Consider the following 114,304-nt stretch of genomic DNA (forward strand, 5'->3'; position numbering starts at 1 on the left):
GGATCGGTTCCGGCTCCGACCAGTCGAATCCGACCTTGGCAGCCCTTTCCTGCAGCTTCAGCGCCTCGATCAGTGCCGGAAACGAGCGCTGGACCGAGCCGAGATGGCTGGCGGCGGCGTCCGGAGCAAGGCCGCGCCTGGTGCGCTTTTCCTGTCGCTCGGCCTTTTCGGCCTGCTTGATCTCGTCCCACTGCAGCTTGACCGCCTCAGGTGTGTCGGCGTCGGAACGCGCAAAGACGTGCGGATGCCGGCGGACCATCTTGCGGGTCACCGCTTCGACGACGTCGCCGAAGGCGAAGTCGCCGGCTTCTTCCGCCATGCGGGCATGGAACACCACCTGCAGAAGCAGGTCTCCGAGTTCGTCGCAGAGGTCGTGCATGTCGCCGCGCTCGATGGCGTCGGCAACCTCGTAGGCCTCCTCGATCGTATAGGGCTTGATCGTCTCGAACGTCTGGACGATGTCCCAGGGACAGCCGGTCTCGGGTTGGCGAAGTGCCGCCATGATGTCGAGCAGGCGCTGGATGTCGCGTGAAGGTTCCATGGATCTCAGTTCAGTGGAATGGCGTTGTCATCCTTGCCCGACTGATAGTTGTCGGAAAGGCTCTGGTAGCGTGCGCGGATGCGGGCGTCCTGGGCGGAAAGCCGTGCGCGGGTCTCGGGATCGGCATCCTTCGAAAGCGCGGCGATCGAGGCCGAATGCCAGAAGGCGTTGTCCTTGGCATAGCCGCCCGGCTCCAGCCGGAAGACTTCTTTCAGGATCTTCAGGTCGTGCGGGATCGCGAAGCTGTCGCGGGAATCTTCGTGGCTGAAGAAGTAATAGAAATTGTCGAAGCCGGCCCAGGTGATCGCCGAAAGGCACATGGAGCAGGGCTCGTGTGTCGACAGGAAAACGAGGTCGCGCGTGTCGGGCTTTTCCGCCATCTCGTAGAAACGCTTTAGCGTGTGGACTTCGCCGTGCCAGAGCGGATTTTCCGTCTCGTTGTTGGTCTCCGCCAGCACCAGTGACAGATCGGACTTGCGCAGGATCGCGGCGCCGAACACCTTGTTTCCGGCGGCGACACCCTTTTCCGTGAGAGGCAGGATATCCTGCTCGATGACCGTCAAGAGCCGTTCGGCGAGTTCGGTTTGCGTCATGTCGTTGGTCTCCGGCAGGTCGGTGACCGCATTTAACGGAGGTTGCCCCCGCTGCGCAATGGCTGCGGAAGGGCAAGCGTTTTCGTGACCTCGGAGATATTTGCTCAAAATGGTGCACCGCCGAGCAAAACAATACGTGCCCGGAAAGGCATTGAAATTTCTGTTCCTTCAAAAGTAGTGCCCTATGCTGGATATTCGGCGCAGCCTGTAGAAGGAACCGTTTGCTAGACCATGACGCAGCAGCTCGCCGTTTTCCCCGCATTCTTTCGCGTCGCGCAGAAGCGCGTGACGGTTTTCGGCAATGGCGACGAGGCCTTTGCCAAGGTGCGGCTTCTGCGGAATACCGAAGCATCGATCGTCGTCTACGCCGATGACCCGGAAACGGAATTTGCGCGGTATCTTGGTGAGTGCGGCATCGAACATGTCGCTGCAGCCTTCGCTCCCGAGCAGCTTGAGGGCGCCATTCTCGTATTTGCCGCGACCGGTGATGCTGCCAGCGACCAGCGAATCGTTACTGCAGCGCGTGAACGCAAGATCCCGGCAAATGCTGTCGATCAGCCCGACTTCTGCGATTTCTTCACGCCGGCGCTTGTCAATCGCGCGCCCGTTGCGGTCGCTATCGGTACCGAAGGCGCGGGGCCGGTGTTGGCCCAGATGATCCGCGCCCAGATCGATCAACTTCTTTCGCCCTCCCTCGGAGTTGTCGCCTCGCTTGCTGCAAGCTATCGCGAGGCCGTTGATCGGTTGGTACCGCGTGGCGTCGCCCGTCGCGTTTTCTGGCGCCGGTTCTTCCAGGGACCGGTTGCTGACAAGGTTGCCGGCGGCGATCTGGCTGCGGCTCGTCGGGAGGCTTCACGCCTGCTCGATGCGCCCGAGAAGGCCACTGGCCACGTCTGGCTGGTTGGTGCCGGTCCGGGCGCGGAAGATCTGCTGACCCTTCGCGCCCAGCGCGTGATGATGGAAGCCGATGCGATCGTCTATGATGCGCTCGTGCCGCAGGCGATCGTCGACATGGGTCGCCGCGATGCCGAGCGCCTTTCCGTCGGCAAGCGCAAGGGCTGCCACACGAAGTCTCAAGGTGAGATCAACCATTTGCTCGTGAAGCTTGCTGCCGAAGGCAAGCGCGTGGTGCGGCTGAAGTCCGGTGATCCCCTGGTCTACGGCCGCGCTGGTGAAGAGATGGCAGCACTTCGCGAAGCTGGTATCAGCTATGAGATTGTCCCCGGCATCACGTCCGCCTTTGCTGCCGCCGCCGATTTCGAGTTGCCGCTGACGCTGCGCGGCGTTGCATCCTCGCTGGTCTTCACGACGGGCCACGACCTGACCGGAGAGGTGCTGCCCGATTGGGCGCGGCTTGCCGTCTCCGGCGCCACGATCGCGGTCTACATGGGCCGCACCGTTGCCGCGTCGGTCGCGGGTCGTCTGATGCAGGCGGGGCTTCCGGCGGAAACGACAGTCGCCGTCATTGAGAATGCCAGCCGTGCGGACCGTCGCCTGCTGCACGGCATCTTGAAGGATCTGCCGGACCTGGAAGATCGGACTGAGCTCTCCGGCCCGGTCATGGTGATCATTGGCGATGCCGTTGCCGGTGCCAACTTCGAGCGCTCCGAGCCGCTCGTGATCGGCAAGAAGCGTCGCGCCGACAAAGCGAATGACGTCGCGGCAGCACGCAACGAACAGATTTTGAACTGAGGAAGAGGTCATGGTGAGCAAGGTTTTGACGGCAAATCGACTTTCGGACGGCATTTCCGTCTGGCTGGATGCCGCCGGCAATTGGGTCGAATCGCTTCAGGATGCCTTTATCGCCCGCCATGCGGAGGCTGTGACGGCGCTCGAAGCGACCGGCAAACAGGCGTTCGAGGACAACAAGGTCGTCGACGCCAATGTCGTTGATGTCGAAGAGATCAACGGTACGCTTCGCCCGCTGCGCATGCGCGAGCGCATCCGCGCCGAGGGCCCGTCGATCCCCTATGCTGCCGGCTACAATGGCCTGTCCGGCCCGAAACACGCTGCCTGAGGAACCGATACCCGATGTACCGTTACGATGAATTCGACCACGCCTTCGTTTCCTCCCGCGTTGAACAGTTCCGCGACCAGGTCGAGCGCCGCCTAAGCGGCGAGCTTGCCGAAGACGCCTTCAAGCCGCTTCGCCTGATGAACGGCGTCTACCTGCAGCTTCACGCCTACATGCTGCGCGTCGCCATTCCCTATGGCACGCTGTCGAGCCGCCAGATGCGCATGCTCGCCCATATCGCGCGCAAGTATGACCGGGGCTACGGCCACTTCACCACGCGCCAGAACATCCAGTACAACTGGCCGCGGTTGTCTGACACGCCGGATATCCTGCAGGAGCTGGCAAGCGTCGAGATGCATGCGCTCCAGACCTCAGGCAATTGCATTCGCAACGTGACCGCCGATCACTTCGCCGGTGCTGCCGCCGATGAGGTCGCTGATCCAAGGCCTTACGCTGAAATCCTGAGACAGTGGTCGAGCGTGCATCCGGAATTCTCGTTCCTGCCGCGCAAGTTCAAGATTGCCGTCACCGGCGCTGAGCGCGACCGCGCTGCGATCCAGGTTCACGATATCGGCTTGCACTTGAAGAAGGACGAGAGCGGCCGCATCGGTTTTGCCGTCTATGTTGGCGGTGGTCAGGGGCGTACCCCGATGATCGCCAAGAAGATCCGTGACTTCCTGCCGGAAGAGGATTTGCTGTCCTACACCACGGCGATCATGCGCGTGTACAACCTGCATGGCCGCCGCGACAACAAGTACAAGGCGCGCATCAAGATCCTGGTGCACGAAACCGGCGCAGAAGAGCTTTCGCGCCAGGTCGAGGTGGAATTCGCGGCGCTGAAGGACACGGAGCTGAAGCTGCCGGAAACCGACATCCAGGCGATCTCAACCTACTTCGCGCCGCCGGCGCTCGAAAACCGCGCCGAAGGCTGGGAGAGCCTCGCACGCTGGAAAAAGACCGATCCCGAATTTGCCCGCTGGGTGCAGCAGAACGTGCAACCGCACAAGCATCCGGACTACGGCATGGTGACGATCTCGCTGAAGCCGATCGGCGGCATCCCGGGCGATGCCAGCGACGCGCAAATGGATGCCGTTGCCGATATCGCCGAGGAATACGCCTTCGACGAAATCCGCGTCAGCCATGAGCAGAACCTCATTCTGCCGCATGTGGCCCTGGCTGATCTGGAGCCGGTCTATCGCGCGCTGGTCGCCTCGGGCCTTGCGACCGCCAATGCCGGCCTGATCACCGACATCATCGCCTGTCCCGGGCTCGACTACTGCGCGCTTGCCAATGCGCGCTCCATTCCGGTCGCGCAGGAAATTTCGACCCGTTTCGGCTCGCCCGAGCGCCAGGCCGAGATCGGCGAGTTGAAGATCAAGATCTCTGGCTGCATCAATGCCTGCGGTCACCACCATGTCGGCCATATCGGCCTCCTCGGTGTGGAGAAGAAGGGTGCTGAACTCTATCAGATCACACTCGGCGGCTCCGGCGACGAGAACACCTCGATCGGCGAGATCATCGGCCGCGGCTTCGAGCCGGAGAAGGTGACCGACGCTGTCGAGACCATCGTCGACACCTATCTGGGACTGCGCCGCGACAGGCAAGAGACCTTTCTCGAAGCCTATCGTCGCGTCGGCCCGCAACCCTTCAAGGATGCGCTCTATGGCAGCGCGCAGGAAGCTGCCTGAGGCGCAAGGAACGGACATGACGAAAATCTGGAAGGAAACCGGCTTCGTGGGCGATGATCCCTGGGTCATCGAGACCGAGGAAACGAAGGCCGGCTCGAACGAAAAGGCGATTGTTGGCCTCGACGCGTTCCTCGCCAAGGTCGCAGAGAGCGACGAGACCGGCTTGGGCGTCGTCATCGCCCCGGCGGATGACGTGACGAAGCTCGCGCCGCATCTCGATCGCCTCGCTCTGGTGGCGGTGGCATTCCCGGCGTTTAACGACGGTCGTGCCTTCAGTCATGCGTCGCTGCTTCGCTCGCGTCTTGGCTTCGGCGGCGAGGTGAGGGCGGTCGGCGACGTGCTGATCGACCAAATCCCGCTGATGCTGCGCTGTGGCGTCGACAGCTTCGCTGTCAGCAATGCGACAGCCCTGAAGCGCTTGTCAGAAGCGCGCCTGCCGGGTATTGCCGTGCACTACCAGCCGACGGCAAAGCCCGCGACCGACGCTAAATCCTATAGCTGGCGGCGGGTGTCGTAGGGCAGCGGCGGCCGCGACAGTGTGAAGCACGCCGAAATCCCCGAAAGCGACTATATTTGGAAGGGATTTCCTTCCCATTGCGTGCGGCTTGGAATATCCGATCATTGTTGATAAACAGGGTCATCATTACAGGACTTTAGCCAGATGAATGCTCCGGCAAAAACGGAAGATTTCGCGATCCAGGCACCGGCAGGCGTATACGTCGAGACGGTGACGAGCGTCGAGCACTATACGGATCGGCTCTTCCGCTTCCGCATGACCCGCCCTGCTGAATTCCGCTTCCGCTCGGGCGAATTCGCGATGATCGGCCTGATGGTTGGCGACAAGCCGGTCTATCGCGCCTATTCGATCGCCAGCCCCGCCTGGGACGAGGAACTCGAGTTCTTCTCGATCAAGGTGCCGGATGGCCCGCTGACCTCGCATCTCCAGGCGATCAAGCCGGGCGACAAGGTGCTGATGCGCAAGAAGCCGACGGGCACCCTGGTGCTCGATGCGCTCGTTCCGGGACGCCGTCTCTACATGTTCTCGACCGGCACCGGCATCGCACCCTTTGCCAGCCTGATCCGCGATCCCGAAACCTATGAGAAGTTCGAGGAAGTGATCCTCACCCACACCTGCCGCGACGTTGCCGAGCTGAAATACGGCTTCGATCTCGTCGAGGAGATCCGCAATCACGAATTCCTGAACGAGATCGTCGGTAACAAGCTGCGCCACTACGCGACGGTGACCCGTGAGGACTATCCGTTCAAGGGCCGCGTCACTGACCTGATGGTCAACGGCAAGTTCTTCTCCGATCTTGGCCTGCCGCCGCTCGATCCGGCAATCGACCGCGGCATGATCTGCGGTTCGACGGCGATGCTGAAGGACACCAAGGAAATCCTCGAGGCCGCCGGCCTGACCGAGGGCGCCAACAACAAGCCCGCCGAATTCGTCATCGAGCGCGCCTTCGTCGGCTGATCTTTTTTTAGGCAGTTTTGCTGTTCAAAGGGCGCGCCTTGGGTGCGCCCTTCGTCGTTTGCAGCGGGACGTGGCAGAGCCATGCGTTTCCGGTAGGCCCGCTTTGACCATTCTGCGTACCGCGCCGGGTTTACAGGGGCTATCGTGCCCCGGCAAATCTTCATAACGTGCGCGCGCAGCCATGCGAAAATAAGCGCACGACGAACCAGCCCGCGCCGTCCTGATGTGAGCCCCGCGGGCTCTGCAGGGAGTGCCCGATGAGCTGTAAAAACCAGACACTTGAAGCCCGGATACGTTGCAAACCGCTGCGCGGTCGCATCGTCACGCCTGAAGACGCGGCCGCGCTGATCAAGGACGGCATGACCATCGGCATGAGCGGCTTTACCAAGGCAGGTGATGCCAAGGCGGTGCCGCTCGCCATGGCCGAGCGTGCCGCGCGCGAGAAGTTTCGCATCACGCTGATGACCGGCGCTTCGCTCGGCCACGATATCGACAAGACGCTGACGGAAGCCGGCGTCCTTGCCCGCCGCCTGCCGTTCCAGTCGGATCCGGTTTTGAGGACCGCGATCAATCGCGGTGAGGTGATGTTCATCGACCAGCACCTCTCGGAAACGGTCGAGCAGTTGCGCTCCGGCCAGATCAGCCCGATCGACTATGCCGTGGTCGAAGCAGTGGCGATCACCGAGGACGGCGGCATCGTGCCGTCGACGTCGGTCGGCAATTCGGCGAGCTTCGCGATCCTGGCGAAGAAGGTGATCGTCGAGCTCAATCTCAGCCATAGCCCCGAGCTTGAAGGCCTGCACGACATCTATATTCCGGCGAAGCGCCCGAGCCGCACGCCGATCCCGGTCGTTGCCTGCGACAGCCGGGCGGGCTCACCCTATATCCCTGTCGATCCCGAGAAGATTGTCGCGATCGTCGTCACCGAGAAAGAGGATAGCGCCGCGCGCATCTCTCCGCCGGACGCGGAGACGACGTCGATTGCCGGCCATCTGATCGGTTTCCTGCAGGAGGAGGTGCGCAAGGGTCGCCTCGACATGACGCTCAATCCGCTGCAGGCCGGCATCGGCGTGATCGCCAATTCGGTGCTGAGCGGCCTCGTCGACAGTCCCTTCCATGATCTGCGCATGTACAGCGAAGTGCTCCAGGACAGCACCTTCGAACTCTTCGAGGCGGGCAAGCTGAGCTTTGCATCTGCATCCTCAATGACGCTCAGCAGCGCCTGGGCTGACCGGGTGTTCCGCAACATCGGCGCCTACAAGGACAAGCTGGTCTTAAGGCCACAGGAGGTGAGCAACCATCCGGAGATCATTCGCCGCCTGGGTGTCATCGGCATCAATACGGCGCTCGAATTCGATATTTACGGCAACGTCAACTCGACCCATGTTGGCGGCACCGACATGATGAACGGCATCGGCGGCTCAGGTGATTTCGCCCGCAATGCCTTCCTGTCGATCTTCGTCGCCAAGTCGGTCGCCAAGGGCGGAGCCATCTCGTCAGTCGTGCCGATGGTGTCCCATGTCGACCACACGGAACACGACGTCGATATCCTTGTGACCGAGCACGGACTCGCCGATCTGCGCGGGCTGGCGCCGCGGGAGCGTGCGCCTGTCATCATCCGCGATTGTTGCCACCCGGCCTACCGCGAATTGCTCTCCGATTACTTCGAACGCGCGGTCGCGACCCGCGGTGGCCAGACGCCTCATATCCTTGAAGAGGCATTTGATTGGCATGTGCGACGCCTGAAGACCGGAAGCATGATGCCAACTGCGTAAACTGAAGATCTGAGGCGAGGAAATCATTGCGAAAGCAGATGTTTGCGATGATTTCCTTGAGTTCCTTCCTGTATCCTCAGGCGTCTGACAGATAGTTCATCAAGTCCGTCATGGCTACGGATGCCGCATTAGCGTCGGCTCTCTCGATCGCATCGATCACGATGACATGGCGTCGGACGGATCCCACCATCTTGTCGGGGGAGGATGACGCAAACCAGATCCGGCGCGCATGCGTCTGCAAGGGAGCCAGTGCGGCGGTCAGGAAGCGGTTGGGACAGGCCTCCTCCATCAGTTCGTCGAAGACCTTGTCGGCCACGAGGAACCCCTCCATATCGCCGGCGTCCAGGCGCGCGGCCATTTCCGCGCCGCAGGCCTTCATCGCACGTCTGTCATCCGCGCTCGCGTGTGTCGCCACCAGAGCGGCCGCAAGCGGCTCCAACTTCTCGCGCGCCTGCATGACATGGACCTGGTCGTCAGGACGGATCGTGGTGATCTGCAGGCCGACCCGTGGTCGCACATCCATCAGGCCTTGCCAGGCAAGCTTCTGAATCGCCTCGCGAACCGGCGTCCGGCCAAGCCCAGCGAGCTCGATCAACTGCCTCTCGGTGACCAGCGCGCCGGGCGCGAGCTTCAGTGTAACGATGAGGCGTTCCAGCGCGAGGTAGGCGAGGTGAGCATGGGATTGCAGTGACATGCCGTTCCTTTGCTTCTGATATATCAGGAGCTTGCACAATTTTCGGGAAGGAGGCAAGCAAGGCGATCGTCGTATCTCCGTATCGCCTTTCAAGCTGATGCGAGCCTTGAGAAATACAAATAAGCGAGCGCTCAAAAATCACAAATTTCAAAGGCATGAATAAAGGAAGCTCATGAGCCGTTTGGCAGGGGATTGATGTTGACGAATGGTAAGGGGCTTGTCAGTCTTCCTCCTGACGACAACCGTCTGACGTCGGCGTTGAGGGGCGCAAGATGCAAGTGGGCGCGTTTCTGGTCTGGTCGCTGATGGTGCTCGCAGGGCTGCTGGCGGTGCCGGCGGTCAGCCACACCAATGCCTTGACGACATTTTCGCTGATGGCCTCGTCCGCTGCCTTCGTCGGCATGGGGATCGCCCAGTTTATGGCCGCGCGCCCGCCGTTCGTCGAAGCCTTGTTCGGTGGGCTCGATCGGGTCTATCACTTCCACCGGAAGATCGGCATCTCCGTGTTGATCCTTATTCTGGTCCATTATTTCCTGAAGCCGGACTTCAAGGGGCGGGCACTGACGAGCGGGCTCAACCAGTTGGCCGCTTCCGCCGGAAAATATGCTTTCTACAGTTTCGTCGTCTTGCTCGTTCTCAGCATCGTCAAGGTCATCCCGAGAACGAAGATCGAGATTCCCTACCATCTCTGGCGCTACACGCACCGCCTGATGGGCTTGCTCTTCGTTCTCGTCGCCTTCCATCAGATGTTCATCAAGCGTCCCTATGACGGCACGGCACTGCTGGCGGTCTATCTCAACATCTTCGCCGCGCTTGGCATTCTGAGTTACGCCTACACACAGCTTCTACCTTGGCTCAGAACACGCGGATACGAAGTTTTCGAAGTGGCGAAGCAGGAAGGCGCGACGGTCATAGCGGCGCGGCCATTGGGGCGTCGCCTCCGCGCGAAGCCAGGGCAGTTCGGCTTCCTGCGGGTGATGAAGCCGGGCCTTCGAGAACCGCATCCGTTTACGATCGCCGGCATCGAAGCGGACGGCATCGTGCACTTCGCGATCAAGCCGCTCGGCGACTACACGCAGGCGCTCCGCGACACGATCGCAGTTGGAGACCAGCTGAAGCTCGAAGGCGGCTATGGTCGCTTCAACCATCGTCGCGGCAGCAAGAAGCAGATCTGGCTCGCCGGCGGCATAGGCGTCACGCCGTTTCTGGCAATGGCCAGGCACCTGAATGGCGATGAAGGCCAAGAGATTCACATGGTTTACTGCGTGCGCGACAGGCGCGAAGCGATCGGCCTGGAGACCTTCGAGGCGCAAGCCGAGAAACTCGGAAACTTCAGCTTCGTCCTGCACGACTCTTCTACGGATGGACGCCTGGACGCGGCCAAGCTGGCGGCCGGAAGCGCGATCGACCCGGCGGACGCCGACCTGTGGTTCTGTGGTCCGCCGCCGCTAAGGGAGGCAATCATCAAGGGTTTGAAGGAACTCGGCAAGAGACCGAGGCGGGTCGAGTTCGAGCAGTTTCAGTTTCGATAGCAGCAGTTTTCAAAAGCGACTTTTGATTGAGGAGAGGGTTTCATGCGCGGTCTGCGAAAATGGCGAGAGGAGGTCTCGCGAACAGCCGGCCCTGGCACGCGATCATTCGCAGCTTCGGCGATGGCCATGCTTGCCGTCTCGCTCTGTCCCGCCCTTGCCGAAGCGCGCGATGCCTTTGCCGATGATGCGTTTGCGACCTACAAGGCGAATGTCGACAACGGCAAGTACATGTTCAACGCCGCAGGCTGCGGCGCCTGCCATGGTTCCGGAGACAATACCGAATTACTCTCCGGCGGTATGGAGATGAACACCGCGATCGGCACATTCTATGCGCCGAACATTTCTCCCCACGCCAATGGCATCGGCGGCTGGAGCAACGCCCAGTTTCTGAACGCTGTGCTCGTCGGTCTCGACCGGGAGGGAAACAACCTTTACCCGGTCATGCCCTACACATCCTATGGCGGAATGAAGCCGGAGGATGCGCTCGACATCAAGGCCTATATCGAGACGCTTCCGCAATCGGACGCTACCTCGAAGGAACACGAGATCGCCTTTCCCTTCAGTCGTCAGACGACGATCACGCTGTGGAAGCGCAGCCACTTCACGGTGCCGGGCTACCAGCCGCGGGAGGAGACGCAAGCCGAGCGTGGCCGCTACCTTGTCGAGAACGTCGGTGGCTGCGGTGATTGTCACACGCCGCGTACCACCACCTACGGGCTCGATCTGGAGCGCGCCTACCAGGGCGAAAAGGATCTGACGGGTGCGGTCGCTCCTGATATCAGCAAGGAAAAAATGGCGGGGCTTGCTTCGCCCGAGATCTTTACGAAGGACCTCATCGAGGAAGGCAAGAAGCCTTCAGGCGCTCCGATCAGCGATCCGGTCATGCGGCGGCTTGCCAAGGGGCTGAGTGTCCTGACGGACGAGGATCGCCGCGCGATCTATGCCTTCCTCTCCGATCGTGAGGTGAAGGCGCCTGCGCCGGTGGCGCAGTCGGTGACAGCCGTCTGCAAGGAGAGTACGTCAGCGGAGGTACTGGGCGGCGACAATGCGGCGCTGGCGCAGCAGGCGGATGCCTTCGTCGGCAAATACTGCCGCAATTGCCACGGGCCGGGCGAAAGTTCGCAAGGGAGCTACCCTGCCGGCGACCTCGCTTCGATCGGCGCGGATGCCAATTTCGTGACGCCGGGCGACGCGTCGAAGTCACGCCTCTATACGACTGTCGTCAGCGGCCGCATGCCGCTTGGCAAGCGGCCCTCGGCCGAAGAGATCAAGGTGCTGGAGGACTGGATCAATTCACTGAGCGAGAAGAGCCTGCCGCAAACCGCCGCGGCCAAGCCGGACCGCGCCCGCCCGATGTTGACCTATGGGCAGTTCGTCGAAGCGGCCCTGAAGGACATAGGGACGGTCAGCGAACGCGATCGTCCGTTCATGCGCTATTTCTCCTACCGCGACCAGTACAACGGGATGATGGGTTGCGAGGACGACCAGACCTTCATGAAGCGTATGGACGTGCTCGCGGGCGGCTTCAAGAAGCTGCTGAATTCACTCTCCTATGGGCCAAAATTGGTTCTGCCAACGGAGGTCAGCGGGACCAACGGGCTGCTTGTCCGTGTCGATCTGCGTGAACTGCAATGGGAGGCCGCCGACTACGACTTCCTCATCAAACGCTATTTCTATGGCATCGCTCCGGCGAGCGACGCGTCGCTCGCAGCGCTTTCCAAAGAGACCGCCACGCCACTGCCGGTCATGCGCATCGACTGGTTCATGAGCAATGGCGCCCGGCCGGAGATCTACAACAGGTTGATGAAGCTGCCGACCCACATTGGCGAGCTGGAAACACGCTTCAAGATCGACGTGGCCGACAACATTCGCCGGCGCAACGTCCTGCGCGCTGGTTTCGCCGACGGCTCATCCGGCGTGTCCGACCACAACCGTATGCTGGAACGGCATGACATGCCGTTCGGCGGCTATTACTGGAAGTCCTATGATTTCGGTGGGGACGTCGGCAAACAGGTGCTGAAGCGCTTCCCACACGGGCCGAAGGAACTCGCTCCGCTCGATGCAGGGCTGGTGCCCTTTGAGCACGACGGTGGTGAGATGATCTTTTCTCTGCCGAACGGATTGCAGGGTTATTACCTGTCCACCTCGGCGGGCAAACAGCTCGATGTCGGGCCCACGACGATCGTGTCCTTCCGAAAGCGTCCAATTGGCAAGGGCGTCGAGATCATCAATGCCCGTTCCTGCGTCGATTGTCATGCGGACGGCATTCTGTCGAAGCGCGATCAGCTGCGCGAGCAGATCGAGACATCGACGCTCTTCAGCAAGGATCAGCAAGACGTGTTGCTCGCCATGTATGTGAAGCAGGAGGAACTGGACGAATCCTATCGCAAGGACCGCGAGCGCTTCGTCAATGCGCTGAAGACGCTCGGCGTCACCGAGCCGACGCCCGATGGGGGGCTCCAGAGTAAACACGCGCCGGGGGAGGCGGAGATCATCACCTACTTCGCGGACAAATACGAAGACGAGCTCGATTTCGATGCGCTGGCGGCCGAGTTCGACATGACGCCGAAGCAATTTTCCGATGCGATCAAGCGGGTGTCGAATGCCGATGTGCTGCGCCTGGGATTGGACTGGATAACGACGCTGGAAGCCGGCGGAACCATCCCGCGCAACGAGGTCGAGCAGCAATATGCCTTGCTGCTCGAACCCTTGCTCCAGCGCCGCCCTTTGGATACGGCAGCGATCGTCGTTGCCGGCACCGAGCCGCCCTTGGATGCAAAGCCGCAGTCGATCGCCGCCGCTGCCCCCGACTATCGCAAGCAGGACGCAGATTCTGGCAACAAGCTCGAGCTGGCGTTGAACGTGAAGTCGACGGTGGCCAAAGTCGGCGACGAACTCTCCTTTGAACTCAGCGCCAACCAGGCCTGCGAACTGCAGATCCTCTATGTTGAGGAGAACGGCAACGTCGAGGTTATCCCGGATGTGATGATCGGCAACCCGACGCTGCAGCCGGGCGAGCGGCGCCTGATCCCGCAACCGGGCACGGGCACGCTCACCTTCGACACGCCGGCGCCGGCCGAAACGATGCTGGCCTTGTGTCGGGCCGGTGGACTTGGTGATCAGAAGCTTACCGTCGAGAAGGCGCGCGAGTATGTAGCGCAATCGCGGCTGCCTCCAACGCGCGGACTGGCAGTGAACCTCGCCAAGAAGGCGCAGGCGGACGCTGGCGCCAGCAGTGTTCAGATGGTGACCTTCGAGATCAGGTACTGATGGGCGAACAATGGTTCAGCTACGAGCATATCTTGTCGCTTCGGCGGTCATGATGGTCTTCACAGCGCCGGTCATGGCTTGCGACGGCCTCCGTCTGGCGTCCGAGGCGCTCAACCGTGCCGACGAAGCCGGTACTAAGGTGGCGGCGGATCCCGCCAACATGAAGAGCTGCTCGGCAGCCGAGATTGCTCTAACGCGTCGCGTAGCGGCGCTGGCAACATTCAATCGCGTCGCCGCGGCCGTGGGGCAGGGCGCTAGGCTGGAAAGCTTCGAAACCGACCTGACGGCCGCGAGCCGGGATGCCGGTGGTCCCTGGCAGATCCTCGATGCGCTCGGTGACATCGCTCGGGAGCGCCGGAATTATGAAGCGGCGGCGACCTATTATCAGCAGGCGTTGGAGGATACGGCCAACGAACAGCTGACGCCGGACTGGATGGCGCCGGACAAGGCGTACATCGAGCGGTTGGACCGGTTGGCCTCGGAGATGCGGCTTGCCGCTGCCAAGCCCGTCAAGCTCGCCGTGCGCGGTGCCTGCAAATTCTCCTATCGCGGCGTGTCGCTCAAGAAGAAGGCGACCCCGGTGCGCTATGTCTTCGGCACGGCGGAGTTCACGCCTGAAGGCCTCGAATCGGCGAAGGACCTTTTCGAGTGCCTGAAATCGGCAAAGCCGGCGGCAATTACCCTGATTGGTCACACTGATCCGGTTGGCACCGCCGAGGCGAACATGGCGCTTTCGGTCGCCCGCGCGAAAGCGCTTGCCCAATATCTAGTCGACGCCGGCTATCCCGGCACCTGGACGGCCGTCGGCAAGGGAGAGGACGAGCCGTTCAAGCCGGATGATCCGAGCGCCTATAGCGAGGAGATGTTGCACCAGCTCGACCGGCGGGTGGAAGTGGATGTGGGGAACTAGCGGTGTTGCACAGGATCCTGCTTTCGATGACCCTGTTCGTCCTACCCGTCGCGCCCGTCTATGCGGCCACGTCGGCGCTTGTCGTCGGGGTCGACATCTATCCGCATGAGGTGAGCCTCGACGGTGCAGTGAAAGACGCACGCGATGTCGCGCAGGCGCTAAAAGCGGCGCATGTCGGTACGATCCACCAGTTCATCAATGAGCAGGCGACCAAGGACGCCATACGCTTTGCCTGGACCGAGCTGGTTTCCAGCTCAGCCCGTGGCGATACGATCGTCTTCACCTATGCCGGACATGGCGCGCAGATGCCGGAGTTGGTTGCCGGCAGCGAAGAAGACGGCCTGGATGAGTTCCTGGAACTGCCTGGCTTCGACAGAAACCGTGCGGAGGAAACGGGCAAGGAGATCATTGTCGACAACGAGCTGAATGCCTGGTTCGCGGAAGCGGAAGCGAAAGGCATTCAGGTTCTGTTCGTGTCAGACAGTTGCTTTTCCGGCGGCATGAACCGCTCCATTTCCGGCAAGACGCGGTTGGCACCGATGGTGCGTGCAAAGGTGCCGCCGCCCTCCGAAGAGGCGCTCAGGGCCGCGAAGGTCAAAGACGTGGAACTGTCTCGGGTGACGATCCTCGCCGCCTCGCTCGAAAGCCAGCCAACGCCGGAAGTGGTGATCGGCGGCGAGCCGCGCGGAGCCCTGAGCTGGAGCTTTGCCCGTGCCCTCGAGGGCGCTGCCGATCGCGATGGCGATGGCCGCATCTCGCGCATCGAGCTCGAGGATTACGTCTTCTCCAACGTCAAGCTTCAGTCGGAAGCGCTGCAGGTGCCGAACTTCACGCCGCAAGTGCCGCGCTCTGACAGGGAGATTGTCCTGTCCTTGCCGCGCAGCGCGACGATCGGCGCGGGTGCGACGGGCGACGCCGGAACGAAATTGAAATCGCCGCGTGAAATGGGTTGGACCGGGAAACTGCCGCTCAGCGTCACCGGTACGGCGCCGCCTCTCAACAATCTCGGCGGCAGCGGCGTGCCCTATCGCTGGGATGCATCCACCGGCGTGTTCTACACGCCCAACGGCGACGTCGCCGGCGAACACATCGCGTCGGATATGCTCCAGGGCGCCATCGACAAGTTTATCCTGGTCGATTTCCTGAAGGCCTTGGCGACACAGAGCCCTGGCAACGTTTCGCTGACGCCGCTGAAGGATATCTACGCGGCAGGCGACAGGCTTAATTTCAAGGCCACGCAGGGCGACTACGCGAACATGCTGGTTTTCAATCTGGCGAACACGGGCGAAGCACAGCTTCTCGATGTGCAGATTGCCGGGAGCGGCAGCCACGCGTTTCAGCTTCAGGGCCTGGAGGTGGTGAAACCCTTTGGCGCGGATCACCTGGTCGTCATATCGACGAATGCGCCGATCGACGCCATTGCGGCGGCCTTCTCCAACTCAAAGCTCGATGCCGCAGCACTTTTGCGCCTTCTTGAAGCAAGGTTGGAGGGCAGCGAGAGCACCATAGCCATCCAGCCGCTTTACACGCGGGACCGGGGCCAATGAGCGCGCGCGGCAAGTCGTGGTGTATCGCGCTTTCTGTGGTGACATGTCTCGCTTTGCTTGCGGCTCCGGCCGTGGCCGGCGACCGGGCATTGCTCATCGGCGTCGGTAGCTATCCGAACCTGCCACCAAAGTTTGCGCTGCAAGGGCCGAAGAACGATCTGTTGGAAATGCAGGGACTGCTGACGGGAAAACTTGGTTTCGATCCGTCCTCAATCCGCATATTGAAGGATGAAGAGGCAACGCGAGCAGAAGTACTCTCGTCCATGAATACGTGGCTTGTCGAAGCAACCGCGCCGGGCGATCGCGTCTACATCTACTTTTCCGGCCACGGCCTTCAGGTGAAGGACGTAGATGGTGACGAGCAGGATGGACTGGACGAAGCACTGGCACCCGTCGATATCGTCTCCGGTGAAACAGATTGGCAAGGCGCCATCCTCGATGACGAGATAGACCGGATTCTGGAGCGGTTGCAGGGGCGGGCGGTGACGATGGTGATCGACGCGTGCCATTCCGGCACGATCTCGCGTTCGCTTTCCGATGACGTCTCGTCGGGCATCGAAGGCGCTCGTTTCCTGCCGCGCCCGCACGCCAAGCCAGTTGAACAGGCATTGACCCGCGGCCTCAGGATCGATCTTGCCGTCGTGGACAAGCCGAAGCTGGTGGAAGCGGGCGTGACCGCCTGGAGTGCAGCCGCCCCCTACCAGGTGGCCTGGGACGACGTGCGGCTTCCGGTCGACGAGCGCCACGGTGTCTTCACGGCGGCTTTTGTTGCCGGCCAGACCGGTAATGCGGCGGACGCCAATGGCAACGGCTTGACGAGCAACGCCGAACTGCTCGAGTTCCTAAAGTCGCAATCTACCGCCTACTGCTCCACGCAGGACAAATGCAGCAATCTCGACCCGCAATTGGAAAGCAAGGCGCAGGCGCTTGGCGAGAGCGCGGTCGTACCCGAAAAGCTGGATGCGGGTGGCAGCGGGCAGGGAAAGTACCACCAATCCAACGACCCAAGTGCGACGCCGACGACCTATCAGGACACGGATGCGGTCGATGCCGTCGGTGACATCATCGGCAAGACCGAAATCGGCGATGTGGAACTCGCCTTCGACCGCCCCACGACCATGAAGACCGGCGACGTTTTCAAGCTGACGGTCACCAGCCGAACCAGCGGCGACCTGCTGCTCTTCGACGTGAACAGTCAGGGCAAGGCCACCCAGATCTTCCCGAACGAGTTCGCGCAGAAGATCACGCCGCTTGCGCCGAACGTGCCGCTGACATTGCCTGACGACTACTATGGCTTCGATTTCGAAGCGTCGGGTGAGGGGGACAGTGTCTTCGTCGCGCTCGTGGTCAGCGATACCGTCGACTTGAGCGATGTGGCCCCGAAGAGCCGTGGCCTGAAGGTCGAGCTGAATGCGCGCGAGACTTTGAGCGACATCGTCGCGCGGCTACAGAAGACCTGGGCCGAGGATCTCGACAGGCGCGGTATCCGCTGGTCGGTCGGCACATTGCGCTATCGCGTGGAGTAGAACCGGGCCACGTAGCCGAATGGAAAAAGCCCGCCTTGATGAGGCGGGCTTTGTTGTGAAAGTGTCGGCCGATCCTAGTGCAGGATCTGGCTGAGGAAGAGCTTGGTACGCTCGTGCTGCGGATTGTCGAAGAACTCGGCCGGGGAGTTCTGCTCGACGATCTGGCCCTGGTCCATGAAGATCACGCGGTTGGCGACCTGGCGGGCGAAGCCCATTTCGTGGGTCACGCACAGCATGGTCATGCCTTCTTCGGCCAGCGACACCATGGTGTCGAGCACTTCCTTGACCATTTCCGGATCGAGCGCCGAGGTCGGCTCATCGAACAGCAGGATCTTCGGCTTCATGCACAGCGAGCGGGCGATCGCCACGCGCTGCTGCTGACCGCCGGAAAGCTGTCCCGGATACTTGTTCGCCTGCTCCGGAATCTTGACGCGCTTCAGGAAGTGCATCGCGATTTCTTCGGCCTGCTTCTTCGGCATCTTGCGAACCCAGATCGGCGCAAGCGTGCAGTTTTCCAGGATCGTCAGGTGCGGGAAGAGGTTGAAGTGCTGGAACACCATGCCGACTTCGCGACGCACTTCGTCGATCTTCTTGAGATCGTTGGTGAGCTCGATGCCGTCGACGACGATCTTGCCCTTCTGGTGCTCTTCGAGGCGATTGATGCAGCGGATCATCGTCGATTTGCCGGAGCCCGACGGGCCCGCAATGACGATGCGCTCGCCTTTCATAACCTTCAGGTTGATGTCACGAAGGACGTGGAAGTCCCCGTACCACTTGTTCATTCCAGTGATTTCAACCGCGACGTCCGTTGCGGAAACAGTCATTTTGGAAGCAGTGGCTGCGTTTGCCATGCGATCCTCCCCTCATTTTATCGTTTATGGGCCGTGTCGAGAACGCGTTCCATGAAGCCTGAATAGCGCGACATACCAAAGCAGAAAAGCCAGAATATGAAGCCGGCGAAAATTAGCCCCGAGATCGGCGTGACCGAGGAGGCCCAGTTGGCATCGGTGAAGTTGAAGCGAACGATACCGAGCAGGTCAAACATGCCGATGATCGATACCAGCGACGTATCCTTGAACAGGCCGATGAAGGTGTTGACGATGCCCGGGATCACGAGCTTCAGCGCCTGTGGCAGTACGATGAGGTTCATCTTCTGCCAGAAGCTGAGGCCGAGGGAATCGGCGCCTTCATACTGCCCCTTCGGAATGGCCTGGAGACCGCCGCGCACCACTTCGGCCATGTAGGCCGAGGCAAAGAGCGACACGCCGATCAAGGCGCGCAGAAACTTGTCGAAGGTGACGCCCTGCGGCAGGAACAAGGGCAGCATGACGCTTGCCATGAACAGGACAGTGATCAGCGGAATGCCGCGCACCAACTCGATGAAGGCGGTGCAGAGCATCTTGATGACCGGCATGTGCGATCGTCGGCCGAGCGCCAACAGAATGCCGAGTGGCAACGAAACGGCGATGCCGACGAACGACAGGATCAGCGTCACCATCAGGCCTCCCCAAAGCGGGGTCTCGACGAACGTCAGCCCGAACCACCCGCCCGGAAGCAGGATCAGCGAGATGAGCGGCAGCACGGCGAACAGCAGGATGGCGTTGAGGCTCTTGTAAGGGACCTTCGGTATCGCCATGGGCACGAGGAAAAGAATGAAGAGGATGCCGACCAGGGTCGGCCTCCAGCGTTCGTCGAGTGGGTAGCGTCCGTAAACGAACTGGTCGAGCTTCGCATTGACGAAGGCCCAGCAGGCGCCGCTCCAGCCTTCCGGCTGCGAGCCTCCCTGAGCAACCGTGGCGCAGACGCCACGGCCTCCACCGGTCCAGGCGGCGTCGATGAACAGCCACTGGATTGCCGGCGGCAGGAACCACGCGAGCGCAAGCGCACCGATTAGGGTGAGCACCGTATCTTTCGGAGTGGCGAATAGGTTCTCGCGCGCCCAGTGGACGATGCCGCCTTCTGCGACCGGCGGGGCGGAAGCCTCGATCATCGAGGCGCGTACGAAAGTTGCCTGGGGTGTGCTCATCGTCTTATCTCTCCACCAGGGCCATGCGGGCATTGAACCAGTTCATGAACAGCGACGTCGCGAGGCTGAGCGACAGGTAGACCACAATCCAGATCGTCACGATCTCGATCGACTGACCGGTCTGGTTCAGGATCGTGCCACCGACTGCCACAAGATCGGCATAGCCGATCGCAACGGCGAGCGAAGAGTTCTTGGTCAGGTTCAGATATTGGCTGGTAAGCGGCGGAATGATGATTCTGAGCGCCTGCGGAACAACCACGAGGCGCGTCGTCAGGCCCGGGCGGATGCCGAGCGCATGCGCGGCCTCCGTCTGCCCCTTTGACACGCCGCGAATGCCGGCACGCACGATTTCGGCGATGAAGGCGGCAGTGTAGAACGAGAGTGCCAGGAACAGCGACAGGAACTCCGGCCCGATGACCGAGCCGCCGGTGAGGTTGAACTTGCCGGCAACCGGAACGTCGAACGTGATCGGCGACCCCGTGGCAAGGAACGTCAGCAACGGCAGGCCGATAATCAGGCCGAGAGACGTCCAAAGAACCGGGAAACGCTGTCCGGTGGCTTCCTGTTTCTTGCGCGCATAATGCGCCACAAAGAAGCAGGCGACGATCGCGACGAGGAAGGCAAGAACCGTATACAGGGAGCCATCGCCGAAAATCGGTTTGGGAAAGGCAAGGCCGCGGTTGTTGAGGAACATGTTGAGCGGCAGTGCCGCCGATTCCCGCGGCTGTGGCAGGATCGCCAGAACACCGCTGTACCAGAAGAAGATGACGAGCAGCGGCGGGATGTTGCGGAAAATCTCGACATAGGCGAGCGACAGCTTGGCGATCAGCCAGTTGTGCGACAGGCGGCCGATGCCCACCGCAAAGCCGATGACGGTGGCGGTGACAATGCCGCAGACGGCGACCAGCAGCGTGTTGAGCAGGCCGACGACGAGCGCGCGCTGATAGGTGGAATCGCTGGTATAGGCGATCAGTGACTGCCCGACGTCGAAACCGGCGCGCCCGTTCAGGAAGCCGTAACCGGAAGCGATATTCGCCCGTTTGAGGTTCTCGATCGTATTGTCGGCGACCCAATAGACGAAGGCCGCGAGAACGACGAGGGTGATGACCTGATAAAAAATCCCGCGGACCTGCGGATCGTTGATGATCGACCCGGACGGTTTCGTTTTCTCAGGCGTAGTTGTGACGCCAATCGCCATGCAATGCCTCTTTCCCCTTTTCACCCTTTTGGGTGTTTTTATCGTTGGGATGGGGAAGCGGTGTCCCGCTTCCCCGGTCTTGAAATGATCGCTTAGCGGACCGGCGGAGCGTACTGGATGCCGCCCTTGTTCCACAAAGCGTTGAGGCCGCGCTCGATCTTGAGCGGGCTGCCGGCGCCGATGTTGCGGTCGAAGACTTCGCCGTAGTTGCCGACGGCCTTGATGACGTTCACGGCCCATTCGTTCGTCAGGCCGAGGTCGGTGCCGATCTTGCTGTCAGCCTCGACGCCGAGGAAGCGCTGGACGTCCGGGTTGGTGGACTTCTTCATTTCTTCGACGTTGGCCTGCGTCACGCCGAATTCCTCGGCCTGAATCAGGGCGTAGTGAACCCAGCTGACGATATCGAACCACTGGTCGTCACCCTGGCGAACGGCCGGGCCGAGCGGCTCCTTCGAGATGATTTCCGGCAGGATCATGTGATCGTCCGGCTTCGACAGTGTCAGACGCAGCGAATAGAGGCCCGACTGGTCGGTCGTGTAGACATCGCAACGGCCGGCATCATAGGCGGCGTTGACCTCTTCGAGCTTTTCGAAGACGACCGGATTGTACTGAAGGTTGTTCGCCTTGAAGTAGTCGGCAAGGTTGAGTTCGGTGGTGGTGCCGGTCTGCACGCAGACAGCTGCGCCGGAAAGCTCGAGGGCCGATTTGACGTTCAGGCTCTTGCGAACCATGAAGCCCTGGCCGTCATAGTAGTTGACCGGGCGGAAATTGAAGCCAAGCGCGGTGTCGCGGTTGATCGTCCATGTGGTGTTACGTGCAAGGACGTCGACTTCGCCCGACTGGAGTGCCGGGAAGCGTTCCTTGGCCGAAGTGGGCGTATACTTCACCTTGCTGCCATCCGCGAAAATCGCGGCGGCGATTGCCTTGCAGTAATCGACGTCGAATCCGCTCCAGTTGCCCGAAGCATCCGGTGCCGCGAAGCCGGCGAGACCAGTGTTGACGCCGCACTGGACGAAGCCCTTGGCCTTTACGTCATCAAGAGTAGAGCCCGAAGCCGCCTGTGTGCCAATCCCCATGACAGCAGCGCCAACGAGAGCTGTCAGAATTCTTTTTGCCATTTTTAGAACCTTTTTCTGTTGTCGTTAGTTCCCGTCTGCACCAGCGCGTCTCCTAGCGCGGGCAGCCTCCGCCACCCTCCTGGCGCGAGTGCTGGCTATCTCATGCTCAAATTCCATGAGGGTCAAGAGAGGCCGCCGATTTTCTGGTTTTGCATGTGAAAAACCCGAAACAAGCCAGAAAGTTAGGCAGTTTTTGGGGGGAATGGGCAGGCCCTGGGCGAAAAATCGCCAAGTGCCGCCTGACGACGACCAAAACGACACTCCATGATTTTTGCCACTTGACCGCGGTTGTGGCTCGATCGAAGAGTTTCGCTTTCAAAATCAGAAGCGGAATATGCAATGGCAGACAGTGGCAATGTGAATGGCAAGGTGGGGATCAACACCCGTCTCGCTCATAGCGGCAACAATCCCTCCGACTACTTCGGCTTCGTCAATCCGCCGGTGGTGCATGCATCCACCGTGCTGTTTCCGAATGCGAAGACGATGGAAACGCGCGCGCAGAAATACACCTACGGGACGCGCGGAACGCCGACCACGGATGCGCTTTGCGACGCGATCAACGAACTCGAGGGGTCCGCCGGAACGATTCTCGTACCCTCGGGCCTGGCTGCCGTAACGGTGCCGTTCCTTGCCTACCTTTCGGCCGGCGACCACGCATTGATCGTCGATTCGGTCTATTTCCCGACGCGCCATTTCTGCGACACGATGCTGAAGCGTCTTGGCGTCACCGTCGAATACTATGATCCGATGATCGGTGCCGGGATCGAAAACCTGATCCGCCCGAACACGCGCCTGGTGCATACCGAAGCGCCGGGTTCGAACACCTTCGAAATGCAGGACATTCGCGCCATCGCAGACGCCGCCCATCGCCATGGCTGCGTCGTCACCATGGACAACACCTGGGCGACGCCGGTCTATTTCAAACCGCTTGACCATGGTGTCGACGTATCGATCCACGCGGCCACCAAGTACCCCTCGGGACATTCGGACGTGCTTTTCGGCACCGTGTCGGCAAACGCCGCCCATTGGCCGGAGTTGACGGAAGCGATGGTCACGCTTGGCATCTGCGTCTCGCCCGATGACAGCTACCAGATTCTGCGCGGCCTCAGGACCATGGGCATTCGCCTCGAACGTCACCAGGAAAGCGCCTTGAGGTTGGCGCAGTGGCTCGAAACGCGGGACGAAGTCGCCCGTGTTCTGCATCCGGCGCTGCCGACCTTCCCGGGCCACGAACTCTGGAAGCGCGATTTTAGCGGCGCAAGCGGCATCTTCTCCTTCGTGCTGAAGGCGGAAAATCCGGATCGTTTCAAGGCCAAGGCGCACGCCTTCCTCGATGCGCTCAAACTCTTCGGGCTAGGCTATTCCTGGGGCGGCTTCGAGAGCCTGGCGCTCCATGTCGGGCTTGGAGACCGCAAGGTCGCGCTGGCGCCGTGCGAGGGGCCAGTCATCCGCCTGCAGATCGGGCTTGAGGACGTGCCGGATATCCGTCGCGACATCGAAGCGGGCCTGGCGGCTGCCAACGCCGTTTGACGGCTTGAGGCGCCGCATTCACTCGCGGCGCCTCATCCATCGATGATTGAAATCTGTGTCGCGCGCAGTCGCCTGTCCGCATTCAGCGCTGGGCGCCGTAGCCGTAGAGCCAGTCAAGGTCTGCGGCGAGCGCATCCGGCCCCTTGAGTTTCAGGACGATGTCGCGGCCCAGGCGCAAGGGCCCCCGTGCGTGGTAGGCAAAGTGATTGAACGCCGCGCGACGGCGGACCCGGGCAATGCGTGGTCGACGCTTCGCTTCGAATGCAGCCAGCGCCTGGGAGATATCGATGGCGGCCGCCAGGCAGTCGGAAAGTTCGAAGGCGTCCTCGATCGCCATGGCCGCGCCCTGCGCTGCAAAGGGCGTCATCGCATGGGCCGCGTCGCCGATCAGCACGGTCTTTCGCCCGTCTTGCCAGGCGCCGTCGTCGACTGTGCACAATGGCCAGTAGGTGGGGGCGGCAGCCTTGTCGAGCAGCGAGCGGATGTCCGCATTCCAACCTGAGAAGGCATTCAGGCAGTCCTGGCGCCGCTTGCCCGAATCCTTGCCGACCCAGACGGCGTCGGTCTCCTTGCCCTCGATGATGGCGACGAGATTGAAGCCGTCAACTTCCCGCAACGGGTAGGCCACGAGATGGGCGCGAGGGCCGAGGAACGCCGTGACCTGGTTCGGCTTGAGAATGCCGGCCGCCGTGTCGCGCGCAAGCGTCATGCGCCAGGCAACGTTGCCTGAAAACCGTACGTGACCGGCGCCGGGGACGCCGTTGCGCAATCGCGACCAGATCCCGTCGGCGCCGACGATGATGTCCGGACGCCGTCCCGTCAGTCTTATGATGGTCTGCTCATCAGGATTGTCGATATGGCATCCGAGTTGCAGGCGGCAGCGCGGCTCTGCCTCCACGGCGGCAAGCAGCACTTTCTGCAGGCTCGCGCGGTGCATGACGGCATAGGGCGCGTGCCAGCGCCGACGAGCGAAAGCGCCGGCCGATACGCTGGCAAGAGGGCTCAAGGATACGCCGTCCACCAGGCCGATACGCTCCGGCTCGCTCCAGTAGCCTTCGAGTTCCGCAAGCAGGCCGAGTTCGATGAGGATGCGTGAGGCGTTCGGCGACAACTGCAGACCGGCGCCGACTTCGTTCAGCGCCGTTGCCCGTTCTATGATGTCGACTTCGAAACCGCGCCGCGCAAGACAAAGCGCAGCGGTAAGCCCGCCGATGCCGGCGCCGATGATCGCGACGGGGCGCGACATCGTGGCCTATCAGGCGGCTTTGTGGGCGAAGAGGCAGCCGGGCGGGTTGGTTTCCGTCGCCTTCAGCTTCGGATTGTAGCGATAAAGCGTGGAGCAGTAGGAGCAGACTTTCTCGTTGTCGTCACCCATGTCGATGAAGATGTGCGGGTGATCGTACGGAACGGACGCGCCGGTGCACATGAATTCCTTGACGCCGATTTCGATTGCCTGATGTCCGCCGTCGTTCTGGAAGTGCGGGATGCTGTGGCCGGCCATGTCATGCTCCGATGAATGCAAGTCTCTAAAGTTGTCGGCACCATAGTGAGCTTTGCTGCAAAAGTGTAGCGGCAAACACGCCGCAGCTGTGGTTTTTGCCAGTGTGGGGTTTCACTCGCCAGAGCGACGAACTAGGTTGCGCCGGATCGATACCCCCTAGGATGATAAAAAGATGGATCTCAATCCGCCGCGGTTTTCCCGCTTTACCCATGAAGGTCTGGAGATCGCCTTCTTCGACGAAGGCGATCCGGCAGGCACACCCATTCTCCTCATTCACGGGTTTGCCTCGAGCGCCAACGTCAACTGGGTTTTCCCGGGCTGGCTGAAGACTCTGGGCGATGCCGGCTACCGCGTGATCGCGCTCGACAATCGCGGGCATGGCAAGAGCAGCAAGCCCTACGATCCGGCTTTGTACCACCCGCAGCAGATGGCCGGCGATGCGGCAGCACTTCTCAGGCATCTCGGCATCGCCGAAGCGCACGTGATGGGTTACTCCATGGGCGCGCGCATCGCGGCCTTCCTGGCGCTAGCACATCCCGACCGGGTACGCTCTCTTGTCTTCGGCGGTCTCGGCATCGGCATGGTGACGGGGGTGGGGGATTGGGACCCGATCGCCGATGCTCTGGTGGCGCCTTCCCTCGACGTCGTGACCCATGCGCGTGGTCGCATGTTCCGCGCCTTTGCCGACCAGACCAAGAGCGACAGGCAGGCACTTGCGGCCTGCATTTCGACCTCGCGCGATCTGCTGACACCTGAGGATATGGGGCGCATCGACGCGCCGACCCTGATCGGTGTCGGGACAGCGGATGATATCGCCGGCTCGCCGCAGGAGCTGGCGGCGTTGATGCCCAACGCGCGCGCGCTTGATATTCCGGGCAGGGATCATATGCTCGCCGTGGGTGACCGGGTATTCAAGAAGGCCGTGCTCGAGTTCCTCGAGGAAGTGGGGCACGCCTAGACGACGAAACAAGGAAGTTCCCGAACGAGACGGAACGCGGGAAGCACCGTACGCTTGCCCGCTTCCGAGGTGTTCGACCGAGGGTGGAACTGAGGCCGGGCCATTTAAGTCGTACCGGATTTCCCCTATAGTGACTGTAGGACGGACAGGAAGGAGAGCGACGATGGTCGCCAAGACCGAACTTCGCCAGACGGAAGCGTTGAAGGTGATGGACCCGATCTGGAACAGCCTGCGTGAGGAAGCCCGTGTGGCAGCCGAGCAGGATCCGATGCTTGCGGCCTTCCTCTATTCGACGGTGGTCAATCAGCACTCTCTCGAAGAAAGCGTGATCTATCGCATCTGCGAGAGGCTCGATCACCCCGACCTTCAGGCGAACCTCTTGCGGCAGACCTTCTCGGAGATGCTTGAGGATTGGCCGGAATGGGGAACCATTCTGCGCGTCGACATCCAGGCGGTCTATGACCGCGATCCTGCCTGCACCCGCTTCATCGAGCCCGTGCTCTATTTCAAGGGCTTCCATGCCATCCAGACGCACCGGCTGGCCCATTGGCTGCTAAAGCGCGGCCGCAAGGACTTTGCGTTCTATCTGCAGAGCCGCGCATCGAGCGTCTTCCAGACGGATATCAACCCGGCTGCCCGCATCGGTCGTGGCATCTTCCTTGATCACGCCACCGGTCTTGTCGTCGGCGAGACGGCCGTGATCGGTGACAATGTTTCCATTCTGCACGGCGTGACGCTTGGCGGCACAGGCAAGGAAGGCAGCGATCGCCATCCGAAGATCGCCGATGGCGTACTGATCGGCGCCGGTGCCAAGATCCTCGGCAACATCCATATCGGCCACTGCTCGCGTATCGCTGCCGGTTCGGTCGTTTTGAAACCGGTGCCGCCGAAGTCGACGGTCGCAGGCGTGCCGGCAAAGGTGGTAGGTGAGGCCGGTTGCTCCGAGCCCTCGCGTCAGATGGACCAGATCCTGAGCAGCTTCGATATCTGAACATACGGGAACCGGTGCGTAAGCCTCTTTCGAGGGGTTTACACCCGGCGATGCAGCGTGCGAGAAGCGCCGCACAGATAAACGGCTACGGAGACGTGTTTTGAAGCCCGAAGAAATCCGCAAGCTTGAAGCCTACTTCAAGCGCACCTTCAACCAGCAGATGGTCGTCAAGGCTCGCCCGAAGAAGGACGAGTCCGCTGAAGTCTATCTCGGTGACGAGTTCCTCGGTGTCGTTTTCCGCGATGAGGAAGATGGCGAGCTTTCCTACAACTTCTCCATGGCGATCCTCGACATCGACCTCTAAGTCCTGACGACGGACGACAAAGTAGCAAACCCCGAAAATCCCTGCGATTTTCGGGGTTTATTGTTTCTGGCGAAGATTTGATGGCGTTCGGGGCGATTGCTCGCCATTTTCATCTTCGGTCTTCGGCAAGGGCCGACGGAAATTTGCGTTTGCCAGCATTTCTTCATCAAGTTGTTGCATCCGTTGTATTTTATTGCGTCGCACACTCGTCTTGACTTTTTGTGCAGTGCACATAAACTGAAGCCTCCAGATCAGGCCGTCACTAAGGAGACACCGGATGTTCAACTTCGATGATGCAAACAAGAAGAGCAAAGAAGCCATTGACGTGGCTGTAAAGAGCTATTCCGCTTGGACCAAGGGTCTCCAGGCTATCGCGACTGAAGCTGCAGACTATTCCAAGAAGTCCTTTGAAGATGGCGTTGCGCACGTCGAGAAGCTGTCCGGCATCAAGAGTGTCGAAGCTGCTTTCGAACTGCAGACCAATTTCATCAAGGCGAGCTACGAAGGCTTCGTCGCCGAGGCTACGAAGATCGGCGAAATGTACGCTGATCTCGCCAAGGACGCTTACAAGCCCTACGAGGCGCCCGTTGCCAAGGCAACGGCAGCAGTCAAGGCCGCCGCTGCCGCCGCCTGATCGCTGAGCACAGAGCACGTTTCTCAAGGGCCGGTCGCAGCGATTGCGACCGGCCCTTTTATTTTCTCGCTTTAGCTGTGAGCAGCCCGAAGAAAGTTGATCAATCTTGCGCGCGGTCGTGCGATTATGATTGCAGTGCGTTGGTTCGGTCTTAAAATCTGGAAACGAACCATTAGATAAAGGGCAAGCACGCTGCGGCCAAGTTCAGTGGGGTCGCTGCTGTACAAGGAACTGACAAGAATGATCGCCATGCCGGTCCGGATGCAGCAAGGTAGCGATGACGAGGGAAACGGCAACAACCGCAGCACGTCCGTCATCACGCGTACCAAGCCGAAGACCAAAAAGCCGAGTTTGTATCGTGTTCTGCTTTTGAATGACGATTACACGCCGATGGAGTTTGTCATCCACATTCTGGAGCGCTTCTTTCAGAAGAACCCGGAAGAGGCGACCCGCATCATGCTTCACGTCCACAATCATGGCGTGGGAGAATGCGGCGTCTTCACCTATGAGGTCGCCGAAACCAAGGTGACGCAGGTGATGGATTTTGCCCGGCAGCATCAGCATCCGTTGCAATGCGTCATGGAAAAGAAATGAGGAACTAACGTGCCAACATTTTCGCCCAGTCTCGAAAAGGCGCTACACCAGGCACTGACTTTTGCCAACGAGCGCCACCATGAATACGCCACGCTCGAGCATCTGCTTCTGGCATTGATCGATGATGCCGACGCGGCGGCCGTGATGGGCGCCTGCAACGTCAATCTCGAGACGCTGCGCAAGACCGTGACGGATTATGTCGACAACGAGCTTTCCAATCTCGTGACCGGCTACGACGAAGATTCCAAGCCGACGGCTGGTTTCCAGCGTGTCATCCAGCGCGCGGTCATCCATGTCCAGTCGTCCGGGCGCGAGGAAGTGACCGGCGCCAATGTGCTGGTTGCCATCTTCGCCGAGCGCGAAAGCCATGCCGCTTATTTCCTGCAGGAACAGGAGATGACGCGCTACGACGCCGTCAACTTCATTTCGCACGGCATCGGCAAGCGCCCCGGCAGCTCCGAGTCCCGGCCGGTGCGTGGCACCGATGATCACGAATCCGAGCAGAAGCCTTCGCGCGACACCGAGGAAAGTGGCGCCAAGAAGCAGCAGGACGCGCTCACGGCCTATTGCGTCAACCTCAACGAAAAGGCGAAGTCCGGTAAGATCGACCCGCTGATCGGGCGCCACGCGGAGGTGAACCGGACCATCCAGGTGCTCTGCCGCCGCTCGAAGAACAACCCGCTCTATGTCGGCGACCCCGGCGTCGGCAAGACGGCGATCGCCGAAGGTCTTGCCAAGCGGATCATCGAAAAGAAGGTGCCGGAAGCACTGCAGGATGCGACGATCTTCTCGCTGGATATGGGCACGCTTCTCGCCGGCACGCGCTATCGCGGCGATTTCGAAGAGCGCCTGAAGCAGGTCGTCAAGGAGCTTGAGGACTATCCGGGCGCCGTGCTCTTCATCGACGAGATCCATACGGTGATTGGCGCTGGGGCCACCTCCGGTGGCGCCATGGATGCGTCCAACCTGCTGAAGCCGGCGCTCTCCTCCGGTGCGATCCGCTGCATCGGTTCGACCACCTACAAGGAATACCGCCAGTTCTTCGAGAAAGACCGGGCGCTGGTTCGACGCTTCCAGAAGATCGACGTGAACGAGCCGACGATTGCCGACGCGATCGAGATCATGAAGGGGTTGAAGCCTTACTTCGAGGAATATCACCACCTGAAATACTCGAACGAGGCGATCAAGGCAGCCGTCGAGCTTTCGGCCCGCTATATCAACGACCGGAAGCTGCCTGACAAGGCGATCGACGTGATCGACGAATCCGGTGCGGCTCAGATGCTGTTGCCGGCAAGCAAGCGCCGCAAGCTGATCACCGAAAAGGAGATCGAGGCGACGATCGCGACGATGGCGCGCATCCCGCCGAAGACCGTTTCGAAGGACGACGAGGCCGTTCTCGCCAATCTCGAAAAGGAACTCCGGTCGGTCGTCTATGGCCAGGACCTGGCGATCGAAGCGCTTGCGTCTTCGATCAAGCTGGCGCGTGCCGGCCTGCGGGAACCGAACAAGCCGATCGGCTGCTACGTCTTCTCCGGCCCGACCGGCGTCGGCAAGACGGAAGTCGCCAAGCAGCTTGCGACGTCGCTCGGTGTCGAGCTCCTGCGCTTCGACATGTCGGAATACATGGAGCGGCACACGGTTTCGCGTCTGCTCGGTGCACCTCCGGGCTATGTCGGCTTCGACCAGGGCGGCCTCCTGACCGATGGCGTCGACCAGCATCCACATTGCGTGCTGCTGCTGGACGAGATCGAGAAGGCGCATCCGGACCTGTTCAACATCCTGTTGCAGGTCATGGATCATGGCTCCTTGACGGATCACAACGGCAAGAAGATCGACTTCCGCAACGTCATCCTGATCATGACGACCAATGCCGGCGCATCGGAAATGGCCCGGGCCGCCATCGGCTTTGGTTCATCCAAGCGTACGGGCGAAGACGAAGAGGCGCTGAACCGCCTGTTCACACCGGAGTTCCGCAACCGTCTGGACGCGGTCATTCCCTTCGCTTCGCTGCCGACCCCGGTCATCCATCAGGTGGTGCAGAAGTTCGTCATGCAACTGGAGACCCAGCTCGCCGAGCGCAATGTCACCTTCGACCTCGCGCCCGAAGCAATCGCCTGGCTCGCCGAGAAGGGCTACGACGAGAAGATGGGCGCGCGGCCGCTCGCCCGCGTCATCCAGGAAAACATCAAGAAGCCGCTCGCCGATGAAATCCTCTTCGGCAAGCTGAAGAAGGGCGGTGTCGTCAGGGTGTCGATCGGCACCAAGGCCGATGGCACCAAGGGTCTGCTGCTTGACGCTGTTCCGGAAACGACGCCGATCAGACCGAAGGCGGAGGTTTCGCGCCCAGCAATGAAGGCGGCCAAACCGAAGAAGGCCGAGGACAAGGAAGAAGTGGGCGCCGAGCCTGCACCGAAGTCCAAGCCGAAGAAGGCAGCCGCCAAGGCATCCTCCGACGGCGAGGCCGGGGCAGGCGACGCGGCTCCGAGAAAGGGTCGCACGGTGCCGAAGGTGCCGCGCAAGAAGTAGCCCCTCGCAAGAGATGTTCGACGGTGCCGGATGCGAACCATCCGGCACCGTTTTTCTGAATCAAAGACAATCCGGAATTGCCAATGGATAGGGAAGAAGACGAGCAATCATCGCTCGCCTGGTTCGGGAGAGGTATGCGCGGCATCTTCAGCCTGCCGGCCTTCATCCTCATGCTGTCCTTCGTTGGCTTCTGTTCGCTGACTGCGCAAGCTGGGATTCCGGTGCAACAGGTCGTCTTCATGGTCGGCATGGTCTGGGCGCTTCCGGCGAAAGTCATTCTTGTCAGTTCGATGATGAGCGGCGCGAACCTGGCGGCCGCCTTCCTGGCCGTTTCGCTGTCTTCCGTCCGGCTGATGCCGATGGTTGCGGCGCTCGTCCCGGAACTGCGCACATCGCGAACGCCGACGTGGCTGCTCCTTTTCCTGTCGCATTTCGTCGCCATCACCGCCTGGGTGTTCGCGATGGAGAAGGTGCCGAAGGTCCCGCGTGAGCGGCGCGTCGCTTTCTTTGCCGGCTTCGGCATCACGCTGGTCGCGGCGAACATGCTGCTGGTCGCCGTCGTCTACCATTTCGTCGCGGACTTCCCGCCAATCGTCGCCGGCTGCCTTTTCTTCCTGACGCCCGTCTATTTTCTCGCATCGATCTGGCATTCGGCGCGCCACCCCGTCGTCTACGTGGCGCTGCTGTTCGGCCTTGTCGGCGGGCCGCTGTTCTATTGGCTGTTTCCGGAATTCGACATCCTGCTTGCCGGCCTGGTTGGCGGCACGCTCGCCTGGCTGCTCGAGCGCCTCTGGCGCCTGCGCAAGGAGGTCAGCGCATGAGTTGGCATGACGGTTGGTGGGCCTATGCCTTCATCGCGATCGCCGGCTGGCTGGCAACCGACATCTGGCGCTGGCTGGGCGTCATTGCCGGCAACAAGCTGCGGGATGATTCCGAGGCGCTGAACTGGGTGAGAGCAGTCGCGACCGCCCTTGTCGCCGCGGTCATCGCAAAGCTCATCCTCTATCCGACGGGTGTGCTCGAACAATCCCCGCTCTGGCTGCGTGTGGGGTCCGTTGCACTCGGGGCTGTCGCTTTCTTTCTACTGGGACGAAAGCCGGCGATCGGAATAGCGACCGCCATCGCAGGGCTCGCATTGGGGCTCTGGTGGCTGGGCTTTTAGACGAAGCCTGAGCCGAGAGCCGGCGAGGTGCCGGCTCAATCATCAGTTCGTGGAGTGTCGGTTATCGAGTGCGGGCGAGACTACAGCGCCTGCCGAACCTTTTCGGCATTGGCCGCGAGCACTGCGCCATCTTCCATCGTTCCGGAATGCGGCTTCAGCGGCACGCCTGCGCGCCGCGGAATGACGTGGAAGTGCAGGTGGAAGACAGACTGTCCGGCCGGTGCCTCGTTGAACTGCATGACCGTCACGCCATCGGCGTCGAAGGCCTCTTTCGCTGCGACCGCCAGTTTCTGTACGGTGGCGACCAACGCCGGCAGCGTCGCCGGATCGGCATCGAGCAAGTTGCGCGAGGGCGCCTTCGGAACGACGAGCAAGTGGCCTTCTGCCTGCGGCATGACATCCATGAACGCGATCGTCGCGTCATCCTCGTAAACGCGGTGCGAGGGAATTTCGCCGCGCAGGATCTTGGCGAAGATGTTGTTGTCGTCGTAGCTCATTGTCTTCCTCATAAATCGGCACGGGCCGAGCTCGGCTGAAAGGTCGTTCAGTCGTCTTGCCGCTCACCTTTGCGGAAAGGCCCGTGTTCTGCAAGAATCTCGCCGGTTTCCTCCACATCCCTGCGCTCGCGCTGCAGATAGTCGCCGACCGCGCGGGCGAGCCCCGGATGCGTGATGAAATGCGCGGAATGCGTGGTGACCGGCATGTAGCCGCGCGCAAGCTTGTGTTCGCCTTGCGCGCCGGCCTCGACCCGCTTCAGCCCTTTGGCGATCGCGAAGTCGATCGCCTGGTGATAGCAGACCTCGAAATGCAGGAATGGGTGGTCCTCGATGCAGCCCCAGTGGCGGCCGTAGAGCGCGTCACCGCCGATGAAGTTGATCGCACCGGCAATGTAGCGGCCGTCGCGGCGCGCCATCACAAGCAGGATATCGTCGGCCATGCGCTCGCCGATCAGCGAATAGAAGGCGCGTGTCAGATAGGGACGGCCCCACTTGCGCCCGCCGGTGTCCATGTAGAAGGCGAAGAACTGGTCCCAGATCGCCTCCGTCAGGTCGCTGCCGGTCAGCCAGTCGATCGAGATGCCGTTTTCGAGCGCCGCCCTGCGTTCCTTCTTGAGCGCCTTGCGCTTGCGTGAGGCCAGGGTTTCCAGGAAATCGGCGTGCGATCCGTAGCCTTCGTTGGTGAAATGGAACTGCTGGTCGGTGCGATGCAGGAAGCCGGCCCGCTCGAGCGCCGGCATTTCAGCCTCCGGCACGAAGGTCACGTGCGCCGAGGAGACATCGTGTCTGCGCGCAAGCTCCTTCAACCCCGCGGCGAGCGCATCCTGAACGGCGCCCTGGTTTTCACCCGGCGCCGCAAGCAGTCGCGGTCCGGTGGCCGGCGTGAAGGGAATGGAGCTTTGCAGCTTCGGATAATAGTGCCCGCCCGCCCTCTCGAAAGCGTCGGCCCAGCCATGATCGAAGACATATTCACCCTGGCTGTGGTTCTTCAGGTAGCAGACAAGGCCGCCGCGCAGATGCCCGTCCGCCCCCTCGAGAAGCAGATGTTGGCCGAGCCAGCCGGTCTTGGCGGTTGCCGATCCAGATTCCTCGAGAGCCGAGAGATAGGCATGCGAGAGGAAGGGATTGTAGACGCCGCCGGGATGCGCCTTCGACGCACCGGCAAGCACGTTCCAGCGTGCTGCCGGCACATCGGCGAAGGACTGGGCTATGCGGATGGTGACGGCGTCTGACATCAGCTCAGGAAACCAGGGCCTCCCGCGGGTCGAAACCCTCGAAGGTCATCTGGTCTGCGTGGGCGAAAGTGTAGGCCTCGGCCTGCCGGTCGCGCACGGTCCAGGTGATGATCGTCTTGCCGAGTGTCCGCTCCTTGGTGATGAACGAGTTCGGCAGGTGGCCGTAATGGTAGGAGATGAAGTCGAGCCCGAGTTGCATCGCCTCCTCGTGCACGAAGAAGGTTTCCGGGTTGGCGCCTTCCGCCGTGAGACCGAGCGGGTAGGGCGCGTCGAGCGCCTTCAGGTCCTTCAGCAGCCAATGATCGAAGCTCATCAGGGCGACGTGTCCCTTGTAGCCTTCGAGCGTCTCCAGAACGGCGGCGGCAAAGCCCTCGTCGTCGCCCTTGCGGCCCTTGAGTTCGATGACGAGCGGCACCTTGCCCGCGACCAGGCGCAGCATTTGCGTCAGCGTCGGCACCTTGTCCTTCGTCCCGCCGATCGCCATCAGGCCGAGCTCGCCGGCGGTACGCGAGCGCACGTCGCCCTTGATGCCGCAGAGACGCTGTGTGTCGTCATCATGGAAGACGACCGGGATGCTGTCGGCGGTATATTGCAGGTCGCACTCGATGGCGAAACCGGCGTCGACGGCACGGGAGAAAGCCGAAAGCGTGTTCTCCCACACGTCTCTGTTCATGTCGTGATAGCCGCGATGGGCAATCGGTTGGGCTTTCAGCCAGGAAATATCAGCCATGGTGGGCACCTAATCAGGCGATCTCGATGACGGCGTCGATCTCGACGGCGGCGTTGAAGGGCAGGGAGGCCATGCCGACGGCGGCGCGGGCGTGCTTGCCGGCTTCACCGAGCACGATGGCCAGCAGATTGGAGGCGCCGTTGATGACGAGGTGCTGCTCGACAAACTCAGGCGTCGAAGCGACGAAGCCGTTGATCTTTACCAGACGACGGATGCGCCCGAGGTCGCCGCCGAGCGCGGATTTTGCCTGTGCGAGGATGTTGATCGAGCAGAGTTCGGCCGCCCGTTGCGCGCGGGCGACGTCGACATCCTTGCCGACAATGCCTGTCACGGCGACTTTGCCGTCTTCCATCGGAAGCTGTCCGGAGATGTAGAGCATCGAGCCGCTGATCACGTACGGCACGTAGTTTGCGACCGGGGTCGCAGCCTGGGGAAGAGTGACGCCGAGGTCCTTGAGGCGCGTTTCGATCTCTGCAGACATGGAAGGCTCCATTGTTGTCTTTTGTGTTAAAATCCTGCATTCAGGCCGGATCGCGGCGGGCGCCGGCTTTTTCCTGCAAGCACCGCCTCGCTTCTGCCGAACGCTTGTTTATAGCATTGCCGGCGAGTCCAACAGGAGGAAACGGATGTTTCATAAAGGCTTCGGTCTCGTCACCCTGGGCAGCGTTTGTTTCGCCGTCATGACGGCGTCGGGTGCTACGGCGGCGAGTGCGAATGTCCTCGTGCCGCATCGCGCCGTCTATGATCTTGAACTCAAGGATGCGTCGGATCGTTCAGGCATTGCCGGAATGTACGGCCGCATGGTCTATGAATTCAATGGCTCTGCCTGCGAGGGCTACACGGTCAGCTTCCGCTTCGTCACCCAGGTCGACACCGGGGAGGAGGTTCGCCTCACGGATCAGCAGACGACCACCTATGAGGATCTGAAGACGGGCAACTTCCGCTTCCTGACACGCTCCTTCACAGACGAGAAGCTGGACAAGGAAGTGCGTGGAACGGCGCATGAGGACAAGAGCGGCGTCAAGGTGGAACTGACCGCGCCCGACAAGCGCGAAGTGGAACTCGCGGCCAGCCGTTTCCCGACCGCCCATATGATGGAAGTGATCTCGCGGGCGAAGAAGGGGGAAAGCCTGTTTGAGGCGCGGATCTTCGACGGTTCCGATTCGGGCGACAAGACACTGATCACCTCGACCTTTGTCGGCAAATCGCGCAAGCCCACTGCCGATGAGCCGGATGCCGGCAAGGCTGGCAAATTCGGCGGCGAAGCCTATTGGCCGGTGACGATTTCCTATTTCAACGACGACAAGAGCGGCGATGCGCTGCCGATCTACCGCATGTCGTTCAAGCTCTATGACAACGGAATCACCCGCGACCTGACGATGGACTACGGCGATTTTGTCCTCAGCGGAAAGCTCGCGGACCTCGAAGTCTTCAATTCCGAGGACTGCAAATAGCCAATCCCGTCGAAAAGCGGCTTTCGCGTCTTGATTTCTTGGGCGGTTGAGGTTAAGGGGCTGCCCATTCCACACGTGAAGCAAGGGATGTTCCGGGAGAAATCCGGATCGTTCCGCCGGTGGGCAAGTCGAAAGACCATGCTCGACGCTTCGCGGAGGTTCAACCGGAAAAGGAGAAAAAGGCATGGCATTGCCTGATTTTAGCATGCGTCAGCTTCTGGAAGCTGGCGTTCACTTCGGCCACCAGACGCACCGCTGGAACCCGAAGATGAAGCCGTACATTTTCGGCGATCGTAACAACGTTCACATCATCGACCTCGCTCAGACCGTACCGATGCTGTCGCGCGCGCTTCAGATCGTCAGCGACACCGTCGCCAACGGCGGCCGCGTTCTGTTCGTCGGCACCAAGCGCCAGGCTTCGGAAATCATCGCTGACGCTGCCAAGCGTTCGGCCCAGTACTACGTCAACGCTCGCTGGCTCGGCGGCATGATGACCAACTGGAAGACGATTTCGAACTCGATCCAGCGCCTGCGCAAGCTCGACGAAATCCTCGCTTCGGAAGCTTCGGGCTTCACCAAGAAGGAACGCCTGAACCTCGAGCGCGAGCGCGAGAAGCTGAACCGCGCACTCGGCGGTATCCGCGACATGGGCGGCACCCCGGACCTGATGTTCATCATCGACACCAACAAGGAATCGATCGCGATCGACGAAGCCAAGCGCCTCGGCATCCCGGTCGTCGCCGTGATCGACTCGAACTGCGATCCGGACCAGATCGACTATCCGATCCCGGGCAACGACGACGCATCGCGCGCCATCGCTCTCTACTGCGACCTCATCGCTCGCGCTGCCATCGACGGCATCGCGCGCCAGCAGGGCGCATCGGGCCGTGACCTCGGCGCCTCTGCCGAAGCTCCGGTCGAGCCGGCGCTCGACGAGGCCTCCGACGCCTGATCGGCCCCAGGCGGCAGCTAACCCTGCCGCCCCAATGAAATGTCGGGACAAGGCCGTTTGTGATGAAAGTCTGAACGGCCTTGTTCTTTTCAGCCGGGAATGGCGCGATCCGTTCGGGTCGTTGGATCCGGGCAGCGCCCACGATGACGCGTTCATCATGGTGTCACATTGAAAAGCCATTCCCTGCCAAACCTCCTGGCATCGCGCCACGCGCGGGCAACGCCCGCCAAACAGACAAAGAGGCAAAAAAGATGACTGTGACTGCAGCAATGGTGAAGGAACTGCGCGAAAAGAGCGGCGCAGGCATGATGGATTGCAAGAAGGCACTTGCTGAAACCAACGGCGACATGGAAGCGGCGATCGACTGGCTGCGCGCCAAGGGTATCGCGAAGGCCGACAAGAAGTCGGGTCGCACGGCTGCCGAAGGCCTCATCGGCATCGTCAGCGGCGGCGTCAAGGCCGTTGTCGTCGAAATCAACTCCGAAACCGACTTCGTTGCCCGCAACGAAGCCTTCCAGGAACTCGTCCGCGGCGTTGCAAACGTAGCGCTCACCACCGACGGCTCCGTCGAAGCCATTGCGGCCGCAAACTACCCGGCAACCGGCAAGTCGGTCGACGAGACGATCAAGGACGCCATTGCCACGATCGGCGAAAACATGACGCTGCGTCGCGCAGCCCTGCTGCAGGTGGAAGATGGCGTTGTCGCTACCTACATCCACAACGCTGCTGGCGACGGCATCGGCAAGCTCGGCGTTCTCGTCGCGCTGAAGTCGATTGGCGACAAGGAAGTGCTTTACTCGGTCGGCCGTCAGGTCGCCATGCACATCGCTGCGACCAACCCGCTGGCGATCCGTTCTGAAGAAGTCGACGCTGCCGTCGCCGAGCGCGAGCGCAACGTCTTCATCGAACAGTCGCGCGCTTCGGGCAAGCCGGACAACATCATCGAAAAGATGGTTGAAGGCCGCATGCGCAAGTTCTTCGAAGAAGTCGCTCTGCTGTCGCAGGCCTTCGTCATGAACCCGGAAATCACCGTCGCCCAGGCCGTCAAGGATGCTGAAAAGCTCGCTGGCGCGCCGATCGAAGTGACCGGTATGGCTCGCCTGCTGCTCGGCGAAGGCGTTGAGAAGGAAGAGTCCGATTTCGCCGCAGAAGTTGCGGCCGTCGCCAAGGGCTGATTTCTTCAGCCATATTGGGAAAACCTCGGGGCATCGCGTGACAACGCGGTGCCCTTCGTGTATCCGGCTTCGTCAATGCGCCGGACCCGCCGGAAATTACTCCGCAGCGGTTGAAACCGGGTAGCGCAATATGTCCTTATGCGCTGTGCGCCGTCGTCGTGCGCACGCGCACCGATCTGATCAGGAGCGATGATGCCGGCCGAGCCAATCTACAAGCGTGTTCTCCTCAAAGCCTCCGGTGAAGCCCTGATGGGTAGCCAGGGCTTCGGTATCGACGTGGCGGTCGCTGACCGCATCGCCGCCGACATCGCCGAAGCGCGGGCGATGGGCGTCGAAGTCGGTGTCGTCGTCGGCGGCGGCAACATCTTCCGCGGCGTCGCGGTGGCCTCCAAGGGCGGAGACCGGGTGACCGGCGACCACATGGGCATGCTGGCAACGGTCATCAACGCACTGGCGCTTGCAACCTCGCTGCGCAAGCTCGACATCGACACGGTCGTGCTTTCGGCAATCGCGATGCCGGAAATCTGCGAAAGCTTCTCGCAGCGCGCAACGCTTTATCATCTCTCGCTTGGCCGCGTCGTGATCTTCGCCGGTGGCACCGGCAACCCCTTCTTTACGACGGACTCGGCTGCAGCGCTCCGCGCGGCCGAAATGGGTGCGCAGGCCATTTTCAAGGGCACGCAGGTCGATGGCATCTATTCCGCCGATCCGAAGAAGGATCCGACCGCGACCCGCTTCGACCGCTTGACCCACAGCGAGGTTCTTGAGAAGGGCCTGGCCGTCATGGATGTTGCCGCCGTTGCGCTAGCACGCGAAAATACCATTCCGATCGTCGTCTTCTCGATCCACGAAAAGGGTGGGTTCGCGGAAATCTTGACCGGCGGCGGTCGCGCGACCATCGTCACAGACAATTAAGAACGCCGCAGAACGGCCCTTGGGCCGGCGAATGATAGAACGGGAGTTTCGACCATGAGTGAAGGTGTTGAACTGAAGGAACTGAAGCGTCGCATGGATGGCGCCATTTCCGCATTCAAGAGCGATATCGCGTCGCTTCGTACCGGCCGGGCGTCGGCGAACGTTCTCGATCCGGTGACCGTTGAAGCCTACGGCTCGCGCGTGCCGCTCAACCAGGTCGCCAACATCACCGTTCCGGAGCCGCGCATGCTGTCCGTTTCGGTCTGGGACAAGCAGATGGTCGGCGCCGTCGATCGTGGCATTCGCGAATCGAACCTCGGCCTCAACCCGATCATCGATGGACAGAACCTGCGTATTCCGCTGCCGGAACTCAACGAAGAGCGCCGCAAGTCGCTGGTCAAGGTTGCCCACGATTACGCTGAAAAGGCCAAGGTTGCTGCGCGCCACGTACGTCGCGACGGTATGGATGACCTGAAAAAAGCCGAAAAGGATGGCGACATCGGTCAGGATATCAGCCGTTCTCAGTCCGAGCGCGTGCAAAAGATGACCGACGAAACGATTTCCGAGATCGACCGCTTGCTCGCCGAGAAGGAAAAGGAAATCATGCAGGTCTGATCTGCTCGTGATCTGAGTCTCCTTTCGCGGACGCCTTATGCAAAACCTCATCTCCACGACCGTTCCGGAACATGTTGCCATCATCATGGATGGCAACGGGCGTTGGGCGAATGCACGTGGGCTACCGCGCACCATGGGGCATCGCAAAGGCGTCGAGACCGTTCGCGATGCCGTCAAGACGGCTGCCCAACTGGGTATTCGCTATCTCACGCTATTTGCGTTCTCTTCGGAAAACTGGAGCCGGCCGGAGCCGGAGGTGAGCGACCTTATGGGGTTGCTCAAGACCTTCATCCGCCGGGATCTCGCCGATCTCCACCGCGAGAATGTCCGCATCCGCGTCATTGGCGACCGCTCGAACCTGCGTGGCGACATCCTGCCGCTGTTGATAGAGGCTGAGGAAACGACGCGGGCGAACACGGGAGTTACCCTGGTGATCGCCTTCAACTACGGCGCACGTGACGAACTGGCCCGGGCGATGCGTCGCCTCGCAGTGGAAGTGGCCGAAGGGCGTTTGCGCCCCGAAGACATCAACCAGGAACGCATTGCAGCCTCGCTGGACACGGCCGACATACCCGATCCGGACCTGATTATCCGCACGAGCGGCGAGGAGCGACTGTCGAATTTCCTGCTCTGGCAGGGCGCCTATTCCGAGCTGATCTTCGTTCCCGAACTGTGGCCGGATTTCACGCGCGAGACGTTCCTGGCTGCTCTGGAGAAGTATGCCTGCCGGGAGCGCCGTTTCGGCGGACTGGTCGAGCCGACGCGGGCGGTTGGTTCCTGATGCAAACTGAACTCAAGCTTCGCATCGCTTCGGGAGTGGTGCTCGCGGCGGTCGCTCTTGCTGCGACCTGGTTCGGCGGGCTCGCTTTCCAGCTTCTTTCCGTCCTGATCGCGCTTCTCGTCTACTACGAATGGTCGACGATCACCGGCCTCGTTGAGCGCGATTTCCAGGGCAACGCCTTCGGTTGGCTCTCCATGGTCGTGATCGCAGGTCTCGTTGTCACCGGTTACATCGGCTACAGCCTTCCATTCCTGGCGCTCGGCGTCGGCGCGGCATTGCTTTGGGTGCTTACTCAAAAGACAAGCGGGTGGCTTCCGGGCGGCATCGCCTATGCCGGTCTCACCGGCATATCGCTCGCAGCGCTTCGCGGCGCCGACGATCTCGGCCTGATCGCAACGCTGTTCGTCTTCGCGGTGGTCTGGGCAACCGACATTTTCGCCTATTTTACGGGCCGAGCGATCGGTGGCCCCAAGCTTGCACCGCGCATTTCGCCCGGCAAGACCTGGTCCGGCGCCATCGGTGGCACGATTTGTGGCATCCTTGCTGGCGTCGCCGTTTTTATGGCTTATTTTTCGCTGCAAGATCTTCGGATCCCGATCATTGCCCTGGTGCTCTCGGTTGCCAGCCAGGTTGGGGACTTGTTCGAGTCCTTCATCAAGCGGCGCTTTGGCGTGAAGGATTCGAGCCGTCTCATTCCGGGGCACGGCGGGGTCATGGACCGGGTCGACGGTTTGATATTCGCCTGCGTGGCGGCGTTGATTCTGGTCATGATTCAGTATTTCGTCAGCGATGGGCGCCAGATCGCCTTCGGTTCGGTCCTGCTTGGCCCCTGATGCCGGCCGCAGGGACTTGAGGAACGTTCATGACATATCTCCTTGATGCCTTTCAGATTCTGACCGGCTACGTCATTCCCTTCCTTCTCGTGCTGACCCTTTTGGTCTTCGTGCACGAGATGGGGCACTATCTCGTCGGCCGCTGGTCGGGAATCCGCATCCTCGCCTTCTCGATTGGATTCGGCCCCGAACTTTTCGGTTGGACCGATCGGCACGGAACGCGTTGGAAACTGTCGGCGATTCCACTTGGCGGCTACGTCAAGTTCTTCGGTGACGAGGACGCGGCGAGCGTGCCGGACTACAAGCGCCTGGAGGCAATCGCGCCGGAAGAGCGCGGCAAGACCTTCCTCGGTGCCAGGCTCTGGAAGCGGGCAGCGACGGTTGCCGCAGGGCCGATCGCCAACTTCATCCTCGCGATTGCCATCTTCGCCGTTCTGTTCTCCGTCTACGGACGCCAGATCGCAGATCCCGTTGTGGCGCGTGTGAACGAAAATAGCGCAGCCGCACAGGCGGGCGTTGTTCCCGGTGACCGCCTGATCTCGATCGACGGCTCGCCAGTGACGACCTTCGACGACGTTCGTCGCTATGTCAGCGTGCGGCCTGAGTTGAAGATCACCATCCGAATCGAACGCAACGGCGCGACGCTTGATTTGCCGATGGTGCCCCAGCGGACGGAGCTGACCGACCAGTTCGGCAACAAGATGGAGATTGGCGTCATCGGTATCTTGACCGATCAGGAAGCCGGCAATTTCCGCACCGTCACCTATGGCCCGATCGAGGCTGTAGGGCAGGGCGTGCTGCAAAGCTGGCACGTCATCACGGGCACGTTCGACTATCTCGGCAACGTGCTGACCGGACGGATGAAGGCGGACCAGATCGGTGGCCCGATCCGCGTCGCCAAGGTTTCCGGGCAGATGGCGACGCTCGGCATTCCTTTCCTGCTGAATATCGCCGCGATCCTGTCAGTTTCCATAGGATTGCTTAACCTCATGCCCGTGCCGGTGCTTGATGGCGGCCATTTGATGTTCTATGCGGTTGAGGCCTTGCGCGGGAAGCCTGTGGGTCCTGCCGCGCAGGATGTCGCCTATCGGATCGGCTTTGCCATGGTGCTGATGCTCATGGTCTTTGCCACCTGGAACGACATATCGATGTTCTTCGGCTAGCGTTCGGTCGGGGAAACGGCGAGGGGAATTCGGCGGATACTGTGAACGAATGGTTTTCAACGGCTTGCGAAGAAAGGTTTTGTTTACGATAACTCGAGGCTGTAGTGGCCGTTAAGCCACGGTTCGAATTGAAGTAAACAGAAATTAACGAGCTGGCTTGCTTGTATGGGAAAAGCGGTTAAAACGGCAACCGTGACCGGAGTCGGCACGAAACTGCCGCGCGACGTTTGGAAAAGGTAAGATTTGAACATGAAAGCTGGTTCAAGGTTTTTGAACGCGGTGTCGGCGGCTGCGCTGTCAACAAGCATTGTTGTATCTGGCGCTGGTGTTGGGTTGCTCGCAGGCACGTCCGTTGCAGAAGCTGCGGTCATCAATCGTGTCGAAGTGCGCGGGGCAACGCGCGTCAGTGCTGAGACGGTCCGTGCGAACATCACGATCGTTCCGGGCAAGGCCTTCAGCAACGCCGACATCGACGCTTCCGTGAAGCGCCTGTACTCCACCGGCTACTTCTCTGACGTCAGCATCAACGTCGCCGGCGGCACGCTGGTCGTCAGCGTCAGCGAAAACCAGCTGGTCAACCAGGTCGTCTTCAACGGCAACCGCAAGATCAAGGACGACAAGCTGCAGGGCGTCGTGCGCACGCAGCCGCTCGGTCCGTACAGCGAAGCGACGGTCGAAACGGATATCCAGTCCATCAAGGACGCCTATGCAGCCATCGGCCGCAGCGACATCACGGTGACGACGCAGGTCGTTCCGGTTGCCGAAGGGCGCGTCAACCTTGCCTTCGTGATCAATGAAGGTGAGCGCACCAAGATCTCCCAGATCAATTTTGTCGGCAACGAGGCCTATAGCGACGGTCGTCTTCAGTCGGTCATTGCGACGAAGGAATCGGGCATCTTCTCGTTCATCACGCGCAAGGACGTCTACAATCCGGACAAGCTTCGCGCCGACGAAGAATTGCTGCGTCAGTTCTATTACAACCGCGGCTATGCGGACTTCCAGGTCGTTTCCTCGGACGCGGCGCTCAATGAGGCGACCAACGAGTACACGGTGACGATCACCGTCGAAGAAGGTCCGCGCTATGATTTCGGCGGCGTCAACGTCGAATCGACGGTCGAGGGCGTCAATGCCGAGGAACTGAAGGGTCTCGTCCTGAGCCGCGAAGGCTCGGTCTACAAGGCCAAGGACGTTCAGGCGACGATGAGCGAAATTTCGAAGCGCGTCGCTTCGGCCGGTTATCCTTTTGCGCGCGTTACGCCGCGCGGCAACCGCGACCTCGCCAATCACACGATCGCCGTCGACTACCTCGTCGACCAGGGCGAGCGTGCATACGTCGAGCGCATCGAGATCCGCGGCAACACCCGCACGCGTGACTACGTTATCCGTCGCGAATTCGACATGGGTGAAGGCGATGCCTTCAACCAGGAAATGGTCGCAAGTGCCAAGCGTCGTCTGGAGGCACTCGGTTACTTCTCGAGCGTCAACATCTCGACTGCTCCGGGCAGCGCCGCTGACCGTGTCGTCGTGATCGTCGACGTGCAGGATCAGTCGACCGGTTCGTTCGGTATCGGTGCTGGTTACTCCGCCGGCAGCGGCGGTGGCTTCCTCGTCGAAGCGTCGATCGAAGAAAAGAACTTCCTGGGTCGCGGTCAGTATATCCGCGTTGCCGCCGGTCGCGGTGACGAGAGTCGGACCTACAACGTTTCGTTCACCGAGCCGTACTTCCTTGGCTATCGTCTGGCTGCCGGCTTTGACGTCTTCAAGAACGAGAACGACTTCGACGACGAAAATTACAGCTACGAAGATCAGGGCTTCAGCCTGCGCGTAACGGCACCGATCACCGAAAATCTGTCGACCACGCTGCGGTACAACTTCACGACGTTTGACTATAGCGGTAATGTTGCAAAGCTGTCGTCGCCTTACGTTCGCGCGGTTGAGGGTGGAAACTGGGTCCGTTCGTCGGTATCGCAGTCGATCACCTACAACACGCTCGACGATCCCCAGCTGCCGCATGACGGCATCCTGGCGACCTTCACGCACGAGTTTGCAGGTCTTGGCGGCGATTCCGATTTCTACAAGATGACCGGTAAGGCCAAGTGGTACTACACCGTCAACGACGAGGCGGACATCATCGCGTCGCTTGCTGGTAGTGCCGGTCATGTCTTCGAAACCGGCAGCGATCTGCAGGTCTTCGATCAGTTCCAGCTCGGCTCCAACGATATTCGTGGCTTCGAGCGCAACGGTATCGGTCCGCGCGACCAGGCTACGGGCGATGCGCTCGGCGGCACGACCTACTTCACGGCTTCGGCCGAAGCGACGTTCCCGCTCCCGGGCATTCCGCGTGATAGCGGCTTCCGTGGTGCGGTCTTCGCCGACGCCGGTACGCTCTACAGCAGCAAGGTCACGATGGCGCCGGGCGAAACGGTGCAGGGCAACGACTCCTCGCTGCGTGCATCGGTCGGTGTCGGCCTGATCTGGGCATCGCCGTTCGGTCCGCTGCGTGTTGACTACGCTTGGCCGGTTGCCAAGGAAGACTTCGACCGGGTACAAAACCTGAAGTTCGGTATTTCCTCGTCGTTCTGATAAAAAGCAGTCCAGAACTGCCAGAAAAGATCGTTCTGGAGTGTCCATGGAACAGAACTGGTTTTTTCCGCCCCATGAAGGGATTCGTTTGGGTGACCTGGCGAATCAAATTGGGGCGGAGTTGACTAATGGTGCGGTCGCCGACTGCACCATTCATTCGGTAGCGCCGGTCTATCGGGCTAAACCCGGCGACGTCTGCTACATGCTGTCTCGCAAGAGCCGCGCCGAGCTTGATACGTGTCAGGCGTCCGCGATCATTTGCGACAAGACGATTTCCAGCCTTGTGCCTGCGCATATCCCAGTCCTGCTGACGGCTCGTCCGCACACGGCGTTCGCACTTGCCGGCACGTTGCTGCACGAGGTGGCGATGCGTCCCGCGCGCAACACCAGCCTCGGTGGCGTGGCGCCGGGTGCCTTCGTGGATCCGACAGCGCGTCTGGAAGACGGCGTCGAAGTCGAGCCTACCGCCGTCGTCGGAGCCGGTGCGGAAATCGGAAGCGGCACCCGCATCGCCGCGGGCGCCGTTATCGGGCCGGGCGTGCGCATCGGCCGCGACTGTACGATTGCCGCTGGTGCAAGCGTGCTCTGTGCTCTCGTTGGCAACAGCGTGATCATTCATCCCGGGGCCCGCATCGGTCAGGATGGTTTCGGCTATGCGCCCGGACCGAAAGGCGGAATGATCAAGATCGTTCAGGTCGGTCGCGTCATTATCCAGGATCATGTCGAGATCGGCGCCAATACGACGATCGATCGTGGCACGATGGATGACACGGTGATCGGCGAGGGGACGAAGATCGACAATCTCGTCCAGGTTGGCCACAACGTGCGCATTGGCCGTTATTGTGGCATCGTCAGCCAGGTAGGCATTGCAGGCAGCACGAAGATCGGCGACGGCGTGATGATCGGCGGTGGTAGTGGCGTCAATGGTCACATCACGATCGGCGATGGCGTGCAGATCGCGGCCATGAGCGGCGTCGCCAGCGATGTGCCGGCCGGCGAACGTTATGGTGGTATTCCGGCGCGCCCGATGCGCGATTTCCTGCGCGATGTCGCGGAAATGGCGATGCGGGCAAGCGACAGACAGAAAAAGAAGAAGGGCGATACGAATGAGTGAGGCAGCAACGGTTCTCGGTACGGCGGACATTCAGGAAATCCTGAAGCTGCTCCCGCATCGGTACCCATTTCTGCTCGTCGATCGCATCATCGAGATCGACGGCGACAATTCGGCGATCGGCATCAAGAACGTTTCGGCGAACGAACCGCATTTCACCGGTCATTTCCCCGAGCAGCCGATCATGCCGGGCGTTTTGCTCGTCGAGGGCATGGCGCAGACGGCAGGCGCGATTTGCGCCCGCAAGGTTGGGACCGGGACAAACCTCGTCTATTTCATGACCATCGACAATGCGCGCTTCCGCAAGCCGGTCGTTCCTGGCGACCGCGTCGAATTCCATGTCGTCAAGCAGAAGCAGCGCGGCAATATCTGGAAATTTCACTGTGATGCAAAAGTTGACGGGCAACTGGTCGCAGAAGCTGATATCGGCGCGATGATCGTCAGCAAGGAAGACGCCTGAACATGATTGCAGCATCAGCGAAGATCCACCCGTCCTCGATTATCGAAGACGGCGCTGTGATCGGCGAAAACGTCAAGATCGGCCCTTTTTGCCACGTGGGGCCGAAAGTCGTTCTTGGCGACGATATCGAGCTCCACAGTCATGTCGTGGTAACCGGCCGCACGACGATCGGCACGGGAACAAAGATCTTCCCGCAGGCCGTGATCGGCGCTGATTCGCAGAGCGTTCATCATAGCGCCGTCGATACGGAACTGCTGATCGGTGCGAATTGCACGATCCGCGAAGGCGTGACGATGAATACGGGCACCGTCGAACATGGCGGACAGACTGTCGTTGGCGACAACAATCTCTTTCTGGCTTATTCGCACGTGGCGCACGATTGCCGCCTCGGCAACAATATCATCCTGTCGAACAACGTGATGCTGGCGGGCCATGTCACGGTCGAAGATCGCGCCATTCTTGGCGGGGGCTGCGCCGTGCATCAGTTTACCCGCGTCGGCCGTCAGGCGTTTGTCGGAGGCCTCTCCGCCGTCAGCTATGACGTCATTCCCTATGGTATGCTCAATGGCAATCCGGGCATACTGAGTGGGCTGAACGTTGTCGGCATGACGAGAGCCGGGATCGACCGTGCGACGATCCACGTCGTCCGCCGCGCTTACAAGCAGATCTTTGAAGGCCCGGAATCGATCCGCGCCAATGCCGCGGCCATTCGCGAAGAATATGCCGACTGCGCACCGGTTGTCGAAATCCTCGATTTCATCGGGGCCGAGAGCGACCGGGCACTATCGTCGCCGTCTCGCGGCAAGGCGTGAGCGTGATGTCGGCTGCTGCGAGCCACGCAGCGACCGGCGGTCGGCTCGCAATCATCGCCGGCGGTGGCGCGCTGCCGCATCACGTGGCCGAAGCTGTGCGGGCGCGGGGCGAAGATCCTTTCATCATCGCATTGTCGCGCGAGGCGGAAGAGGCCGATTGGATCGGCTTTGATCATTCCGTCCTCGGGATAGGCGACTTCGCCAATATCAGCCGTACTTTCAAGGATGAGGGGATCGATCGCGTCGTCCTGTCGGGTTGGGTTCGCCGCCGGCCGGAATGGCGCGACATTCGCCCGACGCTGAGAACGCTCGCAAAGATTCCGGCAGTCTTGAAGACGCTGGTGTCCGGTGGAGACGACGCCGTCCTGCGCATGGCCATGGCACTGATCGAAGCAAGCGGCGCCCATGTCATCGGCGTTCATGAAGTGGTGCCCAATCTCCTGGCAGAACCGGGGCCGATCGGTGCGGTTACGCCTGATGCCGACGATCGCCGAGACATCGAGGCTGGCATTGCCGCCGCCAACGCGCTCGGCGCGCTTGACGTGGGGCAGGGTGCTGTGGCCGTCGGTGGGCGTGTCGTGGCGCTGGAGGGCGCTGAAGGTACCGATTCTATGCTTGAGCGTGTCGCCGCCTTGAAGGCCGAAGGCCGCGTCTCTTCTCGCCGTCGCGGGGTTCTCGTCAAGCTTTGCAAGCCCGGGCAGGATCTTCGCGCCGACTTGCCGTCGATCGGTCCGTCGACCGTTGCGCTTGCTGAAAAGGCCGGTCTCGCCGGTATCGCTGTCGAAGCCGGCAGGGCTCTGGTTCTTGAACGCGGCAACGTGATCGATATCGCCAATCGCGCCGGTCTGTTTGTTGCCGGTGTCGAACGATCGGCCAAGGGAGCCGAACGATGAGCGCGCCCAGCTACAAGCTTGCAGTCATTGCCGGCGAGGTTTCCGGCGATCTCCTGGGCGCCGATCTCGTTCGTGCGCTTCGGGCGCAAAGCAGCGGTACGATTGAACTCGTCGGCGTCGGCGGCGAGGCGCTGGAGGCCGAGGGGCTTCGATCGCTCTTCGACTATTCCGAACTGTCCATCATGGGCTTCACCCAGGTCTTCGCGCGATTGCCGAAGCTCATCATGCGCATTCGTCAGACGGCAAAGGCGATCATCGCCGCGCGTCCCGATGCCTTGCTGATCATCGACAGCCCGGACTTTACCCACCGGGTGGCGCGCAAGGTCCGCGCGGCACTGCCGGATGTGCCTGTCATCAACTATGTCTGCCCGAGCGTCTGGGCCTGGAAGCCGGAACGTGCGCCGCGCATGCGTGGTTATGTTGATCACGTCCTGGCCGTGTTGCCGTTCGAACCGCAGGCGATGGAGAAGCTAGAGGGCCCGCCGACGACCTATGTCGGCCACCGCCTCGCAAGCGATGCGAATGTGCTCGCTGTCCGCGCGAGCCGCGGGCAGCGCCTTGCCGGTGCCATCGATGGTCGGGTTGCGACGTGTCTCCTTCTGCCGGGCTCCCGTTCGAGTGAGGTCGGCCGCCTTTTGCCGACCTTCGGCCGGGTGGTCGAGGAGCTAGCCAGCCGACATCCCGACATTCGTTTCCTGTTGCCGACCGTTTCCCGGCAGGAAAAGCTGGTACGCGAAATCACGGCATCCTGGCCCATCCAGCCGGAGATCACAGTGGGGGCGGCGGAAAAATGGGCCGCCTTCGATCGGGCCGATGCGGCGATCGCCGCCTCGGGAACTGTTCTCCTGGAACTGGCGCTTGCCGGCGTTCCCGTCGTTTCGACATACGATCCCGATTTCCTGGTGAAGTTCCTGCACAAGCGCATCCGCATCTGGAGCGGGGCGCTGCCGAATTTGATCGCAGACTTCCCGATCGTGCCGGAATATTTCAGCGAGTCCATCCGTCCTGGTGCCTTGACGCGTTGGATGGAACGGCTTTCCGGTGCAACGGCGCAACGCGCCTCGATGCTGGACGGCTATGCACTGGTGCAAGAGCGCATGGCGACATCTCAACCGCCCGGTGAAAAGGCAGCCGAGATTGTCCTTGGCTATCTCAAGAAAAACAACAGGTAAGCTTCATATTCCGTAAGCGAGCGCGATGCATGCCTCGACGTCGACGCGCGAAGATGCCGCCGGCGGAGCCGGTTTGCGTCTGGCGTTGCTTGCGGCCAACCCGACGGTAAACGGGATACGGACCGATGTTCGCGGACCGGCAAAATAAAAAGCCCGGCCATCGCTGACCGGGCTTCGTGTTCTTGGCTGATGCCGATCAGCGCTTGGAGACCGGCACGTAGTCGCGCTGCGGAGCGCCGACATAGAGCTGGCGCGGGCGACCGATGCGCTGTTCCGGATCCTCGATCATCTCGTTCCACTGCGCGATCCAGCCGACGGTGCGGGCGAGCGCGAAGAGCACGGTGAACATGGTGGTGGGGAAGCCCAGCGCCTTCAGCGTGATGCCGGAGTAGAAGTCGATGTTCGGATAGAGCTTCTTCTCGATGAAATACTCGTCGGTGAGTGCGATGCGCTCGAGTTCCATCGCGACTTCGAGCAGCGGATCGTCCTTGTGGCCGAGTTCCGCCAGCACTTCGTGCGTGGTCTTCTGCATGATCTTCGCGCGCGGATCGTAGTTCTTGTAGACGCGGTGACCGAAGCCCATCAGGCGGAACGGATCGTTCTTGTCCTTGGCGCGGGCGATGAATTCCGGGATGCGGTCGGCCGTGCCGATTTCGGCGAGCATGTTGAGCGCCGCTTCGTTGGCGCCACCATGAGCCGGGCCCCAGAGGCAGGCGATGCCGGCAGCGATGCAGGCGAACGGGTTCGCGCCCGACGAACCGGCGAGACGAACCGTCGAGGTCGACGCGTTCTGCTCGTGGTCGGCGTGCAGGATGAAGATACGGTCCATGGCGCGCGACAGAACCGGGTTGACGACATATTCCTCGCACGGAACGGCGAAGCACATGCGCAGGAAGTTCGAGGCGTAGTCCAGATCGTTCTTCGGGTAAACGAAGGGCTGGCCGATGTGGTACTTGTAGGCCATCGCCGCGATCGTCGGCATCTTGGCGATCATGCGCAGCGAAGCGACCATGCGCTGGTGCGGATCGGTGATGTCGGTTGAGTCGTGATAGAACGCCGAAAGCGCGCCGACGCAGCCGCACATGACGGCCATCGGGTGCGCGTCACGGCGGAAGCCCGTGAAGAAGCGCGACATCTGCTCATGCACCATGGTGTGGTGCGTGACGCGATAGTCGAAGTCGGCCTTCTGTGCCTTGGTCGGCAGTTCGCCGTAGAGCAGCAGGTAGCAGACTTCCAGGAAGTCGCCGTGCTCGGCCAGCTGCTCGATCGGGTAGCCGCGGTGGAGCAGCACGCCTTCGTCGCCGTCGATATAGGTGATCTTGGATTCGCACGACGCCGTGGACGTGAAGCCCGGGTCGTAGGTGAACATTTTCGTCTGTTTGTAGAGCGAGCCGATGTCCACGACGTCAGGGCCGATGGACCCCGATCGCACCGGAAGATCCGCAGACTTTCCATCGAGTGTTACAACCGCGGTTTTTTCAGTCATCGGACCCTCCGTCTTATGGCAACGTGACATGGAGACATGCCACGACAATGAACGTTGCGAATTTGCTATATGATTTATTTTCGACTGCCAAGCTGTACGAAAGGCAAATTGTGCGATGCGAAAATGTGCATATGGCGACGCAACAATGGCATGTTACGGCAATAAGTCCAAGCAGATCAACAATCTCGTCGGATGATGGTGCGGTACCATTCTATATAGGTTTGCCGCTTTTTTCAGCAGATAGCGCCACGGTTGCGGTTGTGTGTCTTTGGTTGCATGATCGACCGCGTATTCGGGGGAAAGAGCGCAGGCGCAATGAGTGATAGTGAAAGGCGACAGGCGTTGCACGACGCCGAGCGTGGCAGCTTCACGTTGCCCGCTTCCGATGCCGCCACTGCCGTTACGGTCTTCGCTCCCAATGCGCCGCGCGGCTTGCTTTCGACGCAGGTGCGTCGCGGTATGTCGACGTTCTGGGCGCGTCTCAGCCCGCGCGCGCTCAAGGCATCAATCGCCTCGGCGATCGAAGAAGAACGGGCATTCGGTCACGGTTTTGTGTTGATACCGGTGCTGCTGATCTCAGGCGTCCTGGCCTGGCTGTCGCTCCCCTTTGACGTTGGAATTGTCAAACTTGCACTGCTGCTTTGCGTTTTCAGCATGGCGGCGTTGGCGTCCATTGGAAAATTTGCACGGCTGCGGATGCCGTTGATTGCGGCGACACTGTTTGTGGCGGGGATGGTGCTGGTCGCGGCCGAGACAGCGCGGATCGATACGATCATCCTCGACGCACCGGTGACGACGAACGTGCGGGGCGTGGTGTTCTCGCGTGAGCAGGACGACCGGGGGCAGTGGCGCTACGGGGTCGAGATCCACGAGACGACCAGGCCGCACCTGCGCCGTCAGCCGACCAAAGTCACGCTGGTGGCGCGGGGGCGGGAAGATCCGCTGCCGATCGGTGCGGCGATCGAGGGTAGGGCAAGGCTGTCGCCGCCCTCCGGTCCTGCATTGCCGGGTCTGAACGACTTTGCATTTGACAGCTATTTCCGGGGTATCGGTGCGGTCGGGTTCTTCTATGGTTCGCCGACGAGCAGCGCGCCCTCCGGGGCTGGAGGCTCGGAAGCGGCATCTTCCTTCGGTTCATCTGTGGCCACCAGGATCGCCGCAATGCGGGAGGCCGTCGGAGAGCGCATCCGTGCATCGATCGGCGGCGACACCGGAGCGCTTGCAGCAGCACTGGTGACCGCGGAGGAGCGGGCCATCAGCCGCGAGACGGTCGAGGTGTTGCGGCAAGCCGGTCTTGCGCATGTGCTGGCGATCTCCGGTCTGAACATGGCGCTTGCCGCGGGAACCTTTCTGATCGGCGCCCGCACCGTTCTCAGCATGATTCCTGGCATGGCGCATCGCGTGCCGATCAAGAAGGTTGCGGCGGCCGGCGCGCTGCTGATGGTTTGCTTCTACATTCTCATCTCCGGCGGCGCTGTGTCGGCATTGCGCGCCTGGATCATGATTTCCATCATGCTCGTCGCCGTATTTTTTGTTCGTATGTCGATCAGCCTGCGCAACGTGGCTCTCGCAGCGATTGTCATCGTCGCCATCACGCCGTCGGCGGTTGCCGGGCCGGGTTTCCAGATGTCGTTCGCTGCCACGCTTGCGCTCGTTGCCGGCTATGCGCGCTGGCGTGAGCGTCAGGAGGCAGAGACGCCGGCGGCGGAGAGGCAGGGTAAGGGACGAGGGTTGGTCACTGGCGTGGTCGCCGGTGTCGTCATCACCTCGCTGATCGGCGGCTTGGCAACCTCGGTCTATTCGATCGCCTATTTCCACCGGTTGCCGGCCTATGGCCTGCTCGCCAATGTTCTCACCATGCCAGTGATCAGCATCGTGATCATGCCGTTCGGCCTGTTCGCCATGCTCCTGATGCCGTTGGGGCTTGAGCACTATCCATTGTTGGCGATGGCCTGGGGCCTCGACCGGATGCTCGACATCGCCCGCTTGGTAACCATCGCTCGATGGCGAGATCGTCACAGGCCGCATCGGACATCTCGGCTTTGTGCTGATTGCCGCAGGCGGTGTTCTGCTCTGTGTATTGCGGAGCTGGCTGGCCCTGTCGGGTGCAGTGCTGATCAGTGCGGGTCTCGTCAGCCTCTCAGTCGAGCGCGATCCTCTGCCCGATGTCGTGATTGCCGAGGATGGTCGCCTCGTCGGCCTCATCTCGAACGGCGCGATCGCGACTAACAGGATGCGCCCGTCGGATTTCGTGTTTTCCCAGTGGCAACGGGCCCTCGCGGTGGAAACCCACCTCAAGCCCTCGATACTTCCGCCGCCGGCGACCACCGATCCTTATCCGGCTACGGAGCCGGCCGGAAAAGGCGCTCCGCCGCTCGACCAGGAAAAAGTGGCCGCGATCCGTTCGGATTTGTCGTCGGCGGTCGAGGCGAGTGCAGCAGGTGTCTTCATCTGCCGGGACAAACATTGGTGCGTGGCGCACAACGGCTACGGCTGGACGATCCTAACGCTCGAAAACCCGCGCCTCTTTTCGGCTCTCTGCGATCAGGCGGATCTGGTGGTGACCGCGGCGCGGGTCGATGGCGTGACGTGCCCGACCAACCGGGCCCGCATTGTGGATGTGCGGACGCTACGTCGCGCGGGTGCAATCGAAATTCGAGCGCAGTCGGAGACTGAGCAAGCACCGGCCGCAATGCAGTTTCGACCGGCATTTACGACCCTTGCTCGCCCCTGGGAACGGCACCGCGCCTATGATTGGCGGACCGGCGCTTTCATGGACGTTTCGCCAGGCTTTTGACCGCGGCCGCCGGTCACGCTCCGAGCGAGTGGTTGCGAAATTATTCTTGATTGATAAACTCCACAAATCCTTGTCATTCCGCTCCCCTTTGCGTAAAGAGCCCGAAAGCACGCAAGGGATGTGGCGGGTGACGGCAATCCCTTCGCTCTGACATGACGAAACGGACCAGTACGTGAGGAACAAGATGCCGAACCGAGCCCGATCGACGACCAATCTGCTGGCAGCCGCAATGCTGGGCCTGTCATCGGCCGCTTTTCCTGCAGTTGCGTTCGCTCAATCGGCGAGTGACGCGGGAACGTCAGTCCCGGCCACGAACGGCGCTCAGGGCACTGTCGCAGAATCTCCTGCGTCAACGCCGGTCGCCGAGGGGCAGACGGCAACCGGCAGCGCGCCGGTAAACCAGGCGACGCCGATCACACAGATCCAGCCCGCAGCACAAGCCGCTTCGCCCGAGGCTGCTACCCCCATTGGTGTCGAGGGCGCCGCGGTTGCGGCCGAAGGCGTGGCGAACCCGGTACTGCCGCACGATCTGTCGCCGATCGGCATGTTCATGGCGGCCGACCTGGTCGTCAAAAGCGTTATGGTCGGCTTGGCAGTGGCGTCCATTGCCACCTGGGCGATCTTCCTGGTCAAGGCACTCGAGCTTTTTGGCGCCAAGGCGCGCCTCAAGCGGGCGGTGCGTCTGCTGTCAGCGGCTAATGGCCTGGCTGATGTCAAGACCGCATTCGACGGGAAGTCAGGCCCCGCGCCTGACATGGTGGCTGCGGCGATCGACGAAATGGTGCGTTCGGAAGCGGTTGTCGACCATGCGCCCGCGAGCGGCATCAAGGAGCGCGTCTCTTCGCTGCTGACCCGCATCGAGGTTCGCGCCGGCAAGCGCATGACGAGCGGCACCGGTATTCTCGCCTCGATCGGCTCGGTCGGTCCGTTCGTCGGCCTTTTCGGCACCGTGTGGGGGATCATGAATTCCTTCATCGGCATCAGCAAGGCGCAGACGACCAATCTCGCGATCGTCGCACCCGGCATTGCCGAAGCGCTGCTCGCCACTGCCATCGGCCTCGTTGCGGCTATTCCGGCCGTGATCATTTACAACTATTTCGCCCGTGCAGTGGGTGGCTACAAGGTGATCCTTGCCGATGCTGCGGCCGCCGTGGAACGGCTCGTCAGCCGCGACCTCGACCACCGTCTGGCCCGCAAGGCGCAGCCCCGCCGTCAGGAAGGCTTCGTCCATGCGGAAACGACCATTGCACGGATTGGGTGACCCATGGCCGGCAAAGTAAGCCAGGACGGCGGCGATCTCGACGAGAACAGCGAAATCAACGTCACGCCCTTTATCGACGTCATGCTCGTGCTGCTGATCATCTTCATGGTGGCGGCGCCGCTTGCTACGGTGGACATGAAGGTGGATCTGCCGCAATCGGCTGCAAAGCCGGCGCCGCGCGACGACAAACCGGTCTTCGTGACCTTGAAGGCCGATCTGGCGCTTGCCATCGGTAACGAGGAAACGGCCCGCGAGACCTTCGCCGACGAGCTGAAGCGCCTGACCGAGGGCAATACCGAGACGCGCGTCCTGCTGCGGGCCGACAAGGCCGTGGACTACGGTGAATTGATGACGGTCATGAACCTCATCCAGAACGCCGGCTACACCAAGATCGCCCTTGTCGGGCTGGAAGGCGCGCCCGGACGCTGAGTCTTTCTTCGGGCCACGTCCCAGCAATGCGTCGCGCCCTTGTCCGCGCGCCGCCGCCTTGATCGATCTAGGGCCCTTCTTCCCCGTTTTTCCGGCGCAATTTGCCGCTGTCGCTTGAATCCCGCGGGGCGGCGATTTAAGAGCTTACGTCAAAGGCTTTCGGTAGAGAGCCACAAGACGATCGCGCGGGCCTCTCCGAAAAGCGGCGCCGCGCCCAGCCGGATACGAGGGCACTAGCATGAATTTCGAAGCAGCGCGCACCAAGATGGTGGACAACCAGATCCGGACTACGGATGTGACGTCCCACTCGGTCTTGTCCGCCTTCCTCACCGTGCCGCGCGAAGAATTCGTGCCCGCGAAGATGAAGGAGCTCGCCTATATCGACACCGACATCGCGCTTGACGGCATCAACGGCGCAGCGCCGCGCTACCTGATGGAGCCTTCGCCGCTCGCCAAGCTGCTGCAGCTCGCCGAGATCGCAAAGTCCGACGTCGTGCTCGAGATCGGCTGCGGCACCGGCTATGCTTCTGCACTGCTTTCCCTGATTGCAGGGTCTGTCGTCGCACTCGAAAGCGATCAGGGTCTAGCAGCCACTGCGACCGAAACGCTGGCGCGTCTCGGCTATGACAATATTGCCGTTGTCACCGGCGATCTCGAGAAGGGCTACGCTGCCGAAGCACCTTACGATGTCATCTTCGTTCACGGTTCGGTGGAAGTTTTGCCTGCTGCTCTGTTCCAGCAATTGCGCGATGGCGGCCGTCTCGTGGTGGTCGAAGGATTTGGCAACGCTTCGCGCGCTAAACTCTATGTGCACGAGCACGGAAAGACCTCCGAGCGTGCCGATTTCAACACTGCGGTGAAGCCGCTTCCCGGCTTCCGCCGCGAGCAGGAATTTGTTTTTTGAGGTCCCACTTATTGAGGGATATCAACATTTGAATGCACTGCTAAAATAACAATGTTGCCAATTCGCAACGGGGCACTTGTTTCTTTTTGAAATGCCTGCGCAGAGTAGGGGTGGGCAGTTGTCGGAATCTGGAATCCGGGTTTCAAAGAGTGCAGTGGTAGTGATTTGCTCGCCAGTGGGCGGTGTGAGCGCTTCATCGCCGTGTCTAGGCAGCGCCGTTTTGTAACGAGGACAGCGCTGCGGGAAATGTAGGGCAGGCTCTGCCGCCCCTATCGGAGAGAGAAGTAATGGTGTCGATTGTCCGCAAAGCGGCCCTATGGGCCGCCGTTTCGACGAGTGTGCTGCTTGCCCCGCACGCAGTGCTGGCCGAGACGATCTTCGGCGCAATGGCCAAAGCCTACGCAAACAACCCGGATCTGAATGCTGCACGTGCGGGTCTGCGCGCAACCGACGAGAGCGTGCCGATCGCCAAGTCTGGCTTTCGCCCCCAAGTGGCAGCTTTCGCCAACGGGACGCTTTCGACCATCGACCGGGCGGATGGATCCCGGGACCTCCACCAGGGACAGGTTGGCGTCTCCATAACGCAGATGGTCTTTGACGGCTTTCAGACGCTGAACAATGTTCGCGCGGCCGAGTCGAACGTGTTTGCCACCCGCGAATCGCTGCTGGCCAACGAAATGCAGATCCTGCTCTCGGCAGCGACCATCTACTCGAACATTGCGCGAGATCAGCAGTTGGTCTCGATCCGCAAGCAGAACATCGCCTTCCTGCAGGAGCAGGTGAACGCCGCCAAGGCGCGCCTTGACGTAGGTGAAGGCACGCGCACGGACGTGAGCCTCGCCGAGGCGTCGCTCGCCAACGCGCAATCGCAGCTCATCGTCGCCGTCGCGCAGTTGAAGCAGAGCGAAGCGACGTATGTGCGGATCGTTGGCGACATACCGAAGGGCATCAAGCAGGCGTCTCCGGCATCCAAGAACCTGCCGCGCTCGCTCGATCAGGCCGTCGCAAGCGGCCTGCGGGATCATCCGACCATCCTGGCTGCACAGTACTCGGTTGATTCGGCCGGATTCCAGGTGAAGTCGGCAGAGGGAACGATGCTGCCGGGCGTGACGCTTCAAGGGCAGGTCGGCCGCACGGCCGGCAACGTCACCGACGACAACAATACGTCGAGCATAACGGCTCGCCTCGAGGTGCCGATCTATCAGGGCGGCCTCGAATATGGTCAGATCCGGCAGGCAAAGGAACGCCTCGGACAACAGCGCATCTTGGTTGATTCGGCACGAGCATCGATTCAGGAAACGATTGTTTCGGCCTATGCTCAGCTTGAAGCGGCGATTGCGCGCATTTCCGCAAACAAGGCGCAAATCTCTGCCGCCAAGCTGGCGCTGGATGGCGTCGTTGAAGAGCGCAAAGTCGGCCAGCGCACGACCCTCGACGTTCTCGATTCGCAGCAGGACGTGCTGCAGGCGCAGGAACTCCTGGCGCTTGCGCAGCGTGACGCGGTCGTCGCGAGCTATACTTTGCTTGCAGCCTCCGCGAGGCTGACCGTGAAGAGCCAGGGGCTGCAGGTTGCGGAATACCGCTCCGAGGAACACTACGAGGCGGTCAAGGATAAATGGTTCGGTCTTCGAACCGTCGACGGTCGCTAAAGAAAACGCCCCGGTCTTCCCGGGGCGTTTCTATTTTTGGCCCTGAAAACAAATCTGTGCAAGAATCTGAGTGGCTGATTCGTGGCGTATGTTTCGTCCGCGAACTCACATAAGGTTTGTCGGAAATCGGCGCATGTCCTGTTTTGAAACACATGCCGGCCGCGTCAAACGGGGATAGAAATGGCACAGCTCAATGTCGCGCGTGAACCTTCGATGGATGAGATCCTGGCATCCATTCGCAAGATCATCGAGAGCAATGAGCCTGGCCAGGCCGGGCTGTCGCCGCAGGAGCATTTCGAGGATGAGGCGGGCGATGAGATCGAGCTGACGATCGACAGCGAGATCGAGACCGTTGCCTTTGGCCGGCGTGAGGAATCTGCCGACATCTTGAGGCCCACCCCAGCGGCTCCTGCCGTAGAGCTTTCCATCGTCTCGCCTGAGGTCAGCACCGCGGTTGCGCAGCCGCCGCTTTCGCTGGCTGATGTCGCTGCGCGCGTTCGAGCGGCTTCGGAGCGCCACGCAACGGGATTTGCCCCGCGCGAAGCGCAGCCAGCCGCGCCGGCTCCCGCAATCCAGGACAGTCCTGTCGTAACGTCGCGCATGGCCGCGGTATCAGCGCCCAAGGCTCCGACGGTTCAGCCGGTCGTGACCCTCGAAACACACGAGGATACGGAGGCCGTCGCTGCGCCTGAGTCGGCGGAGGTTCGCGACAGCTTCGAACCGCCCGCACAGGTAGCTACGCCCGTCATGGTCGACACGGCGGCCCCCGAGAAGGCGATCGCGGCCATCGTCTCTCCGGAGGTCGGCCGGAAGGTCGCGCAGTCCTTCGACAATCTCGCTCTCGCGGTCGATCAGGGCGCAAGGCGTTCGTTCGACGAAATCGCCCAGGAAATGCTGCGGCCGATGTTGCAGGAATGGCTGGACGACAATCTGCCGACACTCGTCGAACGGTTGGTTCGCGAGGAAATCGAACGCGTTGCCCGCGGGCCGCGTCGCTGAAATTCAGGTCTTTTGACGCATGGGGCCGCGGCGACTGTCGCGGCTTTTTGCGTTCGTGTTGACTTGCACCGGCCGTTCCGGTTTACAAGACACAGACATCACTCTCCAAAATTGGCTCCAAAATGCTTGATAAGACCTACGATTCCGCATCCGTCGACCCGCGTATCGCCAAGAAGTGGGACGAAGAAAACGCGTTTCGTGCAGGTGCGGGTGCCAAGCCCGGCGCCGATAGCTTCTGCATCGTGATCCCGCCACCGAACGTGACCGGCTCGCTGCACATGGGCCACGCGCTCAACAACACGCTTCAGGACGTCATGGTTCGCTTCGAGCGCATGCGCGGCAAGGACGTGCTCTGGCAGCCTGGCATGGACCATGCCGGTATTGCGACCCAGATGGTTGTCGAGCGCAAGCTGATGGAAACCCAGCAGCACCGCCGGCAGATGGGGCGCGACGCCTTCATCGAGAAGGTCTGGGAGTGGAAGGCCGAATCCGGCGGCTTGATCTTCAACCAGTTGAAGCGGCTCGGCGCATCCTGCGACTGGTCGCGTGAACGTTTCACCATGGACGACGGCCTTTCGGAAGCCGTTCTGGAGGTCTTCGTCTCGCTCTACAAGGAAGGGCTGATCTACAAGGACAAGCGCCTGGTCAACTGGGATCCGAAGCTTCTGACGGCGATTTCCGATCTGGAAGTCGAGCAGCACGAGATCAACGGCAATCTCTGGTATTTGCGCTATCCGCTCGAGCCAGGCGTCACCTATGAACACCCGATTGCCTTCAATGAGGAAGGCAAGGCGACGGAATGGGAGAAGCGCGACTATCTGGTTGTCGCGACCACGCGGCCCGAAACGATGCTCGGGGACAGCGGCATTGCCGTCAATCCGGACGACGAGCGCTACAAGCCGCTCCTCGGCAAGCATGTCATTCTGCCGATCGTCGGCCGGCGCATTCCGGTTGTCGCCGACAGCTACGCCGATCCGACGGCCGGCACCGGCGCGGTCAAGATCACGCCTGCACATGACTTCAACGACTTCGACGTCGGCAAGCGCACGGGCCTCAGCGCGATCAACATCATGACGATCGAAGGCCGCATCACCATCAAGGACAACGAGGAGTTCCTCGAAGGGCTTTCCGATCCGGCAGCGCTGCATGGTGCGTGGGACGAGCTGGAAGGCAAGGATCGTTTCGAAGCTCGCAAGATCATCGTCCGCATCTTTGAAGAGGCCGGCCTGCTCGACAAGATCGAGCCGCACAAGCACATGGTTCCCCATGGCGACCGCGGTGGCGTGCCGATCGAGCCGCGCCTGACGGAACAATGGTACGTCGACGCCAAGACGCTCGCGAAGCCCGCGATTGCCGCCGTCAAGGAAGGCCGGACGAACTTCGTTCCGAAGAATTGGGAGAAGACCTACTTCGAGTGGATGGAAAACATCCAGCCCTGGTGCGTTTCGCGTCAGCTCTGGTGGGGGCATCAGATCCCGGCCTGGTACGGCCCGGATGGTCAGGTCTTCGTCGAGAAGACCGAGGAAGAGGCGCTTCACGCCGCGATCCAGCACTATCTCGCGCATGAAGGCCCGATGAAGGCCTATGTCGAGGACCTACTTGAAAACTTCAAGCCGGGCGAAATCCTGACGCGCGACGAAGACGTGCTCGACACCTGGTTTTCTTCGGCGCTCTGGCCGTTCTCCACGCTCGGCTGGCCGAACGAGACGCCGGAGCTCGAGAAGTACTATCAGACCGACGTTCTCGTGACCGGCTTCGACATCATCTTTTTCTGGGTCGCCCGCATGATGATGATGGGCCTGCACTTCATGAAGGACGCCGACGGCACCCCGGTCGAGCCGTTCCATACGGTCTACGTTCATGCGCTCGTCCGCGACAAGAACGGCCAGAAGATGTCGAAGTCGAAGGGCAACGTCATCGACCCGCTCGAACTCATCGACGAATACGGGGCCGACGCGTTGCGCTTCACGCTGGCGATCATGGCCGCCCAGGGCCGTGACGTTAAGCTCGATCCCGCTCGCATCGCCGGTTATCGCAATTTCGGCACGAAGCTCTGGAACGCGACGCGTTTTGCCCAGATGAACGGCGTGGTCGATAGCGACGGTTTCATCCCCGAGGCCGCGTCGCTGACCATCAACCGCTGGATCCTGACGGAGCTTTCGCGCACCATCCGCGACGTCACCGAGGCGATCGAGGCCTATCGCTTCAACGAAGCCGCCGGCAGTCTCTATCGTTTCGTCTGGAACCAGTTCTGCGATTGGTATCTGGAGCTGCTGAAGCCGGTCTTCAACGGCGAGGACGAGGCGGCCAAGGGCGAGTCGCAGGCCTGCGTCGCCTATGTTCTTGACGAGATCTACAAGCTGCTGCACCCGTTCATGCCGTTCATGACCGAAGAGCTCTGGGCGCAGACGGCAGGCGAGGGGCGCGAGCGCGAGACGTTGCTCTGCCACGCCGAATGGCCGGCGGCTTCTTATGCCGATGATGCGGCCGCCGACGAGATCAACTGGCTGATCGACCTCGTCTCGGGCATCCGCTCCGTTCGTTCGGAGATGAATGTTCCGCCGGCTGCAACCGCGCCGCTGATCGTCGTCGGTGCAAACAATCTGACGCGCGAGCGCCTGCAGCAGCATGCGCCGGCAATCTCGCGCCTGGCGCGTGTCGAACACATCGACTATGCGACTGTCGCCCCGCGCGGCAGCGCCCAGATCGTTGTCGGCGAGGCGACCGCGTGCCTGCCGCTGGGTAACCTGATCGATCTCTCCGCCGAGAAGTCGCGCCTGGAGAAGGCGATCGCCAAGGTGGATGTTGAGCGCGAGCGTATTCTTGGCAAATTGGCCAATGAAAAGTTCGTCGCGAACGCAAAACCGGAACTGGTGGAAGCCGAACGCGAGCGCCTGGTGGAGCTCGATCTTCAGAAGGAATCGCTTGGCGTCGCGCTCACGCGCGTGGCGGAAGCCGGTTAGGAAGCACGCTAAGCGTGCAGCCGCCCTCAAGGCTGGTCGCCAAGAAAATCAAAATCCGCGACAAGTCTGTCGCGGATTTTTTATTTTAGACTGGTTTTATATACTTGCGTGGCGGCGCTTCGCAATCGAATCGTCGCGCTTGATACTGTTGACCGCTCACGAAATCGCTTGGCATGGGCCGTCGGAGTTTCAACGGCCATTTTTGTTGATCTCCAGCAAAAACCAATATTGTTGTCTCCACGACACAGCTTTCGCGAGCGTTGGAAGTTTTTCCTATTTTATTGGGTTATTTACCTATTTTTCGGAATATCATTTCGGAAATGTGCGAATGTGTCTAAATCATGAGAATCTTACGTAAATTATGTGACGCATAGCGCCGCACCACCTCCGCTTCCGGCATTTGCGATTTCACATGTTCGTGAGAATACTTCCGCCATACGCGGCATGAGGTGGAATGTCGCAGATTGCAGTGCAGGGGAGGAGCTTGATGGCTCACATGAATTTTAAGCGTGGCGTCCTGACGGTGGCGGCTGGTTTGCTGTTTGCGTCGGCGGCCCACGCCGGCGGTCTTGAGCGCGGTGGTTACAACATCGATCTGCTGTTCGACCCGTCGGACTACGCCGGTGAAGCTTCGGCGACCTACGTCAATCCGCAGCGCGAACTGAAGAATGTCAGAGACACGGATACGACGTCTGCGGTTTTCCCGTTTAATGGAACGGGGCCGGGCGCTGGCGGTGGTAACTTGAATTCCCGACCGAATACCGCCGACGATACCGAGAGCTATTGGGTTCCGCGCGTTGGGGTCAAGGCGCGCTTTGCTGACGATATCGACTGTATGGCCGACTATTCGCAGCCCTGGGGTGCGCATACCAACCCGGGCCTCAACTGGGCCGGTGCAAACAACAACGTCGAGACGAAGGTCGAAAGCGACAACTACGCCGCAACCTGCTCCTATAAATGGGACGTCGGCCAAGGTCAGTTCCGCGTCATCGGCGGCGTCTTCTACCAAGAGGTCAGCGGCTTCAAGGAGCGGTTGGTTCAGGATTTCACGGGCGTTCCACCGGTATTGGCCGCCGGGCGTACCGGCATCGGTCGGCTGGATCTCGAGGGGGATGGTTGGGGCTGGCGCGCTGGCGTCGGCTACGAAATTCCTGAATACGCAGTGCGGGCGAGCCTCGTCTACAACAGTGCCGTGGACCTCGACAACCTTGCGGGAACGATCGACCTGCGTGACGTTCGCGGGCCGGCTCCGGTTAACTTCTATGGGGTCTCCGGCTTTGCATCGATGCCGGATTCACTCGAATTGAAGATTCAGTCCGGTATTGCGCCCGACTGGGTCGCCTTCGGCTCGGTCAAATGGACGGATTGGAGCCAACTCCAGGTTCTCAAGTTTTGCCCTTCGTCGGGCGGAACCCTGGCTCAGCCCTGCACCTCGCTTGACCTGCTTTATCGAGACGGCTGGACGATTTCAGGCGGCTTTGGTCACAAGTTCAACGATCAGTGGAACGGCGCTATTAGCCTGACCTGGGACCGCGGTACCAGCCACGGCTATGGCACTCAGTCCGATACTTGGTCGCTTGGCTCGGGTGTATCCTATTCGCCAAACAAGAATATCGAGCTTCGATTGGCTGGTGCAGTGGGCATCCTGACGAGCGGCAGTTCGGGCCCCGTTAACTTCGACGGGCAGGTTATCGGCGGGGATGTGTCCTACGACTACGGTAACGATTTCTTCGGCGCCATATCGACGTCCCTTAAGGTCAAGTTCTGATCCTTCACCAATCTGACTGTTTGGGCCCGGTTTCGACCGGGCCTTTCTTTTTGATGTGGAACTGTTCGCTGTTGCCTTTGCACCGTTCGCTAATGTGACGATTCAGCAACACATTTAATGCTACAGTTTGCTAGCATCGGACTCGTCCCGGCTATGTCCATTTCCCGCCACAAACAGGGAGCAGCGATAGTAGGGACAAACCTGCAACCGTGAAAACGAAACCTGCGGCGTTTGGTGTGAAGTGAAACTTGGACTGTCGATGTTCATGTCAGATGTGGCCTTCGGCACCTTTGTGCAAGTGGTCGACTGAAATGGTCTTTTCGGTACGTGGGTCGAAGTTTCGTTCTGGATTGGGTGCGTCGACGTCGTCGGCGGAATTGGTGAAGTTTTGGGCGGCAGCGGGTCGTCCGGGCGTTTGTGTTTGCAGCGGTGATGAGTTCGGCGTGGCCGGCTGGAACGGAAGAATTAGACTGTGATGCTTGCGGGTGAACTGAAGTCACTGAAGGTTGCGATACTCGGCGTGTCGCTGGCGGTCTGCGGGACCATCACCATGCCGGCCCTTGCCTTTGATCCTGGGGCAGGCGTCACGAAGGAATCCGGTCCCTTTGCGCTCTTCAAATTCGGTTTCTCCGCGTACAAGAACGGCCGCAAGGACGAGGCCATCGAGGCCTACAAATACGCTGCGGAGAAGGGGCATACCGGTTCGCGCTGGGCTCTGGCCAACATGTATGCCTATGGCGACGGTGTCGCCGAAAACGACCTCGAAGCCTTCAAGATCTACAGCGAGATCGCCCAGCAGGGCGTGGAGCCCGGCTCCGAAGATACCGGCTACTTCGTCAACGCGCTGATCTCCCTTGCCGGCTACTACCGACGTGGCATTCCCGACAGCCCGATCAAGTCGGATATGTCGCAGGCGCGACAGCTCTATTTCCAGGCGGCGTCGACCTTTGGTGTCGCTGAGGCGCAGTTCCAGCTTGCGCGCATGCTGTTGTCGGGCGAGGGCGGTAGCGTCAACGTTCAACAGGCCAAGAAGTGGCTCAACCGGGCCCGCAAGAGCGGCCATGCCGGTGCAATGGGTGTCTTCGGCAACGTGATTTTCCAGGAAGGCCAGACCGTTCGCGGTCTCGCCTTTATGACTGCCGCACTCGACCAGTGTTCGCCGAAGGATCGGCCCTGGATGCAGTCAATGCAGGAGCAGGCATTCTCGCTGGCGAGCGAGGACGACCGACGCACGGCAATCGCCCTGTCGCAGAACCTGCACATGCAGGGCGACGACGACTGAGCGCGTCGCGCAACGATCTCTAGACCAGTACAGTTGGTACAGGATAGACGAACGACAGTTCCGCGCCTCAGGCGGCCGCGAAGGCAAACTCTCCGATAACCGGAACATGGTCCGAGGGCTTTTCCCAGGCGCGAACATGTTTGTCGATCGACGTCGAAACCAGGCGATCGGCTGCCTCCGGCGACAGCATCAGATGGTCGATGCGAATGCCGAAGTTCTTCGGCCAGCAGCCGGCCTGATAATCCCAAAACGTATAAAGCGGTACCGCATCTGACGTCGCCCGTACCGCGTCGGTAAACCCGAGATTGCGCAGGCGCCGATAGGCCGCGCGCGTCTCCGGCAGGAACAGAGCGTCGTTCTGCCAGACCTTGATGTCCCAGCAGTCGTGCTCCTCCGGGATGACGTTGTAGTCACCGGCCAGGATGAAGGGCTCTTCAAGCAGAAGGCGCTGCTCGGCATAGGCGGTCAGCCGGCGCATCCAGGCAAGCTTATAGGGGTACTTCTCGCTATCGACGGGATTGCCGTTCGGCAGGTAGAGCGAGCAGACGCGGATCACGCCGCCGGCAACCGAGAACACGCCTTCGATGAAACGCGACTGCTCGTCGGAATCGTCGCCGGGCAGGCCGCGGTTGACCTCGTCCGGACGCAGCTTGGAGAGGAGGGCGACGCCGTTGAACCCTTTCTGGCCGTGGGTCTCGACATGATAGCCGAGCGCCTCGATCTCCAGGCGAGGAAATCCGTCGTCGACAGACTTGATCTCCTGCAGGCAGACGATGTCCGGATTGGCCTCTTTCAGCCATGCCAACAGGCTGTCGATTCGCGCCTTGACGCCATTGATGTTCCAGGTGGCAATCTTCATGGCTCGAAACGCCCTTCCATATAGGTGAGTCCTTACGGCGGGACTCTTCTAGCCGCTCCGGATTCTTTTGACAAATCCGATACCTGCGGTCTTCCAGCCCTGCGGCCGAGCTGCAACGACCGCGTGCGAGGCCGCGCGCAGTTTATATACGGTATAGGCGCGGCCGCCCGAATTGATTCCGGTCCATGGCCGGCTATAGTCCGGCGCATGATCGATCTCGTGCAGAACTACTGGCCGCATATCCTGGCGCTGCTGTCCTTCGCGCTTGGCATCCCGGCTGCGATTCACGCGGCCATGACCAAGGATGACGTTCGCGCCGCCGCCGGTTGGGTCGGTGTCGTTCTGCTCTCGCCGATCGTCGGGGCATTGCTTTATGCCGTTGCCGGCATCAATCGCATCCGTCGCTCTTCGATCGGCTCGCAACGCGCGCTTTTGCGCGGGCACGGCCCCGATCAGTTTGGCAGTTTCGATATCTCTGAAACAGACATTGCCGGACGTTTCGGGAATCGTTTCGCCGCGCTGAAAATCCTCGGGGATCGTGTTTCCCGGCACCGTATGTGTTCCGGCAACGGCGTCGAGGTTTTGGCCGGCGGGGACGCCGCTTATGCGGCTATGCTCGCGGCCATTGCCGGTGCGCGGCGCAGCATCCTGATAGAGAGCTATATCTTCGATCGCGACGTGGTCGGCCTTCGCTTCGCTGACGCCTTGATCGCCGCGGTTGCGCGTGGCGTCGAGGTCCGCGTGCTGATCGACGCTGTCGGCGCGCGCTACTCCGTCCCCAGCATTGTCGGTCATCTAAAGACGGCTGGCGTTCCGACGGCCGTCTTCAATGGTAATATCATCATGGGGCTGAGGTTGCCCTATGCCAATCTCCGCACGCACCGAAAGATCCTCGTCGTCGATGGTCTCGTTGCCTTTGCCGGCGGAATGAACATCCGCGCGGGCTTTACCAGCGAGATCGCCGGCGAGGTACCGGCCCTCGATACGCACTTTCAGGTAACCGGCCCCGTGGTCGCCGACATCTTCCAGGTCGCCGCCGAGGATTGGCAGTTCTCCAGCGGTGAGATGCTGACGGGCAGTGCCTGGGCGCTCGAAGAAAGGCCTTTGCCGGCAGAAACGCCTTCCGTTTTGATGCGCGCCATACCCTCGGGGCCAGACGCGACCAACGAAACCAATCACAAGATGCTGATGGGGGCGTTCTCGGTGGCGCGCAAGAACATCCGCGTGATGTCGCCCTATTTTCTGCCGGACCGCGAACTGATCAGCGCCCTGGTAACCGCGGCGCGCCGGGGCGTCGAGGTCGACATCGTCGTGCCGGCGGTCAACAATCTGCTGCTGGTCGATCGCGCAATGACTGCACAGTTCGATCAGGTATTGAAGGGGCATTGCCGGGTCTGGCGTGCCGAGGGCGCCTTCAACCACTCGAAGCTCTTGATCGTAGACGAGCGCTGGGCCTATGTCGGATCGACCAATCTCGATCCGCGTTCACTGCGTCTCAACTTCGAGTTCGATCTCGAAGTGCTGGACGATGGTTTCGCCCACACGATCAACGGCATGATATCGGATGTTCTGGCTTCGGCCGAACCGGTCACGCTCGAGGCGTTGCGCGCCAAGCCACTTATCGACCGGCTGGCGAACCGTGTGCTTTGGCTGGGGTCGCCCTATCTCTGAAGGCGACCACAGAAAGGCCCGGTGGCGGGCTCAGATGGAAAAACTCGTTCCGCATCCGCAACTTGCGACGGCATTCGGATTCTTGATCTGAAACGACTGGCCGAGCAGGTTGTCGACGAAGTCGATCTCCGAGCCGCCCATGTAGACGAGAGACAGGCTGTCGATCAGCACCTTGGCGTCGTTCTTCTCCAGCACCAGATCGTCGTCGTTGGCGCTGTCGACCAGGTCGAACTTGTAGGAGAAGCCCGAGCAGCCGCCGCCTTCGACGGACACCCGCATCGCGTTGTGACTGTCCGAACGAAGGATCGTGGCGATCCGCTTTGCAGCGGCGTCCGAAAGGGTCACTGTTTCTAGCGTCATATGTGCCTCCTGCCGGGGTCAAGAACCGGAGAGATTTGATTGTCGGTACAGCATCGTCTTGGCCAATGCCGGAAGTCGTTTCAACCCCCGCTGCCAAGCCGTTGCTTTCGCTTGCGGAATCGGTCGATGCTTGCGCGACGCGTTTCCGTGGCTTTCACTATAGGTATGAAGGCTTCAATGTCCCGTCAATGGGATGACGATTTGGGTGGAAAATGACTTTCGATAAAAATGCGCTGGGCTTCGGTTATGGTGAACACGCACAGTTTGCGTCGAACCCCTGGGCGACGCGCGGCAGGCTCTATCCGGAAGCATCGAGCATGACACGCTCCGATTTTCAGCGTGACCGGGATCGAATCGTCCACACCACCGCCTTTCGCCGGCTGAAGCACAAGACGCAGGTCTTCATCGCTGCCGACGGCGACCACTATAGGACACGGCTGACGCACACGATCGAAGTCGCGCAGATCGCCCGTGCCCTGGCACGCGCACTCCGACTTGACGAGGATCTCGCTGAAGGCGTCGCACTCGTGCATGATTTCGGTCACACGCCCTTCGGACATACGGGCGAGGACGCCCTGCACGAGATGCTGAAGCCTTACGGTGGCTTCGACCACAATGCCCAATCGCTGCGCATCGTCACCAAACTCGAGCGGCGCTACGCCGAGTTCGACGGGCTGAACCTGACCTGGGAGAGCCTTGAGGGTTTGGTCAAGCACAATGGGCCGTTGCTGACGCCCGACGGGCAAGGCACACGTGGGCCAGTGCCGCAACCGATCCTGGATTATTGCGCAATACATGATCTAGAACTGGCAAGCTACGCGAGCATGGAGGCGCAGGTCGCGGCCATCGCCGACGACATCGCATATAATACCCACGATATCGACGACGGTCTGCGGGCCGGCTACCTGACCTTCGAGATGTTGGAAGACGTGCCGTTTCTTGCCGGACTGATGCGCGAGGTTCACGACCGCTATCCCGGTCTTGAAAGCAGCCGATTCACGCACGAAATCATGCGCCGCCAGATCACGGCGATGGTCGAGGACGTGATCGGTGTCGCCCAGCGACGTATCGCAGACATTCGCCCGCAGAGCGCAGCCGAGGTCCGCCAGGCGGGTACGGTCATGGCGACGTTCTCCGAGGAGATGAGCGAGACGGACAAGCAGATCAAGCGTCTGCTGATGACCCGGATCTACCGCCACCCGGAAGTGATGCGGGTGCGGGAAGGGGCGGCGTCGATCGTCTGCGATCTCTATCATGCCTTCATGGACGACCCGCAATTGATGCGGGAGCACTATTGGATCGATCAGATTGCCGGAATGGCCGAACCAGCGCGGGCCCGTCACGTCGGCGACTACCTGGCCGGCATGACCGATACTTTCGCGATCAGCGTGCACAAGCGCTTGTTTGACCACACGCCGGATTTGCGGTAGGGACGCCCCGCCCGGAGGCTTACGGTTCAGTCGAACCGAGCCTCCTTTTTGAGTTTTGCGCCGGCCACATGTGGTCGGTAAAAGCGGACGGATCAGATGAATCTCTTCACGGACTTCGAATCAAGAATTAAGGATATTCTCGAAACGCTTGAAAGCGTTCGAGAAAAGCGATCCGAGCTTGACTTCGGCCGTGTCAATGTCGAGCCGCCGCGCGATCCGAGCCACGGTGATGTCGCGACCAACGCTGCGATGGTGCTGGCCAAGCCGCTCGGCCTCAACCCACGGGCGCTCGCTGAACTGATCGTTGAAAAACTGAAGCTGGATCCGGAAGTCACCGAAGTGACCGTTGCCGGTCCGGGCTTCATCAACGTCAGGCTTTCGGTTTCCTATTGGCAGAAGCTGCTGTCGAACATGGTGCGCACCGGCTTCGACTATGGTCGCAGCACCGTCGGTTCGGGCCGTAAGGTCAACGTGGAATATGTCTCGGCCAACCCGACGGGGCCGATGCATGTCGGCCACTGCCGCGGCGCCGTGGTCGGCGACGCACTTGCCAATCTTTTGGCCTTCGCCGGTTATGCCGTGACCAAGGAATACTATATCAACGACGCCGGGTCGCAGATCGACGTTCTGGCGCGTTCTGCCTTCATGCGGTATCGTCAGGCACTGGGTGAAGATATCGGCGAAATCCCGTCGGGTCTTTATCCGGGCGACTATCTCGTTCCGGTTGGCGAGGCGCTCGCCGATGAATTCGGCACGAGCCTGCGCCTGATGCCTGAGGACAAGTGGATGCCGCTCGTCAAGGACCGGACGATCGATGCCATGATGGCGATGATCCGGGAGGATCTCGCGGCGTTGAACGTCAATCACGACGTCTTCTTCTCCGAACGCACGCTGCACGCCAATGGAGCGGCCGCGATTCGGACGGCGATCAACGACCTGACCTTCAAAGGGCACGTCTACAAGGGCACGCTGCCGCCGCCGAAGGGCCAGCTCCCGGAGGATTGGGAAGATCGCGAGCAGACGCTGTTCCGCTCGACGGAGGTCGGCGACGATATCGACCGGCCGCTGATCAAGTCGGATGGAAGCTACACCTACTTCGCCGCCGACGTCGCCTATTTCAAGGACAAGTTCGATCGCGGCTTCGACGAGATGATCTATGTGCTGGGCGCCGACCATGGCGGTTACGTCAAGCGGCTCGAGGCGCTGGCGCGCGCCGTCTCGGGAGGTTCGTCGAAGCTTACGGTTCTGCTCTGCCAGCTGGTCAAGCTCTTCCGTGACGGGGAACCGGTGAAGATGTCGAAGCGCTCCGGCGATTTTGTCACGTTGCGTGACGTCGTCGATGAAGTCGGCCGCGATCCGGTTCGTTTCATGATGATCTACCGGAAGAATTCCGAACCGCTCGACTTCGATTTTGCTAAGGTTACAGAACAGTCCAAGGATAATCCGGTCTTTTACGTGCAGTATGCGCATGCGCGTTGCCGGTCTGTGTTCCGCCAGGCGGCGGAAGCTTTCCCGGGTCTGGACATCGAATCGCTTGATCTCGCCGGTGCGGTTCAGGGACAGATCGAGGATCCGACGGAGCTTCAGCTCGTTGCCAAGCTGGCAGAATATCCGCGCGTGATCGAGGCTGCGGCACTGGCTCAGGAGCCCCACCGCATCGCGTTTTACCTGTATGATCTTGCCGCTGCCTTCCACGGACACTGGAACAAAGGTAAAGAGAATCCGGAATTACGTTTTGTTAACGATAAAAATAGACAATTAAGTACTGCCAGACTCGGGCTGGTGCATGCTGTCGCTTCGGTATTGAAGTCCGGCCTGTCTATTACAGGCACCTCCGCACCGGAGGAAATGCGATAAGTATTGTCACCATTTTCCCACAATGCACTGGCACATAAATACAGGCAATTGTGAGTGGAGAGCATGGCAGACAAACAATTCGCACGAAGCGGGCCGGCTGAATTCGATGTATTGGCAGACGATGATCCGTTGGCCGAACTCGCCCGGATCGTCGGTTACGATGCCCGTCCGGCCGTACAGCAATTGCAAGAGTTGCAGCGACATCAGGAGGCGGTCCGTCAGGATCCCGCCTTCGATCTCGAAGACGAACTCCTTCGCGCCTTCGACAGCTACGATGCGCCCCGCACTGCCCAGCAGCCTGCTGCGGAGCCGGTTTCGGCGCCGCAACCGGTCGAAGAGGCCCGGATCGAGCCGGTAGCCGATCTCGCGGAAGAGTACGAGGCGCCGATATTCCGTCAGCCTGAGTCGTTCGCAGCGCCGGCCGCCGCCGTCGAAGAAGAGCCGGAGCAGGTTGTCGAGGTGCAGTCGTTCTCCGTCGCTCCTCAGGTTACCGAGGTCGATAGCGCGGAATTCGTCGCCGACGAGCCGGCGTTCGATCTGGAGCGCGAGCTTGAGCTGTCGCTCGGCGAAGCTGATCTGTTGCCGTTCGAAGAAGAGCCGGTATCCGAGGCGAAGGAGCAGGTAGTCGACGAGTGGCAGGCGCCGGCCGCCGATTTGTCGACGGCTTGGGTCGCGCCCGCTGCTGTCGCCGAACCGGTCCCGGCTTACGACGAGCCAAGCCTCGAGGTCGCCGACCATGATGTTGCTCGCCTTGACGTTGCTAGCTTTGACGTCGCTCCGCAAGAGCACATGGACGAGGCCGCCTATGTGAGCGCTCCGATCCTGGAGGAGCCCGCTGGCGATGACATGACCCGCGACGATCTTCTTGCGGACATCGAGCGCTTCCCGGTTCCGCCGGTGGCTGCCGTGGTTGCCGCTGCCGTGCAGTCGCATCCGGCCCTTCACGCCACAGAGCAGCCGGTCATTGCTCCCGCTGTCGCCCCGGTCAACACGGTGGCAATGCCGGTGAAGAAGAGCCCCTATCCTTTTACGCCGACCTTCAGCCGCGCGACCCCCGTGGCTTCGCCCTCCGGCACCAGCCAGCAGCGCGCCTTTGCGGGCCCGCTCGTGACGCAGGCAGCGCCGGTCGTGACAGCTGCCGCAGTCGCCACGCCTGCCGTTACGCCGGTTGTCGAGGCTGCCCAGCCGTTCGAGGCCGTTGCGGAACCGGAGAACGAGCCGGGCTTCGATATCGAGAACTTCGAAATGGAGCTCTCCGACGCCGCGCTGAAGCTCGATCTTGCGGACCTCGGCCCGACCGAGCCGGTTGCCGCCGCACCAGCGGCCGTACCGGAGGTTGCTGTGCAGCCGGTCGTCGAGGCGGTTGCTCCGCAGCGCGAACCGGAACGTTCTGTCGAAACCTTCGTGGCTCCGGCCCCGGTGGAGCAGCAGGATGTGCAGCCTGAAAGCACGCTGCCCTTCGATCCCTCGATGATCGCCGAGGCCGAGAACGGCGTTGCGCCGATCGCCGACATGGACGTGCCGCAACTGCCCGTCATCGAAACGGAAAAGCCGGTCGCCTATCCGGCAGACTACGACCTCGATATCGACGCGGAAATGGCGCAGCTGTTCGGTACGCCGGCTCCGGCCGCAAAGGATGCCCGTCCGGCGGCGGTTCAAAAGGCCGAAGCGGCTCGTCCGGCCCCCGCAGCGAATGCAAATCCGTCGTTCGGAACTGGCGCGCTCGACGAGTTCGACGAATTCGAGAAGGCGATGGAAGAGGACTTCCGCCGCTCCATGACCGAACGGAAATCCCCGACGCGTGATGCCGAGCGCGTTTCCGCTGTGCAGAGCCAGGACGATACGGGCGACTATCGCGACTACGGCTCGGGCCGGCGATCGCAGCGCACGATGCTGCTCGCGGCAAGCGTTGCCGGCGTCATCATTCTCGGCGGCGCGGCTGTCTACGCCTGGATGGGCGGCAGTGGCGCGGTAACCTCTGCCGAAGGTCCCAAGATCATTCTTGCCGATAAGGGGCCGGTTAAGGTCGTGCCGGAAGAAAAGGGCGGCAAGACCGTGCCGAACCAGGACAAGGCCGTTTACGACCGCGTCGCTGGAGCCCAAGCCGGTGCGCCGCAGCAGGAAGCATTGGTTTCTTCGACCGAAGAGCCGATGGACGTCGTTCAGAAGACGCTGACGCCGGAAACGTTGCCGCTCGAAGGCAGCGACGACTCGGATGGCCTGCAGGCCAACATGCCGGCGGATGAAGAGGACGGCGCTCGCCTGCTGCCGGATGGCGGCGCCCAGACTGCCGCGCAGGAAGAAGACAAGGCACCGGCCGTCGCGCCGCGCAAGGTGCGCACGATGATCGTCAAGCCGGATGGCACGCTGGTTGCGCGTGAAGAGCCGGTTGCCGCACCTGCGACGGATGTTGCCGGCACGACGCAGCCTCTGCCGGATGCGCCCTCGAAGGAGGTCGCTTCCGCTGATGTCAGCGCTGCCGGTCAGGCATCGGCCAATGGCGATCAGGTGGCGCTTGCCGCAACGGGCAATGCCAATATCGAACAGGTTCCGGTTCGTAGCGTGACGACGACGGCAACGGGCGACAAGGCACCGACGCCGCAGACACGTCCGGCTGAGCAGCCGGCCAAGGTTGCCGGCGCTGCTGCCGAGCGCGGCAACGTGCGTCCGGCCGAAGAGCAGGCGGTTGCCGCTGCGGAAGCGCAGCTGGCACAGCCGGTCGCAACCGCATCGGTTCCGACCGGCGGATACTTCATCCAGGTCGCGTCCCTGCCGTCCGAGGCTGAGGCGCAGAAATCCTACAACAGCCTCTCCAGCAAGTTCGGCAGCGTCATCGGTGGCCGCGGCGTCGATATCCGCAAGGCGGAGATCGCGGGCAAGGGCACCTACTATCGCGTCCGCATCCCGGCGGGGTCCAAGGAAGAGGCAAACGCCCTGTGCTCCAAGTACAAGGGCGCTGGCGGAAGCTGCCTGGTGACCAAGTAAGGCTGGCAGAACGGATAGAGTTGAAGGAGGGCGCGGCTCAAGGGCCGCGCCCTCGACATTTTTAAGGCTTGCCTTGTGAATGAGCGACGGGGCTTCGTCTTTGTGGCTTCGCGCCGGGCGGCGCCCGCTCTATGCTCTCTCAATGAGCGAATCAAAAGCATTTATCTCGGGCTGCAAGGGCCTTTCTCTCAACGAAGACGAACGCCAGTTCTTTGCCGGCGAGCGGCCATGGGGCTTCATCCTGTTCGGGCGCAACATCGGCGAGGAACAGCAGATCTCCGATCTGGTGGCGTCGCTTCGCGACAGCATCGGCAATCCGAACGCGCCAGTGCTCATCGACCAGGAAGGCGGGCGCGTGCAGCGCATTCGGCCGCCGCTCGTGCAGCAATACCCGAACGGCGCGGCGATCGGCGAAATCTACCGTCGCGACCGGGAACTCGGCCTGCGCGCTGCCTGGTTGATGGGACGCCTGCACGCCTTTGATCTGATGCGCTTCGGCATTACCGTCGATTGTCTGCCGGTGCTCGACGTGCCGGTTCCGGGCAGCCACGATGTCATCGGCAATCGGGCCTATGGTCACGACCCTGAGACCGTAACGGCGATCGGTCGCGCGATGGGCGAGGGGTTGAAGGCCGGCGGCATGCTGCCTGTCATGAAGCACATGCCCGGTCATGGCCGCACCTTCGTCGATTCGCACCACAATCTGCCAGTCGTTAGCGCGACCTTCGATGAACTCGCCGTCAACGACTTCCTGCCGTTCGTCGCGATGAAGGACGAGGTGATGGCGATGTCGGCGCACATGGTCTTCACCACGATCGATCCGGACAATCCGGCGACGACCTCGGAGAAAGTTGTCCGCGAGATCATCCGTGGTCACATCGGCTTTGACGGTCTTTTGATGTCGGATGACGTCTCGATGAACGCGCTGGCTGGCGATATGACGACCCGCGCGCGCAACATCATCGCTGCGGGGCTTGATCTCGTCTTGCATTGTCATGGCATAATGGAAGAAATGAAGGCCGTCGCCGACGTGGTGCCGGTTCTCGCTGGCGAGAGCCTGCGTCGGGCGAAGGCTGCCGAAGCGGCATTCCGGGCGCCTGACAATGCGAACGAAAGCGATCTGCGGACGGAGTTCAACGGCCTGTTCGCGACGGTGTAAGATAGGCGCGGCCGGCAGGAAAGGATCGGACTGTCTGTGAGCAATGCGGGCGAAAGACAAGGCAAGCCTGCGTCGAAGGCGCCGATGGAGCCCCTGTGGCAGGACGAGACGGTCGAGCGCGGGCTGCACGAAGAAGCGCTGGTGGTTGATCTTGCCGGCTTCGAAGGCCCACTCGATCTCCTGCTTCATCTTGCCCGCAGCCAGCGTGTCGATCTTTCGCGCATCTCCGTGCTTGCGCTTGCCGAACAATATATCGCCTTCATCGAGCGGGCGCGCAGCATCCGCATCGAGCTCGCCGCCGATTATCTCGTCATGGCGGCGTGGCTTGCCTATCTGAAGTCGCGCCTGCTCATCCCGCAGCAGGCCAAGGACGATGGTCCAACAGGCGAGGAAATGGCTTCGGCGCTCGCTTTCCGGCTGAAGCGCCTGGAGGCGATGCGTGAGGCGGCAACAAGGCTAGTCAACAGGAACCGGCTCGGCCGGGATGTCTTCGTTCGTGGTGCCCCGGAGCATATCGTCACGGAGAAGAAGTCCGGCTTCGATGCCTCGCTCTACGATCTCCTGAGCGCCTATGCCAGTTTGCGGCAGCGACAGGCGATCACGCAGGTGACGATCGAGAAGCGCCATGTGTGGTCTTTGGCCGATGCACGCCTGATACTCGCGCGCATGATCGGCGGTCTCGACGATTGGACAGCGCTCGATCATTTTCTCGTCCGCTACATGACAACGCCGAAGGAGCGGGCAACGGCGATCGCCAGTTCCTTCGCTGCCTCACTCGAGATGGTCCGCGAGGGCCGGCTGGAGATCCGCCAGGAAGAGGCCTTTGCGCCCATCTATCTCAGGCGCGGACCGAACCCGATCGATGCGGAGACGCTTGCCGAAATGGAGGCAGCCCGTGGCTGAAGCCCAAAAATACGTGCCGGAAGCTTCCGACGAGGACGATGAGATCGAAACGACGCCGTCCCTCGATGCTCGTTTGGAGCAGGAAGCCGAGCGGATCGCGGAAGCCCTGGTTTTCGCTTCAGCGCAGCCCGTGTCTGAAGCCTATATCGAAAGTCGTCTGCCGCGCGGTGCCGATGTCGGCCGGATCATGATGCGCCTGAAGGCGCTCTACGCGACACGCGGCGTCAACCTCGTGCAGGTCGCCGACCATTGGGCGTTCCGCACGGCAGCCGACCTCTCCTTCGTGGTGCAGACCGACGAACAGGAAGTCCGCAAGCTCTCGCGCGCAGCACTCGAAGTTCTTGCGATCATCGCCTATCACCAGCCGGTGACCCGCGCGGAGATCGAGGACATCCGCGGGGTTCAGACGTCCAAGGGTACGCTCGACGTGCTGATGGAGGCAGGTTGGGTGCGCTTCAGGGGTCGCCGGCGCACGCCGGGTCGGCCGGTCACCTTCGGTACCACCCGTGATTTTCTCGATCACTTCGGTCTCGAGGAACTGCGCGACCTGCCGGGTATCGAGGAGTTGAAGGGGGCAGGGCTGCTTTCCGGCCGCGTGCCGTCCAATCTCAATATTCCCGTTCCGGTAGGTGAAGACGAGCTTGCCGAGAACGAAGACCCCATCACCCAGCTCGACCTTGAGGAATTGGGGCTCTTGACACCGAAGGGCGAAGAAGCCGATTAAAACCTGAATGGGGATATCGGCTTTCCCCGGCGCCGGCCGTTCAGCGGGCGCGACTGGTGTCAAGGAATGCAAAGCATGGTTTCAGATCCGCAGGACGCTCCCGTCATGACAACGCGACGGACGGCGGGCGTATCCTTCGCGGCGAGCCTGTCCTTCGAAGATATTCATCACAGCTACCACGCCAAGGAAACGATCAAGGGCGTCAGCCTGGCGGCCAAGGCCGGTGAGGTCCTCTGCTTGCTCGGCCCTTCGGGCTCCGGAAAAACCACCTTGTTGCGTATCGCCGCAGGCATCGAGAAGCAGAGCGCGGGACGCCTTCTGCTCAATGGCCAGGAGATTTCCGGTCCCTCGGTCTTCCTGCCGCCCGAAAAGCGCGGCGTCGGCCTGATGTTCCAGGATTTTGCGCTGTTCCCGCATATGTCCATTCGCGACAACGTCCGCTTCGGCCTCACGGCGCTGCCAAAGAAGGAAGCCTTGAACCAGGCGGACGCAGCGCTCGAGCGTGTGGGGCTCTCCCATTACGCCGACCAGTATCCACACGTCCTTTCCGGCGGCGAGCAGCAACGTGTGGCGCTCGCCCGTGCGCTTGCGCCGCGTCCAGCCGTGCTCCTGATGGACGAACCGTTTTCCGGGCTCGACTCGCGTCTGAAGGATTCGATCCGCGCCGATACGCTCGCCATTCTCAGAGAGACCCGGGCAACCGCGATCGTCGTCACCCATGATGCGGAAGAAGCGATGCGGATGGCCGACCGGATTGCGCTGCTGCAAGACGGACGGTTGGTTCAGGTTGGTACGGCGGACGAACTTTATCGTCATCCGAGAAACCTCTTTGCAGCCGGTTTCTTCTCTGAAATCAACGTGTTCAACGCCCAGGTTCGCGACGGCCGCGTCGATACGCCGGTTGGTACCGTTGCGGCCGGGCGCCACAACGAAGGGGACCGCGTTTCGGTCGCGGTCAGGCTTTCCGGCGTGCGTGTCGGCGAGGAGGGCGATATTCCCGCGCGTATCCTCTCGCGTCGCTTCATCGGTGTCGTGGAATTGCTGGAGCTGGCCGTCCCGCGTTGCGAGGATGTGGTTCGAGCGCGCATCCGTGCGGACCAATTGCCGCAAGGATTGCGCGATGTAATGCTTTCAGTTAACGAGCGGGATATATTACTGTTTGAAAAAGATGGTTCTGCATCTTAGGCTCTGTCGCCAAGAACGGCGCGTTTAGCGCGCGCCTGAAAATTGACATGTGATAGAGCCTATATCGGGGAAGGCTCAGAGGAGTAAGAGCATGGGTTCCTTTAGCATTTGGCACTGGCTGATCGTTTTGGTCGTGGTGCTGCTCTTGTTCGGTCGTGGCAAGATTCCCGAACTGATGGGCGATGTTGCGAAAGGCATAAAGAACTTCAAGAAGGGTATGAGCGACGAGGAAGCAGGCGCGACCGACAAGACGCTCGACAGCAAGACCGTTGACCACAAGTCTGACGAAGTTCGCTAACGGTCTGGCGTCGATGGAACCGGTCCGGTATCGGTATCGGACCAGTTCCTTCACGGGTTTGCAGGACATTTCGAATGCTTGATATCGGCTGGACCGAGCTTGTCGTCATCGCCATCGTTTTGATTGTCGTTGTCGGGCCGAAAGATCTTCCGCCTATGCTGCGTGCTTTCGGCCGCATGACGGCGAAGATGCGAGGCATGGCCTCGGAGTTTCGCCAGCAGTTCGATGAAGCGTTGCGCGAAGCGGACCTCGACGAGGTTCGCAAGACGATCAGCGATGCGCAAAGTCTCAACCCGGCCAATGCGCTCCGGGATGCGATGAATCCGCTTCGCCAGATCGGCAACGATATCAAATCGGACCTGCAGAAGGCTGCGACGCCCGATAAGCCGGCCGCAACGGGCACGACGGATCTCGCGACTGCGGAGCCGGTCACGGCCGCTCCGGTGGCTGCGGCCGAAACAAAGCCCGCAGATTCGGTCGCCGCTGCGGCCGTAGGCTCTGCCACTCGCCAGCTGGAGCGCGCCGAAGTTGCCGTCCCGGCTGAAAGGCCCAAGCGGGCGCCGAAGGCGAAGGCCGATCCGGCACCGGCGGCAAAGCCGGCGGTGAAGAAAGCCGCAGCGCCCAAGGCGACGGCACCCAATACTTCGGCAAAGGCACCCGCGAAGGCGGTGGCCGAGAAGAAGTCGTCGAAGCCCGCTTCAGCCGAGCCGGCTACCAAGACGTCCAAGCCGCGCGCCAGCACGCGCAAGAAAGGTGAAGCATGAGCGGCGATATCGAGGACCGGCCGCAGCCGCTGATCGAGCATCTGATCGAATTGCGCAAGCGCCTGATGTGGGCCATCGGCGCGTTCTTCATTGCGTTCCTCGTCTGCTTCTACTTTGCCAAGGGTCTCTTCAACCTCCTGGTACTGCCGTTCAAATGGGCAGTGGGCTGGGCTGGTCTCAACCATCGCAATGTCGAACTGATCTATACGGCTCCCCAGGAGTTCTTCTTCACGCAGATCAAGGTGGCGATGTTCGGCGCGCTGGTCATCGCCTTTCCGGTGATTGCCGCGCAGATCTACAAGTTCGTGGCTCCAGGCCTCTACAAGAACGAGCGAGCCGCCTTCCTGCCATTCCTCATTGCCTCGCCGCTCCTGTTTCTGCTCGGCGGCGCCCTGGTCTATTTCTTCTTCACGCCGATGGTGATGTGGTTCTTCCTGGCGATGGAGCAGGGCGGTGGCGAGGGCCAGGTGGCCATTCAACTTCTGCCGAAGGTCTCGGAATATCTGAGCTTGATCATGTCGCTGGTCTTCGCCTTCGGCCTTGTCTTCCAGCTTCCCGTCATCACCACGCTTCTCGCCCGCGTCGGCTTCGTCACCTCGCAGGGCCTTGCGGAGAAACGCAAGTACGCGATCGTGATCGCCTTCATCGTGGCAGCGGTGCTGACGCCGCCTGATCCGGTTTCCCAGATCGGCCTTGCACTACCAGCCATCCTTCTCTACGAAATTTCGATCTATACGGCGCGACTCGTCGAAAGACAGCGGGCAGCAGACGCGCTCAAGAGCGAGGCTGCCGAGTCGCAGGAAGGAACTTCCGGAGAGGTCGGTCCCGCCAAGGGCTGAGCATTCGAGATTTCGCGCCGTGACTTGACCAACGCGTGGAACGACAATGCTTGATATCAAATGGATCCGTGAGAATGCCGAGATGCTGGACGCCGCCCTGGCGAAGCGGGGCGCGGAGCCTTTGTCGGCATCGCTGATCGCCCTCGACGAACGCCGCCGCACGATCCTCCAGTCGCTGCAGGACATGCAGTCGCGCCGCAATGCCGCCTCGAAGGATATCGGTGCGGCCATGGCACAGAAAAACGCCGAGCTTGCCGAAAAGCTGAAGGCCGAGGTGGCCGATCTCAAGAATGCCATGCCGGCGCTTGAGGAAGACAGCCGCAAGGTGGAAGCCGAGCTCAACGATGCGCTCTCCCGCATTCCGAACATCCCGCTCGAGGATGTTCCGGTCGGCGAGGATGAGACCGGCAACGTCGTCAAGCGTGTGGTTGGCAACAAGCCGACCTGGAACCACCAGCCGCGCGAGCACTTCGAAATCGGCGAGGCGCTCGGCCTCATGGATTTCGAAGGGGCTGCCCGCATTTCCGGATCGCGGTTCACGATCCTCAAGGGACAGTTGGCGCGGCTCGAGCGTGCGCTCGGCCAGTTCATGCTCGACCTGCACACTCAGGAGCACGGCTACACCGAAGTGCAACCGCCGCTCCTCGTGCGCGACGATGCGATGTACGGTACGGGACAGCTGCCGAAATTTTCAGAGGATCTGTTCCGCACGACGGACGGCCGCTGGCTGATCCCGACTGCGGAAGTGCCGCTCACCAACATCGTTCGCGAGCAGATCCTCGAAGGCGAAAAGCTGCCGTTGCGCTTCACTGCGTTGACGCCGTCCTTCCGCTCGGAGGCCGGTTCGGCCGGTCGCGACACCCGGGGCATGCTGCGCCAGCACCAGTTCAACAAGGTCGAGCTGGTCTCGATCACCGATGCCGAAACCTCGGTCGACGAGCACGAGCGCATGACGGCTTGTGCGGAAGAGGTGCTGAAGCGCCTCGGCCTGCACTACCGTGTGATGACGCTCTGCACCGGCGACATGGGCTTTGGCGCCCGCAAGACCTATGATCTGGAAGTGTGGTTGCCCGGACAGGATACCTACCGCGAGATCTCGTCCTGCTCGGTCTGCGGCGATTTCCAGGCGCGCCGGATGAACGCGCGCTATCGCACCAAGGAAGACAAGGGTACGCGCTTCGTTCACTCGTTGAACGGTTCCGGTGTCGCCGTCGGGCGCGCGCTGATCGCCGTCATTGAAAACTATCTGAACGACGACGGCTCGGTATCGGTGCCGGATGTGCTTGTGCCCTACATGGGCGGCCAGACACGCATCGAGAAAGCCGTCTGAGCGGACGTCAAGGGAAGGACGGCAACCATGCGGATCCTGCTGACAAACGATGACGGCATTCATGCTGAAGGTCTCGCTGTGCTCGAAAGGGTGGCCAGGACAATCTCGGACGATGTCTGGGTCGTGGCGCCCGAAGCGGATCAGAGCGGTTTGGCGCATTCGCTGACGCTGTCGGAACCCCTGCGGCTCCGGCAGATCGCGGAGAAACGCTTTGCCCTCCGCGGCACGCCGACGGATTGCGTCATTATGGCCGTTCGCAAGGTGCTGGATCGCAAGCCTGATCTTGTGCTCTCCGGCGTCAACATCGGTGCCAACATGGCCGATGACGTGACCTATTCCGGCACCGTGGCGGGCGCCATCGAGGGCACGTTGCAGGGCATTCGCTCCATCGCGCTCAGCCAGGCCTATCACCACGCCGTCGGCAAGGCCGTGCCTTGGGATGTGGTAGAGACGCACGCGCCGGGCCTGATCCGTAAAATGATGGCCGTGGACCTGCCAGACGGCACGCTCCTCAACGTCAATTTCCCGAATTGCTCGGCCGACACGGTTGCCGGTGTCGAGGTAACGTCGCAAGGCAAGCTCGATTTCGGCCTGTCGATCGACGAGCGTACGGACGGCCGTGGCTTTCCCTACTTCTGGCTGCGCTTCGGCGAGCGACTCGGCGACTTCCGCGCCGGGACCGACATTCATGCGCTGCGCGAGAATCACATCTCGGTGACGCCGCTCAAGCTCGACTTGACGGACTATAGCGTCCAGGACCGTCTTATGCGGGCATTGAACGAAGGGGCTCATTGATTGAGCGTGCGCGTTTCGGAACAGGAAGGCTTTGCCAAGATGGTGCTGCGGCTGCGCGCCGCCGGCATTACCAATCATGACCTCCTCAAGGCGGTCGAACAGACCTCGCGTGGCCAATTTGCGCCGCCGCAATATCAGGCCGAGGCCTATTCGCAGCGGACCATCCCGCTCGAATGCGGCTCGTTCATGGAAGGTTATGATTTTGCGGTTCGGCTGTTGCATTGTCTGAACCTGAAGGCAGGACAGCGCGTTCTCGAGGTCGGCACCGGCAGTGGCTTCACCGCGGCTGTGATGGGGCGGGTCGCCGAGCGTGTCCTGACGATCGACCGCTACCAGACGCTCGTCGGTACGGCCCAGAAAAACCTTGAGAAATCAGGCGTTCGCAACGTCATCGTCCGCCATGCCGACGGCAGCGCCGGCGTGCCGGGCGAGGGCACCTTCGACCGCATCCTGATCACCGCTGCCTTCAACAGCCTGCCGCGCATGTTTTCCGATCATCTCGTCTCGGGCGGAACCTTGGTGGTCCCGATCATGATGAGCGAGACCCATTGCCGGATCGTCAGGGTCAATCGAACCGGAAGCCGCTTCGACCGCGAGGATCTGTTCGATGCGCCTTACCTTTCGATCGTGCCGCAGCTCGCATCGTTTCTGTGAGAGGGCCGCTGCTCGCGCCCGTGGTGACGCGTTAAGGAGTCGTTAACCGCCTCCAGCTTCGCGTAAGCTTCGCGCCATACCCCTCTACTGCACGATAGGTTCCGCCTGTGAGTCGTCGCTCTTGCACGACCGCGGTGTTGCTGCCGGATCGTGAGATTGACGGAGACGGCAAATGCAGATCGCGAACAGGCTGACGGCCACAGCATCGGGCGACGGGCTGAACAATCTTGCAGGGCGCAGCGCAGGCCAGGCGAATTCCGCCGGCAAGGACGAACAGGCCGCACAGGCGCTCGCGGCGAGCTTCTTCGACCCTACGCCGCGCATCTCGCTTTCCGCCGATGCTCTGCTCTATCTCAGCCAGACAAAGAAGGCATCGGACGGACAGCCGGCGCTGAGCCGCGACGAGTGGAACAATCGCTTGTCTCCGCAACTGGCGCTGCGCGAATACCAGGCCTTCGGCAAATTTCTCGATGCCGGGGACCATGGGGCCTACTACAAGAATTTCATAGACTACTACGACAGCCTTCGTCCCGAAGATAAGGACAGTCTGCGCTATTTTGGGACGCGCGAGGCCGCAGTCGCCGGTCTGCGGTCGCTTGAATATGAACAGGCAAGTGGTGCCGACGGCGAAGCCACATTCCAGACGCTGGTGAGTGTGCTGCTAGAAGAAGACAAGACCGCTCAGTCCGAAACCCCGGTCCGTCCCGAGGGGCGCCCGATCTTCGCCTGGGATCTGACAAGCATCAGCTATGAAGACGAACCAACGGAGCGGCGATCCGTTTCGGAAATCGAGCGCCTCTATTCCGAACTGAGCTAGATTTGCCGTAAGCCAGGCCGGCCGGCGATCTTCGGATCGCGGGTCAGACCTATGGTTAGCGTTTCGTCAAATTAGTCCTTTGGTGGTGCTGACCTTAACCGGGCGGTAACTCTAATACGCTTTAATCATCCCACATCGAGTTGCGTTCGGAGTGGGTAAGCGTCATGCGTCAGTTTGTATCTCCCGGGGTTGGAAAGTCCACGATCCGCCTGTGCGTGGCGGTCTTGCTAGCAGGCGCCGCAACGGGCTGCAGTTCGGATGCCAGCCGATTTGACGGCCTGTTCTCCCGGTCGGACAACATCACCACAAATTCGATCCCACGTGACGCGACGCCAGTGCCGCGTGGTGATGTGGCTGTCGGTCAGATGGCGGCGACGTCTCCGGCAGATTCGCGCAACACGGCTCTCGGTCAGCCTTATCCGACCGCAGGTGCGCAGGGCGGATATGATCCGGTAAATACCGCTTCCACTCCGGTATCGTCTGCCCGCGGTGCATCGACACCGATCTCCGTCCAGCGCACGACCCTGGCCGATCCGAGCACGACGACACGTCAGCGCCCCGAAGCGCAGCCGTTCCCCGCCGCTCGTCAGCAGGCAGCAATTGCGACGCAGCAGACGCTCGGGGCTGCTGTCAACGAAACCGCAAGCAAGAGCGGCTGGACCACGCAGAACGCCCCGACGATCATGGTTCGGCCCGGCGACAACGTCGCGGCTCTCTCCAAGCGTTTCGGCGTTCCGGAGAAGGAAATTCTGAAGGCCAACGGTCTGCAATCGGCCGCCCAGGTCGAAACCGGCCAGCGCCTGGTGATCCCGACCTTTGGTTCCGTCGGTAGCCCGGCGAAAGGGGCGGCGACCAACTCGATTGCCGGCCTCGATGGTAGCAAGCGCCAGCCTTCGCCCTTGCCAAACGACCAGCGCGACGTTGCAATCCTGCCGGGCTCCGCCCAGTCCCGCGAAAAGAACGCTGGCAAGACGGATGTCGTGGCCGGCAAGCCGGCGACGAACGGCGAAGGCAGCAGCGGCGGCACCTACACCGTCAAGCCAGGCGATTCGCTCAATCGCATTGCCAAGTCGACTGGTGTGTCTGTCGCAGCACTCAAGCAGGCGAACGGCCTGAACGCAGAATCGATCCGCGTCGGCCAGACGCTGCAGTTGCCGGGCGCAACGGGCGGTGCGGTGGACCAGGTCAAGACCGCATCGGTTCCGAGCAAGAAGACCGAGCAGCCACAGGTTGCCTCGCTCGAGAAGAACAAGCCGGCGGAATACCAGCCGCCGGCCGCAAAACAGAGCGTTACGGACGTTGCTTCGCTCAAGACGGATGTCGATGAGGACTCGCCGAAGTCGACCGGGATCAGCAAGTATCGCTGGCCCGTTCGCGGCGCAGTGGTCGCCGGCTACGGCGCCAACGTCGACGGTAACCGCAACGACGGCATCAACATCTCGGTACCCGAGGGTACGCCGATCAAGGCGGCCGAGAACGGCGTCGTCATCTACTCGGGCAGCAGCCTGAAGGAACTCGGCAACGCTGTCCTGGTCCGTCACGACGACGGCACGGTCACCGTCTACGGCAATGCTTCCGAACTCAAGGTTCAGCGCGGCCAGAAGGTTCAGCGCGGCCAGACGCTCGCTGCTTCCGGAATGACCGGTCGCGCCAGCCAGCCGCAGGTACACTTCGAGGTGCGCAAGAATGCGACCGCGGTGAACCCGGCGACCTTCCTCGAATAGTCCGGCCTGTGGGTCTGACGGATCTAGGAAGCCTGAGAATCAAATACCGCCCGCCGGATTTCGGCGGGCGGTATTTCTTTGTCTAAGGTCGAGCCGATTTAGCCAGCGATCCGACCGCCAGGCCTATGCGTCCAGTCGATGCCGCATGCGTCCGGCAAGATCCTGAATGAACTGCCAGGCGACGCGGCCGGACCTTGCGCCTCGGGTCGTCGCCCATTCGAGCGCTTCGGCGTGCAGGGTTTCGGCCTCGACCGCGAAGCCGTAGTGCTTCGCATAGCCGTCAATCATGGCAAGATAGTCTTCCTGGCTGCACTTGTGGAAGCCGAGCCACAGCCCAAAGCGGTCGGACAATGAGACTTTTTCTTCGACCGCTTCGGAAGGGTTGATGGCGGTCGACTGCTCGTTTTCCATCATGTGGCGCGGTAGCAGATGGCGCCGGTTCGATGTCGCATAGAGCAGCACGTTCGCCGGCCGACCTTCGACACCACCGTCAAGTACGGCTTTCAGCGATTTGTAGGACGTATCGTCATGATCGAAGGACAGGTCGTCGCAGAAGACGATCACCGGCACCGGTGCAGTCTTGAGGATGTCCATGAGGGCGGGCAGGGTGGCGATGTCCTCTCGATGGACCTCGACCAGCTTGACCGCGACGCCGGTATCGCGGGCAACCTGCGCATGCACGGATTTCACCAGCGAAGACTTGCCCATGCCACGGGCGCCCCAAAGGAGCACGTTGTTGGCAGGAAAGCCCTCTGCGAAGCGCAGCGTGTTGTCGAGCAGGATGTCACGGACGTGATCGACGCCGGTAATCAGGGACAGTTCAATGCGGTTGGGCTTGGCGACCGGTTGCAGGTGATTGGTGGCCGGGGCCCACACGAAACATTCTGCCGCGTTCCAATCGTTGCTCGCTGCGGCCGGACCGGCCATGCGCTCGATCGCCGCGGAAAGCTTCTGCATTTCCTTGATGAGAACGTCGATCTTTGCTTCCGGCATATGTCTATCTCCAACAACTGAATCAATCATTTGGTCGCGCCGCGACGACAACGGGGCGCCTGAAACGGCATACGATTGCCCCGCAATTGCGACGCTACCGTTAACAGACACCCGGTAGCACGCAGGTTTGCGCTGGAAAAGGCCGCAGAGCCCTGCGCGGGGGGTTCTCCTCTTGTCCAAATTGTGTCAGAGGCACAGGAACGGGTAAGGGTGCCGCCGCTTTGCAGCGCGGCCGCGCGCCCCTATATTCCGGCCGATTTGGTGCGGAGGAACCGCCGATATTTGAACTCAAGGAGTGATCGATGTTCATTACCGAAGCTTTTGCGCAGACAGCCGGTGCCCCTTCCGCCGGCGGCGCGGACATTCTCATGTCCATCCTGCCGTTCCTGCTGATCTTTGTCGTCATGTATTTCCTGATCATCCGTCCGCAGCGCGCCCAGATGAAGCGCCGCGAGGAGCTGTTGAAGAACATCCGTCGTGGTGATCAGGTGGTGACCGGCGGCGGCATCGTCGGCAAGGTCACGAAGGTCGTCGACGACAACGAACTCGAAGTCGAAATTGCCGAAGGCGTGAAGATCCGCGTCGTTCGCAGCGGCGTATCTGAAGTTCGCGTCAAAGGCGAACCTGTGAAAGAATAAGGACGCGAACAGTCACCATCCGACGAACAACTGGAGCGTTTGAGGCATGCGCAGATTTCCGCCGTTGAAACGTATCCTCGTCTGGTTGGTGGCTCTCGCCGGCATCGCCTTTGCCTTGCCGAACGTCCTTAGCCGTGAAGAGGCAGCCGGGCTTCCGTCCTGGATGCCTCATCGCCAGGTGGCGCTCGGTCTTGATCTCCAGGGCGGCTCGCACTTCATGCTGCGGGCTGCGCGAAGCGATGTCGTTGCCGAGAGGCTCGAAACCGTCGCCAGCGAAGTCGGCAAGTCCCTGCGCGATGCCGACATCGCCTATATCGGCCTGTCGGGCGAAGGGCAGTCGATTTCGTTCCGGGTTCGGGACCGTGCGCAACTTCCGGCCGCTCGCGACAAGCTGAAGACGCTGACCGCCCCGGTCGATGCCGGCGGGTTCGGCTCCGGGTCTATTTCCGAAGTGGTGTTTGACAGTGCCGAGGAGGATGAACTCGTCCGCCTGCGCCTGACGGACGAAGGCATCGACTACCGGCTGTCACAGGCTCTTGCGCAGTCGATCGATGTGGTGCGTCGCCGTGTCGCTGAAGTTGGCGTTCTGGAACCACTGATCCAGCGCCGTGGCGAAGATCGGCTCATCGTTCAGGTGCCCGGGCTCGACGACCCGCAACGGCTGAAAGATCTGCTCAGCCAAAGCGCACATCTGACTTTCAGATTGCTGGATACGTCCGTGCCCGTCGAGCGCGCCGTCGATGGCCAGGTTCCGGCGGGTGCGGAAGTCCTCTATTCTTATGATGATCCGCCGGTCCCCTATCTGGTTGAGAGGGAGGCGCTGCTGGCGGCTGCCAGTTTTGTCGCCGCACAGCCGGAAGCAGATGCCAGCGCCGATACGGCCTCGGTCGCGGTCAAGCTCGATGCGGCTGCACAGCAGCGGGTTGCCGCCGTCACGGCGCAGCAGCCGGAGGCGAAGGTTGCGATCGTCCTTGATGGCCAGGTTGCCGCGACGCCCAAGCTTGCGGACGCCGTCAAGGGCGACACGGCGCGCATTTCTGCCGAGCTTCCGGCCGACTCTGCTGCCGATCTCGCCGCTCTGATCCGGACCGGGCCGCTGCCGACGCCGCTGACTTTCGTCGAGGAGCGGACGGTCGGCCCCGGCGTTGGTGACGACGCAATTGCCGACGGCCTCAAGGCCGGCCTTGTCGCGGCGATCGCCGTCGCCGTCTCGATGATCTTCTTCTACGGCGTTTTCGGCACCTTTGCCGTCATCGCGCTTGCCTTGAACATCGTCTTGATCCTTGCGGTGCTGTCGGTGTCGGGGGCAACGCTGACCTTGCCGGGGATTGCCGGGATCATCCTGACGATCGGCGTTGCGGTCGATTCCAACGTGCTGATCTACGAGCGCCTTCGCGAGGAGGTTCGTGGCGGCGAGCCGTTGCGCCGCACGGTCAACAACGCTTTCTCCCGCGTCTTCAGCAGCATCTTCGACGCCAACCTGACGATGCTGATCGCCAGCGCTATCCTGTTCTACCTCGGTTCCGGGCCAGTGCGCGGGTTCGCCGTCACATTGGCGATCGGCAGTGTCACGACGCTCTTCACGGCCTACACGGTGACCCGTCTGATCGTGAAGCGTTGGCTCCGGCAGTGGAAGTCGGAACGCCTGCCGAAGGGCATTCGAACCGGGCGCTTCAGCGATCTGGACATTCGCTTCATGCGGATCCGCAATCCGGTGTTCATCCTGATGGCTGCTTTGTCGGCCGCCTCCGTGCTCCTGCTCGCGGGCATCGGGCTGAATCTGGGTGTCGACTTCAAGGGCGGCTCCATCATCGAGTTGCATTCCAAGGGTGGTCCGGTAGACGTCGCAGACCTCCGCGCCCGCCTCGACGAACTGAACTTTGGCGAAGTCCAGGTACAGCAACTAGGATCGGGCGAGGACGTGCTCGTTCGGGTTCCTTCGCAGGAGGCGGGCGACAATGCCGAGCAGACCGCAGCCAGTGTCATCCGGACGGAATTGGCTGACGAATACGACTTCCGCCGCGTCGAAGTGGTTGGCCCGGTTGTTTCGGGAGAGTTGACGCGCGCGGGAACGCTTGGGCTCGCAATCTCCTTCGTGGCGATCCTGCTCTATGTCTGGCTGCGTTTCGAGTGGCGCTTTGCCGTCGGTGCGATCATTGCCACGGTGCACGATGTGTTGCTGACGATTGGGTTCCTGGTGCTGACGGGCATCGAGTTCAATCTCGGGAGCATTGCCGCCGTCCTCACCATCGTCGGCTATTCTCTGAACGATACAGTGGTCATCTACGACCGTATCCGCGAGAATCTCGGCCGCTATCGGCGCATGCCGCTTTCGGTGCTGATCGATACGTCGATCAACCAGACACTCTCGCGCACGATCCTGACGGCGCTGACGACCATTCTGGCACTTGCCGCACTCTACCTCTTCGGCGGCGGCATCATCCGTTCATTCAGCATCACCATGCTGTTTGGTGTCGTCGTCGGCACGATATCTTCCATCTATATCGCCGGCCCGATCCTCATCCTCTTCAGGAAGCGGACCGACCACATTCCGGGGGACGAAAACGCCTCCGGCGCGGATACGGGTGCTGCCGGCGCGGCAAAGGGTACTGTTTGAAATGCCCAAGGGTATTGAAATTCGCGAAGCGCATTTTCCGGGCCGAGCACCAATCGATGCCTATGGCAACGGCGGTTTTCGCTTTGCGGACATGTCGCATCGCGGATCGATCCTGATGCTGCCCTCGGGTGTCTATGCGTGGGATGTCGCCGAAGGGGACCCCTTGGCCGTCGATCAGTTCCGCAGGGTCATCGATGAGGCGAAAGACATCGAAGTGCTGCTGGTCGGCACCGGCAAAGACATCCGCCCGCTGCCCGCTGACCTGAAGGCCGCATTGCGCGCCGTCAACGTATCGTCGGATCCGATGAGCACCGGGGCTGCGGTTCGCACCTACAATGTGATGCTGGCCGAATCGCGTGCTGTCGCCGTCGCGCTGATCGCTGTCTGAGCGGCATTCGGGGAAGACGACGTGCAAGATATTTCCGCTCAGATCCTGGTCGACCTCAGGGATACGGATCGCGACCGTTATCTCGCCTGCCTGCTTGCGCCTGCCGACAAGCAGCGCTCGCTCGCAGCTCTCTATGCCTTCAACGCGGAGATCGCTCGAATTCGCGATCTCGTGCATGAGCCGATCCCAGGAGAAATCCGCATGCAGTGGTGGCGCGATCTCATCGGCAACGACGCCGCCTCCGGCGAGGGGCATCCGCTCGCCGAAGCGCTGCTGCAGTGTATCCGCGAGCACAGACTGCCGGTCCCGGTGTTGCAGAACATGATCGATGCCCGGATCTTCGATCTCTATGACGATCCCATGGAAGACCGCTCGGCGCTCGAGGGCTATGCCGGTGAGACGGCTTCGGCGCTGATTCAGTTGTCGTCACTGGTTCTGGACCCGCAGAATGCTGCAAGGTCGGCAGAAGCCGCCGGTCACGCCGGCGTCGCGCAGACTGTCGCCGGTCTCCTGATGCTGTTGCCGCTGCATCTGAGACGGGGCCAGGTCTACCTGCCGGCGGAACTGCTGCGCGCGACCGGCCTCGACCGCGAAGCACTCATCGCTGGTGAAGACAGCGACGGAATCGGCCGGGCGATCCGGGCCTTCACGGGATTCGGGCGGGATCATCTGGCCAAGGCGCGGGCGCAGGCGGCAGCGATCTCGCCGTTAAACTTTCCGGCCTTCGTGCCGCTTGCTTTGGCTGAGCCGATCTTCGATCGCGCCGAGGCGGCCGGCGCCGGAATCTTGAAGACGCCGGTCCGTCCGGCGCAATGGCGGCGGCAATGGTGGATGTGGCGCGCCGCTCGGCGTCGTCGCTTCTAGCGCGGCAAGGCAGCCGGCTGCAGGGGAGCGGCTGCAATTCCGTTCGGCGTCGGCGCGCCCGACGAGACGCCAAATTGGCACAAGCCTCGCGGTCTATAGAAGCGGTTTATCGGCGTCATGCCGAGCGAAGGGGAGCGCCCGCGGATGCTTTGGTTATTGCTCATCGCCGTCATTGTTCTGGTCGGCGCATTCTACATGTGGATGAACGCGCGCGCGGAGCGGGATTGGGACAATCCCGATGCAGGCTCGGCGATGGTGGAGTTCGGGCGCGCTTTTCCGGATGAGGCGATCCGTGCGCTGCATTCGACTGCGGATCGGAAGGCGATCTTCCTGAGGCTGCACGACGGCAAGGCGGGTTTCATCCAATCGCATGGCACGCACTATGTCTGCCACGTGATCGAGCCTGGAAAGGTGCGGGTGAACAGCTCGGAGACCGGCCGCGGCCTGATCGTGCATTTCCCCGATTTTGCCTATCTGGACAATGCCTTCGAGTTTCAAAACGCCGGCGAGGCGGCCGAGGTTTCTCTGTGGCTGCTCGGCAGCTTCAATCCGAAATCCGAATTCACGCAGCCTCAGTCGGAAGCGTCCGCGACGGTGCAGGCGAGCGAATAGACGTTTCATAGATCCATTCAAAAGAAACGGCCCGCTGGCGTTAGCGCCAGCGGGCCGTTTCGCGGTCTGAACTTCTGTTGCCGTCAGGCGGACTTGCCGAGCCATGCGGCGCAGTCGGCGAGCGCGCGCAACGCTGTTGCCTGCTTTTTGGCAACGGCCTTTTCCTTGCCGCGGAACCGCTTGGCGCCCTCCGGCTTGGTGATCGCTCCCGGATCGAGCGGCGGGAACAGGCCGAAGTTGACGTTCATCGGCTGGAACGAACGCTTGCCCGGCTCGTCGTCGGAAACGATATGCCCACCGGTGATGTGGTTCAGCAGGGCGCCGAAGGCGGTGGTCGCCGGTGGTGCTGCCAAAGTCTCGCCCTTGCGCTCGGCAGCAGCGAAGCGCCCGGCAAGGAGACCGATGCTTGCGCTTTCAACATAACCTTCGCAGCCGGTGATCTGTCCGGCGAAGCGCAGGCCCGGGCGCGACTTCAGAGTCAGCGTCCCGTCGAGCAGCGTCGGCGAGTTGATGTAGGTGTTGCGGTGCAGGCCGCCGAGGCGCGCGAACTCGGCGTTCTCCAACCCCGGGATCATGCGGAAGACCTCGGCTTGAGCGCCGTATTTCAGTTTCGTCTGGAAGCCGACCATGTTGTAGAGCGTGCCGAGCGCATTGTCCTGGCGCAGTTGCACGACCGCGTAGGGCTTGACCGTGGGGTTATGAGCATTGGTGAGGCCCATCGGCTTCATCGGCCCATGGCGCAGCGTCTCGCGGCCGCGCTCGGCCATGACCTCGATCGGCAGGCAGCCGTCGAAATAGGGCGTGCCTTCCCATTCCTTGAAGCCGGTCTTGTCACCGGCTACCAGCGCGTCGACGAAGGCATTGTACTGCTCCTCGGTCATCGGGCAGTTGATATAGTCTTTGCCGGTGCCGCCGGGGCCGATCTTATCGTAGCGCGACTGGAACCAGCAGACGTCCATGTCGATCGTTTCGGTGTAGACGATCGGGGCGATAGCATCGAAGAAGGCGAGCGCGTCGGCGCCGGTTTCCGTGCGGATCGCCTCGGCAAGGCCGGGTGCGGTCAACGGGCCGGTCGCGATGACCGCAAGATCCCATTCCTTCGGCGGCAGACCGGTGATTTCCTCGCGCACGACCGTAATCAGGGGGTGGGCGGCGATCGCTGCGCTGACGGCGTCGGAAAAGCCGTCACGATCGACGGCAAGTGCCCCACCGGCCGGGACCTGATTGGCGTCGGCCGACTTCATGATCAGCGAGCCGGCAAGGCGCATTTCCGCATGCAGCACGCCCACGGCATTGCTGGTCGCGTCATCCGAGCGGAACGAGTTGGAACAGACGAGTTCGGCGAGGCCATCGGTCTTGTGCGCATCGGTGCCGCGCACGCCGCGCATCTCGTGCAGGATGACCGACACGCCGGCCTCAGCGATCTGCCAGGCGGCTTCCGATCCGGCAAGTCCGCCGCCGATGACATGGATGGGGGAGTGGGAAGAGGTGTCTTTGCTCATGGCCGGCTTCCTATCACGGCTCGGCCCTTGGTTCCAACGCCAATAAACGAAAACGGCGCCCTAGAGGCGCCGTCTTGGAAGTCTGGTTGTTCGTTCCGATTAGCGGAAGGAACGGGCCGCAATGTTGCGGATGTCGTAGCGGGTGATGCCGATGTCATTGAGAGCGTGGTTCGACAGGTTGCCGAGCTCGCTGACGGTGCGGCGGTAGTTGATCCAGCTTTTTGCGATACGAATCGGGTTCATGGTCTTTTCCTCAAAATCAGGTTGTCGCGACAGCCATCTGTCTGCGTCGTTGAAGTTCTTATACGCTTGTCTAATTAGAAGGTGGAGTGCAAAGAAAATGCAGCTGCTATGCATTTGTGCAGTGCATCGCCGCATAGATGGGCACCGCTTCAAAAGATGGCATCGATTAACCTTTGGTTAAAATGCGAACTGCTTTGTGCTAACTGTCTGTCTTTAATTGGTTTTCAAAGGCGAGGCGCGAGCGCGCGCCATGAACATGGCGCGGTTGCTCGCTCCAAGGTCGTCGGCCAGGTACGCGTCAGCCCTTCGCAGTTGCGAAGGGATCGCGGTGTCGCCGGAACAAGACGCAAAAGAAAACGCCCTCCGGAATGAACCGGAGGGCGTTTTTACTGGAGGTCGGTTGCGCTCGAAGCGCAGCCTGAATTACTTGATCGCCTGGCGAGCAACGTACGGGATGTCGCCACGGCCGATGCCGAGGTCGCTGAGTTCCCGGTCGCTCATGCGGCCGAGCTCGTTGCAGGTCTGACGATACTTGCGCCAATTGTTGAAAGAACGTGCGAGGTTCATGATCCTATCCTTTCTAGGGTCGTGTGCCAGCGCTCATCTCTCTTGCTGGCCGTCATCTGATGATCTGGAATATAGTCGTTTTGAGCAGAAGTTACAGAGACAATGCTGCATCGCACCCATGCAGGGCGTGCAAGCCTGATCGCGGCGGGCGCATACTGGATGGCGTTCGGAACGCATCGCTAATCGGGGCTTGATGAGTGAGGCCCGCGACCCGGATTCAGGGCCGAAAAACAAACAACGCTCGCTGGGGGAGGAGATCCAGCGAGCGTCGCTTTGTTCTGATCGGCAACCGGGAGGAGGAGTGTCGCCGATCCAAATCGAGGGGCGCTGGGAGGAGGAGTGCGCCGCCCCGATCGATGAGTTCAAGATAGTATGGGGCCGTGCCGAGGGGTAGCGCTGATCCAGAATGGCACCTATGCGCTGAGTGCATGGCGGAGAATGGATATGACAAAAGTATGCACGAATATTGTGCAACTGCGCAAAGGCTGAGGGTCTTCTTGCTGGGGGACGGTTAAAAACAATAACGCCCGCTGGGGGAGGAGGTCCAGCGAGCGTCATTTGAAGTGATTGGCAACTGGGAGGAGGAGTGTTGCCAATCTGATCGGGGGAGCGTTGGGAGGAGGAGTACGCTCGCCCGAATTCTGTCGGGTTTTACCCGGGTCTTTCCCAGTATCCTGAGGCGGTTGACCTTTTCCGCTGGCGACCGTCTGGCTTGCTGCCTTCGTTCGCCTTTGATGATTTGAATATAGGGTCTTTAAATCGATTTGTGCAGTGCAATATCCGCATGGAAGATATGCGCATTGCGCAAGCCGTTCATCAGTCCCTGGCGGCGTGGGGCCGCAGTCGCGACAGAGCGATTGTATTTCCGCGCCGATACGTGATTAGTTGGTGACGGAACCGGATCAATTCAAGCATCGGATTCTTGAGGCTGGGGGCAGGATGTATCGCGCGCGTCTCGAGCGAGATTTCAAACACTGGATCGACAAGGGGCTGCTGCAGGAAAATGCCGCGCGCGCCATGCTGGCCGAGTACGACGGACGCGAGTCGACGTTCAGAGCAGGGCGCGTCCTGCTGATGCTGGCGGCGCTGCTGCTGTCGGCTTCGATCCTGTTGCTTGTCGCTGCGAACTGGGAGGAGCTGCCCCGCCTTGCGCGCGTCGGAGGCATCGTCGCCCTGATCTGGGGGTTCCACTTCGCTGCCGCCTGGCTGATCCAGAGTGGCAGGACGACATTTGCCGCCGCGGCGCTGGTCCTGGGCGCGGCCGCCTTTGGGGGCGGGATCGCGCTCATCGGCCAGATGTATCATCTGTCGGGCGATGCGGCGGATGCAGCACTGCTCTGGTTCGTCGGCGCCTGCCTTTCCGCGCTCGCGTTTCGTTCTGCGGCAATGGCAACGGTCGCTGGCGGGCTCGCGTGGTTCTATTTCGGTACCATGTTGACGGAAAGCGGTTTCAGCACGGCATCTGACTGGCATTTGTGGTCCGTGCCGGTTCTGGCTGTGATCGTCGTTCTTCTGGTCCGCTTCACGGAAGCGGGCAGGGCCCGGCATCTGGCCTATCTGCTCGTCCTCTCCTGGCTCGGTTGGCTGTATCTGGACAATCCGTCACTTTCTTTCGCGGTCGGCCTTGCTGTCCTCGGTCTTGCGGCGTTTCTGGTTGCGACCTTGCCGGGTTCGCCCCTGCGCCAACTTGCGCTCGATGCGGGGTCGGCACCCGCATTCTATTCTTTCGCGCTCGCCTTGCTCGGGTTCACCGGACTTCAATACGAGGCGGTCGGCGTACCGACGGAGGTGGCGACCGGAGCAGGCACGTTGTTGGTGGCGCTACTCGGCATTGCGCTTGCCGGCGCGCAGAACGGGGCGGTGCGCTATCTCGGTTACATCGCCTTTGCGGGCGAGCTTCTTTATCTCGCCTTCGAAACCCTGGGATCGATGCTTGGGACATCGGGTTTCTTCCTGATCTCGGGCCTGGTCGTTGCATGCATCGCCTGGCTGGTCATTCGGATTGAGGGGCACATGGCGCGCACACGTCAGGCGGAGGCTTCGCAATGAGCAGCGGTGCATCGACCAAGCGTTGGCTGAACCCGCTGCTCGCCGCCCTGCTTGTCGCCGGCGTACAGACGGCGGCGCTCGGCTACATGATCGAGAGTAGGGCTTCTATCCTCCGGAGCGGAAGGGACGTTCTTCTGAAGACCGTACCCGTCGACCCGCGCGATCTGCTCAGAGGCGACTATGTGATTCTGAGCTACGATATCTCCAGGCTGCAACCGGAACTGTTCAAAGGCGGCCTTCCTGCACAATCGGGCGAAATGGTGGTTTATGTCAGGCTGGAGAAGCAGCCCGACGGTTTCTGGACGGCGACGGAAGCCTCGGCGCAGCCGCTGCCGCTCACAGGCGACAGCGTTGTGCTTCGCTCGCTGCCGTTCACCTACTATCCGTCGTCGCCGCCGTTGCCCTTGACCATCGACTACGGCATCGAGCGTTTCTACGTGCCGGAGGGCGAGGGGCGCGCATTGGAGGAGGCGCGCAATGCTGAGGCGCTCTCCGTCAACATCCGCGTTGACGGCAAGGGCAGGTCGCAGATCCGCGAGATCGCGGTCAACGGAAGCCCGGTCTATGAAGAGCCCTTATATTGAGGCTTCGCTGGTGCGCTCCGATCCGTCGTGGAATTCCGCATTTTCCCTTTGATCCCGCGAGAACGAGTGATATAGAGACGCCGCGCTCGGGAAAGCCCTGAACTTTCAGCATGCCCATTGTATCCGCGGTATTCCGCTGGTTGGACTTGCGGGAATACGAACAGGCGGTGCGATTGTCTGAACGCGGGTATGGTGAAATTGGTAGACACGCCAGATTTAGGTTCTGGTGCCGCAAGGCGTGGGAGTTCAAGTCTCTCTACCCGCACCAGACAGCGATCGCGCCTAAAGTCCGGATTCTGCGAGGATGAAGGGGGCTGGAGTGCCATTTTGCTTGCAAAACGGTTGCAGAACTGCGTAAAGCCACTCCCGGCAAATGGATCGGCTCACGTGCTCGCCAGACCTTTCGAAGGGGAAGAGCACAGTCAACGTGAAATGAAGGTTTGAACATGCAGGTTATCGAAACGCTCGCTCAAGGGCTGAAGCGCGAACTCAAGGTCGTTATCCCGGCCAAGGACATGGAAGCTCGTATGAACGAGCGCCTGGCCGAAGTGAAGGACCGTGTAAAGATCAACGGCTTCCGTCCGGGCAAGGTGCCGGTTGCGCATCTGAAGAAGGTCTACGGCAAGTCGATCATGGCTGACCTCGTCAACGAGATCGTTCGCGAGAAGCCGACCGAGATCCTGTCGGGCCGTGGCGAAAAGTCGGCAACCCAGCCGGAAATCGCGATGACCGAGGACGAGGCCGAAGCCGACAAGATCCTCAACGCCGAAGCTGACCTTGAGTTCACCGTTGCCTACGAAATCATCCCGGCAATCGAACTCAAGGACGTCAGCGGCATCAAGGTTACCCGCGAAGTCGTCGAGATCGCTGACGAAGAAGTCAACGAGCAGATCCTGAAGATCGCCGAAAGCGCCCGCAGCTACGAATCGAAGAAGGGCAAGGCCGCCAACGGCGACCGCGTCACGATCGACTACCTCGGCAAGGTCGACGGCGTTGCCTTCGACGGCGGCAAGGACGAAGACGCTGAGCTGGTTCTCGGCTCCAACCGCTTCATCCCGGGCTTCGAAGAGCAGCTCGTCGGCGTCAAGGCTGGCGACGAGAAGACGATCACCGTCACCTTCCCGGCTGAATACCCGGCTGCAAACCTTGCAGGCAAGGAAGCGACCTTCGACATCACCGTCAAGGATGTTGCCGGCGCCCAGGACATCGAAATCAACGACGAACTGGCCACCAAGCTCGGCCTCGAATCGGCTGACAAGCTGAAGGAAATCGTCCGCGGCCAGATCGAAGGCCAGTACGGCAACCTGACCCGTCAGAAGGTCAAGCGCCAGATCCTCGACCAGCTCGACGAACTCTACCAGTTCGAAACGCCGGAGCGCCTCGTCGAAGCCGAGTTCGAAAACATCTGGCGCCAGATCAACACCGACCTGCAGCAGGCCGGCAAGACCTTCGCCGACGAAGAAACCACCGAAGAAGAAGCCCGCGCCGAATACCGCAAGCTCGCTGAGCGTCGCGTCCGCCTCGGCCTCGTTCTCTCGGAAATCGGCGAAAAGGCCGGCGTTCAGGTGAGCGACGACGAACTGCAGCGTTCGCTGTTCGAACAGCTGCGCCAGTTCCCGGGCCAGGAAAAGCAGATCCTCGACTACTTCAAGAACACCCCCGGCGCTGCTGCTTCGCTGCGCGCTCCGCTGTTCGAAGAAAAGGTCGTCGACCACCTGCTCGGCGAAATCTCGGTAACCGACAAGACGGTTTCCAAGGAAGAGCTGACGGCTGACGACGAAGAAGGCGAAGGCAAGGCTGCCAAGAAGGCTCCGGCCAAGAAGAAGGCTGCTGCCAAGGCTGAAGCCGCTGAAGGCGAAGAAGCTGCCGCTCCGAAGAAGAAGGCTCCGGCCAAGAAGAAGGCCGCTGACGACAGCGCCGAGTAATCGGATCGAAGCCTTAGAAATCGAAAAGCCCTGCCGCTTGCGGCAGGGCTTTTTCGTTTGAAGCACGTTGACGAGGTCGCCGTCTCAGCGACGTCGCGAGATGCCTAACCGATGTCCAGGAGGAGGGCGCGATGGTCGGAGACTTCCGGCCGCGCGACGACATCGAACCGGGCGACTTCAACCCCACCGTTCACCAGCATGTAATCGGCAAAGCGGCCGCTCTTCAGATAGTGCGACGTCCGAGTATCCGTGTGCCCACGGGACACGACGAGGTCAGTCAGCCCTAGCTCTGCGAGTACCTGAAAGGTCACGCTGTCCGGGAGCACGTTGAAATCACCGCACACGATAAGCCGTTCGTTGCCCGGCCAGACCTGACGGACGAGGCTTACCAGTGCGCCTGCCTGTGCGCGCCGTGCCGCTGTGTCGTTCTTGCCGTCGATCTCCCGCAGGCCGTGCATCTGGGCGATAGTAATTGCCGTGCCGGCATCATGGTCGAACAGACGGATGCAATGTGCATTGCGGGCGCGTGGATGTGGCCCCCAGCCCCCGGATGAAAAGCTGCCATGCACGAAGCCGAGCGCCTGACCGGTGATGGAATGGGAGCGGCGGACGAAGGTCGCGAGCCCGAATTCCGAGGCCACGTGCCGGTCGCCTTCAAAGAGCGTGCCGCGCGCCGTCGGGCAGAAGAAGCCATCGTGACCGGGAAGCACTTCCGCGATCTCGTCGAAGAGGTTGGCGCGTTGCGGCAGTTCCACATCCGCATCGCGATAGGTCAGCCACTCGGCATTGGTCGTCGGTGAGCGGGCGACCTCCTGCAGGCACAGCACATCGGCGTCGACTTCAGCGAGATATCTCATCAACGGCGAATGGAGCTTGCCGCCCCAGGCATTGAGGGAAAGGATGCGCATGGGTTCATGTCTCGTTATCAGGAGAGGCGAAGCTACCCGATTCTCTGGCATGGCGGCCATGCACGCAATTTTGCGCGCCTGCTTGCAGGGCAGGCGCAGATTGCCGCGAACGGTGACGAAGCGGAACGCCTTCGTCACCTATGTGCGATGGACCACGTCCAGTGCGGTCGTCGTCTTTGACACGCCCCGGATATGTCGCCTGCGGCTTACGCTTTTGGCAATTCCTGCTTGATCTCGCCCATGCGGTTCCAGGCGTCGAGGCCGGCAATCTTGTAGGCCTCGGCAAGCGTCGGGTAGTTGAAGGTGTTCTCGACGAAGTATTCGACCGTGCCCTTGAGGTTCAGCACGGCCTGGCCGATGTGGACCAGTTCGGTCGCGCCTTCGCCGATGATATGCACACCGAGCAGCCGGCGTGTCTTCATCGAGAAGATCATCTTCAAGAGGCCGGAATCGAGACCCATGATGTGACCGCGCGACGTTTCGCGGAAGCGGGCAATGCCGCATTCATAGGGGATGCCGCGTTCCTTGACCTCTTCTTCCGAAAGGCCGCAGGTAGAGATTTCCGGAACGGCATAGATGCCGTAGGGGAAATACTTCTGCGGCTCCATGGCGATCGCGCCGATAGCAACGCGCGCCGCGATGCGGCCCTGTTCCATGGAGGTCGAGGCAAGGCTCGGGAATCCGACGACGTCGCCGGCGGCATAGATGTTCGGAACCGAGGTCTGGAACGTCTCCGGATTGACCTTGAGCCGCCCGCGGCTGTCCGCTTCCAGCCCCGCCGCAGGCAGGTTGAGCGTGTCGGTGGCACCCATCCGCCCGGCTGCGAAGAGCACCATGTCTGTGGTGATCCTGCGGCCGTTGTCGAGTGTCAGCAGAACCTTACCATCGTCGAGCCGTTCGACCTTGTCGGCCTTCTGCCCGAGGTGCAGCTTCATGTTGCGGTCGCGCAGCTGGTAGGTGAAATCCTCGACGATCTCCTTGTCGATGAAATCGAGCATCGTCGTCTTGGGGTCGATTACAGTCACATGCGTGTCGAGCGCGCTGAAGATCGTTGCATATTCGATGCCGACGACGCCGGCGCCGATGACGACGAGCGAACGTGGTAGTGATGCGATATCGAGCAGTTCGTCACTGTCGAGCACGGTCTTGCCGTCGAACGGCATGTAATCCGGACGGAATGGCTTCGTGCCGACGGCAAGCATGATGCTCGTTCCTGAAACGAGCAGGGTCTCGCCATCGTCCTTGACGACCTCGAGCGTGGTCGGATCGACGAAACTTGCCTTGCCGCGCATCTGCTGTACGCGATTGCGGGCAAACTGGTGTTCGAGAACCTCGACCTCATGATTGAGAGTGATGATGAGGCGTTGCCTCAGGTCGTCGGCGCTGATCTCCTGTTTGACGCGATAGGCGCGGCCATAGAAGCCCCGCTCGCGCCAGCCTGAAAGATTGAGCGCCGTCTCGCGCAAGGTCTTGGAGGGGATTGTCCCCGTGTGCACCGACACGCCGCCGACGCGCTTTCCCTGTTCGATGACGAGGACCCTCTTGCCAAGCTTGGCGGCCTGGATGGCGCCGCGACGGCCGGCGGGCCCGCTTCCGACGACGATGAGATCGAACTGGTTCATGGGCATTTCCGTTTGAAGGGAGGAATCGTTGTGCATTGCGAAAACTCTCGCTTGCAAGCGTCTATACCGTCAATGGCACGGTTTGATGAAGTGGTTTTCATAGCCCAAACAGCTGGATGAGAATATAAGGGAATGTGCGTATGCTTGGCTTCGTTACGACATGCCGGGCCCCATCGGCGTCGTATTTGCCTGGAGGGTGGCGATGGGATTGGAGCTGACGAACAGGGCGGTGCCGCAGTCGGACGGCGAGGGCGTCGTACCGCAAACGGAGCATCGGCCGGGTGTCGTTGCGGCGGCGGTTTATGAGAACGGCGTAAGGGTACGCGATATCCGTATTGAAGATGCCGGCATGTGGCGCTCGCGGCCGGGCGCGGTGATCTGGATTGGACTGCATGAGCCCGATGCGGAACTGCTTCATCAGGTACAACGAGAATTTGACTTGCACGATCTGGCTATCGAGGACGCCTGCAAGGCGCACCAGAGGCCGAAGCTGGAGATCTACGGCGATTCGATGTTCGTCGTTGCGCGCACGGCCCATATGGTCGGCGACGAGATCGCCTTCGGCGAGACACATCTGTTCGTCGGGCGCGGCTACGTCGTCTCGGTGCGGCACGGCCCGTCGACTTCCTACATGGCTGTCCGCCAACGCTGCGAGTCCTCACCGGCGGCTCTTGCCCATGGCGAAAATTACATCCTCTATTCGATCCTGGATTTCATCGTCGACAACTACATGCCCGTGATCGAGGCTATTCACGAGGAGGTGGAAGAGCTCGAGGACCGCCTGTTGCGGGAGCGGCTGATCAAGGGTGACATCGAGCGCCTTTATCTGCTCCGGCGCAATCTCCTGAGGCTGCGCAACGCGGTCGTGCCGCTGGTCGATGTCTGCCGACGGCACGAACACATCGACCTGCCAGGCATGGATGCGGCACTGCAGCCGCTCTTTCGTGACGTGACGGATCACGTGCGCCGGGTTCAGGAGGATATCGACGCATTGCGCGAGGTTCTGGCCTTCACCTTCGAGGCGAGCCTGATGGTCGGCCAGTCCGAACAGACGGAAATCTCGCGCAAGCTTGCGTCCTGGGCGGCGATCCTCGCCGTGCCCACGGCGATCGCCGGCATTTACGGCATGAACTTCGACGACATGCCGGAACTGAAGTTTCGCTACGGCTATTTCGTCGTTCTTGCGGTGATTATCGGCTTGTGCGGGACGCTCTACCGGTTTTTCCGCCGCGCGAAATGGTTGTAGGCGCGGAGCACGTTCCAGGAACGTGTGACGCGGTACTCAGTCCGGAATTGCTCGACCGTCCTCAAGTCAGATGTCCATCCTTGCTCTTGGTGACGCGATCGCGGGAGGCGGTACCGAGCAGCCCCGCCGTGTGAGCCCGAGTGGTCGGGACAGCACGAGCCGTTATGGCGCACAATGCGGGTTCCTCGGCAATGTGGTAAGCTTTGCGCCAAGTGAGGGCCTCATCTCATGGGGCGCCGCGTCGGCATGGTCGCTCGCATCGCGCAGCAATCTGAGCTGACGTGTCGTATCGCCGTGCTCGGCACAAGGCCTTTCGTGATCAGCCGGTAGAGCGACGCCACAACCGGTCGACATTGCAATTCTCGAAATCGGAGGACGCGATGGCAACCCTTTTGGAAACGCTCGGTGACTTGATCGGCACGAACTGGAAGCACCGCGACGTGGCCAAGCGGTACTCGCGCACTTTTTTGTGCCGCTGCGGCAGCCATATTTTCTTCGGCAACATCCTTTGCAACAGCTGTCAGGCGCCGCTCGGATATTTGCCTGGTGAAGACGCGTTGGTGCCACTCGAGCCCGGCCCACTGCCCGACACGTGGGTCGCGGGCGAGGAACGGCCATTGCTGAAGTATTGCGGCAACCGCGACACGCCTGCGCAGTGCAACTGGATGCTGGCGGCCAGCGAACCGAGGTCCCTTTGCATCGCCTGCCGGCTGAACCGGACAATTCCCAATCTCGATCGCGAGGACAATGCCCGCCACTGGGGCCTGATCGAGGTGGCGAAGCGAAGGCTGGTGTCGCAGCTGCTGGCGCTCGGTTTGCCGGTGAAGTCCAAGGTCGACGAGGACGAGAAACACGGCTTGATGTTCGATTTCCTGCGTTCGCCCGAGAAAGGGCCGCGCGTGCTGACTGGGCACGCCGATGGTTTGATTACGGTCAACATCGAGGAGGCGGATTCGGTTCAGCGGGAGAAGATGCGGCTCGAACTGCATGAACCCTATCGAACGTTGCTGGGCCATTTTCGACACGAGGTCGGTCACTACTATTGGAATCGGCTCGTTCTGCACGGCTCTTGGCTGGAGCCCTTTCGCATGCTCTTCGGTGATGAGCGCGCCGACTACGCGCAGGCATTGAAGGCGAACTATGAAAGCGGCCCACCTGCAGACTGGGCTGATCGATACATCAGCTCCTATGCTTCCGTGCATCCCTGGGAAGATTGGGCCGAAACCTGGGCGCACTACCTCCATATGATCGACAGCCTTGGCACTGCATTCGGATTTGGGCTTGACGCTGGGGATATAGAGGCTGTCATCCAACCGTTCGAACGCGACGCATTGTATGCGCCCGACGACGCCGGCGCCGACGGTTTTCTTTCGCTGCTAAACTCCTGGATCGAAATGACTATGGTGCTCAACGAGCTGGCGCGCAGCATGGGGCAGCCGGACTTCTACCCCTTCGTGATGTCGAAACCCTCAGTGGCCAAGCTGCAGTTCGTGCATATGGTTGTTGAGGGCGCCCGCTCGGCGACGGCGTCTGGAGGAGATGGCTCGCTCTAGCTGTTGGCCTTCATCGTTGTGCGTTGCCCGGTGTCTCCTCCCGGCTGACGTTGCACAGGATATGCCATTCATGCTTTTTTGAGGTGCCGGGTTAGTTTCGCGTCCAGGCGCTCAAAGTAATGGCTGCAGCCTGGTGGACGGCGACGGCCCATGCGACGCGGCGGGAGACAATCGCCTGATGCACTCATAGCATCAGACGAGACATGACGTTCGCAGCGAGCGAAAAAATTCTGTTGGCGCCACCCGAGCGGCTGCGCGAGCCCGAGCGTTCAGAATAGCCGAAGGCCATTCAGGCTGACGTGTCCATCCTTGCCGATGATGATGTGGTCGTGCACGGCGATGCCAAGTGGTTTCGCCGTTTCGACGATCAGCTTGGTCATGTCGATATCGGCGCGCGACGGGGTAGGGTCGCCTGAGGGATGATTGTGGACAATCCTAGCATTCTAAGTAACTTATTGAAAATGAGACATAAAAGGCAGGCGGAAATCAGACTGGGGTAGGTTCTTGGGATCGAAAATTTGGCCGACCCCAGCTTTTTTCATCGTTGATCACTCTCTCTCTCCCGCCGAGTCATTTGGCCGACCGCACGGGCGTGGTCGGCCTACCCGATCAGGCAGTGGCGATCACGGCCGTAGAGACACACATTAGGCTCTACAGGAGATCAGCCATGACCGAACCTAGCTTCCTCGCTCAATTATCCTCCAAGATCGTCGAGGCCGCCGCTGCGGTGGCGCCGAGCATTGTTGAAATTGCCTCATCCGGTTCGCTCGCCACCGGTTTCGTCTGGCGCGAAGGGCTCATCATCACCGCAGATGAAGCTCTTTCCGACGAAGGTCAGATCCTCATCGAATTCTCGGATGGCACACAGCACCCGGCCAGTCTGGTGGGGCGCGATCCGTCGACTGACATCGCGCTGCTTCGCGTCGAGGGCGCCGACGCGCCGCCGGTTGTGCTCGACCAAGAGGTGCCTCGAGCTGGCGCACTCGTCGTGGTTGCCGCGGCCGCCGAGAGCGCGCCGCTTGTTTCATTCGGCAGCGCGATCGCGGTTGGTCCTGCGTGGCGATCGATGCGCGGCGGGAAAATCGATGCACGTATCGAGCTCGACGTGAGATTGCGACGTCGGGCGGAGGGGGGCTTGGCGATCAGCGCGGAGGGCAATGTCTTTGGAATGGCCGTGCGCGGGCCCCGGGGCCGAACCCTCGTCATCCCCTCTGCAACAATTGAAGGCGCGGCCGCTCTTCTCATAACGCATGGCGAAATCCCGCGTGGCTATCTCGGCCTCGGGCTCCATCAGGTCGCGGTCACCGGTGGCGGCCAGGGGGCGATGGTCATGAGTGTTGACCCCGATGGACCCGGCGCTATTGGTGGGGTCCTGCAAGGAGACATCATCGTCCACTGGAACGGTGAGGCCGTTCCTTCGGTCAATGCGCTGGTACGGACCCTCGACCATCAATCGATTGGCAGATCGGTCTCCTTGGGGATCAGGCGTGCGGGCGCTGATGTCGAGGCGACGGTCACAATCGCGAACCGACCCCGCCAATGAGTGACTCGGGCCCTGTTACGATCGCGGTGCGCATCGACGATCCGGCGCTTGCGGAGCGGTTGAGCGAGTTGCTGACGTCAGTCGATTGGGTGCGTCTGGCGCCGGAAGGGGAGGAGTTCGAGCTGGTCCTCTCCACGGCGCGGGCCGCCACGGAGGGGGTGGGCTTGTCTTCCCGCGAACGCGAAGTCGTGGCGCTTCTCGCAGACGGCCTTTCGAATAAAGAGATTGCTCGCAAACTTGGCATCTCTGTCGATACAGCGAAATTTCATGTCGGCCGCGTCATCGACAAGCTTGATGCCACCGGCCGCACAGATGCTGTCGCCCACGCCGCGCGGCGCGGCGTGATTCATCTGTGAAAGCGCTTTGTAGGGTGATTTTCGATCCGCGTGTGGGTCGGCGTGGCGATCATTGCGCCGTCTCGACAGAAGCGAACATCCGCAAGGTACCTCGCTGAATCCCCCTTAGTGGCCCTCAGTTAAGTCGGCGCTCGGTTTCCTGCGGAATCTGTAGCCTTTTGAGGCCGTTGCTGGTTGCTCCTGTGCTTAAGAAGATAGGCATTGGTGGGTTGGCGCTTGTCGCCGGTGTAGTGTTGGTTGGCGCCAATCCCCGCGTAGTAATCGCCATCACATTCTTGCGCAGAAGAAGAAAGGGGGGCGGCGGTTGTTATGGCGGAGATTATCGCCGCGAGCAATATTCTACGTTTCTGGTTCATTGATTTCTCCCGCGTCGAGGACATTGTTGCTCGTTCTCCCATTCCGAAATGGCCCCGGTCGCGGGTACCCGGAATTCGACGAGACGTCTGAAATCTCCCGGTCTACCGCATTGAATGGAGCATGACAGACGAGGTGGCAGCAATGCGTTTACGCGCTCATCAGCAGTCCAATACTGCGAGCATAAGCGGGCAATTTCGAGACTTGTATTAGGAGTGCGTATCTGGAATGAGGTGGACTCTGGTACCACCCGGCTAAGCGAGCTTCTTGATTTCCGGGATCAGGGCTAGTTCGTCCCCAAGGTCCACTTTCGCTTTCTTGAGATCTTTGCTCATTTGTTGGCGCGATGGCGCGCGACTGTTCAGAGAAGGGTGCCCGCGCAATCTGCTGGGTACCAGCCGAGAACGCCACCTCTGGTTCTATTAAGTTGCCTCATTACCCGCAGGGCCGACGATGGAAAGAACTGCCCGGGCAGGTGTAAACTGTTGTCGCGCGGACACTATGCCAGGCCTGTCTCTGGAGCCGGGCATTGCTGCGCGCGATCATGCAAGCGCTCAATCAGCCAGCGCCCCGCAGGACCGGGCGGCGCATCCTGCCGATGCACGGCGTACATCGGCATTTGGTTTCCCTGTGGCCAGACCTCGGTGCCAACGGCGAGTTCCACCAAATCTCCGGCCGCAAGGTCTGCCCCGATCATCCACGTTGGCATGCTGCCCCAGCCAAATCCAGCTTTGAGGAACGCATGCTTTGCGCCAAGGTCGGCAAGCCGCCACGTCTTTGGCGCAATGACGCCGAACTCCTTACCTTCGGAGAGGCTCGACCGATCCGTCAGCACCAGTTGGACATGCCGTGCGAGCTGTTCTGAGAATGTGTCGCGCATTTGCGCCAGAGGGTGCCGGGGTGAGGCGACCAGCGTCAAACGGACAGCCAGCAGTCGCTCAAGGCTGAGTTCCGGCGGAAACAGCGCAACGGATCCGGCCACGGCAAAGGCGCAATGTTTGTCGAGGACCGGTTGGATTACAGCACCGAGGCTTTCAACATAGACCCGCAGAGCCGTATCGGGGAAGGTCTCCTCGAATTCCGCTACGGCCGAGGTGAAGATGTCGATCGGGAACATCACATCGACAGCGATCGAGAGCTCCGGCTCGATACCGCCGGCGAGATCGCGCGCCCGGGCCTTGAAGTGATCTGCTTGACGCAGCACGGCACGCGCCTCGCTTACCAGCGCAGCTCCGGCCTCGGTCAATACGGGCAAGCGGCCGTCGCGGTCGAACAACGCCACCTTCAGTCGGACTTCAAGGCCCGAAATCGTCTGGCTAACGACGGACTGCGCGCGACCGAGCCGCCGGGCGGCGCCCGAAAAGCTTCCTTCTTCGGCGGCCGCGACGAGTGTGCGCATCTGGTCGAGCGTAATGGCTTCAATCATCTATCTATCTGGAAGATACTTTGTATCGATTAATATCGTCTGGTCAGATGTAAATGCTGATCCTACCTTTCAGTCAAGCCTAATTGACCCCGTTTGAAAGGACTACGGATCATGAAACTGCTCCATGTTGACTCCAGCATTCTCGGCCCGGCATCTGTCAGCCGCCAGCTCTCGCGAGCGATCGTTGCTGCCGAAGTGGCGGCGCGTCCGGATATCGAGATCATCCGCCTCGATCTCGCCGATCAGGCGATCGGTCACCTGACCGGCCAGCACCTCGCCGCAGCCCAGGGCATTGCGCCGGAGGCACCGGCACTGGCCGGAGATGTCGCAGCCGGCAACGCCGCACTTACCGCGTTTCTGGGAGCCGATATCGTCGTGGTCGGGGCACCGATGTACAACTTCGGCATTCCGAGCCAGCTCAAGGCCTGGATCGACCGCCTGGCGGTTGCGGGAAAGACCTTCCGCTACACCGAGAACGGGGTGGAAGGTCTCGCCGGAAGCAAACGCGTGATCATCGCCTCCTCGCGCGGCGGCACGTATGGCGCCGGAACGCCGATGGCGGCGCTGGATTACCAGGAAACCTACTTGCGCAGCATCTTCAACTTCTTCGGGATCACCGACGTGGCGTTCGTCAGGGCTGAGGGCGTAGCGCTCGGTGAGGACCAGCGCAAACAGGCGATTGCGGCTGCCGAGGCGGAAATCCAGAAGCTAGCGGCATAGGCGAAGGGAAGAGTACATGCCTGACAATCTCTTGAGGCTGTGTGCACGTGTTCTGCTCGCCATCCTGTTCGTCTTTTCCGGTTTCGGCAAGCTCGCCGATCCCGCCGGGGTCTCGGGGCTGCTGGAGAGCCTGCATCTGCCGGTGCCGCTGGCGCTGAGCTATCTGGCTGGCATCTGTGAGATCGCCGGTGCGGTTGCAATCGTCGCTGGCTTCCGCGTCCGGCCGGTTGGTCTGCTGCTCGCCATCTGGTGCATTGCCACCGCCTTGGTGGTGCACCTGCAAACGCCATTCGACTTGATGAAGAGTCTTGGCCTGGCCGGTGGCTTTTTACTGCTCGCTGCCGATGGAGCCGGAAAACTGGCGATGGCACGTCGCCAAGAACCTGCCAAATCTTAACCGGACGTCGATCGGAGCATCACATCATGCAACATCACCGTGCAACGGCGTTGGCAAATGCCAGCCCTGCCGAGCGAAAAGTCGTCCACCGGATACGGTCCTCGGGACGCGGTCCCATCGATCGCCTCATGAGCCCCTCCGGCCTGGGACAGTACCTGAAGCCCTTTGTTTTCCTTGACTTCGTAGATGCCGATGCAGCCATCGCCCGCGGTATCAATGTTCACCCGCATTCTGGAATTGCAACTGTCACTGTGATCCCGGAAGGCAATCTGCAGTTCGACAAGGGCGAATGGGGGGCGGGTGTGCTGGACTATGGCGGCGTTGAGTGGATGCGCGCTGGAAGCGGCATCTGGCACGGTGACGAATTCCAGCCGGGTCCGGCAGAGCGGTTCAAGGCGTTCCAGCTTTGGGTTGCTCTTCCGGCCGAGCTGGAACTGAGTTCTCCCGAATGGCAGTTCGTCCCATCAACTGAAACGCCTGGGGTGGGCCCGGCCCGGGTGATTGTCGGGACCTATCAGGGCCACCGCAGCCCGGCCCGCTCGTTCGAAGGCCTGAACTATCTACTGGTGACGCTCGCTCCCGGTGAGGGATGGATCTACGAGACGCCGCCGGGGCACGAGGTCGGCTGGCTCGGCGTGTCGCACGGTTCCCTGTCGGGAAATGAAGCCTTCGTCGCCGGGGACATGATCGCCTTCGACAAGAGCACAGCTCCGATTCCGCTGACGGCCGGACCGGACGGCGCCACATTCGTGCTGGGGTCAGCGATACCACATCCCCACGAACTGGTGTTCGGCCACTACTCCGTCCATACGTCGCAGGAGGCGCTTGAGAAGGGTGAAGCACGGATCGAAGAAATCCGGCCGCATTCCGCACGATGACGGAAGCGAACGGCGGTCAAGGGCCGCATCAAGGGTGCGGTGCGGGAACGCCTGCCCGAAGGTGTCCGTGCAGCCGCCTTGCCGCTGGACGTGGCCGTTTCGCGCCGGGGACGGCGTTGTCCACGGGGGAGGACGTGCAATCCTTGAGGAAGATCGGGCCTGAGGCCTACCTGCTCGCGTTCGCGTCCTCATTGCGCGCCAACACATCGTTTCTGGCAGCGGAGGCTCGATCCGCTGCCAGAGCTGTTTCAACCAGTGGTCTGCTATTTTGCCGGGGGCTTGTAGGAAGATGCGATTGTGCCCGCCTTCTCTTGCGCAGCCTTGAATTCTGCACCCGTGTAGGCTCGCACGGTTTTGACATTCGAGACGGCTCCCGATGCGCCGATGACGAGAAGTGCGGGTACCAAGTCCGCGCCATCGTCGAATTCCGTGATGGCTATCCAATCGGTTTCGCCGGTCGTGACGTAGAAGGAATGCAGTTTCCCGCCCGCTGCTTCCATGATGCCACGGGCCGCCTTTTCTCGGTTCGATGGACTGTCAATCATTCCCTTCGCTGATGTGGCTGTATAGCACCCTGTGGTTATGAACAGTGGCATAGTACATCCTCCCTCGATGATTGAGCAGATCGGGTGATCTGCCGTACTCAATATCTCAAAAAACTTGGCGCTAGACGAGCGTCGGACCGCGGAGCGCTTGATTGGTGGCCGCCTGTCTAGGCGTGTCATGGAACAGTGCCGAATGGCTGCTTTGGGCCGATACCGTTGAAAAACTCGGCATTGCGGGCACTTGGGACGCGTGATTCAATCCTCTGAGTGATTTGGCAGGGGATCAGGCGAATGATGGGAACGCAGGCGGCTCCGGCGCAGCTCTTTTACGATTTCAGTCTCGATGAGCACGTGCCAGTCGACCATCTTCTCCGCCGGATCGACAACCACCTGGACCTCGATGGCGTCCGCGCGCAGTTGAAGCCCTACTACAGCAGCACCGGCCGTCCGTCGATCGATCCGGAACTGATGATGCGCATGCTGATCATTGGCTACAGCATGGGCATCCGGTCGGAGCGCCGGCTGTGCGAGGAGGTTCATCTCAATCTCGCCTATCGTCTGTTCTGCCGGCTTGGACTGGACGGCAAGGTGCCGGATCATTCCAGCTTCTCGAAGAACCGCCACGGACGTTTCCGGCAAAGCGATATCCTTCGGCATCTGTTCGAGACGGTGGTTGAGCGCTGCCTGGTACAGGGTCTTGTCGGTGCTGAAGGCTTTGCCGTCGATGCCAGCTTGATCGCCGCGGATGCCAACAAACAGCGCTCGGTATCTGGCGCAGAATGGAGCGCGCACGAGGCGAAGGAGAATGCAGGCCGCTCCGTTCAAGAATATCTGGCGGTGCTTGATGACGCTGCTTTTGGTGCGGCTTCGCCGGTAACGCCGAAGTTCATTTCCCCGTCAGACCCGGCAGCCCAGTGGACCGGTGCCCATAAAGGTCACGCCTTCTTCGCCTACGCCACCAACTATCTGATCGACACCGACCACGGCGTCATTCTTGACGTGGAAGCCACCCGCGCCATTCGACAAGCTGAAGTTGGCGCTTCACGCACCATGATCGACAGAACAGAGAACCGCTTTGGTCTGAAGCCGGGCTATCTGGTCGCCGACAGTGCCTACGGCTCGGCTGACAATCTGGCTTGGCTTGTGAAGGAAAAGGAGATTGCTCCGCACATTCCAGTGTTCGACAAGTCCAACCGAACAGACGGGACTTTCTCGCGTGCCGACTTCAACTGGGATGGCGAGGCAGATCGCTACATCTGCCCGGCGGGCAAGGAATTGGTGCAGTTCCGCCGCACCTACGCGACGCCCCGATCGGGCATCACCAGTGAGGGCACCCGGCTCTATCGGGCCAGCAAGAAGGACTGCGACGCATGCGAACTCAAACAGCGCTGCTGTCCGAATGCAGTTGCTCGCAAAGTCCCTCGTGATCTCAATGAGGATGCCCGTGACGTCGCCAGAGCCATTGCCGGCACTCCCGATTACGAGCGTTCACGGCATCGTCGCAAGAAGGTCGAGATGCTCTTCGCTCACCTCAAGCGCATCCTGCGGATGGCCAGGTTGAGACTGCGCGGTCCATGTGGTGCACGCGATGAATTCCTGCTCGCAGCAACGGCACAAAACCTCAGAAGGCTGGCAAAGCTTAGACCTTCTCGCCTCCCATCCGCCACCATGGCTGCATAACGGCCCGTGGCCCGGAGCCATCCCAACGCATCACAACGAGAGACACATTGCCAACTCTTCGGAAAACCGCGTGTGCAGAGCGTCGCGGACGCTCAACCTGCGAGTTTTTCAACGATATCGGCCAAGACCAGACACTATACGGCCCGAGCTGGGTGGCAGTTATCAGTGGGGCTTTCCCCCCGACCTCATTGCGGCAGAATGTTCTGGTTCAAGTGGAAGAGATTGTCTGGATCGAAGTTGCGCTTGACCTTCTGAAGCCTTGCGTAGATTTCCGCACCGAACGCATCGCGAACCAGATTTTCACCTTCCCCAAAACCAGGAAAGTTCAGGTACAGGCGGCCGGTGGAATAGGGCTGCATGTCGCGCCAGACGTCGCGAACCCACTCGATGTTGGTGTCGTCTTCCGTCGGATCGGACCAGATTGCATCGAGGCTCAGCATAAAGGGCATGGAGCGGTCACCGAAGGCTGTGGCATCAGAGGCAACCCGTTTTACCGCACCGCCAAACTTCCAGATCGAGGCAAGTGTCATCTCGGACGGTCGTTTCGCCACGCGTTTAGTGATATCGGCGATAACGCCATTGTCGAGGCCCGACAGGTATGTCGATTTCCAGTAGCAGCGGTCGCGGCCAGCGGGAAACAACCCGTCGTAGATGGACTGAAGTGCACGGTATGGCATGCGGCCGCTGAAATCGAGCAGCGGTTCGCCAAGGCTGAGCAGGGGCTGCGTGACATGCTCTCCCTCTTCAGCCGGACCATCATAGACGGTGGCGAGCGTCAGCACACGCTTGCCCCATATGTCTTTCGGGTAGGCCGGGTCATTGGGTATGGTGGAAAACTCGGCAAGACCGCTGACTTCGTCCGGCGCCGAGGCCATATAGTCACGCCATTGCGGAAGGATGTCGTCGGCGCGCTCTTCGGGGTAAGCGGGAGCGCAGAGCATCAGCTCTTCCGCGATCGGATGGAGCCGAAATTCAAAGTTCACGACGATGCCGAAGTTGCCGCCACCGCCCTTCAGTGCCCACAGCAGGTCGGCGTTTTCCGTCTCGCTCGCATGGATCAGATCACCGCCGGCGGCAACCACGTCGGCGGCAACGAGATTGTCGCAGCTAAGACCGTGCATACCTCGCAGCCAACCGATGCCACCCGACAAGGTAAGCCCGGCCACGCCCGTGGCTGAAATCAGCCCGCCGGGCGTGGCGCGTCCGAAAGGCGTCGTAGCGGCGTCGACATCGCCCCAGGTGGCCCCGCCTTCGACATACGCCCGGTCAAGTCCAGACGTGATGCGGACTGCATTCATCGGAGACAGGTCGATCATCAGCCCGCCATCACAGACGGCATAGCCGGCGACATTGTGCCCGCCACCGCGAACGGCGATGGCGAGCCCGTGGGTGCGGGCGTGGTTTACCGACGCGACGACGTCGGCGGCGTTCCGGCATCTGGCGATCAGCGCGGGCCGCCTGTCGATCATGCCGTTCCATACCACTCGCGCAGCGTCGTAAGCGGCGCTTCCCGGAGCAAGCAGCTCGCCGCGCAGTTCACAGCGGAGTGCTTCATGCGTCATGTCCATGTCTCCTCTAGGCTTCGTATCAGCCTAGTAGCGTCGGACCTTTGGGACTAAAGTCAAATATGCTGAAAAGCGGTCGTTTCTGCCATGCTCGATCAAGAGGGCCGCATCAAAGTTGCTATCCTGGCGGTGCCGGAGGTCACGGCCTCGGCGTTGTTCGGCATGTTTGACCTGTTTTCTTCACCGGGCCGGGACTGGTCCTACATCGTCAGTGGCGAAGCAGGCGAACAGCGCATGCAGCCCTATATCGTTGCACGATCCCGTGAGGGTTTCGAAGCCGCGAATGGCATCCGGGTGAAGCCAGACTATGATTTCAACGGATGCCCGCGCCCTGATATCGTTTGCATCCCGGACTTCTTCGTGAATCCGGGCGCGAGTGTCACCGGACAGTATGAACCTGAAGCACGATGGCTGAAGCGGTCGCATGAGGACGGCGCGATGTTGGCCAGCGCCTGTTCAGGTGCGGTGTTGCTCGGCGAAGCCGGGCTGCTCGTTAATTGTGATGCTACAATTCACTGGGGCTATGTCGCGACGCTCACCAACAACTATCCGGGCGTCCGAGTGAGAGTGGATCGGTCTCTCGTGCTAAGCGGCGAAGCGCAGCGCATCGTCATGGCGGGAGGCGGATCGAACTGGCAGGACCTCGCACTGTACCTGATCGCGCGATTTGTCGGTCTGAAGGAGGCAATGGAAGTCGCCAAGGTCTACATGCTGCAATGGCATGACTTGGGACAACAGCCATTCGCATCGCTGGTGAGCCTCCGGCAGAGAACCGATGTGGTGATAAACAGATGCCAGCAGTGGGTGGCGACGAACTACAAGACTCACGCTCCGGTCGCCGCGATGATAGCACTTTCAGGCCTTCCGGAACGTTCCTTCATCCGGCGCTTCACCAAGGCCGCAGGCATGACTCCCCTCGACTATGTGCATGCACTGCGTCTTGAGGAAGCCAAGCAGATGCTGGAGACCACCGATCTGCCGTTCGAAGCCGTGGCCAATGAAGTTGGCTATGAGGATGCGGGCTTCTTCGGCCGACTGTTCCGCCGTGAAACGAGCCTGACACCCCGGCACTATCGGCTACGATTCGGCTCCTTGCGCAGAACGCTGAAGGACAAGAACGGAGGCATGGGCCCCAAGCTGATTGCTCCTT

The 114,304-nt window shown here is 61.2% G+C and carries 101 protein-coding genes, 1 tRNA gene and 2 pseudogenes (2 of these 104 only partly in view); 77 read left to right on the forward strand and 27 right to left on the reverse strand.

Annotated features, from left to right (window positions below; all coding sequences use genetic code 11):
• Positions 1-541 carry the 5' portion of a nucleoside triphosphate pyrophosphohydrolase gene (gene mazG / locus PWG15_RS06285; RefSeq protein ID WP_275023585.1) on the reverse strand. The gene continues 293 nt to the left of window position 1, outside the view, so the window shows 541 of its 834 coding nt (coding positions 1-541); it begins with the start codon at positions 539-541; the stop codon falls past the left edge of the window.
• Positions 542-546: 5 nt separating this feature from the next.
• Positions 547-1,134 carry a deaminase gene (locus PWG15_RS06290; protein ID WP_275023586.1) on the reverse strand — a complete coding sequence of 196 codons (588 nt, stop codon included), beginning with the start codon at positions 1,132-1,134 and terminating at the stop codon, positions 547-549.
• A 231-nt stretch (positions 1,135-1,365) separates the two neighbouring features.
• Here PWG15_RS06290 and cysG point away from each other — a divergent pair, with 231 nt between their 5' ends.
• The 6 genes from cysG to PWG15_RS06320 all read left to right on the forward strand — a co-directional run bounded on the left by cysG (position 1,366) and on the right by PWG15_RS06320 (position 8,085).
• Positions 1,366-2,826 carry a siroheme synthase CysG gene (gene cysG / locus PWG15_RS06295; RefSeq protein ID WP_275023587.1) on the forward strand — a complete coding sequence of 487 codons (1,461 nt, stop codon included), beginning with the start codon at positions 1,366-1,368 and terminating at the stop codon, positions 2,824-2,826.
• A gap of 10 nt (positions 2,827-2,836) precedes the next feature.
• A complete protein-coding gene (locus tag PWG15_RS06300) occupies positions 2,837-3,151 on the forward strand; it encodes a DUF2849 domain-containing protein (RefSeq protein ID WP_275023588.1) in 315 nt (104 codons plus the stop codon).
• 14 nt (positions 3,152-3,165) lie between these two features.
• The gene (locus PWG15_RS06305; protein ID WP_275023589.1) at positions 3,166-4,836 is read left to right on the forward strand and encodes a nitrite/sulfite reductase; all 1,671 of its coding nucleotides are present in this window, start codon (positions 3,166-3,168) and stop codon (positions 4,834-4,836) included.
• 16 nt (positions 4,837-4,852) lie between these two features.
• Complete coding sequence (locus PWG15_RS06310; protein ID WP_275023590.1) at positions 4,853-5,353, forward strand: DUF934 domain-containing protein; 501 nt, start codon at positions 4,853-4,855, stop codon at positions 5,351-5,353.
• Between the two features lie 144 nt (positions 5,354-5,497).
• A complete protein-coding gene (locus PWG15_RS06315) occupies positions 5,498-6,310 on the forward strand; it encodes a ferredoxin--NADP reductase (protein ID WP_275023591.1) in 813 nt (270 codons plus the stop codon).
• 257 nt (positions 6,311-6,567) lie between these two features.
• Complete coding sequence (locus PWG15_RS06320; protein WP_275023592.1) at positions 6,568-8,085, forward strand: succinyl-CoA:acetate CoA-transferase ScpC; 1,518 nt, start codon at positions 6,568-6,570, stop codon at positions 8,083-8,085.
• Positions 8,086-8,161: 76 nt separating this feature from the next.
• Here the strand turns inward: PWG15_RS06320 and PWG15_RS06325 are convergent, their stop codons facing one another.
• Entirely contained in the window at positions 8,162-8,779 is a 618-nt protein-coding gene (locus PWG15_RS06325) for a GntR family transcriptional regulator (protein ID WP_275023593.1), read from the reverse strand.
• 272 nt (positions 8,780-9,051) lie between these two features.
• Here PWG15_RS06325 and PWG15_RS06330 point away from each other — a divergent pair, with 272 nt between their 5' ends.
• The 5 genes from PWG15_RS06330 to PWG15_RS06350 are packed head-to-tail and all read left to right on the forward strand — an operon-like array spanning position 9,052 to position 17,564.
• The gene (locus PWG15_RS06330) at positions 9,052-10,311 is read left to right on the forward strand and encodes a ferredoxin reductase family protein (protein WP_275023594.1); all 1,260 of its coding nucleotides are present in this window, start codon (positions 9,052-9,054) and stop codon (positions 10,309-10,311) included.
• A gap of 42 nt (positions 10,312-10,353) precedes the next feature.
• The gene (locus tag PWG15_RS06335) at positions 10,354-13,581 is read left to right on the forward strand and encodes a c-type cytochrome (RefSeq protein ID WP_275023595.1); all 3,228 of its coding nucleotides are present in this window, start codon (positions 10,354-10,356) and stop codon (positions 13,579-13,581) included.
• A gap of 10 nt (positions 13,582-13,591) precedes the next feature.
• Positions 13,592-14,491, forward strand: a complete 900-nt coding sequence (locus tag PWG15_RS06340) for an OmpA family protein (RefSeq protein ID WP_275023596.1) — start codon at positions 13,592-13,594, stop codon at positions 14,489-14,491.
• 26 nt (positions 14,492-14,517) lie between these two features.
• Entirely contained in the window at positions 14,518-16,038 is a 1,521-nt protein-coding gene (locus PWG15_RS06345; protein WP_275023597.1) for a caspase family protein, read from the forward strand.
• Positions 16,035-17,564, forward strand: coding sequence for a caspase family protein (locus tag PWG15_RS06350; RefSeq protein WP_275023598.1), 1,530 nt, complete (start codon positions 16,035-16,037; stop codon positions 17,562-17,564). Before PWG15_RS06345 ends, PWG15_RS06350 begins: the two co-directional genes overlap by 4 nt.
• A gap of 74 nt (positions 17,565-17,638) precedes the next feature.
• On the opposite strand, the gene PWG15_RS06355 is transcribed toward PWG15_RS06350, so the two are convergent.
• The 4 genes from PWG15_RS06355 to PWG15_RS06370 all read right to left on the reverse strand — a co-directional run bounded on the left by PWG15_RS06355 (position 17,639) and on the right by PWG15_RS06370 (position 21,906).
• Entirely contained in the window at positions 17,639-18,415 is a 777-nt protein-coding gene (locus PWG15_RS06355) for an amino acid ABC transporter ATP-binding protein (protein WP_064816988.1), read from the reverse strand.
• Positions 18,416-18,432: 17 nt separating this feature from the next.
• The gene (locus tag PWG15_RS06360) at positions 18,433-19,590 is read right to left on the reverse strand and encodes an amino acid ABC transporter permease (protein WP_275023599.1); all 1,158 of its coding nucleotides are present in this window, start codon (positions 19,588-19,590) and stop codon (positions 18,433-18,435) included.
• 4 nt (positions 19,591-19,594) lie between these two features.
• A complete protein-coding gene (locus PWG15_RS06365; protein ID WP_275023600.1) occupies positions 19,595-20,788 on the reverse strand; it encodes an amino acid ABC transporter permease in 1,194 nt (397 codons plus the stop codon).
• Between the two features lie 92 nt (positions 20,789-20,880).
• On the reverse strand, positions 20,881-21,906 hold the full coding sequence (locus PWG15_RS06370) for an amino acid ABC transporter substrate-binding protein (RefSeq protein WP_275023601.1): 1,026 nt from the start codon (positions 21,904-21,906) through the stop codon (positions 20,881-20,883).
• Between the two features lie 339 nt (positions 21,907-22,245).
• On the opposite strand from PWG15_RS06370, the gene PWG15_RS06375 reads away from it, so the two are divergent.
• Positions 22,246-23,436 carry a cystathionine beta-lyase gene (locus tag PWG15_RS06375; RefSeq protein WP_275023602.1) on the forward strand — a complete coding sequence of 397 codons (1,191 nt, stop codon included), beginning with the start codon at positions 22,246-22,248 and terminating at the stop codon, positions 23,434-23,436.
• Between the two features lie 82 nt (positions 23,437-23,518).
• On the opposite strand, the gene PWG15_RS06380 is transcribed toward PWG15_RS06375, so the two are convergent.
• Positions 23,519-24,682, reverse strand: a complete 1,164-nt coding sequence (locus PWG15_RS06380) for an FAD-dependent monooxygenase (RefSeq protein WP_275023603.1) — start codon at positions 24,680-24,682, stop codon at positions 23,519-23,521.
• 9 nt (positions 24,683-24,691) lie between these two features.
• A complete protein-coding gene (locus tag PWG15_RS06385; RefSeq protein WP_275023604.1) occupies positions 24,692-24,937 on the reverse strand; it encodes a zinc-finger domain-containing protein in 246 nt (81 codons plus the stop codon).
• A 172-nt stretch (positions 24,938-25,109) separates the two neighbouring features.
• Here PWG15_RS06385 and PWG15_RS06390 point away from each other — a divergent pair, with 172 nt between their 5' ends.
• The 8 genes from PWG15_RS06390 to PWG15_RS06425 all read left to right on the forward strand — a co-directional run bounded on the left by PWG15_RS06390 (position 25,110) and on the right by PWG15_RS06425 (position 32,106).
• Complete coding sequence (locus tag PWG15_RS06390) at positions 25,110-25,895, forward strand: alpha/beta fold hydrolase (protein WP_275023605.1); 786 nt, start codon at positions 25,110-25,112, stop codon at positions 25,893-25,895.
• A 163-nt stretch (positions 25,896-26,058) separates the two neighbouring features.
• Positions 26,059-26,886, forward strand: coding sequence for a serine O-acetyltransferase (gene cysE / locus PWG15_RS06395; protein WP_275023606.1), 828 nt, complete (start codon positions 26,059-26,061; stop codon positions 26,884-26,886).
• Positions 26,887-26,986: 100 nt separating this feature from the next.
• Complete coding sequence (locus tag PWG15_RS06400; RefSeq protein WP_034796738.1) at positions 26,987-27,190, forward strand: DUF3126 family protein; 204 nt, start codon at positions 26,987-26,989, stop codon at positions 27,188-27,190.
• A 277-nt stretch (positions 27,191-27,467) separates the two neighbouring features.
• Positions 27,468-27,824, forward strand: a complete 357-nt coding sequence (locus PWG15_RS06405) for a phasin family protein (protein ID WP_275023607.1) — start codon at positions 27,468-27,470, stop codon at positions 27,822-27,824.
• 240 nt (positions 27,825-28,064) lie between these two features.
• Positions 28,065-28,418 carry an ATP-dependent Clp protease adapter ClpS gene (clpS, locus tag PWG15_RS06410; RefSeq protein WP_043622145.1) on the forward strand — a complete coding sequence of 118 codons (354 nt, stop codon included), beginning with the start codon at positions 28,065-28,067 and terminating at the stop codon, positions 28,416-28,418.
• A gap of 9 nt (positions 28,419-28,427) precedes the next feature.
• Entirely contained in the window at positions 28,428-30,944 is a 2,517-nt protein-coding gene (clpA, locus tag PWG15_RS06415; RefSeq protein ID WP_275023608.1) for an ATP-dependent Clp protease ATP-binding subunit ClpA, read from the forward strand.
• Positions 30,945-31,027: 83 nt separating this feature from the next.
• Complete coding sequence (locus PWG15_RS06420) at positions 31,028-31,765, forward strand: AzlC family ABC transporter permease (RefSeq protein ID WP_275023609.1); 738 nt, start codon at positions 31,028-31,030, stop codon at positions 31,763-31,765.
• Positions 31,762-32,106 carry an AzlD domain-containing protein gene (locus PWG15_RS06425; RefSeq protein WP_275023610.1) on the forward strand — a complete coding sequence of 115 codons (345 nt, stop codon included), beginning with the start codon at positions 31,762-31,764 and terminating at the stop codon, positions 32,104-32,106. The genes PWG15_RS06420 and PWG15_RS06425 overlap by 4 nt, the downstream gene beginning before the upstream one ends.
• A gap of 80 nt (positions 32,107-32,186) precedes the next feature.
• Here the strand turns inward: PWG15_RS06425 and PWG15_RS06430 are convergent, their stop codons facing one another.
• The 4 genes from PWG15_RS06430 to PWG15_RS06445 are packed head-to-tail and all read right to left on the reverse strand — an operon-like array spanning position 32,187 to position 35,049.
• Positions 32,187-32,603 (reverse strand): HIT family protein, encoded by a 417-nt coding sequence (locus PWG15_RS06430; RefSeq protein ID WP_275023611.1) that lies wholly within the window; start codon positions 32,601-32,603, stop codon positions 32,187-32,189.
• Positions 32,604-32,650: 47 nt separating this feature from the next.
• Positions 32,651-33,838 carry a GNAT family N-acetyltransferase gene (locus tag PWG15_RS06435; protein WP_275023612.1) on the reverse strand — a complete coding sequence of 396 codons (1,188 nt, stop codon included), beginning with the start codon at positions 33,836-33,838 and terminating at the stop codon, positions 32,651-32,653.
• Between the two features lie 4 nt (positions 33,839-33,842).
• Positions 33,843-34,568, reverse strand: coding sequence for a glycerophosphodiester phosphodiesterase (locus tag PWG15_RS06440; protein ID WP_275023613.1), 726 nt, complete (start codon positions 34,566-34,568; stop codon positions 33,843-33,845).
• Between the two features lie 13 nt (positions 34,569-34,581).
• A complete protein-coding gene (locus PWG15_RS06445; protein ID WP_275023614.1) occupies positions 34,582-35,049 on the reverse strand; it encodes a RidA family protein in 468 nt (155 codons plus the stop codon).
• Positions 35,050-35,194: 145 nt separating this feature from the next.
• On the opposite strand from PWG15_RS06445, the gene PWG15_RS06450 reads away from it, so the two are divergent.
• The 14 genes from PWG15_RS06450 to lpxB all read left to right on the forward strand — a co-directional run bounded on the left by PWG15_RS06450 (position 35,195) and on the right by lpxB (position 49,487).
• Positions 35,195-36,022, forward strand: coding sequence for a cell envelope integrity EipB family protein (locus PWG15_RS06450; protein WP_275023615.1), 828 nt, complete (start codon positions 35,195-35,197; stop codon positions 36,020-36,022).
• 184 nt (positions 36,023-36,206) lie between these two features.
• Complete coding sequence (gene rpsB, locus PWG15_RS06455) at positions 36,207-36,974, forward strand: 30S ribosomal protein S2 (RefSeq protein ID WP_043622167.1); 768 nt, start codon at positions 36,207-36,209, stop codon at positions 36,972-36,974.
• Between the two features lie 251 nt (positions 36,975-37,225).
• Positions 37,226-38,149: a translation elongation factor Ts gene (gene tsf, locus PWG15_RS06460; RefSeq protein ID WP_275023616.1), complete on the forward strand. Its 924-nt coding sequence runs from the start codon at positions 37,226-37,228 to the stop codon at positions 38,147-38,149.
• A gap of 192 nt (positions 38,150-38,341) precedes the next feature.
• Complete coding sequence (gene pyrH, locus PWG15_RS06465; protein ID WP_275023617.1) at positions 38,342-39,064, forward strand: UMP kinase; 723 nt, start codon at positions 38,342-38,344, stop codon at positions 39,062-39,064.
• A 54-nt stretch (positions 39,065-39,118) separates the two neighbouring features.
• A complete protein-coding gene (frr, locus tag PWG15_RS06470) occupies positions 39,119-39,679 on the forward strand; it encodes a ribosome recycling factor (RefSeq protein ID WP_275023618.1) in 561 nt (186 codons plus the stop codon).
• Positions 39,680-39,716: 37 nt separating this feature from the next.
• Positions 39,717-40,460 (forward strand): isoprenyl transferase, encoded by a 744-nt coding sequence (locus tag PWG15_RS06475; protein ID WP_275023619.1) that lies wholly within the window; start codon positions 39,717-39,719, stop codon positions 40,458-40,460.
• Positions 40,460-41,293, forward strand: coding sequence for a phosphatidate cytidylyltransferase (locus PWG15_RS06480; protein ID WP_275023620.1), 834 nt, complete (start codon positions 40,460-40,462; stop codon positions 41,291-41,293). Before PWG15_RS06475 ends, PWG15_RS06480 begins: the two co-directional genes overlap by 1 nt.
• 29 nt (positions 41,294-41,322) lie before the next feature.
• A complete protein-coding gene (rseP, locus tag PWG15_RS06485) occupies positions 41,323-42,456 on the forward strand; it encodes an RIP metalloprotease RseP (protein WP_275023621.1) in 1,134 nt (377 codons plus the stop codon).
• 249 nt (positions 42,457-42,705) lie between these two features.
• Positions 42,706-45,039 carry an outer membrane protein assembly factor BamA gene (gene bamA, locus PWG15_RS06490; protein ID WP_275023622.1) on the forward strand — a complete coding sequence of 778 codons (2,334 nt, stop codon included), beginning with the start codon at positions 42,706-42,708 and terminating at the stop codon, positions 45,037-45,039.
• Positions 45,040-45,085: 46 nt separating this feature from the next.
• Positions 45,086-46,153, forward strand: a complete 1,068-nt coding sequence (gene lpxD / locus PWG15_RS06495) for a UDP-3-O-(3-hydroxymyristoyl)glucosamine N-acyltransferase (RefSeq protein ID WP_275023623.1) — start codon at positions 45,086-45,088, stop codon at positions 46,151-46,153.
• On the forward strand, positions 46,146-46,610 hold the full coding sequence (gene fabZ / locus PWG15_RS06500) for a 3-hydroxyacyl-ACP dehydratase FabZ (protein WP_034796695.1): 465 nt from the start codon (positions 46,146-46,148) through the stop codon (positions 46,608-46,610). Before lpxD ends, fabZ begins: the two co-directional genes overlap by 8 nt.
• A complete protein-coding gene (gene lpxA, locus PWG15_RS06505; protein ID WP_275024367.1) occupies positions 46,607-47,422 on the forward strand; it encodes an acyl-ACP--UDP-N-acetylglucosamine O-acyltransferase in 816 nt (271 codons plus the stop codon). The genes fabZ and lpxA overlap by 4 nt, the downstream gene beginning before the upstream one ends.
• 5 nt (positions 47,423-47,427) lie before the next feature.
• A complete protein-coding gene (locus PWG15_RS06510; protein WP_275023624.1) occupies positions 47,428-48,315 on the forward strand; it encodes an LpxI family protein in 888 nt (295 codons plus the stop codon).
• Positions 48,312-49,487, forward strand: a complete 1,176-nt coding sequence (gene lpxB / locus PWG15_RS06515; protein WP_275023625.1) for a lipid-A-disaccharide synthase — start codon at positions 48,312-48,314, stop codon at positions 49,485-49,487. Before PWG15_RS06510 ends, lpxB begins: the two co-directional genes overlap by 4 nt.
• Positions 49,488-49,683: 196 nt before the next feature.
• Here lpxB and gltA read toward each other — a convergent pair whose 3' ends face one another.
• The gene (gene gltA, locus PWG15_RS06520) at positions 49,684-50,973 is read right to left on the reverse strand and encodes a citrate synthase (RefSeq protein ID WP_057255779.1); all 1,290 of its coding nucleotides are present in this window, start codon (positions 50,971-50,973) and stop codon (positions 49,684-49,686) included.
• A 315-nt stretch (positions 50,974-51,288) separates the two neighbouring features.
• On the opposite strand from gltA, the pseudogene PWG15_RS06525 reads away from it, so the two are divergent.
• The 9 genes and pseudogenes from PWG15_RS06525 (at position 51,289) to exoR (ending at position 65,025) form a co-directional block, all read left to right on the forward strand.
• Positions 51,289-53,770, forward strand: a pseudogene (locus PWG15_RS06525) (ComEC/Rec2 family competence protein).
• A gap of 184 nt (positions 53,771-53,954) precedes the next feature.
• Entirely contained in the window at positions 53,955-55,031 is a 1,077-nt protein-coding gene (exbB, locus tag PWG15_RS06535) for a tonB-system energizer ExbB (RefSeq protein WP_275023628.1), read from the forward strand.
• A 3-nt stretch (positions 55,032-55,034) separates the two neighbouring features.
• The gene (exbD, locus tag PWG15_RS06540; protein ID WP_057255784.1) at positions 55,035-55,460 is read left to right on the forward strand and encodes a TonB system transport protein ExbD; all 426 of its coding nucleotides are present in this window, start codon (positions 55,035-55,037) and stop codon (positions 55,458-55,460) included.
• A 238-nt stretch (positions 55,461-55,698) separates the two neighbouring features.
• Positions 55,699-56,364, forward strand: a complete 666-nt coding sequence (locus tag PWG15_RS06545; protein WP_275023629.1) for a protein-L-isoaspartate O-methyltransferase family protein — start codon at positions 55,699-55,701, stop codon at positions 56,362-56,364.
• Between the two features lie 287 nt (positions 56,365-56,651).
• Positions 56,652-58,013 (forward strand): TolC family outer membrane protein, encoded by a 1,362-nt coding sequence (locus tag PWG15_RS06550; RefSeq protein ID WP_275023630.1) that lies wholly within the window; start codon positions 56,652-56,654, stop codon positions 58,011-58,013.
• Between the two features lie 180 nt (positions 58,014-58,193).
• The gene (locus PWG15_RS06555) at positions 58,194-59,012 is read left to right on the forward strand and encodes a PopZ family protein (protein ID WP_275023631.1); all 819 of its coding nucleotides are present in this window, start codon (positions 58,194-58,196) and stop codon (positions 59,010-59,012) included.
• A gap of 122 nt (positions 59,013-59,134) precedes the next feature.
• Complete coding sequence (locus PWG15_RS06560; RefSeq protein WP_275023632.1) at positions 59,135-61,975, forward strand: valine--tRNA ligase; 2,841 nt, start codon at positions 59,135-59,137, stop codon at positions 61,973-61,975.
• Between the two features lie 487 nt (positions 61,976-62,462).
• Complete coding sequence (locus PWG15_RS06565) at positions 62,463-63,743, forward strand: OmpP1/FadL family transporter (RefSeq protein WP_275024368.1); 1,281 nt, start codon at positions 62,463-62,465, stop codon at positions 63,741-63,743.
• A gap of 475 nt (positions 63,744-64,218) precedes the next feature.
• Positions 64,219-65,025, forward strand: coding sequence for an exopolysaccharide production regulator ExoR (gene exoR, locus PWG15_RS06570; RefSeq protein ID WP_275023633.1), 807 nt, complete (start codon positions 64,219-64,221; stop codon positions 65,023-65,025).
• A gap of 67 nt (positions 65,026-65,092) precedes the next feature.
• Here exoR and xth read toward each other — a convergent pair whose 3' ends face one another.
• A complete protein-coding gene (xth, locus tag PWG15_RS06575; RefSeq protein WP_057255799.1) occupies positions 65,093-65,884 on the reverse strand; it encodes an exodeoxyribonuclease III in 792 nt (263 codons plus the stop codon).
• A gap of 207 nt (positions 65,885-66,091) precedes the next feature.
• On the opposite strand from xth, the gene PWG15_RS06580 reads away from it, so the two are divergent.
• Complete coding sequence (locus PWG15_RS06580) at positions 66,092-67,555, forward strand: phospholipase D-like domain-containing protein (protein WP_275023634.1); 1,464 nt, start codon at positions 66,092-66,094, stop codon at positions 67,553-67,555.
• A 30-nt stretch (positions 67,556-67,585) separates the two neighbouring features.
• On the opposite strand, the gene erpA is transcribed toward PWG15_RS06580, so the two are convergent.
• Complete coding sequence (gene erpA / locus PWG15_RS06585; protein WP_275023635.1) at positions 67,586-67,915, reverse strand: iron-sulfur cluster insertion protein ErpA; 330 nt, start codon at positions 67,913-67,915, stop codon at positions 67,586-67,588.
• A 212-nt stretch (positions 67,916-68,127) separates the two neighbouring features.
• On the opposite strand from erpA, the gene PWG15_RS06590 reads away from it, so the two are divergent.
• From PWG15_RS06590 to PWG15_RS06660, 15 genes are all read left to right on the forward strand, one after another.
• Positions 68,128-69,345, forward strand: coding sequence for a deoxyguanosinetriphosphate triphosphohydrolase (locus PWG15_RS06590; RefSeq protein ID WP_275023636.1), 1,218 nt, complete (start codon positions 68,128-68,130; stop codon positions 69,343-69,345).
• A gap of 96 nt (positions 69,346-69,441) precedes the next feature.
• Positions 69,442-71,202, forward strand: a complete 1,761-nt coding sequence (argS, locus tag PWG15_RS06595; RefSeq protein ID WP_275023637.1) for an arginine--tRNA ligase — start codon at positions 69,442-69,444, stop codon at positions 71,200-71,202.
• A gap of 63 nt (positions 71,203-71,265) precedes the next feature.
• Complete coding sequence (locus PWG15_RS06600; protein ID WP_275023638.1) at positions 71,266-74,187, forward strand: SPOR domain-containing protein; 2,922 nt, start codon at positions 71,266-71,268, stop codon at positions 74,185-74,187.
• A 142-nt stretch (positions 74,188-74,329) separates the two neighbouring features.
• Positions 74,330-75,346, forward strand: a complete 1,017-nt coding sequence (gene nagZ / locus PWG15_RS06605; RefSeq protein ID WP_275023639.1) for a beta-N-acetylhexosaminidase — start codon at positions 74,330-74,332, stop codon at positions 75,344-75,346.
• Positions 75,347-75,430: 84 nt separating this feature from the next.
• Positions 75,431-76,249, forward strand: a complete 819-nt coding sequence (locus tag PWG15_RS06610) for a segregation and condensation protein A (protein WP_275023640.1) — start codon at positions 75,431-75,433, stop codon at positions 76,247-76,249.
• On the forward strand, positions 76,242-76,973 hold the full coding sequence (gene scpB / locus PWG15_RS06615; RefSeq protein WP_275023641.1) for an SMC-Scp complex subunit ScpB: 732 nt from the start codon (positions 76,242-76,244) through the stop codon (positions 76,971-76,973). Before PWG15_RS06610 ends, scpB begins: the two co-directional genes overlap by 8 nt.
• 75 nt (positions 76,974-77,048) lie before the next feature.
• Entirely contained in the window at positions 77,049-78,158 is a 1,110-nt protein-coding gene (locus tag PWG15_RS06620) for an ABC transporter ATP-binding protein (protein ID WP_275023642.1), read from the forward strand.
• A 91-nt stretch (positions 78,159-78,249) separates the two neighbouring features.
• Positions 78,250-78,456, forward strand: a complete 207-nt coding sequence (locus tag PWG15_RS06625; protein WP_113537623.1) for a twin-arginine translocase TatA/TatE family subunit — start codon at positions 78,250-78,252, stop codon at positions 78,454-78,456.
• A 74-nt stretch (positions 78,457-78,530) separates the two neighbouring features.
• Entirely contained in the window at positions 78,531-79,220 is a 690-nt protein-coding gene (gene tatB / locus PWG15_RS06630; protein WP_275023643.1) for a Sec-independent protein translocase protein TatB, read from the forward strand.
• Positions 79,217-80,059 carry a twin-arginine translocase subunit TatC gene (gene tatC, locus PWG15_RS06635; RefSeq protein WP_275023644.1) on the forward strand — a complete coding sequence of 281 codons (843 nt, stop codon included), beginning with the start codon at positions 79,217-79,219 and terminating at the stop codon, positions 80,057-80,059. Before tatB ends, tatC begins: the two co-directional genes overlap by 4 nt.
• A 46-nt stretch (positions 80,060-80,105) precedes the next feature.
• Positions 80,106-81,389: a serine--tRNA ligase gene (gene serS, locus PWG15_RS06640; protein ID WP_275023645.1), complete on the forward strand. Its 1,284-nt coding sequence runs from the start codon at positions 80,106-80,108 to the stop codon at positions 81,387-81,389.
• 27 nt (positions 81,390-81,416) lie between these two features.
• Positions 81,417-82,184, forward strand: coding sequence for a 5'/3'-nucleotidase SurE (gene surE / locus PWG15_RS06645; protein ID WP_275023646.1), 768 nt, complete (start codon positions 81,417-81,419; stop codon positions 82,182-82,184).
• 39 nt (positions 82,185-82,223) lie between these two features.
• Positions 82,224-82,838, forward strand: coding sequence for a protein-L-isoaspartate(D-aspartate) O-methyltransferase (locus PWG15_RS06650; RefSeq protein WP_425536751.1), 615 nt, complete (start codon positions 82,224-82,226; stop codon positions 82,836-82,838).
• Positions 82,839-83,010: 172 nt separating this feature from the next.
• Complete coding sequence (locus PWG15_RS06655; RefSeq protein ID WP_275023648.1) at positions 83,011-83,655, forward strand: biotin biosynthesis protein BioC; 645 nt, start codon at positions 83,011-83,013, stop codon at positions 83,653-83,655.
• A 164-nt stretch (positions 83,656-83,819) separates the two neighbouring features.
• Positions 83,820-85,379: a peptidoglycan DD-metalloendopeptidase family protein gene (locus PWG15_RS06660; protein ID WP_275023649.1), complete on the forward strand. Its 1,560-nt coding sequence runs from the start codon at positions 83,820-83,822 to the stop codon at positions 85,377-85,379.
• Between the two features lie 123 nt (positions 85,380-85,502).
• Here PWG15_RS06660 and PWG15_RS06665 read toward each other — a convergent pair whose 3' ends face one another.
• Complete coding sequence (locus PWG15_RS06665) at positions 85,503-86,372, reverse strand: ATP-binding protein (RefSeq protein ID WP_275023650.1); 870 nt, start codon at positions 86,370-86,372, stop codon at positions 85,503-85,505.
• Positions 86,373-86,674: 302 nt separating this feature from the next.
• On the opposite strand from PWG15_RS06665, the gene yajC reads away from it, so the two are divergent.
• From yajC to PWG15_RS06690, 5 genes are all read left to right on the forward strand, one after another.
• Positions 86,675-87,010, forward strand: coding sequence for a preprotein translocase subunit YajC (gene yajC, locus PWG15_RS06670; RefSeq protein WP_065376915.1), 336 nt, complete (start codon positions 86,675-86,677; stop codon positions 87,008-87,010).
• A 46-nt stretch (positions 87,011-87,056) separates the two neighbouring features.
• Positions 87,057-89,627 (forward strand): protein translocase subunit SecDF, encoded by a 2,571-nt coding sequence (gene secDF, locus PWG15_RS06675; protein ID WP_275023651.1) that lies wholly within the window; start codon positions 87,057-87,059, stop codon positions 89,625-89,627.
• 1 nt (position 89,628) lies between these two features.
• Positions 89,629-90,015, forward strand: a complete 387-nt coding sequence (locus PWG15_RS06680) for an Mth938-like domain-containing protein (RefSeq protein ID WP_275024369.1) — start codon at positions 89,629-89,631, stop codon at positions 90,013-90,015.
• Between the two features lie 21 nt (positions 90,016-90,036).
• Positions 90,037-90,879, forward strand: a complete 843-nt coding sequence (locus PWG15_RS06685) for a phytoene/squalene synthase family protein (protein WP_275023652.1) — start codon at positions 90,037-90,039, stop codon at positions 90,877-90,879.
• A gap of 144 nt (positions 90,880-91,023) precedes the next feature.
• The gene (locus PWG15_RS06690) at positions 91,024-91,491 is read left to right on the forward strand and encodes a hypothetical protein (RefSeq protein ID WP_275023653.1); all 468 of its coding nucleotides are present in this window, start codon (positions 91,024-91,026) and stop codon (positions 91,489-91,491) included.
• 83 nt (positions 91,492-91,574) lie between these two features.
• On the opposite strand, the gene trmFO is transcribed toward PWG15_RS06690, so the two are convergent.
• The 3 genes from trmFO to PWG15_RS06705 form a co-directional block, all read right to left on the reverse strand.
• Entirely contained in the window at positions 91,575-92,993 is a 1,419-nt protein-coding gene (gene trmFO / locus PWG15_RS06695; protein ID WP_275023654.1) for a methylenetetrahydrofolate--tRNA-(uracil(54)-C(5))-methyltransferase (FADH(2)-oxidizing) TrmFO, read from the reverse strand.
• A gap of 99 nt (positions 92,994-93,092) precedes the next feature.
• Positions 93,093-93,236 (reverse strand): DUF1127 domain-containing protein, encoded by a 144-nt coding sequence (locus PWG15_RS36535; RefSeq protein ID WP_064816989.1) that lies wholly within the window; start codon positions 93,234-93,236, stop codon positions 93,093-93,095.
• Positions 93,237-93,659: 423 nt separating this feature from the next.
• On the reverse strand, positions 93,660-93,803 hold the full coding sequence (locus PWG15_RS06705) for a DUF1127 domain-containing protein (RefSeq protein WP_065376908.1): 144 nt from the start codon (positions 93,801-93,803) through the stop codon (positions 93,660-93,662).
• A gap of 939 nt (positions 93,804-94,742) precedes the next feature.
• On the opposite strand from PWG15_RS06705, the gene PWG15_RS06710 reads away from it, so the two are divergent.
• The 4 genes from PWG15_RS06710 (at position 94,743) to tig (ending at position 98,361) form a co-directional block, all read left to right on the forward strand.
• On the forward strand, positions 94,743-95,852 hold the full coding sequence (locus tag PWG15_RS06710) for a DUF2157 domain-containing protein (RefSeq protein ID WP_275023655.1): 1,110 nt from the start codon (positions 94,743-94,745) through the stop codon (positions 95,850-95,852).
• A complete protein-coding gene (locus tag PWG15_RS06715; RefSeq protein ID WP_275023656.1) occupies positions 95,849-96,436 on the forward strand; it encodes a GDYXXLXY domain-containing protein in 588 nt (195 codons plus the stop codon). Before PWG15_RS06710 ends, PWG15_RS06715 begins: the two co-directional genes overlap by 4 nt.
• Before the next feature lie 183 nt (positions 96,437-96,619).
• A tRNA-Leu gene (locus tag PWG15_RS06720) sits at positions 96,620-96,704 on the forward strand.
• A gap of 178 nt (positions 96,705-96,882) precedes the next feature.
• The gene (tig, locus tag PWG15_RS06725) at positions 96,883-98,361 is read left to right on the forward strand and encodes a trigger factor (RefSeq protein WP_275023657.1); all 1,479 of its coding nucleotides are present in this window, start codon (positions 96,883-96,885) and stop codon (positions 98,359-98,361) included.
• A gap of 104 nt (positions 98,362-98,465) precedes the next feature.
• On the opposite strand, the gene PWG15_RS06730 is transcribed toward tig, so the two are convergent.
• Together PWG15_RS06730 and sthA are read right to left on the reverse strand one after the other, a co-directional pair.
• A complete protein-coding gene (locus tag PWG15_RS06730; protein WP_275023658.1) occupies positions 98,466-99,269 on the reverse strand; it encodes an endonuclease/exonuclease/phosphatase family protein in 804 nt (267 codons plus the stop codon).
• Positions 99,270-99,475: 206 nt separating this feature from the next.
• Entirely contained in the window at positions 99,476-100,891 is a 1,416-nt protein-coding gene (gene sthA, locus PWG15_RS06735) for a Si-specific NAD(P)(+) transhydrogenase (RefSeq protein WP_275023659.1), read from the reverse strand.
• Positions 100,892-101,093: 202 nt separating this feature from the next.
• Here sthA and PWG15_RS06740 point away from each other — a divergent pair, with 202 nt between their 5' ends.
• Entirely contained in the window at positions 101,094-102,137 is a 1,044-nt protein-coding gene (locus tag PWG15_RS06740) for a magnesium and cobalt transport protein CorA (protein ID WP_275023660.1), read from the forward strand.
• A gap of 380 nt (positions 102,138-102,517) precedes the next feature.
• On the forward strand, positions 102,518-103,690 hold the full coding sequence (locus tag PWG15_RS06745) for a zinc-binding metallopeptidase family protein (protein WP_275023661.1): 1,173 nt from the start codon (positions 102,518-102,520) through the stop codon (positions 103,688-103,690).
• 269 nt (positions 103,691-103,959) lie between these two features.
• Here PWG15_RS06745 and PWG15_RS06750 read toward each other — a convergent pair.
• Positions 103,960-104,124, reverse strand: a pseudogene (locus PWG15_RS06750) (JAB domain-containing protein); the annotation flags it as partial.
• 233 nt (positions 104,125-104,357) lie between these two features.
• On the opposite strand from PWG15_RS06750, the gene PWG15_RS06755 reads away from it, so the two are divergent.
• The gene (locus PWG15_RS06755; protein WP_275023662.1) at positions 104,358-105,233 is read left to right on the forward strand and encodes a S1C family serine protease; all 876 of its coding nucleotides are present in this window, start codon (positions 104,358-104,360) and stop codon (positions 105,231-105,233) included.
• On the forward strand, positions 105,230-105,589 hold the full coding sequence (locus PWG15_RS06760; protein ID WP_275023663.1) for a helix-turn-helix domain-containing protein: 360 nt from the start codon (positions 105,230-105,232) through the stop codon (positions 105,587-105,589). Before PWG15_RS06755 ends, PWG15_RS06760 begins: the two co-directional genes overlap by 4 nt.
• A 119-nt stretch (positions 105,590-105,708) precedes the next feature.
• On the opposite strand, the gene PWG15_RS06765 is transcribed toward PWG15_RS06760, so the two are convergent.
• The gene (locus PWG15_RS06765; protein WP_275023664.1) at positions 105,709-105,945 is read right to left on the reverse strand and encodes a hypothetical protein; all 237 of its coding nucleotides are present in this window, start codon (positions 105,943-105,945) and stop codon (positions 105,709-105,711) included.
• 497 nt (positions 105,946-106,442) lie between these two features.
• Entirely contained in the window at positions 106,443-107,369 is a 927-nt protein-coding gene (locus PWG15_RS06770) for a LysR family transcriptional regulator (protein WP_275023665.1), read from the reverse strand.
• Between the two features lie 111 nt (positions 107,370-107,480).
• On the opposite strand from PWG15_RS06770, the gene PWG15_RS06775 reads away from it, so the two are divergent.
• The 3 genes from PWG15_RS06775 to PWG15_RS06785 all read left to right on the forward strand — a co-directional run bounded on the left by PWG15_RS06775 (position 107,481) and on the right by PWG15_RS06785 (position 109,364).
• Positions 107,481-108,089, forward strand: coding sequence for an FMN-dependent NADH-azoreductase (locus PWG15_RS06775; RefSeq protein ID WP_275023666.1), 609 nt, complete (start codon positions 107,481-107,483; stop codon positions 108,087-108,089).
• Between the two features lie 16 nt (positions 108,090-108,105).
• Positions 108,106-108,486, forward strand: coding sequence for a DoxX family protein (locus PWG15_RS06780; RefSeq protein ID WP_275023667.1), 381 nt, complete (start codon positions 108,106-108,108; stop codon positions 108,484-108,486).
• A 128-nt stretch (positions 108,487-108,614) separates the two neighbouring features.
• Positions 108,615-109,364 (forward strand): pirin family protein, encoded by a 750-nt coding sequence (locus PWG15_RS06785; RefSeq protein ID WP_275023668.1) that lies wholly within the window; start codon positions 108,615-108,617, stop codon positions 109,362-109,364.
• Positions 109,365-109,627: 263 nt separating this feature from the next.
• On the opposite strand, the gene PWG15_RS06790 is transcribed toward PWG15_RS06785, so the two are convergent.
• Positions 109,628-109,960, reverse strand: a complete 333-nt coding sequence (locus tag PWG15_RS06790; RefSeq protein WP_275023669.1) for a GYD domain-containing protein — start codon at positions 109,958-109,960, stop codon at positions 109,628-109,630.
• A gap of 240 nt (positions 109,961-110,200) precedes the next feature.
• Here PWG15_RS06790 and PWG15_RS06795 point away from each other — a divergent pair, with 240 nt between their 5' ends.
• Entirely contained in the window at positions 110,201-111,589 is a 1,389-nt protein-coding gene (locus PWG15_RS06795) for a transposase (protein WP_275023670.1), read from the forward strand.
• A 185-nt stretch (positions 111,590-111,774) separates the two neighbouring features.
• Here PWG15_RS06795 and PWG15_RS06800 read toward each other — a convergent pair whose 3' ends face one another.
• Positions 111,775-113,151 carry an FAD-binding oxidoreductase gene (locus PWG15_RS06800; protein WP_275023671.1) on the reverse strand — a complete coding sequence of 459 codons (1,377 nt, stop codon included), beginning with the start codon at positions 113,149-113,151 and terminating at the stop codon, positions 111,775-111,777.
• Between the two features lie 90 nt (positions 113,152-113,241).
• On the opposite strand from PWG15_RS06800, the gene PWG15_RS06805 reads away from it, so the two are divergent.
• A protein-coding gene (locus tag PWG15_RS06805) for a GlxA family transcriptional regulator (protein ID WP_275023672.1) crosses the window boundary here: on the forward strand, positions 113,242-114,304 show its 5' portion. 32 nt of this gene lie beyond the right edge of the window; 1,063 of the gene's 1,095 nt are visible here — the first part of the coding sequence; its start codon is at positions 113,242-113,244; its stop codon lies beyond the right edge, outside the window.

This window comes from Ensifer adhaerens, from assembly GCF_028993555.1.
Taxonomy (GTDB): domain Bacteria; phylum Pseudomonadota; class Alphaproteobacteria; order Rhizobiales; family Rhizobiaceae; genus Ensifer; species Ensifer adhaerens_I.

Coding starts and splice junctions, on each gene's coding strand:
- PWG15_RS06510 (WP_275023624.1), top strand. CDS start 47,428: ATGTCGGCTGCTGCGAGCCACGCAGCGACCGGCGGTCGGCTCGCAATC.
- secDF (WP_275023651.1), top strand. CDS start 87,057: ATGCGCAGATTTCCGCCGTTGAAACGTATCCTCGTCTGGTTGGTGGCT.
- PWG15_RS06435 (WP_275023612.1), bottom strand. CDS start 33,838: ATGTCAGACGCCGTCACCATCCGCATAGCCCAGTCCTTCGCCGATGTG.
- PWG15_RS06480 (WP_275023620.1), top strand. CDS start 40,460: ATGCAAACTGAACTCAAGCTTCGCATCGCTTCGGGAGTGGTGCTCGCG.
- PWG15_RS06375 (WP_275023602.1), top strand. CDS start 22,246: ATGGCAGACAGTGGCAATGTGAATGGCAAGGTGGGGATCAACACCCGT.
- PWG15_RS06310 (WP_275023590.1), top strand. CDS start 4,853: ATGACGAAAATCTGGAAGGAAACCGGCTTCGTGGGCGATGATCCCTGG.
- clpS (WP_043622145.1), top strand. CDS start 28,065: ATGATCGCCATGCCGGTCCGGATGCAGCAAGGTAGCGATGACGAGGGA.
- PWG15_RS06315 (WP_275023591.1), top strand. CDS start 5,498: ATGAATGCTCCGGCAAAAACGGAAGATTTCGCGATCCAGGCACCGGCA.
- PWG15_RS06770 (WP_275023665.1), bottom strand. CDS start 107,369: ATGATTGAAGCCATTACGCTCGACCAGATGCGCACACTCGTCGCGGCC.
- PWG15_RS06680 (WP_275024369.1), top strand. CDS start 89,629: ATGCCCAAGGGTATTGAAATTCGCGAAGCGCATTTTCCGGGCCGAGCA.
- surE (WP_275023646.1), top strand. CDS start 81,417: ATGCGGATCCTGCTGACAAACGATGACGGCATTCATGCTGAAGGTCTC.
- yajC (WP_065376915.1), top strand. CDS start 86,675: ATGTTCATTACCGAAGCTTTTGCGCAGACAGCCGGTGCCCCTTCCGCC.
- PWG15_RS06305 (WP_275023589.1), top strand. CDS start 3,166: ATGTACCGTTACGATGAATTCGACCACGCCTTCGTTTCCTCCCGCGTT.
- PWG15_RS06425 (WP_275023610.1), top strand. CDS start 31,762: ATGAGTTGGCATGACGGTTGGTGGGCCTATGCCTTCATCGCGATCGCC.
- PWG15_RS06360 (WP_275023599.1), bottom strand. CDS start 19,590: ATGAGCACACCCCAGGCAACTTTCGTACGCGCCTCGATGATCGAGGCT.
- exbD (WP_057255784.1), top strand. CDS start 55,035: ATGGCCGGCAAAGTAAGCCAGGACGGCGGCGATCTCGACGAGAACAGC.
- PWG15_RS06705 (WP_065376908.1), bottom strand. CDS start 93,803: ATGAACCTCGCACGTTCTTTCAACAATTGGCGCAAGTATCGTCAGACC.
- PWG15_RS06345 (WP_275023597.1), top strand. CDS start 14,518: ATGACCCTGTTCGTCCTACCCGTCGCGCCCGTCTATGCGGCCACGTCG.
- tig (WP_275023657.1), top strand. CDS start 96,883: ATGCAGGTTATCGAAACGCTCGCTCAAGGGCTGAAGCGCGAACTCAAG.
- PWG15_RS06795 (WP_275023670.1), top strand. CDS start 110,201: ATGATGGGAACGCAGGCGGCTCCGGCGCAGCTCTTTTACGATTTCAGT.
- argS (WP_275023637.1), top strand. CDS start 69,442: ATGAATCTCTTCACGGACTTCGAATCAAGAATTAAGGATATTCTCGAA.
- PWG15_RS06740 (WP_275023660.1), top strand. CDS start 101,094: ATGGGATTGGAGCTGACGAACAGGGCGGTGCCGCAGTCGGACGGCGAG.
- PWG15_RS36535 (WP_064816989.1), bottom strand. CDS start 93,236: ATGAACCCGATTCGTATCGCAAAAAGCTGGATCAACTACCGCCGCACC.
- tatB (WP_275023643.1), top strand. CDS start 78,531: ATGCTTGATATCGGCTGGACCGAGCTTGTCGTCATCGCCATCGTTTTG.
- PWG15_RS06590 (WP_275023636.1), top strand. CDS start 68,128: ATGACTTTCGATAAAAATGCGCTGGGCTTCGGTTATGGTGAACACGCA.
- exoR (WP_275023633.1), top strand. CDS start 64,219: ATGCTTGCGGGTGAACTGAAGTCACTGAAGGTTGCGATACTCGGCGTG.
- PWG15_RS06330 (WP_275023594.1), top strand. CDS start 9,052: ATGCAAGTGGGCGCGTTTCTGGTCTGGTCGCTGATGGTGCTCGCAGGG.
- bamA (WP_275023622.1), top strand. CDS start 42,706: ATGAAAGCTGGTTCAAGGTTTTTGAACGCGGTGTCGGCGGCTGCGCTG.
- PWG15_RS06545 (WP_275023629.1), top strand. CDS start 55,699: ATGAATTTCGAAGCAGCGCGCACCAAGATGGTGGACAACCAGATCCGG.
- PWG15_RS06610 (WP_275023640.1), top strand. CDS start 75,431: ATGGAGCCCCTGTGGCAGGACGAGACGGTCGAGCGCGGGCTGCACGAA.
- PWG15_RS06765 (WP_275023664.1), bottom strand. CDS start 105,945: ATGAACCAGAAACGTAGAATATTGCTCGCGGCGATAATCTCCGCCATA.
- xth (WP_057255799.1), bottom strand. CDS start 65,884: ATGAAGATTGCCACCTGGAACATCAATGGCGTCAAGGCGCGAATCGAC.
- PWG15_RS06650 (WP_425536751.1), top strand. CDS start 82,224: ATGGTGCTGCGGCTGCGCGCCGCCGGCATTACCAATCATGACCTCCTC.
- PWG15_RS06430 (WP_275023611.1), bottom strand. CDS start 32,603: ATGAGCTACGACGACAACAACATCTTCGCCAAGATCCTGCGCGGCGAA.
- cysE (WP_275023606.1), top strand. CDS start 26,059: ATGGTCGCCAAGACCGAACTTCGCCAGACGGAAGCGTTGAAGGTGATG.
- PWG15_RS06710 (WP_275023655.1), top strand. CDS start 94,743: ATGTATCGCGCGCGTCTCGAGCGAGATTTCAAACACTGGATCGACAAG.
- PWG15_RS06730 (WP_275023658.1), bottom strand. CDS start 99,269: ATGCGCATCCTTTCCCTCAATGCCTGGGGCGGCAAGCTCCATTCGCCG.
- PWG15_RS06625 (WP_113537623.1), top strand. CDS start 78,250: ATGGGTTCCTTTAGCATTTGGCACTGGCTGATCGTTTTGGTCGTGGTG.
- PWG15_RS06600 (WP_275023638.1), top strand. CDS start 71,266: ATGGCAGACAAACAATTCGCACGAAGCGGGCCGGCTGAATTCGATGTA.
- PWG15_RS06560 (WP_275023632.1), top strand. CDS start 59,135: ATGCTTGATAAGACCTACGATTCCGCATCCGTCGACCCGCGTATCGCC.
- PWG15_RS06620 (WP_275023642.1), top strand. CDS start 77,049: ATGGTTTCAGATCCGCAGGACGCTCCCGTCATGACAACGCGACGGACG.
- PWG15_RS06335 (WP_275023595.1), top strand. CDS start 10,354: ATGCGCGGTCTGCGAAAATGGCGAGAGGAGGTCTCGCGAACAGCCGGC.
- trmFO (WP_275023654.1), bottom strand. CDS start 92,993: ATGAGCAAAGACACCTCTTCCCACTCCCCCATCCATGTCATCGGCGGC.
- PWG15_RS06420 (WP_275023609.1), top strand. CDS start 31,028: ATGGATAGGGAAGAAGACGAGCAATCATCGCTCGCCTGGTTCGGGAGA.
- PWG15_RS06785 (WP_275023668.1), top strand. CDS start 108,615: ATGAGCCCCTCCGGCCTGGGACAGTACCTGAAGCCCTTTGTTTTCCTT.
- tsf (WP_275023616.1), top strand. CDS start 37,226: ATGACTGTGACTGCAGCAATGGTGAAGGAACTGCGCGAAAAGAGCGGC.
- lpxD (WP_275023623.1), top strand. CDS start 45,086: ATGGAACAGAACTGGTTTTTTCCGCCCCATGAAGGGATTCGTTTGGGT.
- PWG15_RS06340 (WP_275023596.1), top strand. CDS start 13,592: ATGGTTCAGCTACGAGCATATCTTGTCGCTTCGGCGGTCATGATGGTC.
- PWG15_RS06350 (WP_275023598.1), top strand. CDS start 16,035: ATGAGCGCGCGCGGCAAGTCGTGGTGTATCGCGCTTTCTGTGGTGACA.
- PWG15_RS06445 (WP_275023614.1), bottom strand. CDS start 35,049: ATGTCTGCAGAGATCGAAACGCGCCTCAAGGACCTCGGCGTCACTCTT.
- PWG15_RS06665 (WP_275023650.1), bottom strand. CDS start 86,372: ATGCCGGAAGCAAAGATCGACGTTCTCATCAAGGAAATGCAGAAGCTT.
- PWG15_RS06745 (WP_275023661.1), top strand. CDS start 102,518: ATGGCAACCCTTTTGGAAACGCTCGGTGACTTGATCGGCACGAACTGG.
- lpxB (WP_275023625.1), top strand. CDS start 48,312: ATGAGCGCGCCCAGCTACAAGCTTGCAGTCATTGCCGGCGAGGTTTCC.
- PWG15_RS06550 (WP_275023630.1), top strand. CDS start 56,652: ATGGTGTCGATTGTCCGCAAAGCGGCCCTATGGGCCGCCGTTTCGACG.
- PWG15_RS06800 (WP_275023671.1), bottom strand. CDS start 113,151: ATGACGCATGAAGCACTCCGCTGTGAACTGCGCGGCGAGCTGCTTGCT.
- sthA (WP_275023659.1), bottom strand. CDS start 100,891: ATGAACCAGTTCGATCTCATCGTCGTCGGAAGCGGGCCCGCCGGCCGT.
- erpA (WP_275023635.1), bottom strand. CDS start 67,915: ATGACGCTAGAAACAGTGACCCTTTCGGACGCCGCTGCAAAGCGGATC.
- PWG15_RS06325 (WP_275023593.1), bottom strand. CDS start 8,779: ATGTCACTGCAATCCCATGCTCACCTCGCCTACCTCGCGCTGGAACGC.
- PWG15_RS06760 (WP_275023663.1), top strand. CDS start 105,230: ATGAGTGACTCGGGCCCTGTTACGATCGCGGTGCGCATCGACGATCCG.
- PWG15_RS06365 (WP_275023600.1), bottom strand. CDS start 20,788: ATGGCGATTGGCGTCACAACTACGCCTGAGAAAACGAAACCGTCCGGG.
- PWG15_RS06565 (WP_275024368.1), top strand. CDS start 62,463: ATGGCTCACATGAATTTTAAGCGTGGCGTCCTGACGGTGGCGGCTGGT.
- PWG15_RS06660 (WP_275023649.1), top strand. CDS start 83,820: ATGCGTCAGTTTGTATCTCCCGGGGTTGGAAAGTCCACGATCCGCCTG.
- serS (WP_275023645.1), top strand. CDS start 80,106: ATGCTTGATATCAAATGGATCCGTGAGAATGCCGAGATGCTGGACGCC.
- fabZ (WP_034796695.1), top strand. CDS start 46,146: ATGAGTGAGGCAGCAACGGTTCTCGGTACGGCGGACATTCAGGAAATC.
- PWG15_RS06475 (WP_275023619.1), top strand. CDS start 39,717: ATGCAAAACCTCATCTCCACGACCGTTCCGGAACATGTTGCCATCATC.
- rseP (WP_275023621.1), top strand. CDS start 41,323: ATGACATATCTCCTTGATGCCTTTCAGATTCTGACCGGCTACGTCATT.
- PWG15_RS06370 (WP_275023601.1), bottom strand. CDS start 21,906: ATGGCAAAAAGAATTCTGACAGCTCTCGTTGGCGCTGCTGTCATGGGG.
- frr (WP_275023618.1), top strand. CDS start 39,119: ATGAGTGAAGGTGTTGAACTGAAGGAACTGAAGCGTCGCATGGATGGC.
- PWG15_RS06355 (WP_064816988.1), bottom strand. CDS start 18,415: ATGGCAAACGCAGCCACTGCTTCCAAAATGACTGTTTCCGCAACGGAC.
- PWG15_RS06450 (WP_275023615.1), top strand. CDS start 35,195: ATGTTTCATAAAGGCTTCGGTCTCGTCACCCTGGGCAGCGTTTGTTTC.
- PWG15_RS06440 (WP_275023613.1), bottom strand. CDS start 34,568: ATGGCTGATATTTCCTGGCTGAAAGCCCAACCGATTGCCCATCGCGGC.
- PWG15_RS06655 (WP_275023648.1), top strand. CDS start 83,011: ATGCAGATCGCGAACAGGCTGACGGCCACAGCATCGGGCGACGGGCTG.
- PWG15_RS06380 (WP_275023603.1), bottom strand. CDS start 24,682: ATGTCGCGCCCCGTCGCGATCATCGGCGCCGGCATCGGCGGGCTTACC.
- pyrH (WP_275023617.1), top strand. CDS start 38,342: ATGCCGGCCGAGCCAATCTACAAGCGTGTTCTCCTCAAAGCCTCCGGT.
- PWG15_RS06715 (WP_275023656.1), top strand. CDS start 95,849: ATGAGCAGCGGTGCATCGACCAAGCGTTGGCTGAACCCGCTGCTCGCC.
- PWG15_RS06775 (WP_275023666.1), top strand. CDS start 107,481: ATGAAACTGCTCCATGTTGACTCCAGCATTCTCGGCCCGGCATCTGTC.
- PWG15_RS06390 (WP_275023605.1), top strand. CDS start 25,110: ATGGATCTCAATCCGCCGCGGTTTTCCCGCTTTACCCATGAAGGTCTG.
- PWG15_RS06790 (WP_275023669.1), bottom strand. CDS start 109,960: ATGCCACTGTTCATAACCACAGGGTGCTATACAGCCACATCAGCGAAG.
- PWG15_RS06755 (WP_275023662.1), top strand. CDS start 104,358: ATGACCGAACCTAGCTTCCTCGCTCAATTATCCTCCAAGATCGTCGAG.
- PWG15_RS06580 (WP_275023634.1), top strand. CDS start 66,092: ATGATCGATCTCGTGCAGAACTACTGGCCGCATATCCTGGCGCTGCTG.
- PWG15_RS06555 (WP_275023631.1), top strand. CDS start 58,194: ATGGCACAGCTCAATGTCGCGCGTGAACCTTCGATGGATGAGATCCTG.
- rpsB (WP_043622167.1), top strand. CDS start 36,207: ATGGCATTGCCTGATTTTAGCATGCGTCAGCTTCTGGAAGCTGGCGTT.
- gltA (WP_057255779.1), bottom strand. CDS start 50,973: ATGACTGAAAAAACCGCGGTTGTAACACTCGATGGAAAGTCTGCGGAT.
- PWG15_RS06780 (WP_275023667.1), top strand. CDS start 108,106: ATGCCTGACAATCTCTTGAGGCTGTGTGCACGTGTTCTGCTCGCCATC.
- nagZ (WP_275023639.1), top strand. CDS start 74,330: ATGAGCGAATCAAAAGCATTTATCTCGGGCTGCAAGGGCCTTTCTCTC.
- tatC (WP_275023644.1), top strand. CDS start 79,217: ATGAGCGGCGATATCGAGGACCGGCCGCAGCCGCTGATCGAGCATCTG.
- exbB (WP_275023628.1), top strand. CDS start 53,955: ATGCCGAACCGAGCCCGATCGACGACCAATCTGCTGGCAGCCGCAATG.
- cysG (WP_275023587.1), top strand. CDS start 1,366: ATGACGCAGCAGCTCGCCGTTTTCCCCGCATTCTTTCGCGTCGCGCAG.
- PWG15_RS06290 (WP_275023586.1), bottom strand. CDS start 1,134: ATGACGCAAACCGAACTCGCCGAACGGCTCTTGACGGTCATCGAGCAG.
- PWG15_RS06320 (WP_275023592.1), top strand. CDS start 6,568: ATGAGCTGTAAAAACCAGACACTTGAAGCCCGGATACGTTGCAAACCG.
- PWG15_RS06405 (WP_275023607.1), top strand. CDS start 27,468: ATGTTCAACTTCGATGATGCAAACAAGAAGAGCAAAGAAGCCATTGAC.
- PWG15_RS06300 (WP_275023588.1), top strand. CDS start 2,837: ATGGTGAGCAAGGTTTTGACGGCAAATCGACTTTCGGACGGCATTTCC.
- PWG15_RS06385 (WP_275023604.1), bottom strand. CDS start 24,937: ATGGCCGGCCACAGCATCCCGCACTTCCAGAACGACGGCGGACATCAG.
- PWG15_RS06690 (WP_275023653.1), top strand. CDS start 91,024: ATGCTTTGGTTATTGCTCATCGCCGTCATTGTTCTGGTCGGCGCATTC.